Genomic DNA, 115,343 nt, shown 5'->3' on the forward strand with positions numbered 1-115,343 from the left:
ACATGTTCAGACGAAGGCCGCTTCCGTGTACGGCAGTTACCGAACCGGGTGATCAAGTTCGACGCACCATTCGACGTCGGACGTTAAAGATCAAGTTAGGCAAGAGGTCAGGGGCCGTTGTGCTGCAAACTGCCCGCTCGCTACCGCTGTTCCCAGTGACTCCCCGCCCGATCGGGCACGGATGGGGCACGGACACCTTCTGCTCCGTAGCTCAGCTGTTCTCACGGTCCATGAAGCTCGGTCTCCCAAGACTCAAACGGCGGTTCGACCTGATAGTCGGGATCGCAGTAGGAGCGGACCCACTGCGCGGCGCGGTACTGGGCATCCCCATCGTTCGCCGAACGCCGTGTCCGCTCCTGGGTACGCCGCACGCAGCGCCAGGCGGTAGTAGTCCTGGGCTCGCTGCTGGTGCCCGGAGTCCCACGCCATGGTGGCTGCCATAGGGCTGACGAACTCAGCGGCGGGCATCCGTCCTCTCGTGGGCGGCAGTCGCCGGGGAAACCTCATGTGTCACATCGGCATCGAGTAGCGGCGTTTCGGCCAGTGATCGCCGGGTCAGAGCCGGGAAATCACGGTGACCGGCACGTTCGACCCCTTGGGATTCCACGCCTCTGCTTCGTCCGGAATCGAGCGCGTTCGATTCGGCCGCAGCTTCGTTGTGCCTGTCATCGCCGGACCACCCAGGTCCGGCGCCGACCATCCTGGAGGGATGCGTGACAGTCATTGACACCTCGGCCGGAGATTCCCAGACGCCGCCTCCTCCACCGCCGGCGACCATCAACTACGAGGGGAAGTACGGGAAAAATCCGCTGGAAGAGGCGAGTTTCGCGAAGATGTGCGCGCGGCTGCCCTCCGTGCTTAGGCACACCGCGCGCATGGCCTGGGCCGTGGACCGCAAGGCCGTCGTCCTCCTGCTCGCATGCCAGGTCCTAACCGGGGCCGCGGCCGCTGTGATCCTCGCGTTCACCGCGAAGGCCATGACACCCCTCGTCGGCAGCGGTCCGGTGTCCGAACGTCTGCACACGGCCCTGCCCGCTCTCCTGGTCGTCACCGCAGCAGCCGCAGTTGGCCGGATCAGCAGTGCTCTGGCCTCCTACGCCGACGGCCGGATCACCCCCCGCCTGACAACCGAAGCAGACACCGCCCTCGTGGCCGCAGTCTGCCGTGTCGAAGCCTCCGCCTACGGCGAAGAGGGCTTCACAGACCGCCAAGAAGCAGCCGAAATCGGCGTCCTGCGCACGACGATGATGGTCCAAGACGCCCAGCGCTTCATGGCCGCTCTCGTCCGCATGATCGCCGCAGGCGGCGTCATCACTGCCCTCCACTGGCTGATGCTCCCGCTGTTGCTGCTGGCCGTTCTGCCGGCCGGAGTGGGCTCGGTCCTCTCCGCCCGCGTCGACTACCAGACCCACTACGCCAACGTCGGCGACCGGAATGTTCGCGGCATGATGCGTTGGTGGGCCACATACAGCCGCTTCGCCGACGAGGTCCGCGCCAACGGGATGACCGGCTACCTCGTCTACTGGTACCGCGCCCTGTCCGAACGCATCGACCAGCGCACCCTCACCGCCGCCCCTCGCATGCTCCGCATCGTCCTGTCGACTTCCGCCCTCGGCGGCCTGTTCCTCCTCGCCACCTGGGCCACCCTCGCCTGGCTCGCCACCACCGGCCGCGTCGACCTCGCCGTTGCCGCGACCGCCGTCGTCGCCGTCCAGACCGCGCTGGCCGCACTTTCCCAGTTCGTCATCCACGGCGCCGCGCTGTTCCACACCTCGCTCTACCTCGCTGACATGCGTTCCTTCCTCGACCTGGCCGCCGAACTCGCCCCGAAACGTGGCGAGCTGGCCATCCCTGAGCAGATCGAGGAGATCCGCCTCGACGAGGCCGTGTACCAGTACCCGGGCAAGGACACCCCGGCACTGAACCGGGTCTCCCTCACCCTGCGCCGCGGCGAGATCCTTGCGATCGTGGGCGAGAACGGGTCAGGCAAGTCCACGCTCACCAAGATCATCACTGGCATTCTGCTGCCCGCCAAGGGCAGCGTGTCGTGGGACGGCGTCGACCTTGCCCATGCGAACCCCAACTCGGTGTGGTCGCGCACCGCCTTGGTTCCCCAGACGTTCGCCACGTGGCCATTGCGGGCGCGCGAGAACATCACCCTGGGACAGCCCCGCACTTTCGACGACGGGCCCGTGTGGGCGGCCGTCGATGCCGTCGGCATGCGCGAGGCCATCGAGGAGCTGCCCAAACAGCTCGATACCCTCCTGGCCCGCGAACTCTTCGGCGGCGCCGAGCTCTCAGGCGGCCAGTGGCAGCGCCTGGCCTGCGCCCGCGCGCTCTACCGCCGCACTCCCCTGCTGATCTTGGATGAACCAACCTCACAGATGGACCCGAGGGGCGAGCACCAGATCTTCCTGGAGGTGAAGCGCATCGCCGCGCAGCGCATGACGATCGTCGTCACGCACCAGCTTGAAAACACCAAGATCGCGGACCGGATCATCGTCATGCAGAAGGGCCGCATCATCGAGCAAGGCCGGTACGAGGAACTGGCATACGGCGGCGGGCTGTTCGCCGAACTCCTTGCCCTGGCCAAAGACCGCTGAGGAAACTTGGTTCGTGGCGCGTGGAGATCGCGGCCCGCTATGAGGCGACCGTCCTCGTCGCGGCCGTCAACGAGTGGCTGCAATGGGCGCGCCCTCGACACCGTGGCACCCGGGATCGTACTGGCCTCCGCGCGATCCCGGTCTCTCCCGCGGCTCGACAACCTGCCTACGCTCGGACCGATTCGGTCTCCAGTGATCCACCCCGGCACAGTGAGGACGCGTCGATGCCCTTGATGGACTTGGCATACACCACGATCGGCGGTGTCATAGGCGCAGCGTTGACCACCTACCTGTCCAGGAACCAGGAGCGTCGGCAACTGCGCGCGACGGTCATGCAAGAACTCCACCGGGTCGGAGCGGTGCGTGACGGGATGTGTGACATCGTGCCGAGCCGGGGGCGCCCGGCCTCGTACGTCGTCGGGAACCAGCTACTCGCCACGGAGCGTTTCCATCTCACAGCGGTTCTGGACGACGGTAATGATGCCGAGAGGGCCCTCCGGGAAGCGCTGTCGGTTCTTGTGGTGGCCTCCCTCTCGGCCGGTGTACCTCGGAGAGTCCTGGACTTCGCAGGAGGGGGCGAGGAGCGCCGCCTGCAATGCGAAGTCATCCGGCTGATCGATCTCCGTCTAGGCGGCGTCCTGGGCGAGTCTCTCGAAGAGCTCATGACGCGATGTGAGGGCTACCGGCAGGCAACCGCCCAACTCCTCCTCCGAGCACTGTGGCATCCATGGCAGAGCCGGTGGCGGATGCATGCGCACATCCGCACGCTGCGTCGGGAAGTCGCTGCGCTCCACCGTATGCAGGAGACGGCCATGTCCATCCTGGCTCAACCGGAGAACACCGACGCCCTCGTCGAGCGGCTCGCCTCCCATCCGGATCGGGACACCAACCGAATCGGCAATACAGCAGGGCCTGCGGCATAGAGAAGTTCACGAGACAACGATCAGAACCACTCCACAACGCTGCTCCAGCCACTTTCGCAACAGACCCTGGTCGGGTTTCGCTGCAGCTCACCAAGATTGCGCTTCTCCCTGGGCCGTCCCAAGTCCCGCGGCCCATGGCGCTCGGTCACCGGCCGATTCCGATCAAGGCGTTGTCCTGCTCGTCCCACTGGTCGACGATCTGCATGTAGCTGTCCAGCACCTTCGATCCGTTCGCATGGCCGGTCACTGCAGCGATGGCCTTGCGGTCCTTGCCCTTGCGGCGGGCCTCCGTGGCGAACCCTGACCGCACCGAATGCCCGGTGAACATCTCCTCAACGCCGGCCCGGAGCCCAGCCGCGGTGATGATGTCGTCGTCGCGGATGTTCCGCAGACGCAGCCCGGCCAACTCGGCGCGGCGCGCGGCGATGGCGAAGCCGAGCAGCGGCATGGCGCGGTCGCGCAGGCCGAAAATGTCGGTGTCGCACTTGGAGACGATCAGGCGCAGGGTGTCCAGCCGCATGGCGGGCGCCTTGCCACGGCCCCGGGCTGGCTCCTCCGCCTCCTCTGCCTTCTTGCGGTAGTCCTTCAGTAACTCGCGGGCGGCCTTGGTGGCTTCAGGGTCGATGACGACGCCGTGGTGCTGCCGCAGGGTAACCGTCACGCCGGCGAGCTTGCGGTCGATGGTGGCGTACGCACGCTTCTCCCGGTTCCACAGGTAGTCCACGAACGCCCGGAGAGTTCCGCGGGTGGCGGCGGTAGGCGGGATCTGTGCGGGCGGGCACGGGCGCTGGCCGGCAGGAACCGGCCCCCAGGCAGGCGCTCCGCCCTCCGCCCCAGTTTGGCATAGGTGGGCTTGCCCGCCTCGGCTCGCACCGCCCGCAGCCACTAGGCGATCCTCGACGGTCCGCACCTGATCCGCCATCACGCATTCCCTCTCGCGACCCCTGATCCGGCGTCAGCTTATAGGCGCAGGTCCGAAGCCTTTCGGGCTTCTTCGGAGCTTTCCGCGCCCCATGCCCGACGCCCTCGTCACCGCTTGTGTGGAGGCATCCCAACCACAGCTCGGCCCTCAAAGCGCCCTGCTTCGCCGTGCCCAAGAGGACGCCATGGCCACCCCGCTTCGCACCGGGTGGATCTTCGAGGTCTCCCGCCGCCGACATCGTCGAGATCATCGCTGCCTGGGACAACCTCAGCGGCAGGCTCCGCAACCCGCATGGTGTGTCACTTACCTGATGCGGCGCACCGGCCTGCGCCGTCACCTCCTGGAAGACCGCGCCAGGTCCGTCACGCGTGCGCTCATCCCCACACCCGCCATCTCACGCGACAGGACCTCGACTGGGCTCTGGCCACCGTCTACGGCGAACGGACACGTAGCGCTCTGTGATGCTCGGGGCTGTGGTCGCGTCGCCCCGGCGTGAGGACCAATGGACCAGCGGATAGCGGTGCTTCGGTTTGAAGGTTTTCGAGGGGTAGCTCAGGTGACCCACCGCAAAGCATCGACACGCACCAACACGTCGTCCCGCCCCGCCTCCGCCCGGGTGGCTCGCCTCGCTCCGCACCACCGTGGGAGGGCTGCCCATCCCCAGGTGGGGACGAGGACGCGCCGCAGGCGGCAGGCACCGAAGCTGGCACATCGACCGTTCCAGTTGTTGCCTGTGTCCGCCCTTTCCGGCGAACGCTTCAGGGTCCCGTGCCGACGACAGACCGGGCCTAGGGCGGTCCCGCCCACCGAGGGTGCGCTGGTGAGCGGGACCGCGAGCCCGGACCGGAGTCCCTCCCGATCAGGCCGGTGGGGTGAACAGCACGCCCGGCAGCACCGCATGGCGCGCGTCCCGCAAGGCAGCCCTGAACACCGAGGCCAGGAAGGCGGTCTGCGTGGGGTGGAGCCTCTCCTGTGCCCTCTCCTTGGTTACCGGGGGCACCAGGGCACGGCGGATGCGGGACAGTTCCGTGAGGATTCCCGCCGGCTCCAGCAGCGGGTCGAGCTGGACCCGTTCCCCCACCGAGAGGAGGAGTCCCCGTGCGACCAGCTCCAGTTCGGGATCCTGTTCCACCGCGGCCCGGTACAGGCGGGCACGGCCGAAGGCCACCAGACGCTCCAGATCGGACGGTTCCATCAGAGCCGTGACACTCGGGAGCCTGCCCCAGATGCCGTCGGTGCCCCGCCCGCCGCCCAGCCAGGGTCCCAGCATGGGATCGACGTGGACGGCTCGCAGGGCCCGTTCCCCGATGTTGTACGCCAGATCGACGGCGAACTTGGCCTCGTCCGGGTCGGTGGTGCCCTTCGCCGCGGTTAGCAATGTTGCCCCGACCAGCGGCAGGAGGTCCACCTCCTTCTCCTCCCAGTGCTCATTCATGCAGACGTCGGTCCAGTTGTAGAGCGCGTCGACCGCGTCGCCCGACAGGTCTCCGGTGCCGCCGGCGACGAGGTGGTCCCACGCCGCCCTCACCACTCGCTGGTTGGCGGACATCTCTCCGCCGTCGTCGTCGATCACCGCGTTCGGGTCGATGCACAGCGTCCGGTAACGGTCGAAGCGAGAGGCCTGAGTGCTCGCCGACATGATGACACTGGGCAGATCGGGCACGGTTCCGCGCTGGTTCCGCGGGACGGTGCGCACCTGCATCGAACCGTCCTCGGAGTGGTCGGTCAGCGCCTCCACCTCGCCGACGAGCCGCTCGTTCTCCCAGTGCTTCGACGACTTGCTGACGAAGGACACGACGAGGTCGTTGCTCTCCAACCTGGCTAGGTACTCGTACCGGCCGTGGGGTGCCTTCCGTAGCTCTCCGCCGAGCACGACGAGGCGGACCGGCTGGCCGATCCTCAGGTGCCGGAAGTGGCTGAGCGCCGACGCCGAGGACGTGCACGAAACGTGCCCGCCGGGACGGACCTGGGCCCATACCGGCCGCTGCGGCAGAACCAGGGTCTCGTGCAACTGCGTGCCCGTAAGTTCCGCCCAGGCCGCGTGCGCCGCTGGCAGCCAGCGCAGCGCCCCCGACTCCTTCTCCTGGCACAGCACTCCTGCCGGATTCGCGTCGCCGCCGCGCCCGTGGACCACTGCGAGCGGCAGGACCAGCCGCTCGGCTTCCTGCCGGACGCGCAGTCCGCTCGTCGGCGCCCCGCCGGGTGTGCGGTGCAGCCACACCGTCCGGCCGCCGGCGCCGGGCCGCTCCGGGTCCGTCAGCGTCGCGGCCACCGTATCGGCGGCCTCGGCGGGCAGGCCGGGCACCAGCTGGTCGGGGTGGACGGCGAGCAGAGCACCGCCGCTGCGCAGGACGAGCTGGCCGTCCGCCAGCCGTCCCGCGGCCCGCGCCGGTACCTGCCACAGCGCCTCGGGGCTGGAAGGCAGCCGCGGCTGGGCCGAACGGGACACCCTGAGGGTGCCGTCGGCCCCGACCTCCTCGACGGTCACGGGGAGCGCCCTGTCGACCATGGCCAGCAGGGCGGAGGCCCGTTCCGGTTCCGCCGCGAGCTCGCGGCGGAACCAGGCGTCGCCCGCCCATCCGTCGTCGGCGAGGGCGACGGGCGATCCGGAGAATCCGTGCACGAAGAGGACGCCGTCCGTGTCGCACCCCAGCAGCACGGCGTCCCCGAGCTCGGGGACACCGGACCAGGTGGCAAGGCGGTTGTCCACAGTGAGACGCACCGTGCTGCCCTCGGCGTAGCGCGTCGCCGCCTCGCGGGTGACCGGGTAGTGCAACTCCCGGCCGCCTCCGCCCAGGTGCAGCGCGCCGGACTCCGGATCCGACCTGAGCACCGTCAGCACCGCTGGTACGTCGCCGAGGGAGCCGCGCAGTCCCGGTCGCCAGTCGTGCAGGACGACACAGGCGGGCTCTGTCAGGCCCCGCTCGTGGGCGGTGACCTTCACCATGTCACCGGGCCGGAAGAGATCCCAGCACAGCCCCTCCAGGGACTCGAGGACGCCGCTCTGCAGCGTGTGCGTCAGGCCGCCCGGTACCTCGGTCAATCGGCCAGGCGACAACTCCAGCCACAGTCCGTCGACCTCGCCCGTCCGCTCGGAGTGCCGCACCGGGCCGGCAACGGGATACCAGTGCGCGTCATCGGCCGTGCCCGGTTGGCCGGACACGTCGTCGGTGACGGACCGGCGGTCGGTGAGGTGACCGGCAGGGAAGCCGAAGCGGCGGCCCTGCCCGAGCGGATAACGCAGGGTGGGGCCGTCGGCGGAGATCACCGGCGCCGCGCTGCCCAGGCGGTCCAGTTCCTCGCGGACCACCGATTCGGGGGACCCGTCAGGCCAGTGCCCGGTACGGCGGTCGTGCGGCACGTCACGGGCTGAGGCGTGGCGTTCGGCGATCCACCGCGTGCCGCGGTCAGCGAAGGAGATCTGCGCTGGGTCGATCGGCATCGTCGGCCGTTCCCCTTCCTGCTCGCCCGGGACCAACGGGGTCAGGCGCGCCTCCAGCGTGCCGGGATCGACCGAGAGCCAGGCCACCGAGCTCTCTCCGGGTTCCGGGGCCTCGAGGACGAAGCCCTGCGGTTGTCTACGCAGCCGCCCGATCTTCGGATGCGGGTGCCGCATCACCCGGCCGATATGAGCGAGCGCGGCGTCGTCGGGTCCGGCCGAGCTGGCGAAGAGTTCCGCGTTGGGCAGTCCGGAAACGATGAACAGTGGCTGGTTCATGTGGTGGGCGTCCGGCCGCTGTCCGCTCAGCAGGGGGTTCTTGGGGAACACCACGGCCTCACGACCGTCGACGCCATAGGCGGAGTCGCTGGGCAGTGCCACGCGGAGCCGGAAACGGTCGTCCTCGGTCCGGGTGACACGAACCACGGTGCCCTGTTCCACGTCGTCCCACTCGGCGATGTCCGCCGGACTCAGGGCGACATGGACGCCCGCCCGCAGCTCCAGCCGGAGATCCGGCTCGTGTTGCGTGACCGTGGCGAAGCACGAAGGGTTGCGCGCTGTGAGCTGACTGAGCAGCGCCTTGGCGTGCCGGGCCGGCGACTTGGTCACCCGGCCTTCGAAGTTGCGGTCGTGCTGACGCCAGCGACGCAGCTCGACCAGGTAGGGCGTGTGCCTGAGAGCGTCCTGGCCGCCTTCGTCGAAGATGCGGCGCAGCAGGTCCTCCCGGTGGGCGAAGGTGCGGCGGGTGACCCGGGCGATGAGCCATTCCGGCTTGTCCACCGGGCCGAGTTCCAGCGTCAGGTCGAGAGTGACGTCGTTGCGGTGCCGTTGGATCCGCTCGGCCCACATGAAGACGTGCTGTCCCGGACGGACGGCGTCCGGGGCCTTCGGATCGATCACCGGCCGGACATAGCGGAACGCGACTTCCCGGCCGTTGCTGCGGTCCCAGCGGTCCGTGTCCAGCCTTCCGAGCACCCGGACGACATCGGGGCCCGAGGGGTAGTGACGCAGTACGGCCGCGGCGCTCTGGCGGGCCAGCCGGAGCCGGGGCGTGCACACTTCCTCCGGGCTTTCACCCGCGCGCTCGTCGGCGTTGATCGTCCGGCTCAGGGACTCGACGCCGATGATGTGCGCCTCATCGGACGTCCGGTCGAGGCGCACGGTCAGCCGGGAGACGATGCCTAGGCCGGCGTCCCGGCGCAGACCGCGCTCGACGGACCAGCGGATCGCGTGCCCATGGAGGTGCAGCCAGAACCGGTCCTGGGCCTTGCCGTCGTCGCCTCGCCGGTCCTTCAGAGTGATGGTGATCCGGGTGATCTCGTCACCGTGGAAGAGCGGCAGTTCCCGGGCGCCCCGCAGCGGACGGTCGTCCAGCTTCACGTCGTTCACGTGGACCCGGAGGGTACGCCCGTAACCCCACTCGAAGAGGAGCCATTCCGGCTGGGGACGCCCTCCCCGCGGCCGCCCCTGCTGTTCCGGGCCCACGAAGTACAGGGACGTCTCCGTCTCCCGGCCTTCCACGATGTTCTGGACTTCCATGAAGGTACTCAGCCTCAGGGGCGGGACCCGGCGGAACGAGGCCGTGTAGGGAACGCTGCCCTCGGCCGGCGCGGGGACCGGCCGCACCAAGACACGAGCGTGCTTCCGGGAGTACGACGCCCCCTCGATGTGGGGCCGCTCGTCCGGCTCGAGGGGCACCGGCGGCAGGCTGACGCGGCGCCTTCCCCCGTCGACCGGGACCGGGAGAAGCACGGCTTCCCCTTCGCCTAGCTCGGCGTTCCAGCCGGCCGGCTTGAGTACCACCGGCCATGCCTTGTCGTGGTCGCCGTCCGTCTCCGCGGTGCGCGCCTCGGTGAGGGTGAAGAACCGTCGCACGTCGTACAACCCCGTGCCCTTCACTGGCTGGAGCTGCAGGTTGACGGAATCGACCTGCCACGCCTGGTCGGTGTCGTAGGCCCGGTCGGTGACGCCCCAGACCGAACGGTCGCGGCCCAACGACACCTGAGCGCGGTGACGGGCGACGGGGTCCTGGGCATGATGCCCCGCGTACTCGCTCCGGTCGAGGAAGGAGACGACCAAGGACACCGGGGCGGCCTCGAGGTCGTCCTGGCCTCGTTTGAGTGCCGGGGAAACCTGGGCAAGCACTCCGGGTTTGGCGTGCACCTGCCCGAGCGCGCGTTGCTCCCCGGACGCCCCGGGAGAGTTTCCCAGGTAGGTGTAGTTGCGCTCCGGGTTCCGGGTGAGTTGCCACAGACAACGGGCGAAGACACGGCGGCGGCGAACGGTGAAAACCCAGTCCCGACCCGAGCGGAACGCCACGACCTGGTCGCCGCTGTTGCGTCCGGGCTCGGTGAAGGCGTCCCACGGGATGTGGACGTCGAGGACGTGGTCGCCCACCTCCAGCCACACCTGCGGCGACTGGCCCGAGTGGGGCGCGGGGGCCGACAGCAGCACACCGGAGAGGCGATCCTCGCGGGCGAGCAGCGCGCCGACTTCGGCGGCCGTCCGGTCCGGCACCTGGGCGAGCAGGTCGTCGGAGCGGACCGGCTGCCGCACGTCACGCGGGCCGGCGGCCTGGGGGTGGCGGTTCGCCCAGGTGACCCTGGTGACGACCGCGTCCCGGCCCCGGACCGCGCGCCGCCAGTCGTCCGTCTCCTTGGCGGGCCGCAACATCACGGACTCCGCCTCGACGGAGACCAGCACGTTCCCGTCGAGAGTCCAGGCGTTGTACGAGCCGTTGCGCGGCGGCGCCTTGACACCGGCACGCAGCCGGACGACGTCACCGTTCTTCAGGTTGTGCAGTAAGCGGAACGCCTCGAGTGTCGCCTGCTGACCGCTGAGATGCGGATTGTCCAGCGCCTTGACGCGCCCCGTACGCAGTCCGCGTTCGTCCCAGCCGGTCACCGCCTGCTCGACGGAGTCCGTCAGATGGGACGGCATGTCGTCCACGACGACGTCGGGGAAACCGGGGATGTCGTGCTCCACGCGCCATCCCCCGTCCTTCCTGAACACCTGAGCGGTGTCCGAGAGACACAGGTCGCGCCACTGCAGGTTCCGGGTGTCGAGGCCGCCCACCGCGGTCTCGAAGCACTCGGTCACCGGCACGTCGGCCGGTGGCTCGGTGATGAGGGCCAGGCGGGGCAGACGGTCGTCCTCGGCCTCGACGACCGCCACCCAGCAGCGCAATCCGACGGCGTCCTGCGCCTCGGCGATCTCGTCGTGCAACCGGCTCGCGGACTCCGGTTCCCAGCACTGGTCCGGAAGGAGGTACGTGTGCCCCGGTCGCAGACAGAACCGCCAGGCGCCGGGTTCCGAATCGGTCTGCTCCATCAGGGTCAGGACCGCCACCTTGCCGCGTCCATAAGGCAGTTCGGCGGCGAGGAACTCGGTGAAGCCACGGTCGACGGGGTGCCAGCCGTGCTCCTCGTACCGTGCCACGGTCTCGACGACCAGATCGGCTTCCCCGTCAGTGGCGGCAAACCCCCTGGTGAGGTCCGGGTCCCACTCGGAGAGCGGTCCGAAGTCCTCCTCGGTCGCGCGAGGGGCGTCCGCGAGGACCACGCCGGCCATTGCCTTCCCAGGGCGCACCGTGACCCGCACCCGTCGTACGTCACCCACCCGGTGCGTCACCGGAAGCTTCTCGGGCACTCCCTTGATCTCGATGCCGAGGTACCGGTCAGGGTCCCGTTCGGGACCCAGCTGGAACCGGACGGGGTCGCCGACCTCGGCTTTTTCATAGGGAAAGGCCTCCAGCGGCTGCCCGAGACCGCAGTTGACCAGCAGCCGCTCATCGTCCCCGGTCCGCCCGCACACCACTCCGATCAGACTCGGGAACCGGCCTCCGCGTGCCATCTTGAGGACTTCGTCACGCTGGTCCGGCTCCCGGTACAGGTCGAAGGTGTCCGGCTGGTCCACTTCGACCGGCATGTGGTGGAACACCGCCTCGTCCCTGCTCTGGTAGGAGAGCTGGGCCACCACCGTGCGGGGGTCCGGAAGCCTCCCCTTGCGTCCGGATCCGGCCAGGTGTCGCGCGGCTGTGCCGAGCGGTACCGTCTGCGAGCGAAGGACCGAGGTGAGGACCGACTTCTCCCAGGACTTCTCGATGAACTCGCGGTTGCGCCGGCTCTCCGGGGACGCGTCCCGCGTCAGCGTCCTGACCAGCCAGTCGAGCTGACGCCCGAGCGACTGCTCCGTCTCCCTGTACATGGCCCGCTCCCACACGTCCAGGGAGGCGCGGTCCGCTCCGGCCTCGGCCAGCCGGCCGTCGTAGGACAGACTGAGCAGGCGGGTCCGCACGGTAGTGGCGACATGGGTCGATAACCACGACCCGACCAGCCGGCTGAACAGCAGTCGCTGGTCGGTGGGCGTGCGCAGACCGAACTCCGTGAAGACGTCCACTAGTTTGCCCAGTACCCGGGTCTCGTGCTCGTTATCGTCCCGGATCACGTCGAAGATCTGCAGCATGTACCAGCGGGTCAGCCGCGCGAGGTCCTTGGGCGCGCGGACCCGGTCCATCCGGCCCACCCAGGCCTCGACGAGATCACCCAGCGCCTCGTCCGGCCCACTGTCACGAGGCTTAGACAACGCCTGCAGCAGCCGGACCGACGCCCCCGCCAGTGCCACGGCCGCGCCGTTGATCCGGGCCCTGGCGATCCAGGCGTCGAAGGCTGCGAAATCCTGAGGGGTCTCCAGGTCGCTCGGGGCCGTGAGCAGAACTTCCTGGAAGGTCTGCGGCCTGCGGCCCATGTCTCGGTTCTCCGCCAGGCGGTCACCGGTCACGTCCCGGCGAAGGAGCAACCGCAGAAGCAGCAGCGCGTTCCCCACGTTGTAGCGGTGGCCCCAGGGATGGAGCCGGCGCGCGGCCTGGCTGAGCAGACGCTCGACAATCGGGGGTTCGCCGTCGAACCAGCGGCTCTGCGGGGTGCGGTCCAGCGGTCCGCTGGCACCCGAAAGCGCCTCCAGCACCGCCCGCACCAGCACGTTCAGGGCTCCTCCGTCCTGGTGGAGCAACTGGGCCTGACGGTAGAAGCGCTGGGTGGGGTCCTTCAGTGCCTCGGGGTCCGCACCGGCGACGGCACGATGAGCGAACACCGCGGGATGCAGTTCCGGGTACACCCCACGCAGGGCGTACATGCCCGTCCGGTAAGCGGAGAAGGCAAGTGGTACCAACGCGGGCGGGACAGGAGAGTCCTTGTGCTGCTCGTCGCCATGGGCGACCTCCCGCATGTGCGTCCCGAGCCTTCCCTCGGTGAGGACCTCGGTACCATGCATCACGAGGTCGGCGAAGAAACGGACGTCCTCACCGCCGTGCCGCATCAGCCTGACCGCCGTCCGCAGGGACGACAACAGCCGCAGGAGCACGACCCGGTCGTGCACCGCGGGGAAGCGTTCGCCTCCGCGCGCGGCGTACCTGCCGGTCCGCGCCCGGTCCACCCAGGGCGAGAAGGCCCAGGCGGACACGCCCGGGAGCTTGGGAGCGGCGAAGTGGCCGGTCCTGATCATCTGCGGAACGGCGGCGCCGTCCTGCTGCGCTGACGCCGCCGGACCGGTCCGGAGCTGCCAGAGGTCCGTGAGCTGACGCGCCCATGCGTCGCGCTCCTTGTCCTCGACGGGACCGCTGAACCAGACGGGATAGCGGGGCTGACCACCGGGCGCGCCCCACCGGTTCGCCAGGACTCTCGCAGCCGATACGGGATGTAGACGGGCCGCCAGGTCCCAGAGGGCCTGCTGCCACAGGACCACGGACAGGGCGAGGGGCGCCGGCTTGTCGCCGGGCAGTCCGAGACGGTCGAGGACACGCTCCGCCGGCGTCCTGGGCCGTACGTCGCCGCGCAGTTTCCTCAGGCGGCGCAGTCCGTTGAAGGTGACGGCGTCGGTGTCCAGAGCGGCCACGGTCTCTTCCGCGTCCCGGTCCGTGCCGAGGTGCAGCAGACGTGCTGCGGCAGCCATCAGGTCCGGCTCCAGGTCGACCCAGCCGACGGCGGGTCTGCACAGCGCCTTCAGCAGCCGATTCCGCTCGGCCCGGCTGGAGGCGACGTCACCGAGGGCCTGCAGAGCGAGCAGGAACGGCAACCGTCCGTACTCATGGTGAAGAGCCCGGCGAGTCAGCTCCTCCAACCAGGAACCATCGCTACGCAGATCGGAGTTGATGCCCTCGGCCGCCTCGGGGTGCTCGGCCAGGTGCGCGGTCGCGGCCAGCAGGAGGATTTCCTGCGGATAGTGGGTGAGCTCGCGGAACGGCTCCTCGGTGGTCCTGGGAGTGGCGTTCCGGCCCCACGCCTCCACGGCGTGGCGCAACCGCACGGTCGCACGAGACGGGCTTTCCTCCGCACAGGCCCGGAACACGGACGCGAGGGCGTCAGCGACCTGGCCGCCGCCCCCGGTGTCGGCCACCGTCTTGAGCAGGTGCTCCATGCAGAGCTCCGCGGTCTCACCCCTGCCGGTGGCCAGCCTCAGCAGCCGAGGAACGACGTGCAGAGCGGTCCAGGGCTCGCAGCCCTCCAGGGAATCCAGGGCGCCCGGAACCATCTCGCCCAGTTCGACGGGCGCGTCCAGCACGTCCAGCACGGCCAGGTAGGTGTGGGCGGCGTGCGGAGTGTCGCGCATCGCGGCGCAGAAGTACCAGTCCTCGATCATCCTGTTGCCTTGTCATTCGCGGAGGAGTGTTGAACGGTGGTCGGCGCGCGACCCACCGCCTTCCGGATGTGTTCGGCCCGCTGGGCCGCGTCAAAGCCCGCCGGCAGCGGCTCCAGCCGGACCAGCCCGAGGGCGTGGCGTTCCAGTTGCGGCAGTTGGAGCAGCTGGTGCAGGGCCCAGGCCTCGACGCCGAAGGCGCAAAGGAGTGGCCATGGGGCCGTGGTGGGCGGCAGTCGGGAAAGGACTGCTCCGATCCGCACCGAAGACCCCGCTCGGGCCACGGCCGGGGCACTGTCCGGGTGGGCGGACAGCCAGTCCGCCAGGCTGTCCTCGTCGGGCGGCTCGGCCCAAGCGGTGCGGTACTGGCGCACCAGGCGGCGGACGGGAGGGGACAGGAGCGGGTCGTCCCAGGCGAGCAGATCGGCGTCGGAGACCTTCGAACGCTGCCCGAGAAGGGCCAGGGCGATCGCGTCGGCCCTTTCCGAATCGACGCCGAGAGGCAGGTCGCTGGGACGGGGCACCTGCTGGTCCGCCCTGAGCGCCCCGATCCAGGCGCGGATGTCGTCGTCGTAGTCGGCGGCGACCGTCAGGGAGGCGGGACGACCGGGCAGCCGGTCGTCGGCCGCCAGGCGCTCCAGCTCGTGTGCGTACCGCAGCGGGTCCTGTCGGCGGAGTGCGAGCAACGCCTGCTCGGTGGCGGGGTGGTCACTGTCGTGCGCGACGGCCTCGGGGTTCCGGTCCTGGTACCGCTGGCCGGGACGGTGGCGGCTCAGTGCGGTGACCGGCGTCCCTAAGCGGCGCTCCAGATCCTCCCGAACCTGGGCCAGGACGGAGAGCCCGTTGTCCTCGAGGACGGAAACCGGTCCCTGGAGGACCACGATGAACGGCCGGGCAAGGCGTCCGGTCCGGTCCCGGAGGCGCGTGATCCAAGGACCGATCCTGTCCCGCCACCAGTCGGGCGACCACGCGGGCAGGTGCGTGCGCAGGACCCAGCCGTCGTCGGCCTTGTCCTTGGGCTCACCCCCCATCCCGGCCTCGAGGCCGGGATGGGGGGTGAACTTGTCGAACTTGTCACGGAAGTCGTTCCACTCGCCCCGGGTGGGTGCCGCGTCCTGCTCCCAGGAGGCCACCTGCGCCGGCGGCCGTTCCACGTCGGTGGTGAACCAGCGGCGGGCGGGCAGTCCGGCCAGCTTCAGCGGTTCGTCCCACATCTTCTCCGAGCCGTTCAACTTCTGCGCGAGATCGTGGCCGGGAACATCGAGCAGGACACCGGCGAACGGTCGCCGCTCCAGGCCCCAGACGACGTCCAGGCGCACTCTGCGGCTGTCGGTTCCCACGGTGCCCTCGGCGCCGCTTCGTTCATCCCGGCTCGCGGTGGTCCTGCGGCTCGCGACGATCGGATAGGCATGCGTCGGACCGGACACCGGTGCCGATGGGGCATCGCGCAGACGCAGTCCGTTGCGGGCGGTGTAGAGGGCGGGGACACCTAGATGTCCGACGATGTCGGACATCCGGGTGATCGCGCGCAGCCCTTCGGACATCGCGGAGTGGATCTCGCCGTGTCGCGTCAGTCCGGTGACCAGGCCGACCAGGAACTCCTGCCCGATCCCCTGCTCGACCGGCGCCTGCATGGCGACGACCGCGGGGATTCCCGAGGCCACGATGTGGTCCGCGGTGCTGCCCCAGCCCTGGAAGCCGTCGCCGAGCCCAGCAGTGTCGCAGGACACCAGGACGACGAGCTGGGTACCCGACTGCTTGAGGAGCGCGGCCAGTTCAGCGGCCGGGACGTAGTCCGGCTCGCCGGATCCTTGCAGGACGATGCCGCACTCGCGATCCCGGGCCGGGGCCCGGGCGGTCCACCCATGAGCGATGACGCACACGACGTGAGCGGTGGTCTCCAACTGCTTGGTGAGTTGGTCGCGGGTGGCTGCACTCAGCAGACTGGTCCGGCCGACTCTTTCCAGCAGCACCCTGGCCAACTCGGCCGCCTCCAGGGCCCGGTCGACGTCGTCGTCCGGGAGGGTGTCGGCCGGTTCCTCGGGCTCCGGCCGATCGGCGTCGGAATCCACCAGGGCGTTCGCCGCCGTGGCCACCAGCGATCGCAGTGCTTCCCTCTCTCCGGAGCCGACGACGTGCTCCGACACCCGGGAGACGACGCACTGTTTCGGGTTGCTGACCAGCTGGGCCTGTCTGCCGGATCCCACTGAATCCAACGTCGACTCGGGCAACCACGTTCGGGTCAGTTCCCAGGGCAAACCGGCGAACCTCGGGTTGGTGCAGTGAATCCTCACCTGTAACAGGGCATCGGCTCGCAGCGCCTCGAGGAAGGCCTCTTGGAGTGCCGTCTCGACGCCCCGTGGCAACAGCAGGGTGCGCAGGGCGCGGCCAATCCTCTGGCTGCCGACGTCCTCCCTGAAGTCGGCGGTCAGCTTGCCGAGGTTCTTACCGATGCCGTTCCCCGAGACCGTGCCACATCGGCCGCTCAACGTGACCGACGCCGTCCAGATCTCCGTACTGCCCGGGCCGTCCTCGACCCTGGCGTCGGTGAGCGTCAGATCGACGACGTGCGCTTCGCCCACTTTGTGATACCCCCGTGTTCTTTCTTCAGCCTGCGAGGAGCAACACCACTGACTCAACGGCTAGTAGGGCGGCGGCGAGCTGCCACTGGAATCTGCGCAGCCGGTCACTCAAGGAGACCGACGGGCGCGGTGCGGGGGCGCTGCCCGTGGATGCCGCGCCGGACCGCTGGACGGCATGCGACACGGCTATCCACGCGATCTCGCGTGCGGGGATCGCAAGCCGTACATAGGTGGCGGGCCAGGTGGCGTCCCCCGACGTCTGTTCCTCGCGAAACAGCTCGACACCCTGGAGGACCAGTTCCCGCCGGTCCACCTCGGGATGGGTGTTCATGGTGTGAAAGAACCCCGACACACGGTATCCACCACTCTTCAGCGCGACCACCAGTTTGGGGCGTCTACCGGCCGGCACTTCGTTGTACAGCAGTTCGTACCAGACGTCGTCGAAGCCCTGAATGCCGCCACTCGTCGGAGGACGGATCAGCCCGACGGCGAAAAGCGCCAGTGCTGTGGCGGCGAAGAGTTCCGCCGCGAGCCCGATCGCGGTGAGTTCCGGATGTGCCGTGACGTAGTGGGCCGAGTCGGCCATCAGTCCGGTGGGGCTCGGCAGACTTCCCGGCCGCAGTTCACGTATGGCGATCAGGAGCGTGGCCGCGGCGGCCGTGGACAGAGCACCCACCAGCACCACCCGGGCGGTCTCCACGAACGGGCTCTCCACACGGGCAGGGGCGCGTCGACGAAGGCTCAGCTCGAAGGCGAGTCCCGGCACCACGAAGACCAAGAAGATCAGGACCGCCGTGAAGGACGTGGGCAAATCCGACGTCACCCCGTGGAGTCGCCGGACTGCTGCGTCGGCTGGGGCGGCGGCGTCGTCGAGGCGGAGGGCGCTCCGATCTCGAAGCGCGGCGACGTCTCGTTGTGCTGCAAGTCGTCAGTGGAAGTTTCCGCACGTACAACGCCGTAGTGGTCATGGGACCGGTCGTCGGACAGCCGGGCCGGCCGCGGAGGCTGAGGCGGCAGTTCGTCGTCCTCGTATGCCTCGTGGAAGGGGTCTACGTCGGGCATGCTTCCTCAATGCGTCGGGAAGATCTTATGGCCAAATCGCTCACGTGCCAGGCCTGTTGAGACAACAACATACCCCTCACCACCGGGCGGTGTCCGCTGTGCGGATCGACGTGGTGGGTGTTCACGGCGCGGAAGTCGACGCGGCCGGACGGCTGGCAGGCGTCAAACGGGTCCCAGCAGTGCCGAATTTGGCGGAGTTACTCGGGAAGAACCGATGACCGCGCTCAGAAGCAGGTCGGTGCCGCTTTCCGTTGGCTCCAGAAATGAAGGTTGTCAGGGCGCTGAGCCGCCACTGTTGAGTGACGCTGAAGATGTGCACCAAGGCGACATGCTGATTGTCCATGGGACGAGGTGAAACGACCCCGTCGGCCGTCAGGCCACCGGAGTCGTCGTGAACGTGATGCCGCTTTCGTCGTACTCCCCTTGGTCAGGAGTCGTTGTCAGTGGGGGCGTATAGCGTGCGCCGACCAACTGGTACGACGGGATGGGGAATGTACGGATGAAGTTCCGGATCGAGAGAAGCGCATTCACAGAGGCAGTTGCGTGGGCTGCCCGTTCGTTACCCGCACGTTCGCCTGTGCCTGTACTGGGCGGCCTCCTCCTGAACGCCGAAGAGGGGCGGCTTCGTATCTCGGGCTTCGACTACGAACTGTCGGCGGACATCGAGGTGGAAGCAGAGACGGCGGAAGCGGGTCAGGTACTCGTACTCGGGCGCAGGCTGCTCGATATCTGCCGGGTGCTGCCCGATGCGATGGTGGCGTGCGCGTTGGAAGGCACTCGTTTCACGATCGAGGGCGGCGGTACGCGCTTTGGGCTGTCGACGCTGCCCAAGGAGGAGTATCCGAAGCTGCCCGAGTTCCCGGCCCTTCGCGGAATGGTGGATTCGGCAGAGTTCGCGGCGGCGGTTGCTCAGGTGGTGATCGCTGCGGGCCGTGACGACTCCTTTCCGGTGCTCACGGGTATCGGGGTCCGGCTGGACGGCCAGTCGCTGACGCTGGCCGCATCGGACCGCTACCGGTATGCCGTGCGTACGGTGCCGTGGAAGCCGGAGGGAGCGGATTCCGAAGTCGTGGAGGTGGTAGTTCCGGGTCGCAGGCTTACCGAGATATCTCGCTCGCTGGCGAAGTCTGGATTGATCCGCATTGGGCTGAACGGCTCAGGCGGCTCGGGTGGTGGCCTGATCGCCTTCGCGGGAGCCGGGATGCGCACGACGCTGCGGTTGATGGAAGGACGACTGCCTCGTTACGACAAGCTGTTCACGCTGGAGAGCCCAGCAGTCGCGGTCGTGCAGCGGGAGGCCCTTGCCGACGCGGTCCGCCGTGTCGCGGTCGTCGCGGAGCCGAACAGCCCGATCCGGCTCGACTTCTCCGCCCAGGGGACGGTCCTCCTTCAGGCAGGGTACGAAGACGACATCGCGTCGCAGGAGGTCACAGCCACCTTGGCCGGTGCCGACGACATGACGGTCGCCTTCAATCCGGCGTACCTGCTGGAAGCCCTCAACTCCTTCAGTGCCTCTCAGGTGCGCTTGGAACTGTTGGGCCCTGGCCAGCGGGCGCTGCTCAGCAGCGCGCCGGGTGCGGATGACGTCACGCACGAAGATCATCAGCATCTGCTGATGTCAGTGCGACAGCTGAGCTGACGGGACCGGATGGGTTTAGATAGCCGTGTCCGTGACCTCGCCGGAGCGGGGCCTTTCGCCGCCAGTCAGCAGCCTTCTGAGCTGCTGGCCAGCGGGTCAGAAGCCGGGTCACTGCCGGGCTCTGGGTCGTGCACGGAGCGTCCGAATCCGGTCGGTGCCAGATCCGGACGCTCCGGTGTTGATGGCGGCGAACTCGCGAGCTAAAGATCAACTCCGGCCGACGTATCCTGCGCCGACTCCTGGGCCTACGGTAGTTCGCGTCCAGCTCTTGCCCGAGTTGCACGAGCGCGGTGATCCTCCGTCCCAAGCCGCGGTACGTCGGGGACGCCGCTGTGTCCGCGGGCGACTGCTGCCAGGACACCTGCACGGCCTCGGCTTGGTCGACGAAGCACTACCACCAGCCGCCGGCGTCGGCGTCGGGTGCGGGGACGACGACGGAGGCCTCGAGGCGGTGGTGATGCACGTAAGCCTCTCATCTCCCAACTCTCCTCGCTGAAGCGCCCGTTGCAGCGTGGGTCTCGCATCACGCCGTAGCTGCCACAACGGGGCGGTAGCCGGGCCCGTCAGACGGGGTGGCTGGCTGTCGAGCACCACTGCACGGCGTCCAGTGTGAACCACAGCGGCACGGACCCCGGTGCGGGACCCGTGCCGCTGCACGGTGAGGGGCGGTGGCCCGAGGCGCGTCAGACGACGGGCTCGGCACCCTCCGTCTGCGCGTTCTCCGCCCGGCGCGGCAGGGTCAGCACGGCCAGGAAGCCGAAGACCGCGACCGCGGCGAAGAAGTAGAAGCCCCACGGGTGGCCGATTCCGGCGGTGACCAGGGCGCCGGTGATCGTCGGGCCGACGATCGAGCCGATCCGTCCTATGCCCGAGGCCGAGCCGAGGGCGGTGCCGCGGACGGAGGCCGGGTAGAAGTTCGTCACGTAGGCGTAGACGAGCACCTGGGCCGAGAAGACGAACACGCCGGTGAGGAAGATGACGACGTTGAGCAGGATGTCGCTCTCCACCTTGATGCTCAGGCACGCCAGCATGACCACGGAGACCCCGAACCAGCCGAGCGCGGTGCCCTTGATGCCCCGGCGGTCGGCGACGAAGCCGGCGAGGACCAGGCCGACGACGCCGCCGACGTTGAGCACGAGGAGCTGGGTGACGGCCGTGGGGACGGGGTAGCCGGCCTCGTTCATGAGCTTCGGCAGCCAGGTGTTGAGGCCGTAGACCAGCAGCAGCCCCATGAAGGAGGCGGCCCAGATCCCAAGGCCCGCGCGGAGGTAGGCCGGCTTGAGCAGCTCGGTGAACGGAACGCGCTGGGACCCGGTGGTCTGCTTGGCGCGGACGAATGCCTCCGACTCCGGCAGGCGGAACCACTGGATGCCGGCGACGACGAGGCCGGCGACGCCGCCGACGTAGAAGAGCACTTTCCAGTTGTCGGTCACCTGCAGCGCCAGGAGCGAGGTGATCACGGCACCGGTGTGGTATCCGGTCATCGTCAGAGTGCTGGCCCGCGCTCGCAGGCTGGCCGGCATGTGCTCGGACATCATCGTGAGCGACACCGGCATGCACGCGCCGAGGCCCAGGCCGGCGATGAGGCGGAGCACGGCGAACATCGTGACGGAGTCGGCGAACGGCACCAGGAACGTGAAGACCGAGAACAGCAACACCGACCAGATGAGCAGGCGGCGCCGCCCCAGCCAGTCGGCCATCGGGCCGACGCAGACCGCGCCGATGGCGACGCCGACGAGCGAGAGCGTCGCGATGGTGGTCGCGTCACCCGCGGTCATGCCGAGGTGATGGGTTTTGAGCAGTGTCGGGATGATGGCGCCGAGGACCACGAGGTCGTAGCCCTCGAGCATGACAGTGATCCAGCACAGGATCACTGTCCAGGCGTCGCGTCTGGCGGTGCCGGCCTGCACTGGCGCGGCGGACGAGGTGACGGATGGCATGGTGGGATTCCCCCCTGGGGCGGCTGCGGGAGATGGGGTGGTTACGGGAGACGGGGCGGCTACGGGAGACCGGGTCAGAACGGGTAGTCGGCGATGTCCGGGCGGACCGTGACCCACTGGGTCTCGGTGAAGGCCTCGATGTTGGCCGCGGCGCCGCCGAAGCGGGACCCGGTGCCGGAGGCCTTGACCCCGCCGAAGGGCGCGTTGGGCTCGTCGCTGACGGTCTGCTCGTTGATGTGGACCTTGCCGGAGTCGATCCGGTCGGCGAGCTTCATCGCCGTCCCGACGTCCCCGAGGATGCCGACGGACAGCCCGTACTCGCAGTCGTTGACGATCCGCGCGGCTTCCTCGAGCGTCGAGAAGCCGATGACGGGTGCGACGGGGCCGAAGATCTCCTCGCGCCAGGCCGGCATGTCGGTCGTCAGGTCGGTGAGCACGGTGGCGCGGTAGCCGGCGCCGACGATCTCGCCGCCCGCGGCGACGGTCGCGCCCGCCGCGATGCTCTCGGTGACGATGCCGTGGACTCGCTCCAGCTGGCGGCGGTCGATGATCGGGCCGAGCGCCACGTCCTCGCGTGCGGGGTCACCGACCGGGAGCGCTTCGGCCTTCGCGGCGAGGGCTGCGGTGTACTCCTGAAGCAGCGACTCGTGGACGATGTGGCGGCCGGTCGTCATGCAGATCTGGCCCTGGTGCAGGTAGGAGCCGAACGCGCCGGCGGAGGCCGCCTTCTGGACGTCGGCACCGGGCAGCACGACCAGGGCGTTGTTCCCGCCCAGCTCGAGGTGGGCCCTCTTGAGGAGGCGGCCGGCCTGCTCGCCGATCGCCCGCCCGACCGGCGTGGAGCCGGTGAAGGAGACGACGCGGACCTCGTCGGCCTCGACGACCGCCTGGCCGACCGAGCCGTCGCCCGGCAGCAGGTGCAGTACGCCTGCGGGCAGCCCGGCCTCCTCGAAGACGCGCGCGATGACGACGCCACCGCTCACCGCGGTGCGCGGGTCCGGCTTGAGCAGCACCGCGTTGCCCAGGGCGAGCGCGGGCGCCACCGAGCGCAGGCCGAGGATGAGCGGGAAGTTGAAGGGCGCGATCACGCTCACGACGCCGGCGGGGCGGCGGCGGGCGAGCGACCAGCGGGCTTCCCCGGAGGTGAGCACCTCGCCCTGCGGGTGTGTCGGCAGGGCCGCGCACTCGAAGCACTCGCCCACGGCGAGCTGCACCTCGAAGCCCGCCTTGGCCTGCACGGAACCGGCCTCACGCACCAGCCAGCCCTCGACCTCGGCGGCGTGCTCGGCGAAAAGCTCGCCCGCGCGGCGCAGGACGGCGGCCCGCTGCTGCGGGGAGGTCGCCGCCCACGCACGCTGGGCCTCCGCGGCGCGGGCGGCGGCGTGCCGTACGTCCTCGGCCGTGGCCAGGCCGACCGCGCCGAGCTGCTCCCCCGTCGCCGGCTCGACAACCGGGTGCTCGGAGGTTGAGTCCTGCCAGCCGTCGCTGAAGAACCTCTTGCCCCAGACGTCGTTGTCCAGGAGTTTCATCCGTCTCCTCTTTCTCTACGGGGCTCTACGGGGATGGTCTTTACGAGGGGGTGGTGAGCGCCGTGTCCACCTGGACGAGCCGGGGGCCGTCCGGGCGCTCGGAGAGGACGGCACGCAGCTCCTCGACACCGCTGGCGTGGTGGGAGCGGGCACCGTAGCCCTCCGCGATGCGGGTGAAGTCCAGACCTGGGATGTCCAGGCCGGGGGCGTCCGGCACGCCGAGGAGGCCGCCGAACCACCGCAGAGCCCCGTACGTCCCGTTGCGCAGCAGCACGATGGTGAGCGGGACCTGATGCTGGGCTGCCGTCCACAGGGCGGTGATTCCGTAGTTGGCCGAGCCGTCCCCGATCACGCCGACGACCGGGCGGTCGGGCTGCGCCATGGCGACCCCGACCGCGCCCGGCAGCCCGAAGCCGAGCCCGCCTGCCGCCGGGAAGTAGTAGGAGCCGGGTCGGCGCAGATCCATCTGGCGCCACCACGAGGAGTTCGTCGAGGTCGACTCGACCACGTACGCGGTGTCCTCGGGCAGCTCGTCGCGCAGCGCGGCGAAGACCTCATCGGGGTGCAGGCGCGGCCCGTCGGCGGTGAGCGGCTCGGGCGCGGGCCGGTACGCGCCCGCGGGTGTGGCGGGGGCGTCCAGCGCCTTCACCAGCAGGTCGATGACCGCTCCGGGATCGGCGACCAGCGCCTCGCCCATCGGCGCCCGCGCGGCAGCGGAGGCATCGTCGGTCACCTGGACCAGCCGGGTGCCCTCCGGCAAGTACCGGCCGGGGAGGTACTCGTGGTAGCGGAACACCGGCGCTCCGAGCACGAGCACGAGGTCGTGGCCCTCGAACGCCTCGGAGATGGGCGCGATCCCGGCGGGCAGCACGCCGCGGAACAGCGGGTGGCGGTTGGGGAAGGGCAGCCGGAAGAGCGACGGGGCCGCCCACACCGGACCGCCCAGTTGCTCGGCCAGCCGGACGGCGTCGTCGAAGAGCCCGGCCGAGTCGATGTCGCCGCCCAGCACGAGCGCGGGCCGCCGGGCGGAAGTGACCTGCTCGACGAGTCGGCGGGCCTGTTCCTGGTCGGGCGACGAGGCCCGCTGGACCTGTCGGTCGAGCACCGGAAGGCAGGTGTCGTCGGCGTCGGCCGCCCAGTCGTCGTACGGGACGGAGAGGTACGTCGGCCGTCGCTGCAGCTGCGCCTCGAAGACGGCCTGGGCGAGCGCGCGCGGTACGTCCTGGGCGCACGCCGGCTCCGCGGCCCAGCCGACGAGGGGCTTCATCAGCGTCGGGGCGTCGACGTTGGCCAGGTTGGCCTCCGGGCCGATGGCGGACCGCACCTGCTGGCCGGCCACGACGACGAGCGGGGTCCGGGAGTTCACGGCGTTCGTCAGCGCGCCCATCGCGTTCCCGGAGCCGGAGGCGGCGTGCAGGTTGACCAGGACGGGCCTGCCGGTCGCCTGGGCGTAGCCGTCGGCCATGCCGACGACGGCGCCCTCGTGGAGGCCGAGGACATAACGGAAGCTGTCGGGCAGGTCGGCGAGGAAGGGCAGCTCGTTGGAGCCGGGGTTCCCGAAGACGGTGGTGAGGCCCTGGCGCTCCAGGAGCTCGTGGGAGACACGACGCACGGATGGCACAGACGTTCCTTTCGGATGAGCGCTCGACACGCTAGGCAACGCTGTGACATGGACACCAATAGATGTTGCGTCGCTCCGATATAGACTTCTTCGATATGGGGAGCTTCGACCTCAACCTGACCCGCGTCTTCGTGCTGCTCTACGAGACCGGCAGCGTCACGGCCACCGCCGAGACCCTCCACGTCACCCAGCCCACCGTCAGCTACAGCCTGGGGAAGCTCCGCCGGCACTTCGACGACGAGCTGTTCCGGCGTACCGGGCGCGGGCTGACGCCGACGGCCGGCGCCCGCCGGCTGTACGAGCCGCTGCAGCGCGCACTGGCAGAGATCGACGGGGCAGCGACCCGCCAGACCGACGACTTCGACCCCCGGACCATGTCGGGCCGCTTCACGCTCGCCCTCTCCGACCTCGGCGAGGTGACCCTCCTGCCTCGCCTCCTGGCGGCGGCCCGCGAGCGCGCGCCGCAGGTGTCGTTCACCATCCGTCCGCTCGACGTGGACCACGCCGAGGGCCAGCTGCGCCGCGGCGAACTCGACGCGTTCGTGGCCACCCCGGTGCTGACCTCCCACCGGACCGTGCGGATCCCGCTCTTCCGCGAGCGCTACGTCGGCATGGTCGCCGCCGACCACCCCCGCGTCCGGGGCGACTCGGTCACCCTGACGGACCTCACGGCCGAGCACCACGTGACGGTCTCCGGCCCGAGCGGGCACGTCGCGCCGCGGGCCCTGCTGGCCGCGCACGGGCTCCTGGACCGCGTGGCCGTGGACGCCACTCGGTTCTCGATGCTTCCCTACCTGATGGAGCAGACCGACCTGATCGCTATAGTCCCCGAGTACGTCGGGGAGGTCTTCACCGCGTCCCAGCGCGTGCGCCTGGTGCGCCTGCCGTTCGAGACCGAGCCGATCGAGGTGGCCCTCTACGCACGGCACGAGTCCTCACGCAGCCCCTCGCAGCGGTGGCTGGTCACGTTCATGGCCGAGGTGCTGGGCGAGCAGGTGAGCCCGGCCCAGCTGCCGCCGTACGGCACCGCGTAGCCGCTCAGATCGTCGCCGGGCCGCAGCCGGGCGAGCGCGCGGATCAGCGTGGCCGGCCAGGCGACGCCGAACCCGTCCGGTGGCGGCGAGCTTCAGGTTCTCCAGCACGGTGAGCCGGGCGTACTCACATCCCTTCTAGCTTCTGATCGCTTCACCGAACCGCGTTCGAAATACCAGTCAATGATGGATGTCGCTCACCAGCGATCAGGGTCCGTCCCCCTTGTCTGATGGGCTGTTCCACCGGCTCCACACCCCCCACTTGGAGACGAGATGAACGCAAGACCCCACCCCGGCTCACAGCCGTCCCGCCGGCTGTTCCTCGGTATGGCCGCGGCCGTACCGCTGGCCGCGACCGCGAACCTGACCCTCGGGGCAGGGCCCGCCCTCTCCGCGGACTCGGCCTACGTCATGGGCTACTTCACCGAGTCACCGAACGGTGTAGGCACCGACTACGGTCTGCACCTGGCCGTCAGCACCGACGGCCGCCACTGGAGGCCGCTGAACCAGAACAACCCCGTCGTCACACCCACCGAGGGCGTCGGAGGCCTGCGCGACCCAGTGGAAGATCGTGCCGGGTCTCGCCGACAGCTCAGGGGTGTCCTTCCAGTCGGTCAACTACCCGACTCGCTATCTGCGCCACTACAGCTACCAGCTACGGCTGGACGTCAACGACGGCACCACGTCGTTCGCCCAGGACGCCACGTTCCATCCCACCGCGGGCCTCGCGGACTCCTCCTGGACGTCATACCAGTCGCACAACTTCCCTGACCGCTACATCAGGCACTCCGACTACGTCCTGCGCATCGACCCGATCTCCACCGCCACCGAGCGCGCGGACGCCACGTTCTTCGTCGGTTACTGAGAGGCCGATCGCTCCTGCCGGTCACGGCCCGGCCCCGGCCCTCGCGCGCACAAGGGTCGGGGCTCGGCCGCAGTGACTGGCTTCCACGAGAGCGCCGAGCGGCGGGGACGTGCGCTACATCCGGTTCAGGGCCTCGGGCCGGCGGCGCCCGCCAGCCGGTGCAGGATCCCGACGACCAGGGCCGTCTGGTGAGACACCGTGTCGGGGTAGATGAACTCGTGCCTCGCGTGGGCTCCGCCGCCGACCGCTCCCAGGCCGCAGAGCACGGGAAGGCCCAGACCGGCGACGAAGTTGGCATCGCTGGCGCCACCGACGGTGACATCGGCGAGGTTCCGGCCGAGTTCCTCCGACACCGCTCGCGCGGTCTTCAGCAGTGGCTCCGATACCGCGTTGAGCGTCATCGGCGGCCGGTTCCAGCCGTGCTGGACGTCGATGCGGATGCGCTGGTCACTCACCTCGATCCCGTCGAAGGCCGCGTCCACCCGGTCCTGCTCCTCCTGGGTGAGAACACGGATGTCGATGCTCGCGGTCGCCTGTCCGGCCACCACGTTCGTTCCGGTCCCGCCACTGATCCGCCCCACGTTGACGGTGGTTCCCTCGGTGGGTGCGGCGACGGCTGCGGCAGCCGTGACGAACTCGGCGAGCGCGTGGATCGCGCTCGCCCCGGCCTCGGGGTTCAGCCCCGCGTGTGCTTCCACGCCGGTGGCCGTCACGGTGAAGATGCCCCCGCCCTTGCGGCCGGACTTCACCGCACCGTCCACACTCGCCTCGAGCACCAGCGTGGCGTCCACGGACGCTGCGACGCGCTCGATCACCGGTCGCGAGGAAAGGGAACCGATCTCCTCGTCGCCGTTGATGACGAAGGTGACCGTGGGTACGGCCGCACCGCTCTCACGGAGCAGTTTCAGTGCCCAGATGCCCTGGGCGAGACCGGTCTTCATGTCGAAGATGCCCGGCCCGGACAGACGCTGCCTGCCGTGCTCGTCGCGCTGGGAGGCGACCGGCCAGTCGGCGAGTGTGCCCCGCGGCCACACGGTGTCGTAGTGACCGACGACGGCGACATGCCCCGGCCCGGTCCCCTCATAGGTGACGACGGTGGTGTCGCCCCGCTCGCCGCCCGGGTACCGTTCCGCTCGGGTTGGGGCGCCGAGCCGGCGGGCGAGCAGGTCGTTCACCAGCGCCAGGCCTTCCGCGAGGCCGGGAAGATCGTAGCTGTGGGTCTCGCAGGCGACGAGGTCGGCGATGTCCGCCAGTACATCCGCGGTGGCGGCGTCCGCGCGGCGTGCGAGTTCGGAGATCATGGTGCAATCGCTCCGTTGAAGTTCGGGAGGTTCAGATTTCTCAGGCGCCGGGGCCGAAGGGGACGCCGAGCAGATACCAGGCCAGCACGAAGACGACCCACACGACCCAGACGACCGCCGCCAGGGGGATGGTGAAGGAGGCCAGCGTGCCGATCCCCGCCGACTTGCGGTAGCGCTGGATGAAGCCGAGCGCCATCGCGAAGTACGGGCTCATCGGGGTGACGCAGTTGCTGACGGAGTCGGCCACCCGGTACACGGCCTGGGTGACCTCAGGCCTGATGCCGATGAGCATGAGCATCGGGATGAACACTGGTGCGGCAAGGGCCCACAGTGCGGATCCGCTGGTGATGGCCAGGTTCATGAAGGTGACCAGGACGATGATGCCCAGCAGGACCACCCCGCCGTGCACGCCCAGGTTCTGCAGCACCTCCGCACCCTTGATGGCGAGTACCTCGCCGATGTGGCTCCACTTGAAGTAGGCGAGGAACTGGGAGATGGCGAAGAACAGCACCAGGATCGGCGCCATGGACCGGACGCCCTCGGTCATGGCCACGACCACGTCCCGGGCCCCCGCAATGCTGCCGGTCATCCGGCCGTACACGGTGCCCAGGACCGCGAAGAAGGCACCCAGGAGGAGGGCCATGCCCGAGAACATCGGGGACTGGACCACACTGCCGCCTTCACCGCGCAGAGGCGACGCCGAAGGCAGCATGACGAGGACCAGGGCCGCCACGAAGGCGAGCGCGACCAGCCCGGTGACCCGCAGGGCCCGGCGCTCGGCGGCGGAGACCTCGACCTCGGTCAGCTCCGCGGCATCCAGTTCGGAGGACGGTTCGTCCGTCTCCAGGTCGGGCCGGCGTGCCAGAACCTTCTCGGTGACGATCGTGATGACGAGCGCAACGAGCACCGAGGACGCGAGGCTGAAATAGTAGTTCGCCACCGGAGTGACGACGAAGTCCGGGTCGATGGTCTGCGCCGCCGCAGTGGAGATCGACGACAGCAGCACGTCGGTGGTGGTCAGTGAGGGCGAGGCGTCGTAGCCCGCCGAGATGGAGACGAAAGCGACGATGCAGCCGAGCACGGGGCTGCGGCCGGCGGCCCGGAAGACCAGCGCGCCCAGCGGGATCAGCGTCACGTAGGCGGCGTCGCCGGCCACATGGCCGACCATCGCGGTCATCGACAGGGCGAAGGTCAGGTACTTGGCGGGCACCCGTGCGACCAGCTGACGCATCAGGGTGCCGATCAGCCCGCTGCGCTCGGCCACCGCTATGCCGAGCATCACGGTGATGATCGTGGCGAGCGGGGGGAAGCTCGCGAAGTTGTCCACCGCCCCCTCGACCATCATCGCGATTCCGTCCCGGCTGAGCAGGCTGGTCACGGTGACGGTCTCGTCGGTGCCCGGCTGGACGGCGCTGACGTCCGCCGCGGCAAGGACTGCGCTGAGCCCGGTGACCAGCAGCGCCAGCAGCCAGAACAACCAGAAGGGATGGGGCAGCCTGTTGCCAACCCGTTCGATCAGGGCGAAGCCGCGGAAGGCTCTCCGCAGTACCGCCGACTGCGGAGTCACCTCTCTGGTGGTCAGCTCAGAGGCCATGGCAAAAGCGAACCTTTCGGCAAAAAAGTCGATGGTGGGCGACGTATGTCGAGTCCAGCCGGTTCCTGGACCGCCGATTTCGGACTTGACCCGCCGTGCTGGATCATGGTGTGCATCGACCGTGGACACGCCCGAGATTCGTCGGAAATCGCCGATAGGAAGCTTTGCATGCACGATTTCGCCGCCTCCCTCCGGGACGGCCGTCTGGAAGAGACCGATCTCGCGCTCGCCAACTGCCTCCAGATAGCGCCACGAGCCCCCTGGGCCACACTCGGCGACGTCCTGGGCCTCAGTGCGGCCACGGTGGCCCGGCGCTGGCGGCGACTGGCCGCCACCGGGCAGGCATGGGTCACCGCGACCGGCAGCCCCAGCCTGTGGCGATCGCTGTGCAACGCCTTCCTCGACATCCAGTGCCATCCCGCACAGCGCGGCCGGGTGGCACTTGCCCTGGCACGTGACCCCAGAACCAAGTCGGTCATGGAGGTCGCCAGCGGCCGGGATCTGCACGTGAACGTCATGACAGCCGATCTGCCCGCACTGTCGCGCTTCGTCCTGGACCAGGTCAGCCGTCTCCCCGGAGTGGTGAAGGTCGATGTGCAGATCGCCACGCGCATCTACATGTCCGGAAGCGCGTGGCGGCTGGACGCGCTCTCCCGCTCCCAGCGCGAGCGACTGCAGCCCGCAACGCCGACGACCACGGAGGTGCGGACCGGACTGCTGTCACCCACCGACCACGCGCTCCTGCTCGCACTGGCTCCGGACGGCAGGCTGCCGGTCACGGATCTCGCCGAACGCACCGGCGCCAGCCACACGGCGACCCGCCGCCGACTGTCCCGGCTGGAGCACTCGGGCACGATCTCCTTCCGCTGCGAGATCTCCCAGCAGCTGACGGGCTGGCCGGTGACCACGCTGCTGTGGGGCCGGGTGCCGCCCGGCGACCGGAAGCGCGTCAGCGATCGGCTGTCCCGCATGCCCGAGGTCCGCCTGCTGGTCGCCACCAGCGGAGGCACCAATTTCCGGGTGTCCACCTGGCTGCGCTCCACCGACAGCGCCCACGAGCTGGAGGAACGGATCAACGCCGCGCTGCCCGAGTTCGAGATAGTCGAGCACGCCGTCGTACTGCGCACGGTCAAACGGCTGGGCTGGATTCTGGACGGCCTCGGACGACGCAGGGAGTGCGCGCCGATCGACCCGTGGTGCGGGGAGGACACCCGCATCCCGCAGGCGGACCCGGACGAGTACGAGGAGTGAGAGAGGGGGCGCAGGCAGGAGGAGACGCCGCCCCGTCCAGACGGGAACCAGACGGGAACGGAATGCGGCTGCTTCGCCCCGGGGCACATCATCTGCGCCGCCCAGCGCGGTTCGTACTCGGTGCGAAGGGCGTTCAAGGCAGCCGCCTGGCGTAATCGGCGCGTATCAGTGCAGTTCATCCCGTATGCGAGCCAGTCGCGTACCAGTACAGCAGGCTGCCTGATCGCGGCCAGGAGAAGGACCGGATCAGCGACCTCGACCGAGGTCTTCACGCGGCACAGGCTGCCTCCCGCGCCGAGGGGATGCCGTCGGTGCAGGACGACTCACAGCGCCGCATGCGCGGCCATGACGTGCTTCACCCGCGTGTAGTCGTCGAGCCCATACCGGCTCAGGTCACGCCCGATACCCGACTGCTTGTAACCACCGTGGGGCATTTCGGCGAGGATCACCTGGTGGCAGTTGAGCCAGACGCAGCCGAAGTCGAGTTCGGCGCTGAGTCGCATGGCGCGGCCCAGGTCGGCGGTCCAGACGCTGGAGGCCAGGCCGAAGTCGACGCCGTTGGCGAGTGCCAGGGCCTCTTCCTCGGTGTCGAAGGGCTGGATGGTGATGACCGGGCCGAAGATCTCCTGCTGGACCACCGCATCGTCCTGCCGGACGCCGGAGACGACCGTCGGCGGGAAGAAGTAGCCGGGGCGCTCCAGGCGTATGCCGCCGGTCTCCACCACGGCGTGCGCAGGCAGCGTCTCGATCATGGCCGCCACGCGTTCGGCGTGGGCGGCGCTGTTGAGCGGCCCGTAGTAGGCGTCCTCATCGGGCGCGCCGGTGCGGGTGTCCTTGGCCGCCTCGACGAGGGCCGCCAATAGGGCTTCGTACGCGCTGCGTTGTACGAGGACGCGGGTGACGGCCGTACAGTCCTGGCCCCCGTTGAAGAACGCGGCGTCCGCCAGCGCCCTCGCCGTACGGGCGGGGTCGACGTCGGCGAAGACGATCGCCGGGGCCTTGCCCCCGAGTTCGAGGTGGACGTTCTTCACTTCGCGGGAGGCCCCGGCCATGACTTCCGAACCGGCGCGGGTGCTGCCGGTGATGGCCACCATGTCGACGTCCGGGTGCGCCACCAGGGCACGTCCTGTGTCCCGGTCTCCGCACACGATGTTGACGACGCCCGGCGGGAAGACCTGCGCGGCAAGTTCGCCGAGCAGCACGGTCGACCAGGGGGTGGTGTCGGACGGTTTGAGCACGACGGTGTTGCCCGCGGCGAGCGCCGGGCCGAGCTTCCACACGGCCATCATCAGCGGGTAGTTCCAGGGGGTGACCTGGGCGACCACACCGACCGACTCGCGCCGGATGTAGGAGGTGTGGCCTTCGGCGTACTCACCCGCGGCCACCCCCTCCAGGACGCGTGCCGCGCCGGCGAAGAAGCGCAGTTGGTCCACGCAGCGGTCGATTTCGACGGTGCGGGTGGCGGCCGGGGGCTTGCCGGTGGCCCGGACCTCGGCGTCCAGCAGTTGGTCGGCGTGCTCGGCGACGAGGTCGGCCAGCTGGAGCAGGGCCTCCTGGCGCCGGCCGGGGGTGGAGCGACGCCAGGACGCAAAGGCGCGGCGGGCCGCGGCGACGGCGGTGTCGACGTCGGCCGCGGTGGAGCGCGGGGCGGTGCCGTAGACCTCGCCACTGGCAGGGTCGACGAGTTCCATACGGCCCTCGATCGCGACCGGGCGGCCGTCGACGATGTTGTGGAGGTTCACATCAGCCATGCGGATGCTCCTTGCGCAGTCCGTCGACGGTGACGCCGGGGGCGAGGCGGCCGTCGGTGACCTTGAGGTGGATGAGGGCGGCGGTGCCGCTGGCCAGGGCGCGGTCCAGGGCGGGAGCGAACGCGTCGGTTGTCTCGACGGTTTCGCCGTGCGCCCCGAAGGCGCGGGCCAGGGCCGCGAAGTCCGGGTTGGCGAGGGCGGTGCCGCTGACCCGGCCCGGGTAGTGCTGCTCCTGATGCTGGCGGATGGTGCCGTACTGGCTGTTGTCCAGGACCAGGATCAGCGGGGTGACGCCCTCGGCGACCGCGGTGGCGAGTTCCTGGCCGTTCATCAGGAAGCAGCCGTCGCCGGCCACGGAGACGACGTGGCGGTCCGGGTTGTCCAGGGCCGCGGCGACGGCGGCCGGGATGCCGTAGCCCATGGAGCCGTTGCGCGGGGCCAGTTGGCGGGAGCCGGAGGTCAGGGTGAGGTGGCGCTGGGCCCAGATGGCGTGGTTTCCCGCGCCGAAGGTGACCACGCGGTCGGCGGGCAGCCGGGCGTCCAGGGTGGCGAAGACGGCTCCGAGGTCCAGCGGGTCGCCGTCGTGCAGCGGGGCCCGGAACGCCAGGTGCGCGGCCCGGTCCTCCTTGGTCAGCGTGGCCCAGACCGGCTCGCACTCGGGGCGCAGGGTGCGCAGGGCGCGGCCGACGGCGGCGGGTGCGGCGAGCAGCGCCAGGTCGGGGGTGTAGAACTGCCCTGGCGGCAGTGGCGCGGGCAGCGCGGTGACGAGCCGGGGGCCCGAGCCGTCGTACGGCAGCAGGGTGAAGCCGTCGGTGGGCACGTCTCCGGGGGCGGTGCCGAGTGAGACCAGCAGATCGGCGGTGCGCAGCCGTTCGGCGAGGTGGTCGGCGCGGCCGTAGCCGAGATGGCCGGTGTAGGAGGCGGAGTCGTGGTCGATGAGGTCCTGGCAGCGGAAGTCGGTGGCGACCGGCAGCTGCCATGCCTCGGCCCAGGTGCGGATGTCGGCACGGGCCTCGGGTGTCCAGCGGCTGCCGCCGAGCAGCACCAGCGGGCGCTCGGCGGCGGTCAGCAGCTCCGCGAGCCGGTCGAGTTCGGCCTGGCTGACGGCGCCTTCGGCGGGAGGGACGGGCCGCGTGTCGGCGACCTCGACCACGTCGGTGAGCATGTCCTCGGGCACGCCGAGGACGACCGGGCCGGGCCGCCCGGCCTCCGCGGTGGCGAAGGCACGGGCGACGTACTCGGGGATGCGGGCCGCGTCGTCGATGGTCTCGACGAGCTTGGCGCTGGCCCCGAAGGTGGCGCGCAGGTCCAGCTCCTGGAAGGAGTGGCGGTCGGTGTGGCCGCGCGGCACCAGGCCGATGAACAGGACGAGCGGGGTGGCGTCCTGGCTGGCGGTGTGCAGGGCGACGAGCGCGTTGGTGGCGCCGGGCCCCCGGGTGGTGAAGCACACTCCGGGGCGCCCGGTGAGCTTGCCGTGCGCCTCCGCCATGTAGGCGGCGCCGCCCTCGTGCCGGCAGACGACCAGTCTGAGCGGGGCGTCGTGCAGGGCGTCCAGCGCGGCGAGGTAGCTCTCGCCGGGTACGCCGTAGGCGGTGGTGACGCCGTGGGCGAGGAGCTGGTCGATCAGGACCTGCCCGCCGGTGCGGACAGGGTGAGACGGTGTCATGCGGAGACCTCTGCGTGGTCGGCGGGGGCGGTGCGTGTGGTGAGGGCGGAGCCGCGGCGCTTGTACAGCAGGCCCGCGGACCAGGAGCCCGCCACCGTGCAGGCGGCGATGATCACGAGCAGCAGGGCCGCGCCCCAGGACGCGCCGTCGGCGGCGCTGGTGAGCGACGTGGCGAGCAGGGGCACGAAGCCGGACAGGACGCCCGCGAGGTTGTACGACATGGCCACCGCGCTGTAGCGGAACTCCTCCGGGAACATGGTCGAGACGACCGCGCCGATCGGGGCGTAAGGGATGGACAGCGCGCCGATGCCGAGCGCGACACCGAGGTAGATCAGGCCGGTCTGCTTGGTGTCCACCAGCCAGAAGGCCGGGAAGGCGATCAGCATGGTGATCACGCCGCCGAGCGCGCAGACGGTCCAGGCGCCGATCCGGTCGGCGAGCCGGCCGGCCACGATCAGTACGAGGATCTCGACGACCGCGCCGATGACAGTGGCGTTCAGCATGACCTGCTTGTCGACGCCGAGTTCGTCGGTGCCGTAGGAAATGATGAACGTGCTCATCAGGAAGAAGCCGCCGACGCCGAGGAACGCGGCGCCGATTCCGATGATCATGCGGCCCCACGTGCGGCGGAACGCCTCGATGAGCGGTGCGGGCTTGGGGCCGTTCTTCTCGGCGTCCTCCAGCATGGCGCGGAAGACCGGGGACTCCTCGATGTGGATGCGCAGGTACAGCGCGACGAGCAGGAGCGGGAAGGCGAGGAGGAACGGGATGCGCCAGCCCCACGAGTAGAACGCGTCGTCCGGGAGCAGCCCGACCAGCGCGAAGACACCGCTGGAGAGCAGGGTGCCGACCGGGGAGCCGAGCTGCGGGATCGAGGAGTAGCTGCCGTGCTTCTCCTTCGGGGTGTGCTCCAGGGTGAGCAGCATCGCGCCGCTCCACTCACCCCCGACCGAGATGCCCTGCAGGAAGCGGAGCAGCGACAGCAGCGCGGGGGCCCAGATGCCGATGGTGGCGTAGCTGGGCAGCAGGCCGATGAGGCCCGTGGTGATGCCCATCATCACCACGGTGATGATCAGCGAGACCTTGCGGCCGTAGCGGTCGCCGACGTGACCGAAGACCGCGGCGCCGATCGGGCGCGCGACGAAGCCGACCGCGAACGTGAGGAAGGACGCGATGGTGCCCACGGTCGGGTCGAGCTCGGGGAAGAAGAGCTTGTTGAAGACCAGGGCGGAGGCGGTGCCGTAGAGGAAGTAGTCGTACCACTCCAGGGCGGTGCCGCTGAACGCTGCGGTCAGCAGTCTGCGGATGTCCTTGATGTCGGGCGAACTCACGACGCGTTCTCCTGGGGACGGACGGCCTCGGGGGCCGCGGGGGACGGGGGAACGGGAGTGCGGGTGAGGCCGTGCGGGTCATAGGCGGGTTCGCCGCCGACCAGCGTGGCCAGGACCGGGATCGCACCGATGAGATCCGGATCGGATCGGACGGGATCGCCGTCCAGCACGGTGAGGTCGGCGAGTTGTCCGGGGACGAGACGTCCCTTACGGCCGCCGAAGCCCGTGGCCTGGGCCGAGCCGTCGGTCCAGGCACGGAGCGCGGCCAGAAGCGGAACACTCTCGTCCGGACCATACGGGACGCCGGTTTCGGTCAGTCGCGTGACCATCGACTGGATGGCGGGCAGCGGTGCGCCCGGTGCGACGGGCCGGTCGGAGCTGCCGGGGACCGGCAGTCCGAGGTCAAGGAAGGAGCGCAGCCGGTAGGACCAGGCGGTGCGTTCGGGACCCAGGGCGGCGGCCATGGCGTCGCCGAAGGTGTGCAGGAAGTTGTGCTGCGGCACCGGTACGACGCCGGCCTCGGCGAACCGCGCCAGCTGGTCGGGACGGACCACTCCGGCGTGTTCGATGCGGTGCAGTACCCCGGCCCGGGGCTTGACGCGCTGGGCGCGGGTGAAGGCGTCGAGCGCGAGATCGACCGCCCGGTCGCCGATGGCGTGGGCGGCGACGGTCCAGCCGGCCCGGTGTGCGTCGACGACCAGGTCGGTCATGGAGGCGGGGTCGTTCTGGAAGTAGCCGGTGGGGTTGGCTGCTTCAGCCTCGTCGTGCGGGCAGCCGCAGAAGGGCTCGGTGACCGCGGCGGTGCGGCCGAGCAGCGAACCGTCCAGGAAGATCTTGACCGGGCCCAGCGAGAGCCTGTCGTCGCCGAAGCCGGTGCGTATCCCCAGGTCCAGCCCGAGGGCGATGTCGTCGTCGGCGTGCGCGGTCAGCGGGTGCAGCACGTCGGACGCGGCCATCAGTTGGGCCCGGGTGTGCAGCCGTCCGGTGTCGCGGGCCCGCTGGTAGGCGGCGAGCTCGACCGGCGAGTGGCCGATCCAGCCGCCGCCGATGCCGGCCTCGGTGAAGCTGGTGATGCCCTCGGAGAGGTAGTGGCGGGTGGCCGCGTTCACCGCGTCCGCGATGGTCTCGACCGGGTAGGGCAGCACCTGCCGCTGCACCAGCGATTGGGCGGTCTCTTCCAAGAGGCCGTCGGGGAGGCCGTGTTCGTCGCGGGAGACGACGCCGCCCTTGGGGTCGGTGAAGCCGGGTGCCAGGGCTCCGGCCGCGTCCAGGACCGGGGTGTTGACCACGCAGGCGTGCCCGGAGGTGTGCTTCAGCCAGACCGGGCGGCCGCCCGCCGCCCGGTCCAGGTGGGCCCGGTGCGGGTAGTTCCCGCCCATCTTGTTGTGGTCGAGTCCGGCGCCGATGACCCAGGCGTCGGGCGCGAGGTTCTCGGCGTAGGCGGCGACCGCTGCGTACACCTCGTCGGTGGTACGGCACCCGGAGACATCGAGCTGGCTGAGGGTGAGGCCGAACCAGGCGGTGTGGCAGTGGGCGTCGTTGAAGCCGGGCAGCACGGTGGCGCCGCCGGCGTCGAGGACCCGGCGGGCGGGCAGGTGGTCGACGTCGTCGTCGAGGCCGACGATCCGGCCGTGCAGCACGCCCAGCGAGCGGGCGGTGGGGCGGGACTCGTCGAGGGTACGGATGTTCGCGTTGCGGACCAGCAGGTCGAGGCGCATCGGTCGGGTCCCTCCTCTCAGGCAAGGTGGTGGAGCTGGGCGAGCGGCAGCTCGGTGGCGGGCGCGGTGCCGGTGGGCACGCCGTCGACCAGGACGGGCGCGGCCTCCCGGGGCACCTCGACCCGCGGGGTGGCTGTGTTGTGCAGCATGTCGGCGCGGGTCAGGCCGCGGCTGCCGCGGATCGGCGCGTACGACAGGCCCTGCGGCAGCGCGGCGCGCGCGGCCCGGTCCGCAAGGGCCGCCTCGGCGACGAAGACCTTGGACAGGCGGGCAGGGGCGGCGCCGAGCGCTCCGTAGTACGGGCGGTAGACGCGCGGCTGTGTCAGCCGGGTCGAGCCGGAACCGGAACCGGTGTTGCCCCAGGCCACGAACCCGGCCTTGAGGACCAGTTCGGGCTTGGTGCCGAACCACCTGGGATCCCACAGCACCAGGTCGGCCATCCGGCCGGGCTGGATCGTGCCGACCTCGTGGGCCAGGCCGTGCGCGACCGCCGGGTTGAGGGTGATCTTGGCGAGGTAGCGCAGCGCGCGGGCGTTGGCGGGCTTCTCCACTCCCCCGTCGCCTGCGGCCAGCGCCTGGACGTGGGCCAGCTGCCAGGTCCGGCGCACGGTCTCGGCGATCCGGCCCATGCCCATCGAGTCGGAGTTGACGATGGAGATGGCGCCCAGGTCGTGCAGGGCGTTCTCGGCGGCGATGGCGTGCTCGCGGATGCGGCCCTTGGAGATGGCCACATCGCTCTCGGAGTGGTGGTTCTGCCGGTGCACGGTCATCGTCATCGGGAACAACTCACCGACTGTGTGCGGGGTGTACGGCACGGTGGGCGTGGTCGACGAGGGCAGGATGTTCGGCTCGGAGAGGATCTCCAGGAGGTCGGGGTGCCCGCCGCCGCCCTCCACGTGGTACGCGTGGACGGTGCGGCCGCGGGTGGCGCCGATGGTGTCGCGCAGATAGCCGGACTCGTTCATCGAGTCCGTGTGCAGAGCGACCGGCAGGTCCGCCTGCTCGGCGGTGGCCAGGCAGGTGTCGATGATGCGCGGCGTTGCGCCGAAGTCCTCGTGGATCTTGAAGCCGCCCGCTCCGGCGAGCGTGATCTCGTCCAGCAGGGCGCGCGAGCTGGACGAACCACGGGCCAGAAAGGCGATGTTGAGCGGAGTGCCCTGCCAGGCGCTCATCAGGGTGTGCAGATTGTGCGCCGGGTTGCAGCCGATCTCCCAGACGCCGCCGAGACCCATCCCGACCAGGGTGGTGACACCGGCGGACAACGCGGCGGGGGCGACCTCGGGCGAGGAGAGGTGGACGTGGCTGTCCACGATGCCGGGGGTGGCGATCAACCCCTCGCCGGGGACGACGGAGGTGTGCGAGTCGATGGCGTACTCGACGTCCATCACGTCCGGGTTGCCTACGCCGCCGACCGAGACGATCCGACCGTCCTTGATGCCGATGTCGGTCTTGCGGACGCCGAGCACCGGGTCCATCAGGACGACGCCGGCGACGACCATGTCCAGCGCGGAGTCGCGGTCCGAACGCGGCGAGGCCAGCAGCCCGTCACGGACCGTCTTGCCGCAGCCGCCGAGGAGTTCGTCGCCCGGCGTGCCGTCGTCGGTCTCGACCTCGACCCACAGGCAGGTGTCGCCGAGCCGGATACGGTCGCCGGTGGTGGGGCCGTAGAGGGAGTGATACGTACGGCGGTCAATGGTGGTCATGCGCGCTCCTCCTGGTGCTGCGGGGCCGGGGTGCGCCGGACCGGGATCACGGTCACCTCGCGGGTCTCGCCCGGCGCGAAGGCCAGGGCGGTGCCGGCCGCGACGTCCAGGCGCAGCCCGGCAGCGGCCGAACGGTCCAGCGCCAGCGCCGCATTGACCTCGTGCAGCGGGTAGTGCGAGGAGACGTAGACGACGCGGTCGCCGGTGTTGGTGACGGTGAGGGTGGAGCGGGGGCGGCCGGCGTTGATCTCGACCGGCGTGTCCGCAGTGCGCACCGCGCCCGGGGGGTCGGCGTCCGGTGAACTGCCAGCCCCGGGGCCGATCGGCCGGTCGACGGCGACCAGCGAGGTGCCGCTTGGGAAGAGCGCCTCGACCTGGACGGTGGTGACGATGCCGGCGACCCCGTCCATCACGTCGTCCTCGGTCAGCACCGACCGGCCGGTCTCGATCACCTCGTCCAGGGACCGTCCGTCCCAGGCGGCCTCCAGCACCTCGTCGCAGATCAGGGCGATGGCCTCCGGGGCGTTGAGCCGTCGTCCACGGGCCCGTCGGCGACGGGCGAGTTCGGCGACGGTGAACAGCTGGAGACGCTCCTGCTCGCGAGGTGTCAGATGCACTGCCTAGACCTCCTGGGGACGACCGTCCCGTCAGGCTGGTCCGGGACTGACCCAGCATCCGGGGCAGCAGGCACAGATCCAACGTTGAAATATCGCCCGTACGACCAGCAGGATTGGTCACATGCACAATTTCGCTGCCACTAGCGCTGCCACTGGCGCTGCCGCCGGGCCCTCGCCCTCACGCCGCATCGCCGAGCTCGCCGGGCAGTGCCTGGACAACATCGACGGTCTTCTCGGCGTCTGGCTGGAAGACGTCCGCACCGTCCGCACCTCCTACGCGGACCGGGTCCCGGACGCCGACTTCCACGACTCGGCATGGCAGGCGTTCGAGCTGCTGCTGCGGACCGTGGCCCGGCTGCCGGTGCCCGCCCATATAGCGGGTGTCTCGGAGCGGGTGGGCGAGACCCGGGCCCGCCAAGGTGTCCCGCTGGACGCCCTGTTGGACGCGGCCCGGCTGGACTTCCGGGTGGTGTGGGCGGCACTGGTGCAGCGCGCCGAGGAGTCCGACATGGCCGAACTGGTTGGATCTGCGTACCTCGTGTGGGAGGCGGTGGAAAGCCATGTCACCGGGATCATGAAGGCGTACCAGCGCACGGTCCTCGAGATGGGGCGGCGCGAGGCGGACGAACGCCGGATGTGGTTCGCCCGGCTCCTGGAGAGCGAAGGGCGCAACCCGACCGTGGTCCAGGACGCCGCGCTCGCCCTCGGATTCAGTACTACGGGCCGCTTTTTGTGCGCGGCGGCGCCCACGGCGTCGGGCGCCGGACTGCACCGGGCGGCGGTGGCCCTGCGTCGGGCGGACGCGCCAGTGCAGCAGCAGTTGGTCGGCGGGGACGAAGTGCTGGTGGTGGAGCTGGGCCCACGCACCACCCGGCAGTCAGTGCTGACTCTGCTGGACGACACCCCATGTGGGGTCGCGCCGGAGGCGGCAGGGCTGGCGGCGGTACCCCGGGCGGCCGTCCTGGCGATCTCCACCGCGCAGGTGCTGCCCGCGGACGCGCAGGCGCCGCGGCTGCTGGAGGACAGCTGGCTGGACGTCCTGGTGCACAGGGCTGACGAGTTCGGCCAGGACCTCGCCGCGGACGTACTCGGCGGCCTCGACGCCCCAGGGGTCTCTCGTGCGGAGGCGGCGCGGCTGCTCGAGACGGTCTGCGCCCACCTCAGCGGCAGCGGCTCCATCGCCGACACCGCGTCCGCCTTGTACTGCCACCGCAACACGGTTCAGCATCGCTTCGGCCGCTTCGCGGAACTCACCGGGCGCGATCCGCGGCGGCCCGAGGACGCGGCCTTGGTGAGCTTGGCTCTGCGGGCGCGGGGACTGCACTCGACGACCGTTTCCGTAAGTCCCGTGCCTGGCGATTCGTCCTCCGCGCCGTCCCGTGCCACACGGGATACACCTGGCCTGTGACAGCTGTCGCTCGGCGGTCTCGACGCACGGTGACAGTTCCCCGGCGGGCCATGGGCATGCGGTGGCCTCTGCGATCCCGAGACTCCGACTGACCGGTGATAGCGTTATCCGGAATTTACGGAGACCCGATGGAACGACGCCAGCTGGAATATTTCATCGCCGTGGTCGAGCACGGCGGATTCACGGCTGCGGCCACTGCCCTCCATGTTGCACAGCCCTCGCTGTCCCATGCGATCCGGGCCCTGGAGCGTGAATTCGGCGGAAGCCTGTTTCACCGCCTCCCGCACGGCGTCGCACTCACCGCGGCGGGTGAGGCGCTGGTTCGACCGGCGCAGCAGGTCCTGCGGGACCTGTCCACGGCCAGTTCCCTGGTCCGTGAAGTCCTCGGGCTCAGCGGTGGCCGACTCGACATCGTTTCGCAGACGACCCTTTCGGTCGATCCGCTCGCCGGCATGCTGGGCCGCTTCCATCGCGTGCATCCGAAGGTGTCCGTGCGCGTGGTCGACCCGGAGCGGGGATCTGACGTGGCGCACATGGTCGCGGCCGGCCAGTGCGAGCTCGGTCTTGTGGACGCCTCGGTGACCACGGCGGACCTCCGCGGGATCGACCTGCCGGAGCAGGAGATGCACGTCGTGCTGCCCCCGGACCACCCGCATCCGGCAGGCGGCACGATCACCTCGCGTGAACTGGCCGCGCTGGACCTGATCGTCACACCGCCGGGCACCGAAACCCGGGCAGCGCTGGACGACGTGTGCACCGCGCTCGGCGTCGCACCGCGGATCGTGGTGGAGACCGCGCACCGCGCGATGATCGTGCCGCTGGTCCTCTCCGGCGTCGGCGCCTCACTGCTGCCCACCTCCATGGCCCAGGACGCCGCGCTCCGCGGGGCTCGGATGCTGTCCAACCGTCCGCGGCTGCTGCGCCATGGCCGGCTGGTCTGGCGGTCGGGCCCGCTGTCGCCTGCTGCCCAGGCGTTCGTGGACCTGGCTGCTTCTCCTGCCCAGGAATGACGCCCGAGCCGACGCCCGGCGTTGACGCCCGGCACTGAGCCCGAGCACGTCAACCCCTCTACCCCTGCCGGTATAGAAGTTTTCTATTGCCGTCATTCAAAACCGGTTCAGGGGGATTCAAGATGCCTTATTGACCGGTGTCGGTGGCGAATGACACTTTTACTGAACCGCAGGCAGGATCGTACGGCAAAGCCTCCTCCAAAGCCGTGGAAGCCCAGCTTTATTACGCCAGCAATTCGGCCAGGAGAAGAGCATGTGACCTTTTCACAATGCCGTCGATGTGCGCTGTCGACTCTTCACCGGGTTTCGATTCAACCGTTCGCCGGGGACCACAACGGAGAAATGCATGACTGAGTTCGACGCCGGACGGCACATACTCCCACGGCCGGACACGCGCCGGCCCCTGACGACCGCGATGGACGTCCACGAGCAGGAGACCGCCTTCACTCCCATCGGTCCGGTCCCTCCGCCGGAGGGCGCGCCGAACGTGGTGATCGTGCTCGTCGACGACCTCGGGTTCGGCACCTCCAGCGCATTCGGCGGGCCGTGCGAGATGCCGGCCGCGGAACGACTCGCCGAAAACGGGCTGCGCTACACCCGCTTTCACGTGACGGCCCTGTGCTCGCCGACCCGGCAGGCCCTGCTGACCGGACGCAACCACCACTCGGTCGGCATGGGCGGCACCACCGAAATGACCACCGCGGCCCCCGGATACAACGGATTCCGGCCGCGCAGCGCGGCGACCATGGCCCAGATCCTGCAGGGCAACGGCTACAGCACGGCGGCCTTCGGTAAATGGCACCAGACCCCGCCGCGGGAGATCAGCGCGGTCGGGCCGTTCGACCGTTGGCCGACCGGGGAGGGGTTCGACACCTTCTACGGGTTCATGGGTGCCGAGATGAACCACTGGTATCCGTTGCTGTACCAGGGCACCACCCCGGTCGAGCCGGATCGCCGACCCGAGGACGGCTACCACCTTTCCGAGGACCTCGTCGACCACGCCATCGATTGGGTACGCACACAGCGCACTCTGACCCCGGACCGGCCGTTCTTCACCTACCTCGCGCTCGGCGCCGCACACGCTCCTCTGCACGTCGGCCGGGAATGGCAGGCGAAGTACCGCGGACGCTTCGACCACGGCTGGGACCACCAGCGCGAACTGACCCTGCGGCGGCAGAAGGAACTCGGAGTCGTGCCCCCGGACGCCGAGCTCGCGAACTGGGCGGAGGGTGTTCCGCACTGGGACGAACTCACCGACAACCAGCGCCGGCTGGCGGCCAGGTTCATGGAGACGTTCGCCGGGTTCACCGAACATGCCGACGTACAGGTCGGCAGATTCATCGACGCGCTGGAGGAACTCGGCGAGCTGCACAACACACTCATCCTCTACATCCTCGGTGACAACGGCGCTTCAGGCGAAGGTGGCATCGAGGGGACGATCGTCGAGCACCGGCTCGGGCACGGCGTGGTGGACGATCCGGACGAGATGATCGACCACCTCGACGAGATCGGCGGCCCGCACAGCTACCCGATCGCCCCGGCAGGATGGGCGCTGGCGCTGAACACCCCCTATCAGTGGACCAAGCAGGTGGCCTCACACTTCGGCGGCACCCGGGACGGCATGGTCCTGCACTGGCCCCGGGGGGTCCCCGAGCGCGGCGGCCTGCGTCACCAGTTCTCGCATGTGATCGATGTGCTGCCGACGATCCTGGACTGTGCGGGAATCCCGGCGCCGTTCAGCGTCGACGGGGTGACGCAGCAGCCCATCGAGGGGACGACCATGTGGCGGACGCTCGCCGATCCCCACGCGCCCGAGCATCGCCGTACGCAGTACTTCGAGATGTGCGGCAACCGGGGCATCTACCACGAGGGCTGGATGGCGGTGACCCGGCACGGCATCCCGTGGGAGATGGTTCCGGACAAGGGCCGGAGGTTCGCCGACGACGTCTGGGAACTCTACGACCTGAACCACGACTGGAGTCAGGCGCACGACCTCGCCGCCGAGCATCCCGAGAAGTTGCGCCGGCTGCAGGACCTGTTCCTGATCGAAGCGGCGAAGTACCAGGTCTTCCCTCTGGACGACCGGGTCACCGAGCGGGAGAACCCCGCCATGGCCGGGCGCATCGATCTGCTCGGTGACCGGACATCCGTGACCTACCGCGGGCGAATGCGGCGGTTCACCGAGGAGACCACACCCAACATCAAGAACCGCTCGCACAGCATCACCGCGGACGTCGACGTGCCGGAGACAGCGGCCGAGGGCGTGCTCATCGCGCAGGGTGGCCGATTCGGCGGCTGGTCCCTGTACTTCACCGGTGGAAAACCGGCCTACGCGTACAACTACTTCGGGATGAGCCTGTACACCGTGCGCGGCGGCGAGCCCCTGGAGCCGGGACGGCACGAGGTCCGGCTCGAGTTCGACTACGACGGCGGAGGACTCGGCAAGGGCGGGACCGCCGTGCTCATGGTGGACGGTGAAAAGCAGGCGACCGGACGGGTCGAGCGGACCATCCCGTACTACTTCTCCTTCGACGAGACGCTCGATGTCGGAGTGGACCTGAGTACGCCGGTGACCGACGACTATCCCGTCCTCGACAACGAGTTCACCGGGACCATTCATTCGGTCCGCATCGACTTGGACGTCCAGACCTCTGAATCCTCCGAGTTCGACGGTGGACTGCATCGGCGTGTCATGGGGGCCCAGTGAACTGCTGTGCGCCGTCCGGCGGCCGGGCGGCGGACCGGCCGCCGTCTCAACAGGCCGCAGTCCGCCGGGTGACGACTGAGGGCATGGTGGCTGTTCCCGCCGGCGAATTCCTCATGGGCAGTGAGGATGCGCTCTCCTACGCTGCCGACGGCGAAGGGCCGGTGCGGACGGTATACGTCGACGCTTTCTGGATGGACGCCTGCACGGTGTCGAACGCGCAGTTCGCGCGCTTCGCCGCCGAAACCGGGTACCGCTCCCCCGTCGAGCGGATCGGCTGGTCGTTCGTCTTCGCCGGTCTGCTCCCGGACGACTTCCCGCCGACCCGGGGAGTGGTGGGCGCACCCTGGTGGCGCCAGGTCGAGGGCGCCGATTGGCGCCATCCCGACGGACCGCATTCCACATGGGAGGGCCGGGCGGATCATCCGGTCGTCCATGTCGACTGGCACGACGCTCGCGCCTACTGCTCCTGGGCCGGTAAGCGCCTGCCCACCGAGGCGGAATGGGAACGCGCCGCCCGAGGGGGCCTGCAGGGGAAGGTGTTCCCCTGGGGCGACGAGCTCGAACCGGGCGGCCGCCCCCGGATGAACGTGTGGCATGGCGACTTCCCGAACCGGCACACGACAGCCGACGGCTGGTACGGCACCTGTCCGGTCAACGCCTACGAGCCCAACAGCTTCGGCCTGTACAACACCACCGGCAACATCTGGGAATGGTGCGAGGACCCGTTCTCCCCCTCGCGCGACGGACAGCAGCGCGTCGCCAAAGGCGGCTCCTACCTGTGCCACGCGTCCTACTGCCGCCGCTACAGGGTCGCCGCGAGACAGGGCCTGCCGCCCGACTCGGCAACCGGCAACGTGGGGTTCCGGTGCGCGCTGGACACGACTTGATCCCTATATGGCCTGGTCCCTGGGGCCACCGGCACATCGCCGCCAGTCCGGGGGCGGGACTCTTCATCGTACGGCCCGGAGTCATGTTCGACTCGATCACTCAGGCACTCGATCACTCAGGCAACGGCGCGACGCGCCGGCGCATAAGGAGCAGGACCATGGCAAAGCAAGCAAGACAGTGGCGCGTCGGCTCGGCGGGCGTAGCGGTCCTCGGCCTCGCCCTCACCGCCTGCGGCGGCGCGAAGGTCGGTGACAGCTCCGCCGGGGCCAACAGCAGCTCGGGCAAGTGCGGCACGTTCAACATAGCGGTCAACCCCTGGGTGGGTTATGAGGCGGATGCGGCGGTCGTCGGCTATGTCGCGGAACACGAACTCGGCTGCAAGGTCACCAAGAAGGACCTGAAAGCGGAAATCGGCTGGCAGGGATTCGAGACAGGCGAGGTCGACGCCATCTTGGAGAACTGGGGACACGAGGATCTCAAGAAGAAATACATCACTCAGCAGAAGACCGCCGTCGACCTCGGCCAGACCGGCAACAAGGGCATCATCGGCTGGTACATCCCACCGTGGATCGCGAAGAAGTACCCCGACATCACCAGCTGGAAGAACCTCAACAAGTACGCATCCCGGTTCAAGACCTCCGAGTCGGGCGCCAAGGGCCAGCTGCTGGACGGCGACCCGTCGTACCAGACCAACGACGAGGCGCTGGTGAAGAACCTGAAGCTGAACTTCAAGGTGGTGTACGCGGGCAGCGAGACCGCCCTCATCCAGGCCTTCCGAGACGCCGAGCAGAACAAGAAATGGGTGATCGGCTACTTCTACGAGCCGCAGTGGTTCCTCTCGGAGGTACCGCTGGTCAAAGTCGAACTGCCCAAGCACACGGCGGGCTGTGACGCCGATCCGGCGAAGGTCGCCTGCGATTACCCCGTGTTCGACCTCGACAAGATCGTCAGCACCAGGTTCGCGAAGTCGGGCAGCCCGGCCTATGACCTGGTGAAGAACTTCAAGTGGACCAATGACGACCAGAACACCGTGGCGAAGTACATCGCTTTGGACAAGATGACGCCGGAGGCGGCGGCGAAGAAGTGGGTCGAAGCGAACCCCGACAAGGTCCAGGCCTGGCTCGGGTAGGACAGGTCGAGTGACCGGGCGGCCGGCCGTCCTCCTGCGGCCTACTGGCCGACCCGGCCGTCCTCCGCTCGCGCGGGAAGTCCTCGTGGCCGTTGTGCCGCGCGTACTCCTCGATCATGCGCACCAACACCTCGCCCAGAGGGCTTCCGGAGGAACTAACCCCAATTCCCGTGGTCCTATATCAACGCGCATGGCAGTAAGTGGATTCAACAGGCCTTCTGCCCGCAGCGCGCTGCTCGACCATTGCTGCATCCAGGCCGATGGGTCGAACCTCCCGGAGGAAGCTCCAAGTTGTCCCACACCAACACCAGTGGGCGGCCGAGCTGTTGGTGAGCCACAACGAGCAGGTCGCGGTAGTCCGTCCAGCCAGCGGTGGCGGCGGGCCTGGCGGGGCGGCACCGACGGGCTGCGGTCGACCCTGTCGAGGATCAAGACGCTGATCGGGCGCCGGTTCCACGGGACGTGCACCGCGACGCTCGCATGCGCGCCTTCATCGACGCTCACGACTGGATCACCGCCCACTACCTGCCGTCTTACGCGCCGCAGCTCAACCCGGTCGAAGGCATCTGGTCCCTGCTCGGCCGCCGCAGCGACCTCATTGACGGATGTCTGGCCGCCACTGGGCTCACCCTGACGGGCACCACGCCCACAAGCTCAGTAGATGGCCGGACGGCGCTAGTCCAGGGTCTTCAACTGTTGGCGGTTTTACTGCGTTTTCCTGCATGAATCGGGCGTAGTCGCTGGGAGTGCGTGTCTTTGTGCGGTGGTCGGTCGTTAGGTCGATCGGATAGGGGAGTGTGCCCGGTTCGGGGCCATGGAGGGGGTGGTGGGTGTGGGCCGGTTGGTGGCGACGGCGACGTGCTCTGCCTTTCGTGGTGTGGTCGAGGGCAGTGGTGAACGGGTCGGTAAGCGGCTGCTGCTGGAGCGGGTGTCCTTCCTGGCGTCCCTGTGTCAGGACCTCACCCGGCGTCTGGTGGCTTCCCGGTGGGACGAGGACTCGCTGGATGCGCTGGCCGCCGGAGTCGACGGGCAGGGTGAGAAGCTGCCATCCAAGGGATGGATGGCCATACGCCGCCTGGGCTGGCAGCACGCCGCGGTCGCCGAGGGCGTGTATGTCTCGGATCGGGTGCGCCGGGGTGCCGAGGAGTACGCGGCGCGTACCCTGCGCCTGGCTGTGCACCGGCGCACCCTGGTGGCGGCGGTCCTGGCCACCTGGCCCGCCGATCCCCGTCGGCGCACCGAAGCGGAGTGGGCCGCGCTGCGGGCCGTCCTGCCCGCCGGGGTGAGTGGTGCGGAAATCCGCAACCGGACCCGGCAGGTGCGCGCGTATCTGGCCGAGAACGGGCGCCTTCCGGCGGGACTGTGCGAGCTGGAGGACCCGCCCCAGGTCGCGGCGCAGGTACTGCTTGCCGCGATGGACCGCCAGCAGGTCACCCTTGACCGGGTGGATGAGACCACAGCCCGGCTGCGGGTGAAACTCCCGCTGTGCGCGGCCCCGGCCTCGGGACGGGAGTGGGCCTGGCATGTGCTCGACCTCCGGCTGCCGGGCACCGTCGAGCCGGACGCGGTCCTGCACACCCCGACCCTGCGCCCCACCCCCGGTGGCCGGATCGCGGTGGACCTGCCGCACTCGACGCCGGTGGCCGCCACCCAGGCCACCGGGCACCGGGTGGCGGTGGGCTTCGACTGGGGGGTCAACACCCTGCTCACCGGCACGGTCGGCCGCCTGACCGGACGGGCCGGAACGGCGCGGGTGGTCACCGACGGCCGCCCCCTGATCTTCGACGCCACCACGATCAGTGCGAAACTGCACCGGCTGCGCACCCACCGCGAACACCTCGCGGCCAAACGCGACCACTACCAGGCGCTGGCGGACGGGCTCGGTGCCCCGCACCTGGCCTGGGCTGAACTCCTGGACAAAGCCGCGGTGCTGCAGACCGAGCACGAGCGGGTGTGCGCCCGTATCCGCCGCCTGAACCAGGCGCTGGCCTGGGCGGCGGCCCGCTGGGCCGTCGACCAGAGTGCCGCGCTCGGCGCCACCGTGATCTACCTCGAAGACCTCGCCACCCTCGAGGCCCGCGGCAGACGCCGGGGCAATGCGCGGCTGTCCGGGCAGGTCCGCGGCACCGTGGCCGAGGCGATCCGGCACCTGGCCGCGAAGGCGGGCATCGCGGTGGTCACCGTCCCGGCCCGGGGCACCTCCGCCGGGTGCCCCGGCTGCCTCGGTCCGCTCACCCACCACCCCGCCCCCGACCGGCTGGGCGAACGCGGCTGGACATGGGCCCACTGCACCCGCTGCCATCTGTCGATGGACCGGGACCACGCCGCCGCCCGCCGGATCGTCTCGCGCGGCCTGCTCGCCCAGGCCCACACCGCGACCGAACGCGCCACCGGCACCCACACCATCCGCACCACCGTCGAGGGCACCGTCCACAGTGTGCGCCGCCCCAAACGAACCACCCGCCGCCTGCGACGCCGCGCCCGCCGCCAGACAGCTGCACCACCCCGGCCGCCCGGGCCGAAGACCACCCCCGGCAAGGCCCGCCCCACCCCCAACAGACCGGTCGACACCTCCCGGCGGCACACCCCACACGCCACCGGACAACCCACCCCAGCCCCAGCCGGGGCTGTGAAGACTTCCCGCCGTATGCCCGAAGTGCGTACGGTCCCCGCCACCACCCCCACCGGGGTGGTCCAGCGTCCGGCGGGGCATGACACCCAGGCACCCATCCCTCACGGGCCGATGCCAGGTCATGGAGTAACCGCCCCTGGTAACCGGCCGGAAGAATACCTTCCTACCAGTTACCGGGCGCGGCTCTCACGCGGAACCTGTCGACGACGCACCCGCGCCGCCGAGCGGACCGGCTTCCACCACGCGCACGCCACCGAAGTCCACCCCCTCACCCCGAGGTTCGGACCCCACCACGGCAACCGCACACGGCCACGCCGCGCCCGAAAAGCCTGAAACCCTCAGGCACACACAGAGTTCCAGAGACGCTACTTCGAGGCTGGCCCGTGCATTCGGCCGAGGCACGGGCGGGCTCACGCGGGGACGCGCATGTCGCCCGTGTATCGCACGTCCCTGAGCGGAATGCCGTCATACTCCTCGAACCGCTCTGGCCCGTCGGGCGAGAAGCCCGCGCGAGCGTAGAACCTCTGTGCGCGGACGTTGTCCGCGAGGACCCACAGCTCCAGGCGCCGGAATCCAAGCTCAGCGGCCCGCTGACGCACCACCCCCATCAGTCTTCGTCCCGTGCCGGTCCCGATGCGGTCCGGCCGTACGTAGAGGGCGTAGAGCTCGCTTGCCGCGTCCCCGCCGGGCTCGCCGGCGCGGGGCCCTATCGCTGCCCACCCGGTCACCGTGCCGTCCTCGGTGGCGACGAAGTTTTCCACCCGGTTCCCGGCCGCCATGAACCACTGCCGGCGCTGGGCCGCGTCCTCCTCGACACTCATGGCGTCGAGGAAGCTCTGCGGCACGATCCCGGCGTACGCCGCCCGCCAGCTGCTCACACGAACCGCCGACACGGCGTCTATGTCGTCCAGATCCATCGCCCGTACCTCGATCACGGTCGTAGGGTAATCGCGCTTGCAGGGCCGACCGTTGGAATTTCGGGGTGCCGATCAGGACCATCGCGCACCCGACCATGACGACACCACGTATTCAACGTCAGTAGAGACGTTGAGGGCAGCACCGGCCGCCCTCAGGCCCCCGCCAGCAAGGCCGGAGCCACGGACAACTGCTGGGCCGCCGCCAGAACGGCGGGACAGCGGACTCCGCCATGTCCTGGCGGTAGGTCAAGACGTCACACCGAAACTGACAGAAAGAACCGGCTGTACCGGGAGCTCGGTCTGCGCATGACGTACCAGCCCCGGCAACACAAAGTGCTGGTCGGGATCACTCCCGACCAGCACTCCGTTGGATAACCCGTTGTGTCCGAGTGGGGACTTGAACCATTCACCAACTGACTGTGGGCGACCGGCGTAGTCGGGCTCTCGTAGTCGATTCATGGCAGCAGCCGGGGACGCCCACGCGCCCCCGATCCGGCGTGGTACATCCGCCGCGGCGTAACCCGAACCTACGTGCCGAATCCCGAGCCCTGGCTGCCGGGTGGACATGACGGCGGCCGCCGACCGGCAGCTGACTGCGGACTTCGCCCGGTGGCGTCCCTCGGGCCTGAAGTCACTGGAGCTTCAGTGCCTGCAGGTAGCTTGCGACCTCCACCGTGACCGCGTCCCGGGCGGGGCCCAGGTAGCGGCGGGGATCGACGGTCCGTGGGTCGGTGGACAGCCGGTCCCGGACAGCACGGGTGAAGGCGGCGTTCAGGTGCGACGAGATGTTGATCTTCGTCATTCCGGAATGGACGGCCGTGGCGAGATCCCGTCCGGCGACGCCCGACGAACCGTGCAACACCAGAGGAACCGCCACGGCTTCACGGATGCCCGCGATGAGCGCGAAGTCCAGGGTCGCGGTCTTGTCGGTCATGGCGTGCGACGTGCCGACCGCGACGGCCAGCGCATCGACCCCGGTCGCAGCCGTGTACGCGGCCGCCTCGGCCGGGTCGGTGCGCACCCCGGGGGCATGCACCCCGTCCTTGCCGCCCACCTCGCCGAGCTCCGCCTCGACCCACACGCCGTCGTCATGACAGCGGGCGGTGATCTCGGCAGTGGCACGCAGGTTCTCCTCGTACGGGAGCGCCGAGGCGTCATACATCACCGAGCCGAAGCCCAGCCCGCAGGCCTCAGCGACCATGCGTGGGTCCGTCGCGTGGTCCAGGTGGACGGCGACCGGGACGGCGGCCCGGCGGGCAGTGGCGAGCGCCGCGAGGCCTACGGGTTCCAGGCCGCCGTGGTAGCGGGCGGTGTTCTCGCTGATCTGCAGGACGACGGGGGTACGGGCCTTCTCGGCACCAGCGACGATCGCGGTGGCGTGTTCGAGTTGGACGACGTTGAAGGCGCCCAGGCCGCGACCGGCGGCGCAGGCCTCGGCGACCAGTTCGCCGGTGGGCACGAGCGTCATGCGAAGGCTCCGGGGAGGATCACCGAGCGGGAGAGATGGCGCGGCCGGTCGGGGTCGAGGCCGCGTCGGCAAGCGACTTCGACAGCCAGTTTCTGGGCCCGTACCAGCGAGGCGACCGGATCGACGGCATCGGCGGTGAACCAGGCTCCGGTGGCGGCGACTTCGTCCTCCAGACCTCCAGGTGCCTCGCCGAAGCACCACACCAGGCTCGACTCGTCGCTGATGCTGATCGGGCCGTGCCGGTACTCCATGGCCGCGTACGACTCGGTCCAGGCACGGGCGGCCTCGCGGAGCTTGAGCGCCGCCTCGTCGGCGAGGCCGACGGTCCAACCGCGGCCGAGGAAGGTGAACTGGCTCCGACCGGACCATCCGTGCGGCAACGGTTCGGTGACCGCCAGCTCGCCGTCCACGATCGAGTCCGTCAGGTCGATGCCGAGGCCGGCGCGCAGCAGCTGCAGTGCGGTGGTGGCGAACCGGGTCTGCACGACGGACTTCTCGTCGGCGAAGCCCAGGTCGAGGAGTGTTCCGGCGTGCCGTGAGACGGGGCTGTCGGTGACCCCGGTGAGCGCCACGGTGGGGACGCGCCCGGACACGGCGGCGAGCAGGGACAGCACCTCGGTCGTCGTGCCGGAGCGGGTGATGGCCACGATCCGGTCGTAGGGACGGGTCAGGACGGCCTCCGAGGCGGGAAAGGCATCGGTCTCGCCCAGTCCCTCGGACTCGCGCAAGGAAGCGTAGGCGCGTGCCATGTAGTACGAGGTGCCGCAGCCGACCACGGCGATCCGCTCGCCCGGATGCGGCAGCGCCGAGGTCGATGACGCCGCCAACTCGGCTGCTCGGGACCAGCATTGAGGCTGACTTGCTATCTCTGCCGTGACATGTGCGGGGGCGATCATCGCCTTCCCTCCAACATTCGATGGGCTGTGGACGTGATGTGTAGACGCATCCGGGCGGCACCACAATGAGCAAAAGAGGAGCAATAAAGAACGAGTTCGATATCACTTCGCGGATTGCACATTGATTGCGTATCTCGAGGCTCTGTACACCTGCCGCTCAACAGGCAACGACGGCGTGGAGGAGCAGGGCGATGAACAGACGGTGGACCCGCCGGACGGTGGTCACGGCCGCGGTCGGCGCACTGGCGCTAGGGATGTCCGGCTGCGGCGGGACGGACGGCAGCTCCGTGAACAGCGGCGCTGACAAGGAGCTGACGTACTGGTCGATGTGGAAGGAGGGCGAACCCAACCAGAAGGCCCTGGCCGCCCTTCTCAAGGAGTTCACGGCTGAGACGGGCATCAAGGTCACGGTGCAGTGGCAGGGCCGTGACGTGCTGAAGAAGCTTCAGCCGACCCTGAACACCGCCCCGGCGGCCGATCTGATCGACCGCAATCTCCCCGAGGTCAAGTCGCTGATGGTCTCCACGCAGACGGCAAGCGACCTCAGCGGGGTGCTGGACACGAAGATCCCGGGCGAGGAGGACAAGACCGTCGGCGATGTCGTTCCAGACACGTACCTGCAACTGGGCCAGGCCGACGGCAAGCAGGTCGTGATGCCGTACAGCATCGTCACCAACGGCCTCTGGTTCGACGGGAGTGCGCAGCCCGAGGTCGTCTCGGACGTCCCGAAGACCTGGGACGACTTCCAGCAGCTCCTCGACGAGCGGAAGAAAGCCGGCACGAAGCCGCTGGCCCTGGACGCCGACATCCCGGACTACGCGGGCTACTGGTACACCAACTTCGTCGTCAGCCGCCTCGGCGCCGGCGCCTTCCACCAGGCCGCGGGCGACAAGAGCGGCAAGCTCTGGAAGGAGGACGGCTACGTCAAGGCGGCCGAGCGCGTGAACCACCTCGCCAAGGGCGGGTACTTCGCCGACGGCTACGACGCCAGCAAGTTCCCGGCGATCCAGCAGAAGTGGGCGGCCGGCAAGGCCGACTTCATCCTCATGGGCTCCTGGATCGCGGGCGAGACCAAGACGTACGCCAAGCAGGGCTTCACCTACCGCTCGCTGCCCTTCCCCTCCGACGGTGCGTCCGCGTCCCCGGTCGAGGCCAGCACGTACGGCTGGGTCGTCCCGTCCAAGGCCCGGCACAGCGAGGCCGCGCAGAAGCTCATCGCCTTCCTGTACGGCAAACAGCGGATGCAGGCGTACGCCGACGCGACACAGGGCATCGTCGCCCGCGAGGACGTGAAGGTCGCCGACGCGATGGCCGACGCCGCCGCGGCGATGAAGGACAACGGCACGTACCAGACGTTCGACGGTGCCAACCAGGACTACGCGGAGTGGTGGACCAAGGTCTTCCAGCCGCTCAACACCAAGCTGGTCACCGGCAAGCTCTCCGCCACCGCGTTCACCGATCAGCTCGCCTCCCAGAGCGCCGACTTCTGGAAGCGGGCGGGCTGATGACGACCGCCGTCAGTGACGGTGCCCGACGGGTGAGGGCCGGCCGCGCCACCGCGGCCGGCCGGGCGGCCCCGGCCGGCGCCTTCGCCCGCTACCGCAAGCGCCTGTACGTCCCCTTCGTCGCCCCGGCGTTGCTGCTCTACACGGCGTTCCTGCTGGCCCCCGTCGCAGCGACCGTCTGGATCAGTCTCCACACGTGGGCGGGCGCCGGGCCCATGGAGTGGGCGGGAGTGAGCAACTACGAGCGGATGTTCCAGGACCCGGTCTTCCGCCAGTCCTTCTCCAACACGCTGCTGCTGCTTCTGGGCGGCGGCGCCGTCACCTTCGCGCTCAGCTTCGGGCTCACCATGCTGCTGCGCGACATGAAGGGACGCTCCGCCGCCCGCTCGGTGATCTTCTTCCCCAATATCGTTCCGCCCCTGGTGGTCTCGATCCTGTGGGGCTTCCTCTTCCAGGCCGACGGCCTGGTCAACGCGGCGCTCCGGGCCATCGGCATCGCGCACCCGCCGGCCTGGCTGGCCGAGGAGAACCAGTTCAAGGTCATCCTGCTCGGCATCGTCTGGATGAGCACCGGTTACTACACCACGATCATCATGGCCGCGGTGGACCGTATCCCGCCCTATCTGTACGAGGACTGCGCCCTGGCCGGGGCGAACGCATGGCAGCGCTTCCGCCACGTCACGCTCCCGCTGTCCTGGGACGTCATCGGCATCTGCGCGGTCCTGTGGACCATCAACGCGATGAAGACCTTCGAGTTCATCATCGCGATGGCCGGCTCCTCCAGCGCCCTGCCGGCCACCAGCACATGGACGGCCTCCCTCTACGCATACGCCTCCGCCTTCATGCCGTCGGGAGTGCCGCAGTACGGCATCGCCTCGGCCTCCGCGGTCGTCACGCTCGTCATGGTCGCCGTCCTGGTGGTACTGATCCGCCGGGTGATGCGCCGCGACGCGCTCGAGTTCTGAAGGGTCCGGTACCACGATGGCATCTTCCATCCCCTCGACGATGCGCGCGGGGCGGGCCCAGCGGCTGCTCGGCTCCCCTCCCGTGTGGCTCTTCGTCGCCTTCAACGTCCTTGTCCTGCTGTGGATCCTGGCCTCCGCCGTCAAGCCGACCCGGGAGATCATCGCCTCGCCCTGGTCGCTCCCGGACTCGCTGCAGTGGGGGAATTTCGCGCGCGCCTGGGACGCTGGGAACTTCGGCACCTCCACCCTCAACTCCCTCGTCCTGGTGGGGGCCACGGCCCTGGCGACCGTGCTGGTCGCGGCCCCGGCCGCGTACGCGCTCAGCCGGCTCGGCGCGCGTTCCGCAGGCGCCGGCACCTCGCTCTTCGCGATCGGCCTCGGCATCCCCTCACACGCAGTCTTCCTGCCGCTGTACCAGGCGATGGCTCCGCTCGGGCTGGTCAACAGCCTGTGGGGCCTGTGGCTGCTCTACACCGCCACGTCGATGCCGTTCGCGGTCTTCTTCCTGACCGGGTTCTTCCGCTCACTGCCCGCCGAACTGGAGGAGGCGGCCGCTCTGGACGGGGCGACGCCCTTCTACACGTACTGGCGCATCATGCTGCCCCTCGCCCGTTCCGGACTGATCACCCTTCTGCTGCTCAATGTCATCCAGCACTGGGGCGAGACCTTCTTCGCGCTCGTCTTCATCCAGGACCAGAAGCTCCAGACGCTGCCCCTCGCACTGCTCGGCTTCCTGCAGCAGATGCAGTACAGCGGCGCCGACTGGGGCGGGATGTTCGCCGGAATCGCGATCGTCGTGCTGCCGCTGGTGGCTCTCTACGTCTGGCTGGGCCGACGCATCATCGAAGGCATGACGCTGGGATCCGGAAAGTGACGTCGGGACCGAGAGTGATGCTCGGCCCGGACACGTGCCGATCGGCCAGGGGACAGGCGCCGATCGGACCGGACAAGTGCCGCTCGAATCCGGCACGCAGCCACCGCAAGAACGTGAAAGGAAACACTCCCTGTGTCACCTCGCCCGAGGGCCCTCATCGCCATGCCTCCGGCCGTGGCCGCGCTGGCCCTGCCGGACGACCTGCGAGCGAGACTGCGCATGGTCTGTGATGTGCCCGATCTGGTGGCCGACGACTTCACCCGCCCCGAGGTGCGCGAGGCCCTGGAACACACCGAGGTCCTGATCTCCGGCTGGGGCTGTCCAGCCGTCGACGCGGGCCTGCTCGCCGATGCCCCGCGGCTGTCAGCGGTTCTGCATGCGGCAGGATCGGTCAAGCCCGTACTGGCCCCCGCGGTGTGGGAGCGAGGCATCACCGTCTCCTCGGCGGCACTCGCCAACGCCGGGCCGGTGGCCGACTACACCGTCGCAGCGATCTGCCTCGCCGCCAAGCGGGCCTTCCGCGTGGCGGCCGACTACCGCGGAGGGCACCACCAGGACCTGACGCTCAGCCCTCGCACCGGGATGCTGGACCGCACGGTCGGCATCGTCGGCGCCTCGAAGATCGGGCGGCTGGTGCTGGAACGGCTCGCGGGTACGGGCGTACGGCTCCTGGTGCACGACCCGTATCTGGGCCTGGACGAGGCCACGGAACTCGGGGCGCAACCGGTGTCCCTGGACCGGCTGCTGACCGGTTCGGACATCGTCTCGCTGCACGCCCCGCTGCTTCCGGAGACCCGCCATCTGCTGGACGCACGGGCGCTCGGTCTGCTGCGGGACGGCGCGGTCCTCGTCAACACGGCACGCGGCGGGCTGGTCGACACCGACGCACTGCTGGCCCACTGCGAGGACGGCCGCATCGATGCCGTACTCGATGTGACGGACCCAGAACCGCTGCCGCCCGGACACCCCCTGCTCGCGCTGCCCAATGTGCTGGTCACGCCGCACATCGCCGGCGCGATGGGGTCGGAGGTGCGGCTGCTCGGCGAGTTCGCGGTCGACGAGGCGGAACGCTTCGCCGCCGGAAAGCCGCTGCTGGGCGAGGTCCGGGCTGAGGACCTGCCCCGGATCGCCTGATCCACGCCTCCACCTGGCCCACACGCCCAACGGCGACGCCGCGCCCTCGTCTCCACGAAGGCGCGGCGTCCAGCTGTCCGCGGCGGCTCAGTGGCGGCGGCCGCCGCAGGAGGCACGCACCACCAGGTTCGGCCGCAACTGCACCTGATGCAGCGGTGAGGCTTCGCCCTCCTTGAGCCGTCGCAGCACGACCTGCGCGGCCAGTCGGCCCACCTGGAACTTGGGCGGGGACACGGCGGTCAGCGGGATCTCCGCTACATCCGCGAACTCGTTGTCGTAGCTGACCATGGCGAGATCCTGCGGGACCCGCAACCCGGCCCGCCGCGCAGCGGACTGCACCAGCGCGGCCTCGCGGTCACCGAAGCACAGCACACCCGTGGCGCCCCCGGACATCAGCCGCGCGACGGTGTCGTCGGCCCGCTCGGGCCCCCAGTCGTCCATCAGCGCACCGTCGTACACGGCCTCGGGAAGCCCGAAGTCGGTGACCGCGCGGGCGAATCCGTTCCTGATCGGGTCGGCCGTCGGGCCGTCCCAGCGCAGCACCAGTGCCAGCCGCTCATGGCCCAGGGAGTGCAGGTGCCGTACCGCGTCGTACGCACCGCCCTCGTGATCGGTGCGCACATGCTCGGTCGGGTCGCCGGGGCCCGCTGCCGTCAGCCGCCGCTCGACGAGCACCGCGGGCACCGGCAGGGCCAGCAGCTCCTGCGCGCGCCGGCCGGGATCGCCCTCCGCGTGCAGGCCCGGTACGAGCAGCAGGCCGTGCACCCCGGCCGCCAGCAGCTCGGCGATCGCCGTGTCCTCGGCCTGCGGGTCATAGTGCGAGCAGGCGAGCACCAGTCGGGCGCCGGCCTCGGCCAGGACCTCTTCGATGCCCTGGAGGACACGCGGGTAGTACAGCGTGGTGTCGGGGACGAGAACACCAACGATCCAGCGATGGTTCGGCGCCCGGGGAGTCCTGCCCTGCGCGAAGGTGCCCGCGCCCTGACGGCGCTCGACCAGGCCCTGGACGACCAGTTCCTCGTACGCCCGGCGGACCGTTGTCACGGACAGGCCGGACTCGGCGGCGAGCGCCCGCTCGGTGGGCAGCTTGCTCCCCGGCGGCCAGGTGCCGTCCTGGATGCCGCGGCGCAGATCGGCGGTGAGCTTGCGGAATTTCAGTTCCCGGGCCGGCACGGTCCCCCCTCGATGTCGCGTCGCCATCATTCCGAGTCGACACAGACGCATTGAACAAGCAATACGCAGTCGATGGCGTATTGCTCATTGAATCCTCTCTTCGGAACTCCCTAGCGTCCGTGCGCAATTCCGCCGCACTCCTCCCAGGCCATCGAGGACCGCCATGGACGCACGCCCTGCCTCGCCCCTGTCCCGCCGCAGACTTCTCGCATACGGCGCCGCCGCCACCGGAGCCGTGTCACTCCCCTTTCTCCCGGCCGTCACCCCGGTTGCCGAGGCCGCCGAGTCACCCGTTCTCACGGAGCTGGAAGAGCGTGCGCTCGCCCTCCAGCCGCCCGCGTTCCTGCTGGAGTCCGCCGTCCCGCCCCAGATCACCTCCGATGCGGGTGGTTCGCTCTCCATCAGCGACGCCCACTCCGTCTGCGGACAGCACGCGATGCGGTGGGATCACGGAGCGGGCTCCGTGATCACCATCGCCTCGGATCTGGCCTGGGCCCCCGACCCGTACGATCCGAAGCCGCTCGCCGACCAGGCCTGGCAGGGCACGGTCGACACGTTCTCGGTGTGGATCCACAACGAGACCGCCGTGGACGACGTCGTGCGCTTCGAGTTCGGGCGCGGCGCGCGCACCGACTGCTGGTTCGAGTTCCGGCTGGACTTCACGGGCTGGCGCACCGCCTGGGTGCGGTACGCGTACGACATGCACGGCCGCCCGCGGGCGGGCATGGACACCGTCCGCATCATCGCCCCGCGCCGCCCCGGCACGCTCTGGATCGACCAGCTGCTGCTCAATGTCGCGCTGCGCCCGGACGCCCCGACCCGCGACGCGCAAGTCCCCGAGGTCTGCATCGAGGGAGACGACTGGGACCAGTCGCACTGGCAGGCGCTCTACCTCTTCGACCGCGTCCTCACCCGTACGCAGGTCGAGACGCCAGAACCGTCCAAGGCCGAACTCGACGCGCTCCAGGGCCTGGTGACGCGCTACCACGACGACTACCTCGCTGCCGCGCCGAAGGTCGACGACGCGTACGTCACCTCCCTGACCGGCCAGGCCGACACGCTGCTCACCGGCCGCCCCGTCTTCTCGTACCAGTCCCAGATCTATCCCCCCGAGATCGGCACCGACCTCAAGACCTTCGTCAATGCCGCCACCCTGCGTGCCGTCACCGACCTGATGCAGAAGGTCGCCCAGGCGTACGACGTGGCGAGTGCGGCCCACCGGCCGGCGCTCGGCGCGCTCTATGTCCGGTTCGTTCGGCGGCTGCGCGAGCAGGGCTGGACGTACGGCAGCTGCCAGGGCACCATCCATCATCTCGGGTACGACATCCGCGGCTACTACGACTCCGTGTTCCTGATGCGGGACGTACTGCGCGAGGCCGGGCTCCTCGAGGCGGTGCGCGCTGATCTGACCTGGCTCACCGGCTTCGGCCGGATCTTCCGCGGCTTCGACCACCGCAACGCCCACGGCTCGACTGCGGACATCCTCAACACCACGGTCCGCGGCAAGCTCGCCGTCGCCCTTCTCCAGGACGGCGAGGCACGGCAGATCGCGTATCTGAAGGCGTTGCGCGACTGGCTGAGCGCCTACCTGCTGCCCACCGACGGCATCCAGGACGGCTTGAAGACCGACGGCACCACCTTCCACCACGTCGGTTTCTTCCCCGACTACGCGCGTGACGGCTTCACCGGACTCGCGCCCGTCGTCTACGTGATGAGCGGCGGGCTCTTCCGCATCTCCCCCGAGGCCCACGAGACCCTCAAGCGGGCCGTGCTCACCCTGCGCGTCGTGGCCAACACCACCCAGTGGCCGATCGCGATCAGCGGCCGCAACCCGGCCGGCACCACGGGCCTGACCATCACGCCCTTCCAGTGGCTGGCCATCGCCGGTACGCCCGACGGCAGCCAGGACCTCGACCCCGAACTCGGCGCGGCCTTCCTGCGCCTGCTGCCCGCCGTGCCCACGACCGCCCAGAAGAAGATCGCGGCACGGCTCGCGGCCGCCGGCATCACCGCGGAGAGCGCCCCGTCCGGGGCCTGGGCGTACAACTACGCGGCTCTCGCGGTGCAGCGGCGCGACGACTGGCAGGTCACCGTCCGCGGCCATAACCGCTATCTGTGGTCCACCGAGATCTACGACGGCTCCAACTGGTACGGCCGCTACAACACCTACGGCCAGATCCAGGTGCTGCACCGCGGCGCCCCCGTCACCAATCTCGACAGCGGCTACAGCCACGACGGCTACGACTGGAACCGCCGCCCCGGGACCACCACCCTCCACAAGCCGTGGACCGAGCTGAAGGCCGACCTCACCGGCACCATCGAGGAGATGCTGCTGACCGAGGAGGCGTTCGCAGGGGCGCACACCATCGACGACCGCAACGGCATGTTCGCGATGCGGCTGCGCGAACACCCCAAGTACGACGGCACGCACCGGGCCCGCAAGTCCGTCTTCCTCTTCGAGGGGCGCCTCGTCGCCCTCGGCACCGGCATCTCCAACTCCGACACGGTCAACGAGACCGAGACGACCCTCTTCCAGGCCCGTCTGGCCACCACCTCCGCACCCGTCTGGGACGGCTCCCCCGGCCCGGTCACCGCCTTCCCCTACGAGAACAGGAGCTCCCGGAGCGACGCCTGCTGGCTCCTCGACGGCACGGGCCTGGGCTACTACGTCCCCGCCGGCCAGGAGCTCGCGGTGCGCCGCAGCACCCAGGTCTCCCGCCACCACGGCACCGATGCCGAGACCCGCGGCGACTTCGCGACCGCCTGGCTGTACCACGGCACCGCCCCGCGCGACGCCTCGTACGAGTACGCGCTGCTCGTCGGCGCCACCCCCGAGACGATGACAGCGTTCACCGCGGACATGGCCGACCCCGACCGGGCCCCGTACCGGGTGCTGCGTGCCGACGACACCGCGCACATCGTCACCGACCGCGCCACCGGCATCACCGGCTACGCGGTCTTCGAGGAGACCCGTTCGTTGTCCGGCGGTGTCGTACGGGCCGTGGACACCCCAGTACTGCTCCTGGCCCGGGCCGACGGCGACGCCCTGGTGCTGTCGGTCTGCGACCCGGACCTGCGGCTGTACGAGGGCAGGGATGAGGCCCAGTACGAGAAGGGCGAATACACCGGTCACTGGAGCCCGTACTCCCGCCCCTGGCTCACCAGCCCGAGCACCCCGCACACGGTGCGGGTCACGCTGGAGGGCCGCTGGCGCGCGCAGCCCGGCGCACCCTGCACGACCCGCGCCGATGGCGACCGCACCGTCGTCGGCTTCCGCACGGTGGACGGCCGCCCCGTCCAGGCCCGTCTGACAAGGGAGTCATAATGCAGAGGATCCACCGCGCCTTGTTCGCCGCCTCGTTGACGGCATCGCTACTCACCGGCGCCGCGCACGCTTCGGCCGATTCGTCTCTGGTGGACTCGGCGACCCCGACGGGCGTCCAGCCCACGGCGGGACCCGACGGCACCCTCGTGTTCAGCGACGAGTTCACCGGCACGGCCCTGAACACGGCGAAATGGAACGTCCGTGACCAGGAACGGACGGAGTCGGACCGCACGGACGGCATTCGCTGGTGGTACAAGCCCGCCAACGTGCGCGTCATCGCGGACAACGGCGGCAACCTCGCCATCGACCTCAAGCAGCTCGGCACCGCCCAGTACTCCGGTGGCCGCGTCGACACGGACGGCATCTTCGACTACACCCACGGCACGATAGAGGTCCGTCTCCACGTTCCGCCCACCGAGGGCCATCTGGGCGCGGTCTGGCTGCAGACCCACTCCTGGGGGAGCGTCCTCGGCAGTGCGGAGGACGGCGCGGAGATCGACCTGATCGAGAGCGCGTACAAGTCCGACAAGTACGCCGCCACCATCCACTATGACGGCTACGGCGCCGACCACCAGCAGTCGGCCCAGGTCGTCGCGGCCCCGTCCCTGCACACAACGCACTACCACACAGTCGGCCTCAACTGGACAGCCACACAGATGGAGTTCACCTACGACGGCACGGTCGTACGCACCGTCACCGACCCGAAACTGATCAGCCAGGTGAAGGAGTACCCGATCCTCTCCCACGAAGTCCTGGACTGGGCGGAGGGTGATGTCACCACCGCACCCCTCGACTACAACTCCACGATGTACGTCGACTACGTGCGGGTCTGGCAGTAGGGGCAGTGAGCGGCTCGAGCCCCAGCGCGGTCGCGACGAGCTCAAAGCCGCTTGACGAGACAGAGCAGCCTCGGGGCGGGGCGGGTCGGCCCTACAACACCCGGAAAACCGGTTGTTCACGGGCGGCCTCGCGCCAGTGGCGTGAGAACAGTAGAGCGACTAACGGTGATCAAGGGGTTCCGGATGGTCGAACTCAAGGACGTCCTGGACCTGGTCAAGAGGTACGAGGCCAAGCAGGTCACCCTGAACATCGAAACGAAGGTCGAGGCGGGCGCGCCGGAACAGACGGCGCCGCGTCAGCTGTTCGTCCGCCGGGTGTACGAGGAGATCCACACCTCGGGCATCGAAGACCAGGTCGCCATCCAGTCCTTCGACTGGGGCGCACTGAAGGCCATGCACGAACTCGCTCCCAGGTGGCCGCTGGTGGCACTCACCAACTACGACTTCCTCCAGGTCGGCAAGCCCGGCGCCTCACCATGGCTCGGTGGGATCGACGCCGACGACTACGACGGCGACTTCGTGAAGGCGGCCGCCACCATCCCCGGCGTCAAGGCCCTCTCCCCCAACTACGGCTTCCCGCAAAGCGGCAAGATCGGTGACCCGGGCTTCCGCTTCTACCCCGACCAGGCGATGATCTCCGAGGCGCACGCCCGGGGGTTGAGAGTCATCCCGTGGACCTGCGACGACCCGGCCACGGTGGAGGCTCTGATGGACATGGGCATCGACGGCATCATCACCAACTACCCCAACCGTGTCCGGCAGATCATGGCCGACCGCGGTATGCGCCTGCCCAAGGCCTACCAGCCGCGCTGACTTTTCCCCAGGCGCCAGGCACGGTTGCCCGGGTAGGGACTGGATGCGGCCTGGCAGCGGATGTCGCCGCTGCCAGGCCGGATGGCGAGTGGGCAGGGATGACGGGGGCGGGATCACCGACCGGCGATCGACGGATTGCTGCGGCGGCTGCGGACCGGTGCGCCCCCGCGGCACCTGCCGGAACGTTCCGCGGGACCCGGCTGGATCCACGACGCCGCGGTATCCCGTACCGCCATCCCCGAGCGGGCCGACCAGATCGCCGACAGGTAGCGCATCCCTCACCGGCCGACGCCAGGGAGCACCTCGGACCGAGGCCATCTCGCTGAACTTCGCCCGTGCGGCCAGGCAAGGGAGGGCTCGTATGCTCTCGCTGTCACACCGGCAGGGGGATGCGGGCGCAGAACCAGTACAGGCTGACGGCCACGACAGGAGCCGTCATCGCGGGCAGGGCCCAGCGGTGCGCGGGGCTCCGGCGGAGCAGGACCAGCGGCGGGAACAGCAGGGCGATGAGGCCCAGTTGCACCGCCTCGATGCCGGCGTTGAAGCTCAGGAGCGACAGCAGCAGCTCCCAGGACCAGCTCTCGTCGATGCCCAGCGCGCCGGCGAAGCCCAGGCCGTGGATGAGACCGAACACGAAGACGACCGGCAGCCGCCACCGGGCGGTCCGCTCGCGGTCGCGGTACCGGAGGTTGGCGAGGGCCACGACGACGATCGACGCCGCGATGACCGGCTCGACGATCTCTCCCGGTACGTCCACGACCCCCATGGCCGCCAGCAGGAACGTGACGCTGTGGGCGGCGGTGAAGGCGGTCGCCGTAAGGACGACGTCGCGCAGGCCCCGGGCCCCCATGAGCAGGGACAGCAGGAAGAGGATGTGGTCCAAGCCGAACAGCAGGTGCTCGGCACCGAGCAGGAAGAACTCCCCGACTTGGCGGGACTCCTGGTGTTCGGCGGTCTTCAGCGTCGGTGCTGCGGTGGTCAGGACCGCGGAGCCCCTCTGCCCGTCGAGGTCGTAGTCGACGATCGTCTCCGTGCTGTGGACGAAGGTCTCGGCGTCGGGGAACAGCGCGCTGGAGATCTCATGGGTGTCCCCGGCGCCGCCGGGGCACGCGTAGGTGAGCTTCAGCACCGCGAAGGACCGCTCGCCGCGGGTGTGTACGTCCGCGTCGCCCGCCATGGATGGCGTGCACGGCTTGTCGTCGTAGGCGATGGCGAGGCGCTCGGTGACGTACTCGGTCACGGCGTCGGCGTTGATCCGCAGCTGGCGAATCTGCTCGGACCGGCCCTTCGCGTCGTACGCCTCCGCGTAGAGCCAGGCCGACTTCATGAGCAGGTCGTACTCGAGGTCGAGCACGACCTCGGCGTCGGTGCCGGTGCCGGTGTCGGTGTCGGTGACCTCGGCGTAGGCGGTGGTGTTCGCATCGTGCGCGGCGGCAGGGGCGGGATGGACGAGGCCGGCTGTGAGCAGGCCACAGAGAATCGCCGCGGCCGCGAGAACGGCGGCGGGCAGACGTCGGCTCGGCAGACGCCGGGACAGCAGCGGGACAGAACGCATGGGAAGGTCTCGGGATTCCGAATCGGGGAGTGGAGGACGGCGGCCGCCGCCCCGGGCCTGCTCGGTCCGGGGCGGCGGCGATCGGGGCTATCGCGTCATCCGGTCACTGCCGGTTCGACGGCGCGAACCACCGGTACTCCTCGGAGTCCGGTCCCCAGGTGCCGGGACGGCCGTCGGCGTCCTTCGTGACGAAGACGCTCGGCTCGGATGCGGTCACGCCGCCGCCGGTGGAGCGCGCCGTGACGAGCCACGCGTACGCCGTGCCGGGCTTGAGGTCCTTCCAGGTCGCCGAGGCGACCTCACCGGAGTCGACCTGGCTCGTCCCGATGACGCTTACGGGGTTGTAGAGCGCCAGCGAGTCGGTCTTGAAGGTCGTCGTACGGGTGCTGAGGTCGACCGGCAGGACCATGTTGTCCTCGAGTCCGTTGTAGCGGTGGTTGGTGTCGTACTCGGTGGCGCCGAACTCGTCGAGCAGCGGGGAGTAGGTGTCCACGATCAGCTCGGAGCGGTCGACGTCGAACTGGAGCATCCGGAAGAAGCTCGCGCCGAACTGCAGCTGATCGGTGGGCTGGTACCCGCCGATCTCGGTGAGCCCGAGCCGGTCGGCCGACACCGTGTAGAACTGGTAGTCCGCCAGCAGCTCGACGACGTCGTGGCCGACCTGGCCCACCTTGGTCTTCACGTTGGTGCCCACGCCGTGCTCGTGGCCGGCGAGGATGAGGAAGACGTTCGGGTTGTTCTCGACCACCTTCTTGTAGAGCATCGAGCCGTCGGGCGCGGCGAACTTGGCGCCGCGCCCGTCAGGGTTGCTGCTCGGCGCGAGGTAGTCGTGCGAGAGCAGGATGCCGTTGCGGTCGGGGTACCGCTTGAAGATCGAGTCGGCCCACTCGGCCTCCTCGCGCGTCACCCCGTACGACAGACCGACCACGACGAAGTCGAGCCCGCCCGCGGAGAACAGGTCGTAGTGGTTCTGGTTGTCGCCCTCGCGCCACGGGCCGCCGTACTCGGCGTGCTCCCAGCCCTTGGACAGCGCCGCGTAGCGGTCGGGTCCGTAGTACTGGTTGTAGAGCGCGCCCGGACCGTTCTCGGTGCCCGACTGGTTGTCGTGGTTGCCCGCGATGACACCGTTCGGGACGCCGGCGTCGTCCAGGACGCCCTGCTGCCTCGAGGACACCTCGAACTCGCCGACGACCTGCTGCCGGGCGGCCTCGTCGGCGGGCTTGCGGATGTTGTTCTCGATGATGTCGCCGGTGTGGGCGACATACGCGATCTTGCGGTCGTTCCTGTTCTTCTTGATCCAGTCGACGATGCCGCCGTAGGCGGACTCCCAGACCGCGCGCTCCTCGGCAGTCTCCTGCTCCACCGCACCCTCGGAGAGGTACTGCGTGTCGGTGAAATGGACGAGCGAGAAGTCGTACGAGCCGGGGTCTGCGAAGCCGTTGGGGTCGCCGGGGTCGATATCGTCGGCGAACGGGTCCTCACCCGTCACCATGACGTGGACCTGCTGGTGGTCGATGTACGTCCGGTCGACCACGGCGGTCAGGACGGTGTCGCCCTCGGCGGCGCCGCGGGCGCTCGTCAGGACGTCCCACGCCTCGGTCCGTGTGTTCCACACCCGCAGCGCCGCCAGCCGCTCGGGGTCGATGACGCCCTCCCAGCGCAGCACCGGGGAGTCCACGTGCCCCTCGACCATCACGTCGAACCGCTGGTACGTCACGTCCTGGCCGGCCGGGGCGTCGAGCGTCTTGCCATCGGCGGGCTCGAGTCCCTTGGCCGACACGCTCTTCTCGCCCTTGACCCGCAGGGTGGTCGGGACGGACGCGGCCGTGCCCTCGTACACCTGGTTCGGGGTGAGGATCTCGGCCTGGGAGAACGTCGTGTCCACCGTGCCGCCGTCGGGCTCGGCCACCTTCGCCGAGAGCGTCACATCGCCGTCCGCGTCGGTCGTGCCCGAAGCCGGGGCGAGGTCCGCGGGGACGTCCGGGATGCCCGCGGAGGAGAAGACGAGCTCGCGGGTCCCGTTGTTGCCGAGGCCGTCGGTGGCGGTCACGGACAGGGTGTGCTCACCCGCCGACAGGCCGGGGCCCACCGCGGAGCCCAGGTCGATCGGCTTGCCGTCGAGCTTGACGTCCGGTCCGGTCACGACGCCGGAGGCGTCCTCCACCCGGACGTCGAGGACGACCGACGCGGTGATCTTCTGACCGGCGGCCGGGGTGCTCTGGGCGACCTTCGGCGCCGAGTTGTCGCTGACCAGGACGCGGGTCGCGGTCTCGCCCGTGTCGGAGGTCGCGGCGAAGGTGTGCTTGCCGTCCTCGATCTTGGTAGTGTCGAGGTCGGCGCGCAGACCACGGGCCGGACCGTCCACCAGGAACTCGAGGTCGATCTCGGTCAGCGGGTTCACGTTGTCGCCGCAGTTGCCGTCGCCCATGCTGTACGAGCTCTTCAGCATCTGGCCGGTGGCCGTGCCCTTCGCCGGGGTGACCGTGAGGGCCGAGATCGCGAAGTCGTCGCGGTTGTCGCCGCACGATGTCGGGGAGGTTCCGGTCACGAAGTCGACCGTGTTCCAGCCGGGGACGAGCCACTCGTTCGGGAACGTCAGCTCCACGTGCCGACTCACGAAGTCCCTCTCGAGCACCAGCTTCTGGCCGTTGACGAGCACGTAGTTGCCGTAGCGCGCCTCGATCGAGTTGCTGCCCACGGTGAAGCCGAGGGTCGCGTCACCCGAACCGAGCGTCTCGGAGACGTGCACCGCCGGGGCGTCGATCGTGTAGTGCAGCGTGGCCTCGCGCAGGGCGTCGCCGCTGCTGCCGCAGGCGCCGTCGCCCATGGTGTACGACGCCTCGATGTCCTGCCCCGTCACGGTGGCGCCGTCGAGGGCCAGCGCGAGGTCGGCGATCGCGAAGTCGTCGCGGTTGTTCCCGCAGGACTCCTTGTAGTCGCCGGTGACGACCTTGATCGTGTTGTCGCCGGGCACCAGGAACCGGGCCGGGATCGCGATGTCCACCCGCTGGCTCACCCAACTGCCGCCCAGGTCGACGCGCTTGCCGTTGACCAGCAGGTAGTTGTCGAACTTGTCGTCGATCGAGTTCGCGCCGACGTCGAAGGAGAACGTCGCCACGCCGTTGCCGAGCGTGGCCTTGGTGGGAGGCTCGGTGCCGTCGACGGTCAGGGACTTGACGCCGCCATCACCGCCCGCCGGGGTCGTTGCGAAGACCGGCTGGGTGCCCCTCGCGAGCGTGCCGTCCTTGGGCAGCAGGCGCGGTGCTCCCGCCGGGGCGTTGTTCACGGTCACGGTGTGCTTGACGGTTGCGCCCGAGGCGGTCGTGGCCGTGATGCTGTGCTCACCGTTGGCCAGCTTCGCCGTGTCCACGTCCGCCGTGAGGCCCGTAGTGCCCTGCGGGTCGCCCAGGACGAAGAAGCTGAGCGCCGCGTTCTTGAGCAGCGAGGTGTTCGAGCCGCAGCTGCCGTCGCCGAAGGAGTACGTGTACTCGTTCTCCTCGCCGTCCGCGATCTCGCCGAGCAGTTCGAGGCCCACGTCCGACAGGACGAAGTCGTCGTAGTTGATGCCGCACGCGCTGTCGACCGTGCCCGCGAAGATCTCGACCTTGTTCTCGCCCTTCACGAGGTGCTCGTTCGGGATCTCGATCGTCGCCCGCTCGTTGACGAGGTCGCCGATCTCCACCCGGTACGCGCCGTTGACCAGCACGGAGTTGTGGTATCGCGCCTCCGTCGAGTTCGACCCGACGTCGAAGCTCAGCCGGGACACCCCCACCGTCTGCTCGGCGTCGAGCTCGTCCCCGTCGATCGCCAGGCTGTTCACGTCGTCGTCGGCCGCGGTCGGAGTGGCCGCGAACTTCGCCGTGCCCTCCAGGTACGCACCGTCGTCCGGAGTGAGCGTCGGCAGGCTCGTGGTGTCGCCCGGCTCGCTCTGACCCGGCTGCTTCGCCGGGTCGGGGTCGGCGGGTGCCGCCGCAGCGTTCCCGCTCATGAGCAGCACCGCGGCCATGGCCGCGGCGGCGAGGGGATACCCGCCCCGTATGCCACCGATCCGTCTTCGTCGCGCTGTCGGTTGCATCAGCCGCAGTCCTTCCTGTCGCCCAAAGATGAAGGGCACACCACGGCGGTCCGTTGCATGCCCATGGCAACTAGCCTGGGCGGCACAGATGAACAGGACGGGATCGGGCGTCGAAGGCAAAGGAAACAACACCAAAGCGTCGTCAAGAAGTGACGCGGCGACAGTTGCGGCTGAGCCGCTGCACATCGGCCGCGCGGAGGCAACCGAAGGGGCTGTCCATTGCGTCCACCCGCCGCTCATCGACATCGCGGACTTCCGGCGCGCCCAGGAACTGATCGCGGCGCGCGGCATCGCCGGGGCTCAAGAAACACCGAGCCCGCCGCCACACCCAGCAACTCCAGGGCGTTGTCATCTGCGGCCTGAGCGACGCCAGATGGGCACTCACTGGCTCCACGAGACGGCCTACTACGGATGCAGCTTCCCCGACCAGCACACCGATGCCCCCGCCGTCATCCGGGACTGCGACCAGAAGATCACCTGGTACCGGACTCTGATCGGGTACGGAGCCGCCGCGCCCGAAGCCATCGCCCAGTGGATCGCCCGGAGACCGAAGCCTGCCGAGCTACCGCCGCGGTCCGGCTCCGTGCCCGCAGGCGTTCATCGACGAGTTCACGCCCGGCTGTTAGGGGCAGCGTCATGCGTGGTCACACCGCTTCCCGGTTCCCCGGCCCGAAGCCTGGCCCGCCGGGACGAGCCGGTGTTCACGGGCGTAGCCCGCCAGCAGCGCGCGCAACTGGCGACGCCCCCGATGCAGTCGGGACAGCACCGTGCCGACGGGGGTCTGCATGATGTCTGCGATCTCCCGGACGGTGAAGCCCTCGACGTAGGCGAGGTAGACGGCGATCTGAAAGTCCTGGGGAATGGTGTGCAGGGCCGCTTTGACGTCTGCGTCGGGCAGGTGGTCGAGCGCCTCGGTCTCGGCGGAGCGCAGGCCGGTCGACGTGTGCGACTCGGCGCGGGCCAGTTGCCAGTCCTCGATCTCCGCCGTGCCGTCCTGCTGCGGCCGGCTGCTTTGTGTGCGGCGGGAGTTGAGGAAGGTGGTGGTGAGGATGCGGTAGAGCCATGCCCTGAGATTGGTGCCGTCGCGGAACTGATGGAACGAGGCGTAGGCCTTGGCGTACGTGTCCTGGACCAGGTCCTCGGCGTCGGCGGGACGGCCGGTCATGCGCAGGGCGGCCCAGTAGAGGCGGTCGAGGAATGCCAGGGCCGGTTCGAAACGAGCCTGGAGAGCAGCCTCGGACTCCCTCCCGTCCTGCCGCCCGCCGTCGGCAGCGTCCGTGTCACTGCTGCGCGTGTACCGCGGGGCGCTGCCGGGGCCGTCGTAGTCCTCGGGTGGCAGCGCGAGGTCCGTTTGGGGGGTGCGTGGGTGGGCGCGGGGCCTGACGATTCCGTCGCCGGCGGGCAGCGGGCCATCGCCACCGAGGCGTGCTCGCGTCGTGCCGCTCGGCGCAGGCGCGAGCAGCGAGTCCGGGGCGGCCCCGGCGCTGGTTTCGGTAGTGGTCATGATGCCTCCTTCAGGGTGCGGCGACAGCCGGCCCTCAGCTTTCGATGTCAGATGCGTCGGCGGCAGTTCGGCTCCGTGGCTTCGCGGTCGGACGTCAACGCCGAGGGATTCACAGTTCCCCCTGGTCAAGCGACAGTTCGGACCCGTGTCCTAGTAGCGCGAGACATGCCGGTACCTCGTGCAGCGCGAGGACGACGGTGGTGTCGGGCAAGTCCGCGAGGATGCGGAGTACGTGTCGGGCGGTTCGGTCGTCCAAGCCGGTGGTGGGCTCGTCGACGATCAATACATGAGGCCGGGTGGCATGACGGCGGCGGCACGGTGCGGGTGGCGCCCATGCAGGTCATGGGCGAGGGGTGGATGGCCCAGTTCACCGACCAGCAGGGAGCCCGGTTCGCGGTGTTGCAGCCAGGCACAGCGCAGAGCGGGCTGGAGAAGACATCCGAGGACAACACCCTGGTGTGGGTGGAACTCCACGTACCCGACCCGGTGGCCGGGATCGGCTTCTACCGCACCCTCTTCGGCTGGCGCTCGCAGGAGATGCAGGCCCCCGGAATGACGTACCGGGTGCTCAGCCTCGAGCACGGCGACCAGCAGGACACATCCTTCGGCGGGGTGGCCGCGCTCCAGGAGGGCGGCCACGGGGCGAGCTGGGTGCCGTACTTCGCGGTCGCGGACGCCGACGAGACCGTCAGGAAGACGGAGGACAACGGCGGCTCGGTCCTGATGCCGGCGGCGGACGTACCTGACGTCGGCAAGATCGCGTGGCTGGCGGACACCGCCGGTGCGGTCTTCGCAGTACTCAAGCCCAACCCGCGGCAGGCGTAAGCGGGAAGACACTGCCGGCCCGGTCCACCGACACTCGGAACCTTCGCCTCTGCCTAGGCTCTCCCCACGCCTTGAGCGCCAGAGCCCGCACGTTGCCGATCCCGCACAGGAACGTCAGCCCACCACGGCCGCCGTGATCACGGTCACCACTCGTAGCGTGATCTCCCGCTCGAAGCTCACGCCGACGACCTTCGGCCCCTGGTGCTTGTCAGGCCATGACTCGGAAGCTGTGGGCGCGCCTGGGTCCGGAGCCCTGACGGTCGGCATCGGTGCTCCGCGGAGCCCCGGCTAAGGTGACGTCCGCTCTTCAAGAACCCTGCACTCGGGAGACCTTCCCCATGTCTTCATCCGCCCCGTACAACTCTGCTGCGCGCCCTGGGGCCTCCCCGTCTGATGCAGAGGCCGTCTGGGCGGTGATCACCGGCATGTACGAGGCGTACGCTGCCGGGGACCGCGTGGCGATCGACGCGCGGCTCGATCCTGAGGCGACGATCTGGGATTCGGCGGCCGATGGGCTGCTGCTCGGCAAGGGGGACCTGGACCGCCTGCGCGACGCGCGGCCGGCGGCCGGGGGTGGTCCGGTGGAGACCGGCCTCGACGCCTACGAACCGGTGGTCGACGTCTTCGGCGACATGGCGTTGCTGCGTTACTGGCTGCGCGTCGACTTCGCGGCCGCGCCGGATGGCGGTGTGCTCCGGCCCGAGCTGGTGCGCAACAGCGTGGTGCTTCGCAGGGGCGCCGACGGTGACTGGCGCATCGTGCACCTCCACGAGGACGTACGGCAGCCGGGCGGGGTTCCGGAGCCCGGAGCCTGAGCCTGAGTGTGCGAAGTGCACGAGTGGCCTATCCCGCCCGTGCGCAGCGCACACCGGCTGCCCGGGCGTGCCTGGTTAACGTCCGTCCGTTCCCCGAGACAGCTGGGAGGCGGTATGACGTACAGGGTGGCCATGGATATCGGTGGCACGTTCACCGATGTCGTCGCGTATGACGAAGTGCGCGGCACCTACTTGGCGGCGAAGGCGCCGACGACTCCGGGCGATCTGGCTGAGGGTGTGTTCGCCGCACTGGGGCGGGCCGTGGACGATCCGGCGGCGATCTCGTTCTTCGTGCACGGCACGACCCAGGGCCTGAACGCCCTGCTGGAACGCAAGGGTGCCCGCGTCCTGCTCCTCATGTCCGAGGGCATGCGCGACGTCTACCACATCGCGCGCGGCAACCGTGACCGCATGTTCGACCTGCACTACCGCAAGCCGGTGCCCCTGGTGGAGCGGCAGGCCACGGCCGAAGCGGGCGGCCGGCTCGACTGGCGCGGCGACGAGCTCCGGCCACTGGATGAGGATGCCGTGCGCGCGGCGGCCCGGCGCGTGCGCGAGGAGGGGTACACCGCGGTCGCCGTCTCCTTCCTCTTCAGTTACGTCAACCCCGCACACGAACTGCGGGCCGGCGAGATCCTCGCGCAGGAACTCGCGGACGACGACGTCATGATCGTTCTCTCGCACCAGGTGGCCGGTGAATGGCGCGAGTACGAGCGCACCTCGTCCGCCGTCCTGGACGCGTACACGGGGCCGGTCGTACGGCGTTATCTCGGTCAGATCGAGGAGCGGTTCGCCGGTCGAGGGCTCGGCGTGCCCGTGCAGGTCATGCAGTCGTCAGGAGGGGTGGTCAACGCCGACTTCGCACGCCGCAATCCGTTGCAGACCCTGCTGTCGGGGCCGGTCGGCGGCACCATGGGCGGGGTCGCCGCAGCCGCGCTCCTCGGCCGCCCGAACGCGATCTGCATCGACATGGGCGGTACGTCGTTCGACGTGTCGCTGGTGCTCGACGGACGGCCGGACATCTCCAACGAGGGTTCCGCGGACGGCTTTCCGGTGCTGATGCCCCTGGTCAACCTGCACACCATCGGCGCCGGTGGTGGATCGATCGCCTACGCCGAAGCGGGCGGCCTGCGCGTCGGCCCCGAATCGGCCGGCGCCGTTCCAGGCCCCGCCTGCTACGGGCGCGGCGGCACCCGCCCCACAGTCACGGACGCCAACGCCGTCCTGGGCCGGGTGGACCCGGAGTGGTTCGCGGGCGGGCACATGACGCTCGACATCGCGGCCGCCCGCCGTGCGGTCGGAGAACTGGCCGGACAACTCGAACTCGATGCCCTGGAGTTGGCCAACGGTATCTGCGACGTCGCCAACGCCAAGATGGCCCAGGCCATTCGCACCTTGACCGTCGAACACGGTCTGGAGCCAAGGGAGTTCACGCTTCTTGCGTTCGGCGGAGCCGGGCCCATGCACGCCGTGGAGATCGCCCGCGAACTGGGCCTCGAGGAGGTGGTGGTCCCGCGTTTCCCGGGCGCGTTCTCGGCCTGGGGGATGCTCGGCACCGAGGTGCGCCGCGACCTCACTCGCCAGTTCTTCACTCCGGGCGAGGCCCTGGACGGGGCCGCGATGGCCGAGGCTCTGGGCGAGCTGGAGGCGCAGGCCTTGGCCGCTCTCGGCGAGCAGGGCGTGCCCGTCGACCGGCGCCGGGTCGAGCACGCCGTCGACATGCGCTACGAAGGGCAGGACTACACCCTGACTGTGCCGTTGGACGCCGCCGACGAGCCGCTCGGTGAAGGTTTCCTCACACGCGCCGCCGCCCGGTTCGCCGCGCTGCACGAGCGCCGCTACGGACACGCGACGCCCGGAGCGCCGGTCGAGTTCGTGACGCTGCGCACGACCGGGCTCGGCGCCCTCCCGGAGGCGGACTCAGTCCCGTACGCACCGCAAACCGGTCCGGATCCATGGGCCGGGCGCACCAAGTCCGTGGTGTTCGGCGGTACTTCATACGAAACGCCGGTGCTGCGCCGAGAACACCTCGCGGCGGGCGACCAGTTCACCGGTCCCGCAATCATCGTCGAGGCCACGTCCACCACCGTCGTACCGCCGGACGCGACCGCCGCCGTCGACGCGCTCGGCGCTCTCGTCATCAAGCTCGGAGGCACCGCGTGAACGCCCAGCCGCCCGCGATCGACCCGATCACCACCGAGATCATCCGGTGCGCCCTGCTCCAGGCCGCCGAAGACATGAACACCGCCCTGATCAGGTCGGCGTACACCCCCACCATCTATGAGGCCAAGGACTGCGCGGTCGCCGTCCTCGATCGCGATCACAACGTTCTGGGCCAGTCATCGGGGCTGCCGATCTTCCTCGGCAATCTGGAGGAGTGCACGCGGGCGACGGAGCGCATGTACGGCCGGGAGGTGTGGTGTGAGGGCGATGTCTGGGTCCTCAACGACTCCTACGTCGGCGGCACCCACCTCAACGACGTCACGGTCTACGCGCCCATCCACATCGGCGGTGAACTGGCCGGGTTCGCGGCCTCCCGGGCTCACTGGCTCGACATGGGGTCGAAGGACCCCGGCGGGTCCATGGACTCCACGACGATCTACCAGGAGGGCCTGCGCATGGGCCCGTTGAAGATCTACGAGGGTGGCGAGCCGTGTGTGCTGACGCAGGACCTGATCGCACGGCAGGTGCGCTTCCCGCAGCCGACGCTCGGTGACATGCGTGCCCAGGTCGCCTGCGCGCTGACCGGCGCCCGGCGTCTCCGGGAGATCGTCGAGCGGTGGGGCATGGACACGCTCCTTGCCGCCCGCGATGCGATCTTCGAGCAGACCGAACGCCTGGAGCGCGAGCAGGTCGCCGCTATCCCGGACGGGGTGTACGAGGCCACGGGCCGTCTCGACAACGACGGTATCGATCTCGGTACGCCTCTGCACGTCACCGTCCGCGTCACAGTCGACGGCGACCGCGTCACCATGGACGTCACCGACTGCGCCGACCAGGCCACCGGACCGGTCAACTGCGGTGCCGCGCAGACCGTGTCCGCCTGTCGGGTCGGGTACAAGCTCCTCGTGAGCGGCGAAGTGCCCCTGAACGGGGGCTCCTTCAAGCCGCTGGAGGTAGTGACCCGGCCGGGCTCGATGCTCGCCGCCATCGAGCCGGCCGCCTGCCAGTACTACTACTCACACCTAGGCCTCGTCATCGACCTGGTGGTCAAGGCCCTGGCCCCGGCCATGCCCGAGAAGGCGGCGGCGGCCTCGTACGGAGACTCGATGATCGTGCAGTTCACGGGCATCGACCCGCGCAATGACAAGTTGTTCGTCTCCCAGGAGGCGACGGTCGGCGGCTGGGGCGCCTGGGCGACCGGCGACGGCGAGTCCTGCCTGATCAACAACGTCAACGGCGCGCTGCGCGACATGCCGGTGGAGGTCCTGGAGACCCTCTTCCCCGTACGGGTGGAGGAGTACGCGGTCCGCCCGGACTCGGCCGGAGCCGGTCGCACCCGAGGCGGCAACGGCGTCGTGCGCCAGTACCGGTTCACCGCCGACCAGAACCTGTCGATGTGGTGGGAGCGGTCGGTGACCCCGGCGTGGGGCCTGTTCGGGGGCACGGCGGGCGCGCCGCCCCGGGCGACGCTCAACCCCGGACGGGATGACGAGCGTTCGGTGCTGAAGGTAAACGCCCTGCCGGTGCGTGCGGGTGATGTGCTGCGCTGCGAGAGCGGCGGGGGCGGCGGGTTCGGGCCGGCCGCCGAGCGTACGGCTGAGGCGGTCGCGGAGGACGTCCGGGAGGGACTGCTCAGTGCGGAGCGGGCACGGGTGGACTACCCGGCGCAGTCAGTCGTTTGACGTACCGTCATGTTCGGTCCGCGGCTCGTCGAGCAGCATGCGGCAGGCAAGGTGAAGGGCGAGACGCAGGTCCGGGTCGTCGGGGTCGCAGCCGAGGGCCCGGATGCGCTCCAGGCGAGCGGTGACCGTGTTGCGGTGCACGGCGAGCCTGGCCGCGGTGGCGGACGGGGTGCCGACGTCCAGGAGCGTTGCGAGGGTCCGCAGCAGGGAGCCGTCCCGGTCGGCGTCCAGCAGCGGCGCGAGCAGCATCTCGGCGGGGCCGCGCAGCGCCTCACGGGGCAGGGCGGCCAGGAGCTGGGCCGGTCCCATCCGGTCTGCCCGTACGACACTGCCGGGCTGCGCGACGCGCACGGCGGCCGTCGCGTCGGTGAACGCCCGGCCCAGCTCGGCGAGACCGGCTACCGGTCCGGCGACAGCCCCGGCGGCGGGCAACAGCAGAGCGGGCTCGGCGAGTACCGTCCGCAGCCTCTTCTCCACGCGAGCCGTCGGGTCCGGCGTGTCGTCCACGCTCTCCCACGCCACCCAGCAGCCGTCGTACGGCACGAGCGGCCCGCCCGGGCCGCTACGCGCCCACCAGGCGGTCAGAAGGGCACCCTGGTCGTGAGCGGGCAGATCCTCCGCGACGGACCGTACGGCGTACACCATGAAGGGGCCGCGCACGGGCCAGCCCAGGGCGACGGCCTCCGCATGCAGGCGGTCGTACACCTCGGACGGGTCTGGCGTGGCGGCCTCGTACGTGGCCTGCCCTCGTGCGACCAGTTCCGCAAGCAGCCCCGAGGCGCGGCGGTCGGTGCGTTCCGCGGCCAGGCGTTCCCGCGCGGCCCATGCCGTCAGAGGGGCGACACAAAGCCCCAGAACCTCCCGCAGTGTCGCATCCCAACCCACCGCGCGGGACCGGGCACGCGCCACGAGCACGGCCAGCCGACCGCCGTCGGGGTCGGGCACCTCCACACGCACGCACACGGACCCTGAGCGCTCGTCGAGCGCCGTGGCACGGCCCGCGAGCACCTCGCCGGAAGTGGCGGTGAGCGCCACGGACGTCGACGGCAGCACGGCGTGCAGCGCCGCGACGACACGGACCGGATGCGGTCCCGCCGCGGCGATGTGCCGAGCGGCGGTGGCGAGCAGCGCGGTGCGACCCGCCTCGGGCTGTGCGACGGCTGAAGCGATGCGCACGGCGGCGTCGAGGGCACTGCCCGCGACCAGAAGCAGCGGGACACCCAGTCGCTCGGCCAGCACGGCGACGGAATCGGGATGCCCGGCCTCCCTCGCGACGACCACACACGCCGCCGCGTGCTCCCAGGCCTTCCGCACGGCCATCTCCATGGTCCAAGCAGCCGCCGCCGCGCCGGCCGTGAGGACGACGGCGGTGTGCGGCTGCAGCCGGTCCAGGGTGTCGAGCCGGTCGACGATGCGCACAGCCCTGACTTCGGCCGTGCCGTCGGCCGGTCCGTACACGGTGACACCGGCGAGCTGCCCCTGCTGGAGGAGCTCCGCGAGCGTCAGGGGGCGGGCTGCGCCGGTGGGGGGTTCGTTCACCGTGCCTCACCTGGTGACCGCCCCGGATCGAAAGACGCCAGTCCCCCGACCTGTGCGAGGCCGCGGCCCTCGGGGGTGTGCCAGGCCGGCGCCGCCTCGATGACGACCACCTCGACTTCCGTGCCGGGCAGGGCTCGCTCGACGTCCACTACGCGCCGGTCGGCGGCGGACAGGATGAGGATCTGGTCCGGCGCTGCGGCCGCGACGGCACCGTCCGCGAGTGCGAGCAGCACTTCGTTGTGCGCTTCGAGACGGAACCGGCGGCGTAGGCCGTCGGCCTCGTCGATCAGCACACTGGTGGGCCCGGAGGGCAGTGCGACGGCATCCGCCCACGGGTGCGCGTGTCCGAAGCTCTCGTCGTACGCGGCTGTGGACTGCTCCACGGCGGCGATACGGCCCCGGCAAAGCCTCCGAATCGGCCAGGAGGCGAATCGCTCGCGTTCCGGCACCGTGCCGGCGGCAAGGGCACGGCTGACGGTGGAGCGCACCAGGCAGTTGGCCAGCTCGGCGCCGTCCATGGGATAGGCCGCGGCGACCGCCCAGCCACCGGCGGCCAGGACCAGGGGACGTACCAGGTCCTCGACGTGGCTGCCCGCCGACTCGACGGTGATCACGTCTCCGCTGGGGGTGCCGAGCGCGAGCGGGGCGGGGGGTACTCCGGCCAACGTGAAGACGGTCTGTTCCAGGAGCGGCAGCACGCGTCCGCAGCCGTCCCCGTCGATCAGGGGAAGGCCGCACCGGGCGGCGGTGGCGAGAGCCACCAGCGCGTTCTCGGCGGCGGTGTTGATGGCGACGACAGCTTCCGCGGGGCGGCCTACGACCCGCTCCACGGCACGTACGGCCTTCAAGGCTTCGCCCCCGGTGGGCAGTTGCTCGGCGAGGGCGGCCGAGGCGCCCGCCAGGGTGACGGTGACGCACAGGCCGACACCGTCGAGCCGGTCGGGCGGCAGCAAGGGCACTGGACCGTGCGCGGCGAGTTCGGCGCCCGCCCAGTCGAGGGCGACACGGTACGCGGACTCCTCGGTGCCGGCCGCGAGCACCCGCGCACCGACCGCCAGGTGCTCCAATTCCACGGCGGTCAGCAGCTGCGGGACGGCGCTCATGCGCGTGCCCCTGTCAGCGGCTCCCCCGTCGCGCGTACCGTCACGCGGTGGACGCCGGCGGGCAGATACGCGACCGGCGCGTGGGCCATGCTTTCGATCCGGACCGTGGCGGGGGCCGAGCCCGCTGCCACGGCGCGCGAGAGCGCGTGGTCCCGAGCCGCGGCGAGCAGTTGCTCGAGCTCGGAGCGTCCGGCCGCGGCCACGAGCTGCTCGAACTCGATGCTGCAATCGGCGGTGGCCGCGAACCGAGCGGCGTCGGTCAACCGCGCGGCGCGCAGGACGGGGTCGGCGGGCGCGCCGATGCTCTCCGCGTCACCGCCGGTGTACACCAGCTCGGCGTCGGGAACACGATCGAGCTCCTGGGTGATGAGCCGGGCCACGTCCGCGGGCGCCGCTGATGGCCCACCATGGGGTCCCGACCGCACTTCGCGGATCTCCGGCGAGCCGAGTTGCACCCGTACACCGAGGGGACCGCATCGTGGCCGCGGCGAGCGTTCGGGTTCGCCGCGGTCGACGGCGAGGCAGCGTACGGACTGGGCGCCCGCGTCGACCACGACGGCCCTGTCGGCGCCGGAGCGGGCGGCTGCGCCGCGGGCGGCGCAGGCCGTGGAGGGCGCGGTGGCGATCACCGGGTGGCGGCGGAAGTACTCGGCGGAGACGAGGCCGCCGTCGTCGCGGGCGAAGAACACGGGCGCGGCCGACCCGGCCGCCCGCAAGGCATGAGCGGCCTCGGCGGCAAGGTCCGCGGCCCAGCCGCCCAGGGCGGCGTTGAGGACGGTGGCGTTCTCTCGTTCGCGCAGCCCGGCGGAGCCGATCTCGTGGGAGAGGCTGATGGCCGCGCCGGGCACGGTCTCCGCGATGACTGTGGCAGCGTCCAGTTCGGGCCCGGGACGAGCGGGCGCGCCGGCCGCGCACACGGCGAAGGCAGAGACGCCCGCCGAGCGGGCCCGGTCCGCGAAGTCCGCGACGGCGGCCCGGTCCAGGGATGCCAGCGGCCGTCCGGTCACCGAACTGGCGCCGCGGACCACGGCGCTGAGTGTGCCGACGGCGGCCCGGGCTCGATCGGGCCAGTCGGCGAGCGGAGAGAGCGCCGGATGACTCGCGGGCGCGATGCGCAGGACGCCCACCCGACGCGGCCGGTGGGGCCGTCGGGCGAGGTCGGTGACGACAGCGGCCAGGCCGACCGGTGCGGGAAAGGGACCCAGCTCGGCAAGGACGCGGCGCAACGACTCGGCAGTCCCCGGAGCGCTGTCGACGACGGCGTCCGCCACCACGCGCCCGCTTCCGTCGACGAGCACCGCCACGCAGGTGGCACGCCCCAGGTCGATACCGAGTCTCACGCGCACATCCTTCCACTGCAGTCCGCCGAGCCGTGCGGCAGGCCCCGGCGACCTGCGGTTACTCGAGATCCTTGCCCTCGGTCTCCGGCAGCGGCAGCGCGCACAGCAGGGCCACCGCGAGGAACGCCATGATGAACAGGATCGTCGACGAATAGCCGGTGGCCCGGGCCAGGAGGTAGCCGACGACGGACGGGGCGAGCGCAGTCGCACCCAGCTGCGCAGCTGTGGCCCACGCATACCCGGTGGCCCGCAGCGAGGTCGGGTAGAACTCGCCGTTCCAGGTGTTCCACACACCCCACGCCCCGAGGAAGAAGAAGGACAGGGCGAAGTTGGCGGCATACATCTCGGTCAGGCTGTCCGCGTAGGCGAAGGCCACGCCGGACACAGCGGCCAGGGCGACGTACGGCAGGAACACCTTCCTCCGCCCGAAGCGGCCCGTGAGGTAGGACGCCGAGACATAGCCCGGAATCATGCACACCGCGCTCAGCGCGACGAAGCCGAGGCTGGCGGACATGCTCAGCCCCTTGTCCTGGAGCAGGGTGGGCAGCCAGGTCTGCAGACCCCAGTAACCCCAGTTGAAGGTGAAGTTCACGACGAGCATCAGGACCGTCAGGCGGAGCAGGCGGCCGCGGAAGAGATCGATCGTCTGTCCCTGCCGTTCCCGCACCGCCTCACGGGCGCTGTCGGCAGTGGCGAAGACCGTCCCCTCGGGCACGTCCGCGCCGAGCCGGCGCAGTACCGCCGCGGCCTCCTCGTGACGCCCGCGTTCGGCCAGCCAGTACGGCGATTCGGGCACCCAGGCGCGGATCGCGAAGACCCAGATTCCGGCGAGGGCGCTGGTGATGGCGACCACATGCCAGCCGAGCCCGCCGACGAGCTGGGTCACACCGACGGCGAGCAGCACGCCGATCGGCCAGCCGATGGACAGGAAGACGGCGGCCTGGCCCCGAAGGCGGGAGGGAAGCAGTTCCAGAAAGTAGGGGAATGTCACAGTGTAGATGCCGGCGAGGGCCAGGCCCGAGAGGAATCGCGTCACCATCAGCACGGTGAAGTTCGGCGAGGCGACACTGGCCAATGCGATGACCCCGTACACGCCCAGGGACCACAGGCACACGTTACGGCGGCCGATCCGGTCCGAGACCGGTCCCCATACGAGACTGCCCGGGATCATGCCCAGCGCCACGGCGGACAGCACCCACCCGATGCGTCCTTCGTCGATGCCGAACTCCGTGCCGAGGTCTCCCGAGACGTAGATCAGGGCCAGTTGCTCCCACGACTCGATGACGAACGCCATGAAGAGGGCGATCGCTGCGAGCAGGTGGGCCCGCCGGAAGGGCATCTCCTCGAACCAGTGCCCGACCGGACGCGGCAGCGCCGCTTCTCTCACAGGGCCTTCTTCGGCACCTGGCACCGCTCCTCGTATAGCGCTCATTGACTGTCCTCCAGGGCCTCGCCACGGCTACGCGCACCCCTCGCATCGAGGGTGGCGGCACCTTAGACAACTTCCGGGGTGCAGCCATGTGCACCGCGCACAGGTCGAGGCCCACTGACTGTGCCGGACGCCTGGCTCGTTCCAGCAGCAGAACAAGTGGGGGATGGGTGTCGTCGGCTGAGCAAGCCTGGCACCTCGCCCGGCCCGCTGGTACGCCCAAAGCGGGCGCGGATCCGCGCCGCCGCCCTCCACCAAACGATCTGTACGGGTGGTTCTGTCACGCGGGCAGGATGGCGATCGTGCACAGCCTCTTGGTAGCCCGGGTGAGGCTGCCGAACCAGCCTGGCTATCTCCAAGGACCGAGCGCGCCTCTCCCCTCGCCTCCACTTCATCGGTGCCAGCCCTACTGCCGGGAGTCGAATGTGACGGAGGACACAGAGGGAGCCCGAGAAACCCGCGTAATGACTCGGTCCCTGCCGCCTCTCTCCAGTGACACGCGCCGCCGAAACCCACGGGCGGCGGAAAGCACTGCTCGGGAGGGCTCCTGCTCATGGACGGTCAGATGAATCAGCGGACGTTGCTGTTGCTGCTTGTGGGCGGCGGCACGGTGTACATCGCGTTCGAGCATCCCTCGTTCGGCACCGCCCTGTTGGTCGGCGTCGGAGTGGTGACGCTGCTGCATCTTCTGCTGAAGGACCGCTGACGATGATCGCTGTCGAGTAGGCCTCTGGCTCGCCCCGGACTAATCGCGCGCCAGCGATTGCCGCCACAGCAAGTGCTGCATCTGCCGTCGAGGAATTCTATGTTCGATTCGCGTTCTCGCGACTGAGCGTCGTGTCAGGTCTTCGAGGGCGGACCGGTCACGGGCCATCGCACGCTCCGGGCCATTCGACCGCGCATGGCCCGGCACTGGCGTGCGGACGGGCCGTTGGTGGCACGGCAGCCTGGGATTGGTGGCGGCGGAAGTTGCCCGCACCATTCTCGGGAGATGCGCCATGCAACCACCGTCAGCCAGCCCACCGCACCGCTACCCGCCGACACAGCGCCCTTTGTTCCCCGCTCGGGGAGCCCGAGCAGGCGTTCCTCGCTTTCGCCCAGGGTGCTCAGCCGCTGACGCTGCCCGCGCACCTGATCTGCGAAGCCGCGGACGGCGACGTGTGGCCGGTCGATCAGATCCGTACGTGCCTCGCCCACGCCTCCACCCGCCCCGAACTGCGCGAGCAAACCTGGCGTGAGGCGGTCCGACGCGCCCCACGCGTTGGGCGAGCCGTGGGATGTGGTGGCAGCGGCAATGACGATTCGCACGCGCTGGTCTCCGCATTCGGCCTGAACGCGGACCGCAACTGGCTTGCCCGCACCCGCCTTCCGCACCCCGAACGCCACCTGGATCCCGGGCGCTTCCCGGCCGGCGGCCGCGCTGTTGTCGGTGCCGGAACTCGCTGCCCTCGCTCACCTGCCCGTCGACGCGGACGCCCCGGGCATCCAGCGGGCCGGAGCGCGCCCCGTGCTGCCCCCGCCCGCCGTCCCTGAGCCGGCCCCGGTACGTGCGTCAAGCCGCTGGGCAGCTCCGACACGACCGGGCAGTCATCGACCCCGGAGCCGCCGCGCCCGAAACCGTCGCCCAGTGGATCGCGGAGACCGACGCTCGCCGTGCCACCGCCGTTGCCCGACTAAACACCACCCGCCGACCCGCCCCGCCGTCCCGCGACCAGATCGCCGAGCTGGTCAACGCCGCTGGAAACCTCGCAGCCGCTCTACGGCACGCCAAAACCGACAGAAAGAGCCTTCCGTGCTCGCGTTCGTCGTCCGCGCCGCGCCAGTTTTCCCCGCCCGGTTCGGCTGGATGCGTCCTTCGCCGAAGCGGCGCCCATTGCTAGCGTCGAGGCGAACCAGGAGATGGGGGCAGGCGATGGCGGCAGCCGAGGTGATCGATCTGGTGGCGATGGGCGAGGACTTCGTCCGCGACCCGTATCCGGTCTACGCGGCGCTGCGCGAGCGCGGACCCGTGCACAAGGTGCGGATTCCGGAGGGTGCGGAGGCCTGGCTCGTCGTCGGGTACGAGGCCGGCCGGGCCGCGCTCGTAGATCCGCGGTTGTCCAAGCAGTGGACGAACGCATCGCCCTCCTTTCCGATCCCCAGTCCATCTGCGGGGCCGCACATGCTCAACTCCGACCCGCCGGACCATGAGCGGCTGCGCAAGCTGGTCGTCCGCGAGTTCACTCCACGCCGGATCGAGCAGCTCGCGCCGCGCGTGCAGCAGATCACCGACGAGTTGCTCGACACGATGGTGGCGCTTCCGGAAGGGCGGGCCGAACTGGTCGAGGCCCTCTCGTTCCCGCTGCCAATCTCCGTGCTTTGCGAGCTGCTCGGCGTGCCCATGTTGGACCGGGCCGCGTTCCGCTCCTGGACCGGCACGATCCTCACCGACCCCGACCCGGAGGCGCGGCTGGCGGCGACGGGTGAGATGGCCACGTATCTCACCGAGTTACTGGAGCGCAAGCGCCTGGCCCCGGGCCAGGACCTGATGAGCGCCCTGATCCGCACCACCGACCAGGACGGCGACCGGCTGTCTGCGGACGAACTGCGCGGTACCGCCTGGCTGCTGCTGGTCGCTGGGCATGAGACCACAGTCAATCTCATCTCCAACGGCGTGTTGGCCCTGCTGACCCATCCCGACCAAATCGCCGTACTGCGCGAGGACATGACGCTCATGGACAACGCGGTAGAGGAGATGCTGCGCTACGACGGGCCGGTGGAGACGCCGACGTTCAGGTTCACCACCGAGCCGGTCGAGATCGGCACAACGGTCATCCCCGGCGGTGGTGAGCTGGTCCTCGTGGCCCTGGCGGACGCAAACCACGACCCGGCACGCTTCCCCGACCCCGGCCGCTTCGACGTCCGGCGGCCCGCCAACGGTCATGTCGCCTTCGGCCACGGCATCCACTACTGCCTCGGCGCGCCGCTCGCCCGCGTGGAGGCTCGGATCGCAATCCGTGCCCTGCTGGAGCGCTGCCCCGACCTCGCCCTCGACGCCCACCCGGCCGCCCTGACCTGGCGCCACGGCATGCTCATCCGCGGCCCGCATCAGCTGCCGGTCCGGTGGAAGTCCTGACCTTACGCTTGCCGAATACCTCATCCGTGCTGGTCAGGGCGCATGCGTTCACTCGTGGAGGATGCCGCCGCATCGCGTGCGTCCACGTACGTTGAGGTGCGCAATCGTGCCCGGATCTTCGATCGGAGCCGGTAGCGGATGGAGAGGGCGGGCGTTCGCGATGCTGCGCCTGCCGAGAATGTCATCCGTGCAGGCCAGGGCGCTTGTGTGACGGTTGCGGCAGTTTGATCGCTCATGTTGCTTCGTCTCGCGGACTTGGCTGTCACCAACGCTTTCGCTGCCGTGCGGCTGCTGCCGATGAGCGACCGAGACAAGGATGCGGAGATTCTCGTTCTGCGCCACCAGGTCATGGTCGTCGAGCGGCAGCTCGGTGCGGACAGGGTGGAGTTCGGCCCGGAGGACCGCGCTTTCCTTGCCGCTCTGCTGGCGCCGCTGCCTCGGGAGTTCTTGCGTCTGTCCGACCCGACTCCCGTCCTCCCGCTGCCGGACGGGATGGTCCCCATCCCGCGGTTCCGGCTGGAGCAACTCGCCCACTACGACATGCCGAACGAGATCTCCCTGTAGAACGGCATCCACACCGGCGAGCACGTCGGCACCCACGTCGACGCACCGCTGCACTGGGAGTCCGATATGAAGACGTGGACGCCGACAGGCGTGAGCGCCCTCCCATTCCCGTCGGCGGCCGGTATACGTATTGCCAGTTGAGGCCAACCGGACCCGGGTGCAGTCAGCGTGAGTGCGCAGCAAAATCAGGGCTTCGTCAGTTGGCGGGCGATGACGCGCAGGGCAAGAACCTCGTCGGCGCCTTCGAAGATGGACAGCACCCGGGCATCGACGAATAGCCGCGAGATGCTGTACTCCTCCGCGTACCCGTAGCCGCCGTGCAACTGCTGCGCTTCCCGGGTGACCCATTCGGCTGCTCGGCAGGCAAGCTGCTTCACCTGCGCAGCCTCGAGTTGACCGCCGTTGGCCGTCACCGCCCGTGCCGCCGCGAAGGCGAAGGTCCGACACGCAGCAATCAGCGCGGCCATCCTGGCGATCTTGGCACGGGTCAGCTGGCAGTGCGCAAGCGATCGGCCGAAGACCGACCGCTGCTGCGCGTAGTCCACGGCGAGTTCGAGCGCTGACTGCATGACTCCGACGGCACGGGCAGCGGTCTGCAGCCGAGCGTTGGCGAATGCCTGCATCTGCAGGTAGAAGCCGCGGCCGAGGCCGCTGTCCATCCCGATCAGGTCGTCGGCCGGGACGCGCCAGCGGTCGAAGCGGACCTCGAAGGAGTGCATGCCCCGGTAGCCGAGGGTACGGATCGCCCGCCCCTCCATCGATCCGCCTCCCTCCTGGGTGACGCTCCATTCATGGCCGGAGAAGGACGGCTTCTCGACGACGAATAGCGATACTCCCCGGTGTCCTGCAGTGCGGTCGGGGTCCGTGCGGGCGAGCACCAGGAGGTAGTTCGCACGGCCGGCGAAGGTGCACCAGGTCTTGACGCCGTTCAGGACCCAGTCGTCGCCGTCCCGGACCGCAGTGGTGGAGATCCCGGCCACGTCCGACCCGTGATCCGGCTCGGTCACCGCGACACCGCACAGCTTCTCCCCCGCGGCGATGGTCGGCAGCCAGCGGGCCTTCTGCTCCTCGGTGCCGCCTCGGGCGATCGCGGTGCCGATGATCTCGGGACGCGTGATGAGCGAGCCTGCGGCGCCAAGGGAGGCCCGGGAGAGTTCCTCGGTCACCACCACCATGCTCAGCAGCTCATCGACTCCGCCCTCCGCGAAGCCGCCGTACTCGGCGGGGATCGACAGCCCGAAGCACCCCATGTCCGCGAGCCCGTCGATGATGTCCGCGGGGATGTCCTCGTCATCACGGTGGATCCGGTCCGCCACCGGGACGACCCGGTCCTCGGCGAATCCTCGGAACGTGGAGCGCACCAACTGCAGCTCCTCGGAGAGGTGCCGTGGTCCTGCCTCCCGGGTGGCCAGCACCCGGGAGGCCACGCGATCCAGGAACGCCGGGTCGCGTCCCGCGGCGACATGGGCGGCGATGCCGTCCAGTGCTGACCTGTTCACGCCCCACAGGGATTCCCGGCCGGCCATGCGGCCGGCCAGGTCCGCGGCGACGTCGGCGGCGTAGAGCAGCGCCAGATCCGCTTCGGCTTGGCCCTCAGTGCCGTAGTCGAGGAGTTCCGCGGCTGCTGCGACCGCCGACGACATCGACGCCAGGTCGTAGGCCACGGTCTGGTCCTCGTCCGTCGCCCACGACGCGAGGTGCGCGGCCGCCTTGTCGACGACGGCCTGCAACACCTCGACCACGACGCGCGCGGGGACGAGATTCGACGGGTTGTGCTCCATCTCGGAATCCTCAGGCTTGTTCGAGAACGAGAGTGACGGTTTCGGCGACGCAGGCGGGTTTGTCCTGCCCATCGATCTCGATGGCGTATCGCGTCGTGAGAGCGGCTCCCGCCGCGTTGTGGCGCAGGTCGACGAAGTCGGCCTGCGCCCGCAGGCGCGACCCCACGGGCACGGGCGTGGGGAAGCGCACCTTGTTGACTCCGTAGTTGATCCGCGCCTGGCCCAGATCGAGGTGGAAGAGCTGCTGGCCGAAGTGGGGTATCAGCGACAAGGTCAGGTATCCGTGCGCGATGGTGCGGCCGAACGGTCCGGTCGCGGACCGTTCGGCGTCGACATGGATCCACTGGTGGTCCCCGGTGGCATCGGCGAACGCATCGATGCGCCCCTGGTCGACGGTCAGCCAGGCACTGGGCCCGAGCGGCTGGTTGAGGGCGTTCTTCACGTCCTCCAGGGATCCGAAGACTCGAACGGTCATGCCGTCACCCGCTCGAAGACCGCGGCCAGCCCCTGGCCTCCGCCGATGCACATGGTCTCCAGGCCGTACCGGGCGTCCCGGCGGTGCAGCTCGCGGGAGAGCGTCGCGAGCATGCGTACGCCGGTCGCTCCGACCGGGTGCCCGAGAGAGATGCCGGAGCCGTGGACGTTCGTGCGCTCCAGGTCCTCGTCACCGAACTTCCACTCCCGCATGACCGCCAGGGCCTGGGCCGCGAACGCCTCGTTCAGCTCGATGAGGTCGATGTCGTTCAGGGACAGGCCGGCGCGGTGCAGGGCGGCCTCGGTGGCGGGGACCGGGCCGATCCCCATGGTCTTGGGAGCGACTCCCGCGGCGCCCCACGAGACGAGACGGACCAGGGGGCGCAGCCCGAGCTGCTCGGCGCGCTCGTGCGTGGTGACGATGCACATGGCCGCTGCGTCGTTCTGGCCGCTGGCGTTGCCCGCCGTGACGGTCGCGTCCGGGTCGGAGCCGCGCAGGATCGGCTTGAGCCGGCTCAGCGACTCCAGGGAGGTGTCGGCTCGCGGATGCTCGTCGGTGTCGATCACGACGTCGCCGCCGCGGGTCTTCACCGTGGTCGGGATGATCTCTTCGGCCAGGATCCCGTCGGCCTGTGCCCTGACGGCCCGCTGGTGGGACGCGAGAGCCAGTTCGTCCTGCTCCTGGCGTGGGATCGCGTACTCGCGGCGGAGGTTCTCGGCCGTCTCGAGCATGCCGCCGAGGACGGGGTGGTTCCTTCCGCCGGCCGTCTCCCGGGCGCGCGCCAGGCCGTCGTGCATCGCGATGCCGTTCTTCGCGCCCCACCGCATGTCGACCGAGTAGAACGCGGCGTTGCTCATGCTCTCGGTTCCGCCTGCGATGACGACCTCGTTGACACCGGTCTGCACTTGCATGGCCGCGTAGATGACGGCTTGCAGGCCGGAGCCGCACCGGCGGTCGACGTGCAGGCCGGGGACGGTGATGGGAAGGCCGGCGTCGAGCGCGACGACCCGGCCGATCGCGGGCGCCTCACTGTTCCCGTTGCAGTGGCCGAGGATGACGTCCTCGATCGCCTCGGGCGCGATGCCGGTGCGGTCGATCAGTCCCTTGAGGGCGGTCACCCCGAGGTCGACTGCCGTCAGGCTCTTGAACATCCCGCCGTAGCGGCCGATCGGGGTACGGACGGGCTCGCAGATGACCGCTTCACGCATGGCGGGTGCCTTCCTGGCGGGGATCGAACTCGATCGTCAACGTGGTGTGGGGTGTGGGGTCGGCCGCGCCGGAATCCGGGCCGAACAGGCCCAGGGTGAGCGCCTCTGGTGCGGCGTCCTCCGTCCGTCGGAGCTGAGCGGGTTGGCCGCAGAACAGTGGTTTCCGGTTCCTGTGCCGCATGCGCGAAACCCGGGACCCGTGCCCCTCGAGACGGAGCACCTCCGCGAGGGCGAGCGTCATCAACGGCCCGTGCACCACCAGGCCGGGATAGCCCTCGATCCGGGTGGCGTACGGCCAGTCGTAGTGGATCCGGTGGGGATTCGACGTCGCCGCGCTGAACCGCATCAACAGAGTCGGGTCCGTGGCGAGATTCCATGCCCAGTCGCCGGCCGGGGTGAAGGGGGCACTGGCGGGTTCCAGGTCGGCCGCGGGCTTGGCCGGGCTGTCGGAGGACGAGACGGCACCGGAGTCCCGGTAGATGATGTCCTGCCGCTCTTCGATCGCGAGCCGGTCCTTCTCGTCGTACAGCCTGGTCTCGACGACCACGACGACCAACCGGCCCGAGCGCCCAGACTTCTCGGTAACCGACGCGACCGACGCCTCCCGGCGGACCGTGCTCCCCACGGTGAGCGGGGCGTGGAAGACGACGTCGCCGCCTGCGAACATCCGCCGCGGCAGCTCCACCGGAGGCAGGAACGAGCCGCGTGCCGGGTGGCCGTCCACGCCGAGCGCCGACGAGGCCGGCCACCGGGACAGGGCGAGCCAGTGCCACAGCGGCGGCAGCGCGTCTGCGGGACCGATCGCGGGCGTGCCGTCGTCGAACAGGCCGGACAGCGCTGCCACGGGGTGCGGGTCGACCGTCTCGGTGGTGGTGACGGTGTGCGGTTGCCAACTCATCGCCGCTACATGAACCTTCCGCCGGTCACTTCCAGCACCGTGCCGGTCATGTACGAGGACAGGTCGGAGGCCAGGAACAGCGCGACGGAAGCGACCTCGTGAACCTTGCCGGCGCGCTGCATCGGGATCTCGGCCATCTTCTGGTCCCATGCCTTCTGCGGCATCGCCTCGGTCATCGCGCTGCGGATCAGGCCCGGCTGGATCGCGTTCACGCGCACGCCGTGGTGTGCCAGCTCCTTGGCGGCGGCCTTCGACAGCCCCGCGATGCCGGCCTTGGCAGCGGAGTAGTTGGTCTGGCCGACCATGCCGACCTTGCCCGACAGCGAGGAGATGTTCACGATCGCGCCGCACTTCTGCTCGCGCATGACCGCGGCCGCCTTGCGCGTACCGTTCCAGGTTCCCTTGAGGTGGACGTCGATGACCTGGTCGAACTGCTCCTCGGTCATCGTCCGCATCGTTGCATCACAGGTGATCCCGGCGTTGTTGACCATGATGTCCAGCGCGCCGAAGGCGTCCAGCGCCGTCTGGATCAGTGAGTCCACGTCGGAGGATTTCGTGATGTCGCACCGCACCGCCCGCGCCACCGCGGGACCGCCGAGTTCCTTGACGGCCACCTCGGCGGCATCCAGGTTGAGGTCACCGAGGACAACCCTGGCGCCCTCCTTGACGAACAGCTCGGCGATGGCGAGTCCGATGCCCTGTGCGCCGCCGGTGATGATCGCGGTCTTGTCAGCAAGTAGCGCCATGGGTGATCAACTTCCCTCGTTCGTCCGGTTGTTCTTGTTTCGCGCGATCAACTGCGCTGCGATCACGTTGCGTTGGATTTCGTTGCGCTCATGCCCTTGTGCGCAGGGCTCGCGTTCCGGTCGGTCACACACAGCAGACCGATCAGGCCTGAGTGCCGGGCGTTGGAGATCCAGGTCTTCGACCCGGTGATCACCAGGTCATCGCCATCGGCGACGGCGTGCGTGCGCATCGCCTGCAGGTCGCTTCCGCCGCCCGGCTCGGTGAGCGCCATCGTCGCCCGGATCGTGCCGTCCGCCATCAATGGCAGGTAGCTGTCCTTCTGTTCAGGGGTGCCGAAGGTCTTGATCAGGTACGTGATCACCGAGTGACCGCCGATCGCGCCGGCGAGGCTCATCCAGCCGCGGGCCAGCTCCTCGGTCACCCGGGCGAAACACGTCGTGCTCACGTCCACGCCGCCGTACTGCGCGGGTGCCAGCAGGCCGAAGAACCCCAGCTTCTTCATCTCGTCGATGAATTCGGCGGGGTACTGGTCCACCGACTCGTAGTCCCGCACCCGCGGTCGCACCCGCTCGTCGACGAATTCGCGGACCAGCGAGACGATGTCGCGCTCTTCCTCGGTCAGTGCAGTCATCGTTGTCCTCCGTTACGCGCTGTTCGCAGGATGCGATGCGCCCGGTCCACCACGGGCTTGTCCACCATCTGTCCCTCGTGGATGGCGACGCCGTCGGTTGCCGCGACCTCGACCACCGACCGCGCCCACCGCACCTCGTCCTCGGTGGGGCGCAGCGCTTTCTCGGCCGTCGGGATCTGCTGGGGGTGGATGCAGAGCTTTCCGGAGTAGCCGAGCCGGCGGGCGTACCGGACGTCGCTGCGCACAACCTCGGTGTCGTGTACGTCGCCGGTCACGCCGTCCACCGGTGGGGCGAGGTCCGCGGCGGCGGAGGCGAGCACGAGAGCGCTGCGGGAGAAGGCCAGGGCGAGGTGGTCGTCGGGGTCGACACCGAGTTGTGCGGCCAGGTCGAAGCTGCCGAAGGCCAGCCGCTCCACACCGGGCACCGCCGCGATGGTCCGTGCGTCGAGCACCCCGCGCGCGGTCTCGATCAAGGCGATCAGGCAGGACGAGGAGGTGAGCCGACCGGCGAGATCCCGCAGTGCTGCGACGTCCTCGGCCTTCGGCACCATCACCGCACAGTCGTGCGCGGCGATCGCCCGCACGTCCTCCTCGTACCACGGGGTCCCCGGGGCGTTGATCCGCACCGCGCATGTATGGCCCTCGGTCAGCCAGTCGGCGACCTGCTTACGGGCATCGGCTTTCTGCTCGGCGGGCACCGCGTCCTCGAGGTCGAGGACGACGAGGCCGGGCGCCGACTCGTGGGCCTTGGCGAATCGCTCCGGGCGGTTCGCCGGGACGAACAGCAGTGTCCGTGCGTCCCGGACCCGCTCGGTGACGGGAGTCATGCCGCCTCCCGCTCCTCGTCGTGCGTCCGGATGACGCCGGTCTCGCTCAACTTCGCGAGGTCGGTCGAGGACAGTCCGAGTCCGGCTTGCAGCACCTCGTCGGTGTGCTGGCCCACCAGCGGCGACACCGCGGGCGGCGACTGCTCCCCGTCCATCACCACGGGCGATCCGGGCGCCCAGTGCCTGCCGACTCCGGGCTGCCGGACCTCCGCCATCAGCGGGTTCTCACGCAGGAGGCGCGCGTCGTCGGCAGCGAGATCGGTGAAGCTCCGGTACCTCGACCACAGCACGCGAGTCGCACGCAGAGCCGTCTCCGCCTCGGCGAAGGGATGGCTCTCGAACCAGCCCGCGAGCAGCTCGCCGAGCAGCTTGCGGTGTCGATAGCGTTCCGACTCGTCGGCGAAGTCGACGCCGAGCGTGGAAGCCAACGCGGCCACCACGTCGGTGAGACCGGTCGCGCCGAGGAGGTCCCGCCAGTGCCGGTCGGTGAGCGCCACGATCATGATCCGCTCGCCGTCGGCGGTGGTGAAGTCACGGCCGAAGCTGCCGTAGACGTGGTTGCCGCTGCGTTCACGCGGTGTGCTGCTCTGTTGCGCCTCGGCGAGGTAGCCGAGGTTTCCGGCGGTCGCGAGGGCAACGTCCTCGAGCGCGACCCGAACCTGCTGCCCCTCGCCTGTCAGCAGGCGGTGCCGTTCCGCGGCCAGCAGTCCGACCGCCAGGTAGAGCCCGGCGGCGACGTCCCACGCGGGCATCAGGTGGTTCACCGGCTGTGCCGAATTCTCCGGGCCGGTCAGCAGGGGGAACCCTGTCGCCGCCTGGACGGTGTAATCCACCGCGGTTCCGCCGTCCCTGCGGCCGGTGAGCAGGACGTGGATCAGATCGGGGCGACGCTCACGCAGTGTCTCGAAGGTCAGGTCCGGATAGCGCTCGGAGTTGCTGATCACAATCCCGCCGCGGCGTCCTCCGCTGACGATGAGATCACCGACGAGTCGGCGTCCCCCTTCGGAGGACAGGTCCACCTCGAGGGCGCGCTTGCCCTTGTTGAGCCCCGACCAGTACAGGCTTGTCCCGCTTTCCGCCAGCGGCCAGCGGGTGCGGTCGGCGGCGCCGCCGAGCGGCTCGATGCGGATCACGTCGGCGCCAAGCTGGGCCAGGGTCATCCCGCTGAGCGGGGTCGCCACATAACTCGAGATCTCGATGATCCGCGTCCCCCGCAGGGGCTGGGAGCGTTGTGCGTCCGTGTCACGAGGACTGTGCATGGAGCGTCACAGCCTTCCGAGCGAGCGGCCGCCGTCGAGCACGAGCTCGGCCCCCGTCATGTAGCTCGCGTAGTCGCTCAGCAGGAAGCTCGCCACCTCGGCGATCTCCTCGCGGCTGGCGAGCCGCCCCAGGGGCACGGTCCCGACCGCCTGGTCGAAGGCCTCCCGCGTCGTGTGGAGCACCTCGACGCCGGCGGTCCCCTCGGTCATCCCGGGAATGAGGACGTTGACCCTGATGCCGTACGGGCCCCAGGCCGCGCCAAGGGACTTGGTCATCGCGCGGACGCCCGCCTTGGCGCTCGCGGAGTGGACCGTGTCGGGGCCGCCCTGGATGGACATGGTCGATCCGATGTTGAGGACCGAGCCGCCGCCCCCGCGCTCGATCATGTGCTGTCCGACGGTCTGGGTACAGTGCCATGTGCCGTCGAGGACGATGTCGACGACCGCGTTCCAGGCGTTCGACGACATCTTCTCGGGCGCCACCCGGAAGTTTCCCGCGGCGTTGTTGACGAGGTGGTCGATGCGGCCGAAGTCGGCGATCACCGAGCCGATGACCTCCTCGACACGGGGCCGGTCGCGGATGTCCACCTGGTACGCCTTGGCCGTGCCGCCCGCGGCGTTGACGTCCGAACAGACGGAGTCCAACTTGTCGCGGGTGCGGCCCAGCACGGCGATGTTCGCGCCGAGGCGGGCGAGTTCCCTGGCGATCGCCTCCCCGATGCCCGATCCGCCACCCGTCACGACGGCGACCCGGCCGTCGAATGTTCCTTGCTGCAACATGAATTCTCCGTAAGTTGTCAGGCGGCCCGGGAGGCCCCATTCGGTGCGTGCAGGACGACTCAGCCGGTGAAGACCGGCGTCCGCCGCTCGAAGAACGCGGCACGTCCCTCGGCGAAGTCGGCACCGGTGAGCAGCTCGGCCTGTAGGTCGACCTCGGCGGCGAGGACGGATTCGAGGTCCTGTCGTTCCTGGGCGAAGATCCGCTTGGTGCCGGCCACCATCGCCGGTGACGCCGCGGCGAGCCGACCGGCCCGCCGCACGGCCCGGTCCATGACCTCCGTGGGCGGCACGACCTCGCTGACGAGTCCCATCCGGTGGGCCTGGTCGGCGGTGAAGTCGTCGGCGAACAGGATGAGTTCCTTGGCCCGGCCCGGTCCGACCCGCTGGGCCAGGCTCCAGGACAGGCCGCCGTCCGCGGTCAGTCCGATCTTGGCGAAGGACGCGGCGAACCGGGCGTCCTCGGCTGCCACCACGTAGTCGCTCGCGGCGACCAGCGACAGTCCGAGCCCGAACGCCCCGCCTTCGACGGCGGCGACCACCGGCTTGGTCGAGTGGACCAGGGCGCGCGCGATGTCGCCGATCACCGCCAGCCGGGTCCGCGCCAGCTCGGGGTCCTGCGACATCGACCGGATGTCGCCGCCCGCGCAGAACACGCCCTGGGCTCCGGTCAGTACGACCGCCCGGCAGTCGCGGTCGTGCTCCGCGTCGGCCAGCGCGGCGAGCAGCGCCCGCCGGTCGTCGAGGTCGAGGGCATTGCGTCGGGCGGGCCGGTTGAGCGTGAGCGTACGGACGGGGCCGTTCTGGGCAACGAGCACGGTGGGGTCCGTCATCGGGCCGCCCCCTTGAGCATCTGCTTGGCGATGATGACCTTCTGCACCTCGCTGGTGCCCTCGTACACCCGGAACAGGCGGGCGTCGCGGTAGAAACGCTCGACAGGGACCGACCGCATGTATCCCAGTCCGCCGTGGATCTGTACGGCGCGGTCGGCCACCCGGTCGACCATCTCGGAGCAGAAGAGCTTCGCACTGGACGGCGCCAGGCGGCGGTCACTGCCGTCGTCGTACGCCTTGGCCGCTTCAAGCACCATCGCCCGGCCGGCGAGGAGTTCGGTCCCCGAGTCCGCGAGCATCGCCTGCACCTGCTGGAACTCCGCGATGAGGCGACCGCCTTGGCGGCTGGTCGCGGCGTGGTTGACGCTCTCCTCCACCAGCCGCTGGGCGAGGCCGACGCAGATCGCCGCGATGTGCAGACGGCCGCGGGCCAGCGAGCGCATGGCGGCGGAGAAGCCATCACCTTCGACGCCGCCGATCAGCGCGGATGCGGGTACGAAGACGTCGTCGAGGAAGACCTCGGCCGTGTGCGCACCGCGCTGGCCCATCTTCTCGTCCTTGGGGCCGACAGTGAGTCCCTTGGTACCGGACTCGACCGCGAACACGGATATGCCCTGGGTGCCCTCGGTGTCGGTGTTGGTGCGGGCGAAGACCATGAACAGGTCGGCGCGGGTCGCGTTGGTGATGAACCGCTTCTGACCGGTGAGCCGGTAGCCGCCGTCGACAGGCACCGCCCGGGTGCGCAGCCCGCTGGGGTCGGAGCCGGCCTCGGGCTCGGTCAGCGCGAAGGAGGCGATCTTGGTGCCGGAGGCGAGCTCCGGCAGGTATCGCTGCTTCTGCTCCGCGGTGCCGAAGTTGACCAGGACCTGACCGGCGATGCCGTTGTTGGTGCCGAACATCGAGCGGAAGGCCGGCGCGGTGTAGCCGACTTCCATCGCGAGTCGGACGTCCTCGGCCATCGTGAAGCCGAGCCCGCCGTACTCCTCAGGCAGGGCGTAGCCGAACAGCCCCATCTCGGCGGCCTTCGCGCGGATGGTCTCGGGAATCGCGTCGGTCTGCTCGATGACGTCTTCGGCCGGCACGACCTCCTTGCGGACGAAGGTCCTGATCGCGCCGAGTACGGCTTCGAAATCTGCGGCTTCCATGGTTGTCTCCGTTCTCACGTTCATTCGGTCTCGGTCGGCCCGGTCAGCACCGCGAGGGCGTCGACGGCAACGGCACCTTGGCCTTGCGCACCGAGCAGCAGGGGGTTCACATCGAGTTCGGCGATGTCCTCGGACAGATCGGCGGCCAGCCAGGACAGGCGCGCGATGACCTCCGCCGCAGCGTCGACGTCGCGCGGCGTATTGCCGCGCACCGCCCCGAACAACCGGCTGCCGCGCAGCGACAGGAGCAGTCGTCGGGCAGTGTCGGTGTCGACGGGGGCGACGGCGACCTGGCTGTCGGAGAGGGCCTCGACGAGCACCCCGCCCAGGCCGACCACGACGACCGGCCCGAACACGGGGTCGTGCTTGATCCCGACGATCAGCTCGATGCCTGCGGAGGCCATGCGTTGGACCAGCAGCCGGGCGTCCTCCACACCCGCGCCACGGGCGATGCGGAACAGGTCGTCGGCGGCTTCCCGGACGGAGTCGGCGTCGTCGAGCCCGAGTCGCACGCCGCCGATGTCGCTCTTGTGGCCGATCCGGTCGGAGAGCAGCTTGACCGCGACCGGTCCGCCGAGCTCCACGGCAGCGGCCACCGCCTCCTCGGCGGAGCCGACGGGCCGGGCGGCGGCGCACGGCACCCCGTAGGCGGCGATCAGCTGCGTCGACTCGTGCTCGTCGAGCTGCACCCGCCCTGCGGCCCGTGCGCCGGCCAGCAGCGCCCGCGCCGCGTCGGTGTCGACGTCGGCGGGCCGCTGGGGCGCGGGCAGGGCGGGCCGCAGGCTGAAGTCGGCGAGCAAGCCGAGCGCGGCGGCGGCCTGTGCGGGGTCGGTGTAGCAGGGGATGCCGAGGTCGCGCAGGCGCTTACGTGGCCGTCCGCTTCCGCCGGTCCACACCACGACCAGCGGGCGGTCCGTGGACCGGTAGGCATCGGCGACGGCGTCGATGAGCTGCTCGGCGCAGTTGTCCGCGCAGCCGAGCAGCACGGCGATCATGTCGGTGCCGGGGTGCTCGACGGCCACCCGCAGCGCTCGCCGCAGGATGTCCGGTTCGGCGACGAGGGTGCCGGTGAGGTCGACGGGGTTGCGCGGCGATCCGTAGGCCGGGATGGCGGCGGCCATCGTCCGCTGCCAGTCCTCGTCCCAGGCGCGGACCTCGATGCCGTGCGCGGCGGCGCCGTCGGCCATCAGGGCGCCGGCCCCGCCGGACACCGACAGGGAGGTCAGCCGGCGGCCGCGGACCCGGCGACCGGTGGCGAAGACCTGCGCGGCGTCCAGCATGGACTCGGGGCCGTCGACGCGGAGGATGCCGTACTGCCGGACCGCGCCATCGAAGACCGCGTCCTCCCCGGCGAGGGAGGCCGTGTGGGACTGCGCCGCGCGGGCGCCCGCCGCCGACCGGCCGACCTTCACGGCGATGATCGGCTTGTCCCGCTCATGGGCCTGCCGGGCAGCCTCCAGGAGCCTGCGGCCGCCGGTGACGCCTTCGAGGTAGGCGAGTACCACCTGGGTCTGGTCGGTGCGCACCAGGCCGTCGAGGAGTTCGGCCACCGACAGGTCCACCTCGTTGCCGGTGTTGAGGTAATGGGATATCCCGATGCCCAGGTTCTGCGCGGCGTTGAACACGAATCCGCCGAACGCCCCGCTCTGGCTGAGGAAGGCCACCGGCCCCTCGAGCAGCGGCGCGTCTTCGTCGAGCGCCGAACTGAACGTGGGCACGGCCCGGTCCCGCGAGGCGATCATGCCGAGGCAGTTCGGGCCGAGGACTCGTACCCCGCTCTCGTCGATGGCCGCCTTCAGGTCGCGTTGGAGCGCCGCTCCCGCGCCGCCCACCTCGGCGAACCCGGAGGCGCCCACGATCGCGGCGGGGATGCCGCGCTTGCCGCAGGCCCGCACGGCGTCGGCCGTCTGCTCGGCGGACAGCATGATCATCGCCAGGTCGATGTCGCCGTCGACCTCGTCGAGGCCGCGGTAGGCGGGCAGGCCCTGGACGTGGCTGCGGGTGGCGTTGACCGGCAGGATCCGTCCGGTGAACCCGAACCGCTTCAGGTAATCCACCGGGCGGCCGGACAACTTGGTCGGGTTGTCGGACGCGCCGAGGATCGCGATGGAGCGCGGGTGGAGGAGTTTCTGCAGGGCTTCGCCGGTGGAGTGCGGGTGCGGTGCGCTCTCGGGCACGGAGTGGCTCCTTGTATGCGGGACAGGGAAGTTCGTGGCAACGGGGGTCAGTTGGCGGTGGCGCCGCGTACCGCGGGCGATGCCTCGGCAACCGTCGCCGGATCCGCCGGCTCCTGCGTGGCAAGTCGCGCCGACAACGTGAGGAACGCGCGGGCGGCGAGCAGCGAGACGGCGCCCAGGACGACGACGAACCCGATCGGCATCACGATCGACCCCGAGGCGGCGAGCAGGGACTGCAGGATCACCGGCGCCATGCCGCCGAGGACTCCGGCCAGCCCGTAGGTCGTCGCGATGCCGGTGTAGCGCACCTTGGCGGGGAATGCCTGGGCGAACATTCCCGCGATGATCGCGTAGTACATGACGTCCGGGATGGTGGCGACGATCGCGCCGATCAGGGCGAGCACCCAGTTCCCGGTGCCTATCAGCCCGAACATGACGGGAATCGTGGGGAGTTGGCACGCCAAGATGAGCGTGACGGCCTTGCGGACGCCCCAGCGAGTGGCCACCAAAGCCCCGAGTGGCTGCACGAAGAACTGCACCACGCTGGCGATCAGAATGATCGTCAGGAAGCCCTGCCGGTCCATGCCCACCTCCGAGGTGGCCCAGGACAGTGCGAAGGTGTCCCGTGCGTACACCACGGCGAACACGGTGAAGCCGGCCGCCACACCGAGCAGCACCAGCTTGGTGTGCTCCCGGAACAGGCTGACCACCGGCACCTTCGCAGTCTGCTGCGAGGCCCGCAGCGCGACGACGGCCGGGGACTCCTGAAGACTCAGCCGGATCACCAGGCCGATCACCACCAGGACCGCGGACGCCACGAACGGGATCCGCCACGCCCAACCGAGCAGCGCCTCGTCGGAGAGCCGGCCCACCGCGAGGAAAGACAGCGTCGCCAGGATGCGACCGGTCGGCGAGCCCTGCTGGGCGAAGGCCCCGAACAGGAACCCCCGCTCCTTCTTGGCGTGTTCGGTGGCGATGAGCACGGCCCCGCCCCATTCCCCGCCCAGTGCCACGCCCTGTATGGCGCGCAGCAGCGTCAGGAGGAGCGGAGCGGCAAGCCCGACCTGCTCGTAGGTCGGCAGCAGACCGATGCCGACCGTGCTGACGCCCATCAGCAGCAAGGTCGCCACGAGCGCCTTCTTGCGGCCGAGCCGGTCGCCGAGGTGACCGAAGACGATGCCGCCGAGCGGGCGCGCCAGGAAGCCGATCCAGAAGGTGGCGAAGGACAGCAGGACGCCGACCGAGTCCGGGACCTGGGAGAAGAACAACGGCCCGAATACCAGCGCCGAGGCGGTGCCGTAAACGTAGAAGTCGTACCACTCGATCGTGGAGCCCATGAAGGAGGCCCATCCCGCCTTGCGGGCCATCTTCTCCTCGGCGGGCAACCGTTGGGTTCGCATGTCATCCATTCCTTCGGGTCAGCTGCGGACGTCGTCGGCTCGCAGCACAGCCGTCCAGGCCACGGCGTGGCCTGGACGCACGTGAGGAATTGCGGTCGTTCGTGGCGGCTCAGGGGCCGTGTCCACGGCGTGATGTTGCTCTCTTGGAAGCTAGGGTGACGAACATGTTTCGTCTAACACCAAAACTGCGGACCGTTGATTCGCCTGTGCGACACAATCGACTCTGACCTGCACAAACGTGGAAGTTGCGGCCAGGATCAGCGCCTGAGGCACCGGTCCGGGGCCGCCGGATCGAAGGTGGTACTCATGGAGCTGAGGCATCTGCAGGCGTTTGTCACCGTCGCGGAGGACCTCAACTTCCGCCGTGCGGCCGAGCGGCTGCAGATGTCCCAGCCCCCGTTGTCGCAGCAGATCAAGCGGCTGGAACGGGAGGTGGGAGTTCCCCTGCTGCGCCGCACGACCCGGCAGGTCGCACTCACCACCGCCGGCGAGGCCTTCCTGGCAGAGGCCCGACGTGCCCTGAGAGCGGCTCAGGCCGCGCCACAAGCGGCCCGCCAGGCAGCCGCCGGACAGATCGGCGTGGTCCGCCTCGGATTCAGCGGGCCCACCTCCCACGAGGTGCTGGTCCTCATGACCAGGAAGTTCCGCGAACGTCGGCCGCATGTACGGTTGGAGATCCACGGGCCGGTCTTCGGTGGCGAGCTCGTCGAGCGACTCAACCGGGACGAGATAGACGCCGGTCTCATCCGGCTCCCGGTTGCGGGCTCGGGCATACAGGTACGGGAGCTCACCCGGCATCCCATCACCGTGGCGCTGCCCGCCGCGCATCCTTTGGCGACTCGCAGGGAAGTCTGTCTGCTCGACCTTCGTGACGAGCCTGTCGTCAGTCACCCCACCAACAGGGGCGCCGGAATCGTTTCGCTGATCCACAGCGCGTTCCTGAGGCACGGCTCCACTCCGAACATCGTCCAGGAAGCACCGGACACCCACACCATCCTGTCGCTGGTCGGCGCCGAGGTGGGTATCGGCTTCGTACCTGCCTCCGCCGGACACCTGAAGGTGCCAGGCGTCGTGCTGCTGCCGGTGTCCGACATTCCGCCGCTGCCGTTGGCGCTCGCCTGGCGCAAAGAGGACGCCAACCCGGCACTGCATGCGTTGATCGACCTGCTCGACGAGATCTCCGCCGACTGCCGAGCGCAAGCTGATGGTTCTCCCTAGCATCGGCGTACGTCACTGCGCAGAGGACGTCGCCGACCGGTCGTCCTGCTCGGCACGCGCACGTAGTTCGGCCTTGAGGATCTTTCCGGCGGCGGTGGTGGGCAGCGCGTCGACGATGTGGACAGCGCGGATCTTCTTGTACGGAAGGACCCGCTCGGCGACGTACGCCATGACCTCGTCCGGGTCGACAGCCGCTTCCGGCCGCGGCACGACGAAGGCGATCGGCTCCTGCCCGACGCGCGGGTCGCACCGGCCGACGACCGCAGCCGCCCCCACGTGCGGGTGACCGTGCAGGATGTCCTCGAGTTCGCGCGGGTAGACGTTGTAGCCCTTGTAGATCAGCATCTCCTTGGCGCGGCCGGAGATGAAGACGAAGCCGTCCTCGTCGACGTAACCGAGGTCTCCCGTGCGCAGCCAGCCGTCGACGAACTGCTCGGCGGTGGCTTCCGATTGGTTCAGGTAGCCGCCGGTGACCTGCGGGCCGCGCACCCAGAGCTCACCGACCTCGTTCGGACCGAGGGCGGCCGCGCTGCCGATCACAGGGCGGACTTCCACCGTGGTGTCGATAATCGGTAGGCCGACGCTGCCGAGTTTGCGTCGGCGGCTGCGCAGGAGCGGCCCGGCCGTCACCAGGCATGTGGCCTCGGTGAGTCCGTAGCCCTCGCTGATCACCGCCGTGGGGAAGAGGCTTTCGAGGGCTTGGAGGGTGACCCGGTCGATCGGGGCCGCCCCTGAGGAGATCACTCGGACCGAGGACAGGTCCCGATCGCCGGCCTCCGGGCTGCTCAACAGCCCGTGCCACATGGTCGGGCTGCCGGTGATGTACGTGGCGCGGTGCCGCTCGATCGCCTTGAGCAGGCCTTCGGGAGTAAAGCGCCCGGTCAGCACGATGGTGGTGCCGCACAGCAGCAGGAAGTTCATGTTGATGAGTGCGTGGGCGTGGAACAGGGGCGACACGAACACCGAGACGGAGTCGCCCGGCGTCACTCCCGCGTCGTCCAGGCCGGGGATCGGGCGAAGCCGATGGCCACCGTCCTCGGTGGTGTCGACCTGGTGGGCGGCGCGCCAGGCCGTCATCTGGGTGACGTTCGCGACGATGTTGCGGTGCAGGACGCGGACACCCTTCGAGATGCCGGTGGTGCCGCCCGTGTAGGCGATGTGGGCCACGTCGTCCGCGGTCGCGGCAGCCTTCTCGACAACAGTGGCTCGGCGCGCGACGAAGTCCGCGAGGGCCACCGCACCATCGTCGACCACACGACCCTCTGCGCAGGGCACGCAGGCGCTCGGCGGAACGACCACGACCGTGCGCAGGGCGGACCCCGTACCGGCCTCGCGCAGCGTGCCGACGTGGGAGGGGTGGCTGACGGCGAGAACCGCACCGGTGTCGATCAGTTGCGTACGCAGGCCCGGCGCAGGCTGCAGCGGATTGGCGAGTGACACCGCGGCTCCGGCAAGCAGCGCACCGTAGTAACTGACCGGGAACCACAGGCTGTTGGACAGGTGCAGCAGGATGACATCACCGTCGCGGACACCGGCGTCGCGAGCGCCTAGAGCGAACGCACAAGCCTGCGCGTGCAGTTGGGCGAAGGTGAGTTGTTCCTCTCCGTCGACGAAGGCGGTGCGGTCGCCGTACAGCTTCGCCGCTGTCGTGATCAGCTCTCCCACGGTCAGCTCGGGGTAGTCGATCGACGTCGGCATGCCCTCTGGCCAGTACGTGTTCACTGCACGGCCCCTTCCGTCAACAGACGTTCGATGTCCTCGGAGCTGTGTCCGAGCTCGGACAAGATGGCGCGGGTGTCCTGGCCCGGGAGCGGCGCGGGTGCCGGTCGCCCGCACGGGGTATCGGCGAACCGTGGTGCGGGGGCCGGGTGGACCGTGCCGTCGGAGTCGGTGAAGAAGCTCTCCCGGTCGGCGTTGTGCGCGTGCGAAACGACTTCGTCCATGGTCAGGACCGGCGTGACGCAAGCGTCGGTGCCGGCGAAGCGCTCGACCCACTCGTCGCGCGAAGCCTCCTTGAACGCCTGTGTGAAGGTCTCCCGCATCGCTGGCCAGGTACGGGGGTCCCGTTGCGCGGCGAGGTCCACGACGGGAGCGACTCCGAGAACGTCCACCAGGTTGGCGAAGAAGCCGCTCTCGATGGCGCCCACGGCCACGTGCCGTCCGTCGCCGCACTCGTAGGTGTCGTAGAAGGGGGCACCGCCGTCGAGCAGGTTCTGGCCGCGGCCGACGCTCCACGCCCCCTGGGCGTGCAGGCCGTAGACCATCGACATCAGCAGTCCCGACCCCTCGACCATGGCCGCGTCCACGACCTGGCCGCGCCCGGACGTTCGGGCGCTCAGGACCGCGGCCACCACGCCGAGGGCGAGGACCATGCCGCCGCCCCCGAAGTCGCCGACCAGGTTGAGCGGCGGTGCGGGCGGCTGACCGGGGCGGCCGATCGCCCCGAGCGCGCCGGACAGGGAGATGTAGTTGATGTCGTGTCCGGCCGCCGTCGCCAGCGGCCCGTCCTGGCCGAAGCCGGTCATCCGGCCGAAGACCAGCCGCGGATTGCGCTCGGCGAGGAGCGCGGGATCGAAGCCAAGGCGCTCGGCCACGCCCGGTCTGAAGCCCTCGAGGACCACGTCCGCCTCGTCGATCAGAGTGCGGACGACCGCGGCGCCGCGAGGATCCTTCAGGTCGGCGACCAGTGAGCGGCGCCCGCGGTCGAGGACCGGGTTCGGAGGCTTGGCTCGATCGGCCGGGCGGTGCACCCGGATCACGTCCGCCCCGAGATCGGCCAGCACCATGGCGGCGAACGGCACGGGGCCGATGCCGCCGAGTTCGATGACCTTGATCCCGATCAGGGGGCCAGCCGGTGCTGTGTCGCGGCTCATCGGCCCTGCCAGTTCGGCCGGCGCTTCTCGGCGAAGGCGCGGGCGCCTTCCATCGCGTCCTCGGAGGCGAAGACGGGGTCGATGATCTGGCGCTGGCGGCTGAACCTCTCGCTCTCCGGCCACTGTTCGTGTTCCTTGATCACCCGCTTGGTGGCGAGGGTGGCGAGCGGGCCGTTCGCGGCGATCTGCGCGGCGAGGGCGAGCGCCGCCTCGAGGGCGTCGCCTTCCTCGGTGAGCCGGTTGACCAGGCCCACCGCATAGGCGCGTTCAGCTGTGATCATGTCACCGGTCAGGGCGAGTTCCATCGCGATCTGCGCGGGAACGCGATGCGGCAGGCGCAGCAGCCCGCCCGCCGCGGCGACCAGGCCCCGCTTGACCTCCGGGATGCCGAACCTGGCCGTGCGTGCCGCGACGACGAGATCGCAGGCGAGGACCATCTCGCAGCCGCCGGCCAGGGCATAGCCCTCGACCGCGGCGATCAGCGGCTTCCTCGGGGGCGCCTCGGTCAGACCCGCGAATCCCCTGCCTGCCACGTTGGGCCGCTCGCCGCGCAGGAACCCCTTCAGGTCCATTCCCGCGCAGAAGCTGCCGCCGGCCCCGGTGAGAATGCCGACCGAGAGGTCGTCGCGACCGTCGAGTTCGTCGAGCGACGCGGCAATGCCCTCGGCCACCGCTCGGGTGACGGCATTCCTCGCGTGAGGTCGGTTGATGGTGATGACCGCGATCCCCGCATCGTGGCGCACCAGCACCTCGTCGACGGCGGCGGCTCCGTGGATTTCCGTAGTCATGTCCCAGCTCCTGAGCGGACCGTGCGGTAGAGGGGCCGCATCACACCCGCTGGCGTTCACGTCCCGTAGCACCGACTGCACCACTCCTGCGCTGGGGCGCACAAAGACCAGAGCTCGTATGGATCTATCACTGAAACCTATGGGCGCAGGTCAGAGCCCATCTGGCAGAGCAGCAGACTCTGGGAGATGGCATATGGTTCGGCCATGGACCTGCGGCTCGTGTCGTACTTCGTAGCAACCATCGACCACGGCAGCGTCACGGCGGCCGCGAAGGCGCTCTACATCGCGCAGCCCTCGCTGTCCCAGGCGATCCGCAGTCTGGAGCGCCAACTCGGCGTCCAGCTCTTCGATCGGTCCGGCCGTCGGCTGACTTTGACGGCCGACGGGCGGTTGTTCGCCGGTCCTGCCCGGCAGATCCTGGCCGACGTCGAGCGCGCGAAGGACAAGGTGCGTGCGGTGCGGGAACTGGCCGCCGGGCGCCTGGAGATCGCAGTTCTGTCGACGCTGTCCGCCGATCCGCTGCCGGAGTTGACCAGCAGGCTGCACCGGCAGCACCCGGACATCCTGGTCACCGCCCTGGACCCGGGCAGCTCATCGGGCGTCGTCAGTCAAGTCCGCCAGGGGCGGGCTGAATTGGGCCTGACGGAGTTCCCGGTGAAGAGCGACACCCTGCGCACCCGTGAACTCTGGGACCAGGAGCTCGCCCTCGTCCTGCCGCCCGAACTGGCGGCAGGTCTGCCCGACCCGGTGCCCCTGGCGGCGGTCGCCGAGATTCCCTTGGTGCTTGAGACCTCGGGTTCGGGAAGCCGCGCCGCCATCGACGAGTCAGTGGACTGGTCCATCGACTATGTAGCTGTCGAATGCGCGCACCGGCAGGCGATCTGGGAACTCGTCATGCACGGAGCAGGCGCTACTTTCCTTCCCCGGCACATCGCGGAGACCGAGCTCCGCGATGTGGTGGTGCGCTCGACGGTGCCTCAGATCCGGCAGACGGTGGGCTTTGTGTTCCGGCCAGGACCGCTCTCTCCCGCCGCGACGGCGTTTCTGGACATCGCCGAGGTCATGCGCCAGGAGCGCTCGCTTTAGAGTGCCCGACAGTAGGCAGCGCGGGTGAAGGAGCGGGGCTGGGGTGCGTGCATCGCAAGGCGGAGGATTGAGCCAACGCGGAGCGTTGGTGATTGACGACAACGCCGCGAGGTGCGTGCCCCAGCCCCGCGACGCCGCGAAGCCTACTGCCGGGCACTCTTAGCCAGATCGACGAATGCGCGACCTGCCGGGGACAGCCCAGCGGGATCGTAGACCAGTCCGTACGCCCGACTGATCCTCGGCTCAACGGACCGCACCACGGCCCCTCGGGCCCGGGCGGCCTCGGCGGTGGGCCGCTCGAAGAACGTGGCGCCCACGCCTGCGAGGACGAAGGGCAACCGCGCCTCACGGTGTTCCACCACGACGGACGGGGCGATGGTGCGTCCCGCCGCCGCTAGCGCCTGTTCGATCTCGCTGACCGCTTGGGAGCTGCCGCGCGGCACAACCACGTGGCGGATGTCGGGCACCGCGGACAGCGGCAGCGGATCCGCCTCAGGAACCGGCGTATCGGGCGGGAAGACCAGCCAGTACTCCTGTACCCCGAGCTCGCAGACCGCCAGGTCGCCGGCGTCCGCCATCGGCAGCTGGCAGACGACGATCTCGCAGTGCCCCTCCTTCAGTAGCGTTGCCGCCGATGACTCGTCGCGGAGGTCTCCGATCCGGACGGAGACATTGGGGAATTCCTTGCGCAACGCACCGACCAGGCGCGCCACCGGGTCGGCCGACAGTGCGGGCATGGCGTAGATGTCCAGGCGCCCCCGCGTGCGTCCAGCGGCGTCGACGAGTGCGCTTTCCGCGGAGACGACATCGCGCAGGATGCGGCGCGCGGGTCCCACCAGGCTGTGACCGGCGGAGGTGAGGACCATGCCGCGGCCGATGCGATGGAACAGCGGGACGCCCAGCTCGCGTTCGAGGCCCTGGACGGCTTGCGAGACCGTGGGTTGAGCGAGATCGAGGGCCCTCGCCGCCGCGTTGATGCCGTTGTGGTCGACGACCGCGAGAAAGTACTCCATCTGGTGCAGGTCCACGGGCGGACTGTATCCCGTGTTCCCCGGCGGCCCGCCACGCGGGAGGGGCCGGCGATGTGCGGGGTCTGGCGCATCGCCAGCCCGCGTGGAGGTGGCCATGCCCTACCTGGCGGTGCTCAGCGATCGCGCACGGTCCCGGAGCTCGTCCTTCCGTACCTTCCCGCTCGCGTTGCGCGGCAAGGTCTCCGCAATCGACACCTGGCGCGGACATTTGTACGAGGCGAGCCGTTCCCGGCACCATCGCGTGATGTCCTCACCGGCGGGCGGCTCGGCGGGGTCGGCTGGTACCACGACCGCCAGCACCGTCTCACCCCATTTCTCGTCCGGCACACCCACGACGGCGACTTCGGCCACCTGGGGATGGGCCGCGAGAACGTCCTCCACCTCGACGCAGTAGATGTTCTCGCCGCCGGAGATGATCATGTCCTTGAGCCGGTCGACGACGTAGAGATAGCCGTCCTCGTCCTGCCGGACGAGGTCGCCGGAGTGGAACCAGCCGCCCTCGAACGCCGCCGCGGTCTCGGCGGGCTTGTTCCAGTACTCCGTCATCACCGAGGGGCCGCGGTAGACGATCTCTCCCACCTCGCCCGGCAGGACGTCGACACCCTTCTGGTCGACGACGCGGACCTCTGTGTTGAGCAGCGGAGTTCCCACCGATCCGATCTTGCGGAGTGCGTCCTCGCTCTGCAGGATTGTCGTCGGCCCACAGGTTTCGGTCTGCCCGAACGTCGTGGTGATGTCGGCGTGACCGAACAGCTCCACCATCCTTCGGAGCAAGGTCGTGGACGCGGGCGATGCGCCCCAGGAGACCAGCCGAAGTGCCGACAGGTCCCGCTCGCCGATGTCCGGCAGGTCGCATATCGCCTGCCACTGGGCCGGGACGAAGAAGCAGCAGTTGACTTGCTCCCGTTCGAGCAGCTCCACCGTCAGCGCCGCGTCGAAGGCGACGGACCGGCCGAGCACCACGCGCCCTCCGACGAAAAGGCTGGTGGCCATGGAAGCCAGACCCGCGATGTGGAACATCGGGGTGGGGATCAGCCAGGTTCGGCAATCCGTGCGCAGTCCGACGTGGAGGGCCTTGCTGACTGTCTGGATCAGCACGTTGTAGTGCGTGAGCACCGTGCCCTTGGGCCTGCCCGTGGTCCCAGAGGTGTACATGATGAACACAGGCGCGTACAGATCCACCGCCGACGGGACATGGTCCGGCGACGCCGCGCGCAACGCTTCCTCGTAGGACTCGGTGTCCCCGTAGGGCTCGTCTGTTCGGCCGACGACGAGACAGGCGGTCGGTGATCCCGCCCGCGTCCGGGCGTCGGCGAAGGTGCGTACCAGCGGGGCGTCCACGATCGCGAGCACCGCGCCGCTGTCGGCGAGCTGGTAGGCGATCTCGTCGGCGACCAGCCGGAAGTTCAGCGGCACGCAGATGGCGCCTGCCCTGGCGCACGCCAGGTACGTCTCCACGATCTCCAGGCCGTTGTAGGCCAGCACCGCGACCCGGTCACCCGTTCTGACGCCACGCTCGGCCATCGCGTTCGCGAGCCTGCTGACGCGGTCGTCGAGCTGCCCGTACGAGCGATGGGTCCCGGCGAACGTGAAAGCCGTCGCATCCGGAGTCATACGCGCGTGCCGAGCCAGCTGATCGCTGATCGTCATTCCCGTGAAAGTCTGAGGAAACACCGTCATCACTGTCCCTTCCGGACCGGCGCCCGCTTGTCCGCGAAGGCTCGGGCTCCTTCTTCTTCTGTCCCGTCCATGACCGCGACGCCCTTGGCGCGTTCGGTCAGAGCTGTGCTCACCTGAGGAACTCCTTGACTGTCGGCTGCTGAACCGGAAGGGGGCCGTCGGCCATCGGGTCGGGGTACCACTGGCCCACCGGATGGCCGGTCTCCCGCAGGCGCCCCTGCTCGGCGAGGACGACCAGATGGGCAAGGATCTCGCGCAGCGCCAGCCGCTTCGACGCATCCGGCATCTGCTCCAAGGGCCGGGACCAGGTGAGCCGCTCGGTCGCCTGCCAAGCAGTGATCCCGGGGGCCGCCCGGACCTCGTGCTCGATCTCCGCCAGCCGGTCGTCGTGATGCCGCAGCATCGTGTGCACCCGGTCGCGTAGTCCGGTGAACCGCCACTCGTGGGCGGGCAGGACCTCTTCGATGTCGAGAGCGGCGATCTTGCGCAAAGACGCGGTGTAGCTGCCCAGCGGATCCGGCTCGTGACCGGGCGAGAGCAGGATGGTCGGGGTGATGCGAGGCAGCACATGGTCGCCGCTGAGCAGCAGCCCCAGATCCCGCTCCACAAAGCACAGATGACCGGGGGTATGTCCCGGTGTCCACACCGCGTGCAGGTTCCACCCCTGCAGGTCGACGCGGTCGCCGTCGTGCACCGCGTCGTCGGCTCCATCGCATTCGTCGAAGCGGGCCAACGGAAGGGCGTGCTGTTGGGTGTAGAGGTCCCGAGGGCAGCCGGCCCGGCGCAACTGGTCGCGGGAGAGAAGCGCGTACTCCTCCTCATCGAGGCGATTGCGGTGCCGCAGCAGGCGGGCGTCGGCGGGGTGCATGGCGATGCGCGCGCCGGAACGGGCCCGGATCCTGCCGACGAGGCCGAAGTGGTCCGGGTGCAGATGAGTGACCAGCACCGTCCGTATGTCGGAGATCTGGTAGCCGGCCGTCGCGAGCCCGGACACCAGGCCCTCCCACGCCTCGTCGCAGTCCCATCCCGTGTCGACGATCGCGACCCCGTCATCGAGCGCGAACGCGTACACCAGCACGTACCGCATCGGGTTGCGCGGAAAGGGCACCGGGATCGACCACAGGCCGGGCCTCACCTCCTCGACGGGCGGCAGAACACCCTGCTGCCAAGCCCGCCGCTGCCGGACTCCAGTTATCTCCACCAGTACTTCCCTCCTCATCGAACGCCTTGATCAGGTCCACCATCGCGCTGTGGACGAGTACCAAGACCGGGATCCACAAAGAGAGATAGGGCAAACCTATATGTGCTGGTCAGGGAGCGAAATGGAAGATGCGGCGAGCCGTCCGCGCCATAGCGCCCCCAGGGCAACCCCGCCTGATCGCGCCCTACTTCACGCCACGGTTCGGGCAGATCCTGGGGTACGGAGACCGCGCGCGGGCCAGGGTACGCGCGGTGCGTGACCGGGCCTCAGGGGATGAGACCCGACGCTCCCGCGGGTTATCGCGGCGCCATACGGATGGCTCCGTCCAAGCGGATCGTCTCCCCGTTGAGGTAGGGGTTCTCCAGGATCTGGCAGGCCAGTAGCCCGAACTCGTCCGGGTGGCCGAGGCGGGGCGGGTTCGGCACCGATGCCGCCAGCGACGTGCGGACGTCCTCGCGCAGCCGGCCGAGCAGCGGGGTGTCCATGATCCCGGGCGCGATCGTGCAGACGCGGATCGCACGGCTCGCCAGGTCGCGGGCTGCCGTCAGGGTCATCCCGACGATGCCGGCCTTGGCCGCGGTGTAGTTGATCTGGCCGATCTGGCCTTCGTACGCGGCGACCGAGGCGGTCAGCACGATCGCACCGCGCTCCCCGTCGATCTCGTCGCGCCGGGCCATCCTGGCGGCGCCGAGGCTCAGTGCGTTGAACGAGCCGATGAGGTTGAGCCGGATGACGAACTCGAAGTCCTCCAGCGATCCCGGATTCCCCTCCTTGTCGAGCAGCCGCATCCTGCGTCCCGCGCCCGCGCAGTGCACGAGCGCGCGGAGCCCGCCTCGTTCGTCGGCGGCGTCCAGCGCCGCGCCGAACTGCTCGGGGTCGGTGACATCGGCCGGGACGAACAGCGCCGCCTCACCGAGTTCGCGGGCCGCCTGTTCACCCGCGGAACCGGGCAGGTCGATCAGCGTGACCAGCCCGCCGGCCTTGACCAGGCGCCGCGCGGTGGCCAGGCCCAGCCCGGAGCCGCCGCCGGTGATCGCGGTCGAGAGTCCTTCCAGATGCATTCCGCTACCTTTCCCGCCTGCTCACAGGCCGAGAGACTTGGCGATGATGGTCTTGAGCACCTCGGTGGTGCCGCCGTAGATCCGGGTGACGCGGGCATCCGCGTACAACCGCGCGATGGGGTACTCGCGCATATAGCCGTAGCCGCCGAAGAGTTGCAGACAGCGGTCGACCACTCGCCCCTGCAGCTCGGTGCAGAAGATCTTGAGCTTGGCCGCGTCGACACCGGTCAGTTCCCCGGCGTCGTGGGCGAGCAGGGCGCGATCCAGCATCGCCCGGCCCGCCTCGGTCTCCGCCGCGCAGGCGGCGAGTTCGAACTTGGTGTTCTGGAAGGCCGCCACCGGCTTGCCGAACACCTGCCGCTCCTTGACGTAGTCCACGGTGGTCGCGATGGCCGCCTCGGCGGCGGCGACGGCCGTGACCGCGATATGCAACCGCTCCTGCGGCAGGTTCCCGGTCAGGTAGCGGAACGCCTCGCCTTCCTCACCGAGCAGATTCGCCACCGGCACCTTGACCTCGTCGAAGGACAGCTCCGCGGTGTCCTGGACCTTCAGACCGATCTTGTCCAGCGCCCGGCCGCGCGTGAACCCCGGCATATCGCGTTCGACGACCAGGAGCGACAGCCCGCCCCTGCGGTCATCGGTGTGCGAGGTGCGGGCGACCACGACCACCAGGTCGGCGTTGACACCACCGGTGATGAAGGTCTTGGCGCCGCTGAGAAGGTAGTGGTCACCGTGGCGCCGCGCGGTGGTGGCCATCCCGGCCAGGTCGGATCCGGTGCCCGGCTCGGTCATGGCGATGGCGCTCATCAGCGCTCCGCCGGCCATGCCCGGCAGCCAGCGCCGCTTCTGCTCGGTGTTCGCATAGGACATGAAATAGGGCAGCACCACATTGGTGTGCACACTCAGCCCGCCGAAGTGCACATGGGCGCGGGCGGTCTCCTCGAGCCAGATCGCGTTGAAAAGGAAGCTCTTCGCGCCTCCCCCGCCGTACTCTTCCGGTATCTGCAGTCCGGGCACGCCCAACTCGCCCAATTCCAGGAAGAATTCACGGGGGACAAGGCCCGCCTCTTCCCATTCCGGGAAGCGCGGAACGACTTCCTTGGCCAGGAACTCGCGAGCCACTTCCCGGAAGTTCTCGTGTTCCTCGGTATAGCTGGTGCCGTGCACCTTGTACCTCGTTTTCGTCTCGCGCAATCAGAGCAGTTCGAGAATGGTGGCGTTCGCCATCCCGCCCGCCTCGCACATCGTCTGGAGCCCATAGCGGATTTTGTTGTCCCGCATGTGATGCACGAGGCGCGTCATAAGGACCGCCCCCGAGCCCCCCAGCGGATGCCCGACGGCAATCGCGCCCCCTAGCGGGTTGAGCCTCTCCGGCCTCGCGCCCGTCTCGGCGAGCCAGGCCAGCGGAACCGGTGCGAACGCCTCGTTCACCTCGAACGCACCGATGTCGTCGATGCCGAGGCCGGACTTGCGCAATGCCTTGGCGGTGGCCTCGATCGGCGCGGTGAGCATCATGACGGGGTCCTCGCCCGCGAGCACCGCGGTGTGCACCCGCGCGATGGGGACAAGTCCGCGGTTCTTCGCGTGCTCGCTCGTGGTGATCAGCAGCGCGCCGGCGCCGTCGGAGATCTGGGAGGAGTTGCCCGCGTGGATGACACCATCCTCCCGGAACACCGTCTTGAGCGCGGCCAAGGTCTCGAGGGACCCGCCGCGCCGCACCCCCTCGTCGGCACGCAGACCGCCGACCGGCGCAAGCTGGGCATCCAGAACACCTGCGTCGATGGCGGCGGCCGCAAGCTCGTGCGAACGCAAGGAGAACTCGTCGAGCTGGGTGCGGGAGAGGTGCCACTTCTCGGCGATCATCTCGGCGCCTGCGCCCTGGCTGAACCCCTCCACACCGTAACGCTCAAGCACCGAGGACGGGTTGGGCCGGCCACCCTGTCCCGCGCTGCCCATGGGCACCCTGCTCATGGACTCCACGCCGCCCGCGACCGCGAAGTCGTAGTGTCCCGCGATCACGCCCGCGGCGGCGAAGTGGACCGACTGCTGGCTGGATCCGCACGCACGGTTCACCGTGGTCGCGGGCACGCTCTCCGGCCAGCCTGCCGCCAGTACGGCCATCCGCCCCACGTTGAGCGCCTGGTCCCCGACCTGGCTCACACAGCCCCACACCACGTCGTCGACCTCGTCCGGCCGGATCCCGGTGCGTTCCGCAAGCGACGTCAGGACGTGCGCCGACAGGTCGGCGGGGTGAATGCCGGCGAGTGCACCGTTGCGCTTGCCCAGCGGCGTCCGCACCGCGTCGACGATGACGGCATCGTTCATAGTTGGTCTCCTGACTCACGAAATGCGGCCGCCCCGAATGAATCACGGCCTGGCGCGGTCGGACAAAGATCGGGTCGTTGTCGGACTGTTCGGTGTTCCCTATGCCTTGACCACCGCGGGACCGAGCAGTCGGCGCGCGTCGCGTTCGGGATTCACCGTGATCAGCGCGATCACCGCCGCGACGGCCGCGATCATGCCGAACACCTGGAATGACGTGGCGTAGCCCTCGGCGGGCGAACTCGACGCATCCACGATCACCCCAGTCAGGTACGGCGCCACCAGTCCCCCCAGCGACATCAGCGCGAGGAACACGCCGAGCGCGCCCGCCAGTTGCGCGGGCGGGCAGATCTCCGAGATGGCCGCGTTCAGGAGGGGGAAGATCATGGAACCGATCCCGTAGCCCAGGGACACCACCACGACCACGAGCACCGGGGCGCCGATCACCGGCAGCATCACCAGGGCAAGTCCACAGAACAGCAGGCCGGCACCGGGCAGTACACCCCGCGCCGCCCGGGAACTGGAGCCACGCGCGAGCAGCTTGTCGCTGATGTATGACGACACCATCAACGAGACCAGCGAGACGATGCTGGGCAGCGCGAACATGGTGCCCGCCTGCACCCTGCTGTAGCCGAGCCCGACCTCGAAATAGGACGGCAGCCATGTGAGGACGACGGTCACCAGTGCGTACATGGCGAACATCGCCGCCGCGCCACCCAGGAACGTGGGCGTCCTGAAGATCTTGCCCCAGGGCACCTTCGGCTGCTCCGCGTCCGTGACCGCAGCGCTCGACTGCGGGCCGTTCGCGTACGGGCCTTCCTTCCACATCGCCAGCCACAGTCCGCACCAGGCCACGCCGATCACGGCCAGGATGACGAAGGCGTATCGCCAGCCCCAGGTGGCTATGACGAGCGCGAGAACCGGTGCGACAGCGATCTTGGCGATGGACGAACCGGCGGTGATCCAGGCACCGGGAAGGCCGCGCTTCTCCGGCGGGTGCCACGAGTAGACGGCGGTGTAAGCCAACGCCGACGTCGGCCCTTCGGCGAGGCCCAGCACGAGCCTGCTCACCAGCAGGACCGCGAAGCTCGCTACCGCGACGATCGGCAACATGGTCGCCGCCCACACCAGGCACAGCAGGACCAGGGCCCAACGCATGGTCATCAACTTGCTGAGCGGGCCCGCGAAGAAGCCGCCGATGGTGAACGTCAGGAAGAAACCACTGCCCACCAACCCGATTTGCGAAGCCGACAGACCGAACTCCTTGGCAAGTGGCTGGGCCACCAACCCGAGGATCGCCTTGTCACTCCAGTTGACAATGTACATGACGATCACAATGCCGGTCAGGCTCCATGCCTGCACCCGCGACTCTTTTCGTCCGCCCACTTCAGGTCTACGGGAGGCTTTCAGGTTTGTCGAAGTCACTTCATTGTCCTTTCGACTTGTCTACCTGATTGGACGAGACGCAGATCACACTGTCAAAGACAGATCGCTGAACACGGGGATAGGCAGCTCCTATGAGGGCAACTCGGCCGCCGCCAGAGGGTCATGGTTCAGCCGAAGCCGACAAGGCTCCCGCAGACGCCTCGGGACGGGACGACCGGCTATGCCTCCAGCGATCCACGTCGGTGCCCCGGGAGCAGCGGCCTGTACGCCGGCGCTGAACGGTCTCTTGTGGGTTGCGTCCTGAGAAGTGGTGCACGGGTCCCATCTGATCCGGGGGTTAGCTCCGGCTTCGGGGTGACGCCCGCATAGAAAAACGGCCACCGGCTGATCTTTCGAAATGTCGAAGTCACGAAGGAGATCAGCACGATGACCGCACCTGACAATGCGCCCCTGCACGCCCTCGCCGAAGACAATCTCGCCGCGGCGAGTCCCGACCTGCTGCGCGCGATGGTCAAAACGTTCGCCGACGCACTGATGTCCGCGGAGGCCGACGCCCTGTGCAGCGCCGGATACGGGCAGGTCAGCGACGAGCGGGTCAACCACCACAACGGCTACCGCCCGCGCGAGTGGGACACCCGGGCCGGGACATCGAGCTGGCCATCCCCAAGCCGCGACAGGGCAGTTACTCCCCGCACTGGCTCCTGGAGCGTCGCCGCCGAGCCACACGCACTCGTGGTTGACGGACAGCACCTCCGTGCCGTCGCTAATGCCGAGGGTCCTACGGAGCGCGGCGAGGACTGCGCCGGCCGGGCCGCAGCGGGTGCGGCCGTGGGGGCGATCGGCATCGTGAGCCAGCAGGAGGGGATCTCTCCCCGCAGAGGCTTTCGCTCCTGTTGCCGGCTTCTCGTCCGTCGGCACCGGCCGGGCAGTGGCCGGCCCGTGCTCCGCGCTGGCGACACCTGGTGAGTCGGACACCGTCCGCGAACTGACCCCGGAGGGTCTGGCCACCAGCGATCCCGACAACGGACCGGCCTGGCGGTACCACCAAGTACCGTTGCTTTGTTAGCTGTTGGGAGGTACAGATACGGTTGTGACTCCGGATGTGAACCTTGGGGGACGCGTGTGCGGTCGGTCCGGGCTCGTTCGCGTCGCAGTCGCGGCGACAGGTCTCGGTGGCATCGCCGCGTTGCTGTTGTTCATGCCCGACCAGGCCCTCGCCTGGGCCGGGGCGGTCGTGATGGCTGCGGCAGTCGGGCTCGGGGAGCGGTCCTGGGACTCCATGAAGGAAGCGGTCAGGAGCCGCCGTGAAGCACGTGAACTGGAGACCGGGGAACCGTTCACCACGGACGTGAAGCTCAAGAACCTTGACTACATCATGTTCACCGAAGGCGACCGGAGCGAAGATGTTCCGGCCAGCGGTCACACA

General features: G+C 69.7%; 80 protein-coding genes and 7 pseudogenes (1 of these 87 running past the window's edge). 33 read left to right on the plus strand and 54 right to left on the minus strand.

Going from position 1 to position 115,343, the window contains the following annotated elements; all coding sequences use genetic code 11:
- Positions 1–221 precede the first annotated feature (221 nt).
- The gene (locus ABT009_RS47430; RefSeq protein WP_502989856.1) at positions 222–371 is read right to left on the minus strand and encodes a DUF7677 family protein; all 150 of its coding nucleotides are present in this window, start codon (positions 369–371) and stop codon (positions 222–224) included.
- A gap of 342 nt (positions 372–713) precedes the next feature.
- Between ABT009_RS47430 and ABT009_RS11740 the strand changes: the two genes are divergently transcribed.
- Together ABT009_RS11740 and ABT009_RS11745 are read left to right on the plus strand one after the other, a co-directional pair.
- The gene (locus ABT009_RS11740) at positions 714–2,603 is read left to right on the plus strand and encodes an ATP-binding cassette domain-containing protein (RefSeq protein ID WP_351292222.1); all 1,890 of its coding nucleotides are present in this window, start codon (positions 714–716) and stop codon (positions 2,601–2,603) included.
- Between the two features lie 20 nt (positions 2,604–2,623).
- The gene (locus ABT009_RS11745) at positions 2,624–3,526 is read left to right on the plus strand and encodes a hypothetical protein (protein ID WP_351292224.1); all 903 of its coding nucleotides are present in this window, start codon (positions 2,624–2,626) and stop codon (positions 3,524–3,526) included.
- Positions 3,527–3,671: 145 nt separating this feature from the next.
- Here the strand turns inward: ABT009_RS11745 and ABT009_RS11750 are convergent, their stop codons facing one another.
- From ABT009_RS11750 to ABT009_RS11770, 5 genes are all read right to left on the minus strand, one after another.
- Positions 3,672–4,250, minus strand: a complete 579-nt coding sequence (locus tag ABT009_RS11750; RefSeq protein WP_351292226.1) for a tyrosine-type recombinase/integrase — start codon at positions 4,248–4,250, stop codon at positions 3,672–3,674.
- Between the two features lie 1,057 nt (positions 4,251–5,307).
- Positions 5,308–14,523, minus strand: a complete 9,216-nt coding sequence (locus ABT009_RS11755) for a hypothetical protein (protein WP_351292228.1) — start codon at positions 14,521–14,523, stop codon at positions 5,308–5,310.
- On the minus strand, positions 14,520–17,102 hold the full coding sequence (locus tag ABT009_RS11760) for a CHAT domain-containing protein (RefSeq protein WP_351292230.1): 2,583 nt from the start codon (positions 17,100–17,102) through the stop codon (positions 14,520–14,522). Before ABT009_RS11760 ends, ABT009_RS11755 begins: the two co-directional genes overlap by 4 nt.
- A 25-nt stretch (positions 17,103–17,127) precedes the next feature.
- Positions 17,128–17,925, minus strand: coding sequence for a DUF6338 family protein (locus ABT009_RS11765; RefSeq protein WP_351292232.1), 798 nt, complete (start codon positions 17,923–17,925; stop codon positions 17,128–17,130).
- Positions 17,922–18,164, minus strand: coding sequence for a hypothetical protein (locus ABT009_RS11770; RefSeq protein ID WP_351292234.1), 243 nt, complete (start codon positions 18,162–18,164; stop codon positions 17,922–17,924). Before ABT009_RS11770 ends, ABT009_RS11765 begins: the two co-directional genes overlap by 4 nt.
- Positions 18,165–18,663: 499 nt before the next feature.
- On the opposite strand from ABT009_RS11770, the gene dnaN reads away from it, so the two are divergent.
- Positions 18,664–19,803 (plus strand): DNA polymerase III subunit beta, encoded by a 1,140-nt coding sequence (dnaN, locus tag ABT009_RS11775; RefSeq protein ID WP_351292236.1) that lies wholly within the window; start codon positions 18,664–18,666, stop codon positions 19,801–19,803.
- Positions 19,804–20,486: 683 nt separating this feature from the next.
- Here dnaN and ABT009_RS11780 read toward each other — a convergent pair.
- The 3 genes from ABT009_RS11780 to mdlC form a co-directional block, all read right to left on the minus strand.
- The gene (locus ABT009_RS11780) at positions 20,487–21,743 is read right to left on the minus strand and encodes an MFS transporter (protein ID WP_351292238.1); all 1,257 of its coding nucleotides are present in this window, start codon (positions 21,741–21,743) and stop codon (positions 20,487–20,489) included.
- Positions 21,744–21,817: 74 nt separating this feature from the next.
- Positions 21,818–23,272, minus strand: coding sequence for a benzaldehyde dehydrogenase (locus tag ABT009_RS11785; RefSeq protein WP_351292240.1), 1,455 nt, complete (start codon positions 23,270–23,272; stop codon positions 21,818–21,820).
- 40 nt (positions 23,273–23,312) lie between these two features.
- Complete coding sequence (gene mdlC / locus ABT009_RS11790; RefSeq protein ID WP_351292242.1) at positions 23,313–24,893, minus strand: benzoylformate decarboxylase; 1,581 nt, start codon at positions 24,891–24,893, stop codon at positions 23,313–23,315.
- A gap of 95 nt (positions 24,894–24,988) precedes the next feature.
- Here mdlC and ABT009_RS11795 point away from each other — a divergent pair, with 95 nt between their 5' ends.
- The 3 genes and pseudogenes from ABT009_RS11795 to ABT009_RS47440 form a co-directional block, all read left to right on the plus strand.
- Positions 24,989–25,927 (plus strand): LysR family transcriptional regulator, encoded by a 939-nt coding sequence (locus tag ABT009_RS11795; protein WP_351292244.1) that lies wholly within the window; start codon positions 24,989–24,991, stop codon positions 25,925–25,927.
- 408 nt (positions 25,928–26,335) lie between these two features.
- Positions 26,336–26,425 (plus strand): annotated as a pseudogene (locus tag ABT009_RS47435) (hypothetical protein); the annotation flags it as partial.
- A 55-nt stretch (positions 26,426–26,480) separates the two neighbouring features.
- A pseudogene (locus ABT009_RS47440) lies at positions 26,481–26,789 on the plus strand (AbfB domain-containing protein); the annotation flags it as partial.
- Positions 26,790–26,914: 125 nt separating this feature from the next.
- On the opposite strand, the gene ABT009_RS11805 reads toward ABT009_RS47440, so the two are convergent.
- Positions 26,915–28,090 carry a M20 family metallopeptidase gene (locus ABT009_RS11805; protein WP_351292246.1) on the minus strand — a complete coding sequence of 392 codons (1,176 nt, stop codon included), beginning with the start codon at positions 28,088–28,090 and terminating at the stop codon, positions 26,915–26,917.
- A gap of 40 nt (positions 28,091–28,130) precedes the next feature.
- On the minus strand, positions 28,131–29,684 hold the full coding sequence (locus ABT009_RS11810) for an AbgT family transporter (RefSeq protein ID WP_351292248.1): 1,554 nt from the start codon (positions 29,682–29,684) through the stop codon (positions 28,131–28,133).
- 168 nt (positions 29,685–29,852) lie between these two features.
- On the opposite strand from ABT009_RS11810, the gene ABT009_RS11815 reads away from it, so the two are divergent.
- A complete protein-coding gene (locus tag ABT009_RS11815) occupies positions 29,853–30,935 on the plus strand; it encodes an Lrp/AsnC family transcriptional regulator (protein WP_351292250.1) in 1,083 nt (360 codons plus the stop codon).
- Positions 30,936–31,258: 323 nt separating this feature from the next.
- Here ABT009_RS11815 and ABT009_RS11820 read toward each other — a convergent pair whose 3' ends face one another.
- The 6 genes from ABT009_RS11820 to ABT009_RS11845 are packed head-to-tail and all read right to left on the minus strand — an operon-like array spanning position 31,259 to position 39,721.
- Positions 31,259–32,686: an aminobutyraldehyde dehydrogenase gene (locus ABT009_RS11820; RefSeq protein ID WP_351292251.1), complete on the minus strand. Its 1,428-nt coding sequence runs from the start codon at positions 32,684–32,686 to the stop codon at positions 31,259–31,261.
- The gene (locus ABT009_RS11825) at positions 32,679–34,352 is read right to left on the minus strand and encodes a thiamine pyrophosphate-dependent enzyme (RefSeq protein WP_351292253.1); all 1,674 of its coding nucleotides are present in this window, start codon (positions 34,350–34,352) and stop codon (positions 32,679–32,681) included. Before ABT009_RS11825 ends, ABT009_RS11820 begins: the two co-directional genes overlap by 8 nt.
- The gene (locus ABT009_RS11830) at positions 34,349–35,683 is read right to left on the minus strand and encodes an MFS transporter (protein ID WP_351292255.1); all 1,335 of its coding nucleotides are present in this window, start codon (positions 35,681–35,683) and stop codon (positions 34,349–34,351) included. The genes ABT009_RS11825 and ABT009_RS11830 overlap by 4 nt, the downstream gene beginning before the upstream one ends.
- Complete coding sequence (locus tag ABT009_RS11835) at positions 35,680–37,401, minus strand: amidohydrolase (RefSeq protein ID WP_351292257.1); 1,722 nt, start codon at positions 37,399–37,401, stop codon at positions 35,680–35,682. Before ABT009_RS11835 ends, ABT009_RS11830 begins: the two co-directional genes overlap by 4 nt.
- Before the next feature lie 17 nt (positions 37,402–37,418).
- A complete protein-coding gene (locus ABT009_RS11840; protein WP_351292259.1) occupies positions 37,419–39,104 on the minus strand; it encodes an urease subunit alpha in 1,686 nt (561 codons plus the stop codon).
- Positions 39,101–39,721 (minus strand): urease subunit gamma, encoded by a 621-nt coding sequence (locus ABT009_RS11845; protein WP_351292261.1) that lies wholly within the window; start codon positions 39,719–39,721, stop codon positions 39,101–39,103. The genes ABT009_RS11840 and ABT009_RS11845 overlap by 4 nt, the downstream gene beginning before the upstream one ends.
- A gap of 121 nt (positions 39,722–39,842) precedes the next feature.
- On the opposite strand from ABT009_RS11845, the gene ABT009_RS11850 reads away from it, so the two are divergent.
- From ABT009_RS11850 to ABT009_RS11870, 5 genes are all read left to right on the plus strand, one after another.
- On the plus strand, positions 39,843–41,129 hold the full coding sequence (locus ABT009_RS11850) for a PucR family transcriptional regulator (RefSeq protein ID WP_351292263.1): 1,287 nt from the start codon (positions 39,843–39,845) through the stop codon (positions 41,127–41,129).
- A gap of 128 nt (positions 41,130–41,257) precedes the next feature.
- Positions 41,258–42,139: a LysR family transcriptional regulator gene (locus ABT009_RS11855; RefSeq protein ID WP_351292265.1), complete on the plus strand. Its 882-nt coding sequence runs from the start codon at positions 41,258–41,260 to the stop codon at positions 42,137–42,139.
- Positions 42,140–42,485: 346 nt separating this feature from the next.
- The gene (locus ABT009_RS11860) at positions 42,486–44,846 is read left to right on the plus strand and encodes an arylsulfatase (protein ID WP_351292267.1); all 2,361 of its coding nucleotides are present in this window, start codon (positions 42,486–42,488) and stop codon (positions 44,844–44,846) included.
- On the plus strand, positions 44,843–45,733 hold the full coding sequence (locus ABT009_RS11865; RefSeq protein ID WP_502989857.1) for a formylglycine-generating enzyme family protein: 891 nt from the start codon (positions 44,843–44,845) through the stop codon (positions 45,731–45,733). The genes ABT009_RS11860 and ABT009_RS11865 overlap by 4 nt, the downstream gene beginning before the upstream one ends.
- Positions 45,734–45,891: 158 nt before the next feature.
- The gene (locus ABT009_RS11870; RefSeq protein ID WP_351292271.1) at positions 45,892–46,863 is read left to right on the plus strand and encodes an ABC transporter substrate-binding protein; all 972 of its coding nucleotides are present in this window, start codon (positions 45,892–45,894) and stop codon (positions 46,861–46,863) included.
- 41 nt (positions 46,864–46,904) lie between these two features.
- Here the strand turns inward: ABT009_RS11870 and ABT009_RS11875 are convergent.
- Positions 46,905–47,002: pseudogene (locus tag ABT009_RS11875) on the minus strand (mycothiol transferase); the annotation flags it as partial.
- 142 nt (positions 47,003–47,144) lie between these two features.
- Positions 47,145–47,228, minus strand: a pseudogene (locus tag ABT009_RS11880) (transposase); the annotation flags it as partial.
- A gap of 94 nt (positions 47,229–47,322) precedes the next feature.
- Between ABT009_RS11880 and ABT009_RS11885 the strand changes: the two are divergent.
- Together ABT009_RS11885 and ABT009_RS11890 are read left to right on the plus strand one after the other, a co-directional pair.
- A pseudogene (locus ABT009_RS11885) lies at positions 47,323–47,499 on the plus strand (transposase); the annotation flags it as partial.
- A gap of 241 nt (positions 47,500–47,740) precedes the next feature.
- The gene (locus tag ABT009_RS11890) at positions 47,741–49,828 is read left to right on the plus strand and encodes a zinc ribbon domain-containing protein (protein ID WP_351292273.1); all 2,088 of its coding nucleotides are present in this window, start codon (positions 47,741–47,743) and stop codon (positions 49,826–49,828) included.
- 77 nt (positions 49,829–49,905) lie between these two features.
- On the opposite strand, the gene ABT009_RS11895 is transcribed toward ABT009_RS11890, so the two are convergent.
- The 3 genes from ABT009_RS11895 to ABT009_RS11905 form a co-directional block, all read right to left on the minus strand.
- Complete coding sequence (locus tag ABT009_RS11895; RefSeq protein ID WP_351292275.1) at positions 49,906–50,430, minus strand: GNAT family N-acetyltransferase; 525 nt, start codon at positions 50,428–50,430, stop codon at positions 49,906–49,908.
- A 613-nt stretch (positions 50,431–51,043) separates the two neighbouring features.
- The gene (locus ABT009_RS11900) at positions 51,044–51,880 is read right to left on the minus strand and encodes a class II fructose-bisphosphate aldolase (RefSeq protein WP_351292277.1); all 837 of its coding nucleotides are present in this window, start codon (positions 51,878–51,880) and stop codon (positions 51,044–51,046) included.
- A complete protein-coding gene (locus ABT009_RS11905; protein WP_351292279.1) occupies positions 51,877–52,776 on the minus strand; it encodes an SIS domain-containing protein in 900 nt (299 codons plus the stop codon). The genes ABT009_RS11900 and ABT009_RS11905 overlap by 4 nt, the downstream gene beginning before the upstream one ends.
- Positions 52,777–52,967: 191 nt before the next feature.
- On the opposite strand from ABT009_RS11905, the gene ABT009_RS11910 reads away from it, so the two are divergent.
- The 4 genes from ABT009_RS11910 (at position 52,968) to ABT009_RS11925 (ending at position 57,254) form a co-directional block, all read left to right on the plus strand.
- Positions 52,968–54,281, plus strand: coding sequence for an ABC transporter substrate-binding protein (locus ABT009_RS11910; RefSeq protein WP_351292281.1), 1,314 nt, complete (start codon positions 52,968–52,970; stop codon positions 54,279–54,281).
- The gene (locus ABT009_RS11915) at positions 54,281–55,246 is read left to right on the plus strand and encodes a carbohydrate ABC transporter permease (protein WP_351292283.1); all 966 of its coding nucleotides are present in this window, start codon (positions 54,281–54,283) and stop codon (positions 55,244–55,246) included. Before ABT009_RS11910 ends, ABT009_RS11915 begins: the two co-directional genes overlap by 1 nt.
- A gap of 16 nt (positions 55,247–55,262) precedes the next feature.
- Positions 55,263–56,120, plus strand: coding sequence for a carbohydrate ABC transporter permease (locus ABT009_RS11920; protein WP_351292285.1), 858 nt, complete (start codon positions 55,263–55,265; stop codon positions 56,118–56,120).
- A gap of 132 nt (positions 56,121–56,252) precedes the next feature.
- Positions 56,253–57,254, plus strand: a complete 1,002-nt coding sequence (locus tag ABT009_RS11925; RefSeq protein WP_351292288.1) for a hydroxyacid dehydrogenase — start codon at positions 56,253–56,255, stop codon at positions 57,252–57,254.
- 87 nt (positions 57,255–57,341) lie between these two features.
- On the opposite strand, the gene ABT009_RS11930 is transcribed toward ABT009_RS11925, so the two are convergent.
- Complete coding sequence (locus tag ABT009_RS11930; RefSeq protein WP_351292290.1) at positions 57,342–58,427, minus strand: substrate-binding domain-containing protein; 1,086 nt, start codon at positions 58,425–58,427, stop codon at positions 57,342–57,344.
- Positions 58,428–58,590: 163 nt separating this feature from the next.
- Between ABT009_RS11930 and ABT009_RS11935 the strand changes: the two genes are divergently transcribed.
- The 3 genes and pseudogenes from ABT009_RS11935 to ABT009_RS11945 form a co-directional block, all read left to right on the plus strand.
- The gene (locus tag ABT009_RS11935; RefSeq protein ID WP_351292291.1) at positions 58,591–61,752 is read left to right on the plus strand and encodes a chondroitinase family polysaccharide lyase; all 3,162 of its coding nucleotides are present in this window, start codon (positions 58,591–58,593) and stop codon (positions 61,750–61,752) included.
- The gene (locus ABT009_RS11940; protein ID WP_351292293.1) at positions 61,752–62,591 is read left to right on the plus strand and encodes a glycoside hydrolase family 16 protein; all 840 of its coding nucleotides are present in this window, start codon (positions 61,752–61,754) and stop codon (positions 62,589–62,591) included. Before ABT009_RS11935 ends, ABT009_RS11940 begins: the two co-directional genes overlap by 1 nt.
- Positions 62,592–62,759: 168 nt before the next feature.
- Positions 62,760–63,404 (plus strand): annotated as a pseudogene (locus ABT009_RS11945) (glycerophosphodiester phosphodiesterase family protein); the annotation flags it as partial.
- A gap of 373 nt (positions 63,405–63,777) precedes the next feature.
- Here the strand turns inward: ABT009_RS11945 and ABT009_RS11950 are convergent.
- The 3 genes from ABT009_RS11950 to ABT009_RS11960 all read right to left on the minus strand — a co-directional run bounded on the left by ABT009_RS11950 (position 63,778) and on the right by ABT009_RS11960 (position 70,373).
- On the minus strand, positions 63,778–64,959 hold the full coding sequence (locus ABT009_RS11950) for a HupE/UreJ family protein (RefSeq protein ID WP_351292295.1): 1,182 nt from the start codon (positions 64,957–64,959) through the stop codon (positions 63,778–63,780).
- Positions 64,960–65,062: 103 nt separating this feature from the next.
- Positions 65,063–68,947 (minus strand): metallophosphoesterase, encoded by a 3,885-nt coding sequence (locus tag ABT009_RS11955; RefSeq protein WP_351292297.1) that lies wholly within the window; start codon positions 68,945–68,947, stop codon positions 65,063–65,065.
- A 721-nt stretch (positions 68,948–69,668) separates the two neighbouring features.
- Complete coding sequence (locus tag ABT009_RS11960) at positions 69,669–70,373, minus strand: sigma-70 family RNA polymerase sigma factor (RefSeq protein ID WP_351292954.1); 705 nt, start codon at positions 70,371–70,373, stop codon at positions 69,669–69,671.
- Between the two features lie 498 nt (positions 70,374–70,871).
- Here ABT009_RS11960 and ABT009_RS11965 point away from each other — a divergent pair, with 498 nt between their 5' ends.
- Complete coding sequence (locus ABT009_RS11965) at positions 70,872–71,363, plus strand: VOC family protein (protein ID WP_351292299.1); 492 nt, start codon at positions 70,872–70,874, stop codon at positions 71,361–71,363.
- 114 nt (positions 71,364–71,477) lie between these two features.
- Here the strand turns inward: ABT009_RS11965 and ABT009_RS11970 are convergent, their stop codons facing one another.
- The gene (locus ABT009_RS11970) at positions 71,478–71,630 is read right to left on the minus strand and encodes a hypothetical protein (protein ID WP_351292301.1); all 153 of its coding nucleotides are present in this window, start codon (positions 71,628–71,630) and stop codon (positions 71,478–71,480) included.
- Between the two features lie 71 nt (positions 71,631–71,701).
- On the opposite strand from ABT009_RS11970, the gene ABT009_RS11975 reads away from it, so the two are divergent.
- The 3 genes from ABT009_RS11975 (at position 71,702) to ABT009_RS11985 (ending at position 76,023) form a co-directional block, all read left to right on the plus strand.
- Positions 71,702–72,178, plus strand: coding sequence for a DUF4440 domain-containing protein (locus ABT009_RS11975; protein WP_351292303.1), 477 nt, complete (start codon positions 71,702–71,704; stop codon positions 72,176–72,178).
- Between the two features lie 114 nt (positions 72,179–72,292).
- A complete protein-coding gene (locus ABT009_RS11980) occupies positions 72,293–74,341 on the plus strand; it encodes a hydantoinase/oxoprolinase family protein (protein ID WP_351292305.1) in 2,049 nt (682 codons plus the stop codon).
- Positions 74,338–76,023, plus strand: coding sequence for a hydantoinase B/oxoprolinase family protein (locus ABT009_RS11985; protein ID WP_351292307.1), 1,686 nt, complete (start codon positions 74,338–74,340; stop codon positions 76,021–76,023). The genes ABT009_RS11980 and ABT009_RS11985 overlap by 4 nt, the downstream gene beginning before the upstream one ends.
- On the opposite strand, the gene ABT009_RS11990 is transcribed toward ABT009_RS11985, so the two are convergent.
- From ABT009_RS11990 to ABT009_RS12005, 4 genes are read right to left on the minus strand one after another with little or no spacing between them, the layout of a single operon-like run.
- The gene (locus ABT009_RS11990; protein ID WP_351292309.1) at positions 76,012–77,562 is read right to left on the minus strand and encodes a PucR family transcriptional regulator; all 1,551 of its coding nucleotides are present in this window, start codon (positions 77,560–77,562) and stop codon (positions 76,012–76,014) included. The two genes, ABT009_RS11985 and ABT009_RS11990, sit on opposite strands and share 12 nt — an antisense overlap.
- Positions 77,559–78,665: a DUF917 domain-containing protein gene (locus ABT009_RS11995; RefSeq protein ID WP_351292311.1), complete on the minus strand. Its 1,107-nt coding sequence runs from the start codon at positions 78,663–78,665 to the stop codon at positions 77,559–77,561. Before ABT009_RS11995 ends, ABT009_RS11990 begins: the two co-directional genes overlap by 4 nt.
- A complete protein-coding gene (locus tag ABT009_RS12000; protein WP_351292313.1) occupies positions 78,662–80,005 on the minus strand; it encodes a hydantoinase/oxoprolinase family protein in 1,344 nt (447 codons plus the stop codon). Before ABT009_RS12000 ends, ABT009_RS11995 begins: the two co-directional genes overlap by 4 nt.
- Positions 80,006–80,063: 58 nt before the next feature.
- Positions 80,064–81,392, minus strand: a complete 1,329-nt coding sequence (locus tag ABT009_RS12005) for an MFS transporter (protein ID WP_351292315.1) — start codon at positions 81,390–81,392, stop codon at positions 80,064–80,066.
- Positions 81,393–81,987: 595 nt separating this feature from the next.
- Here ABT009_RS12005 and ABT009_RS12010 point away from each other — a divergent pair.
- From ABT009_RS12010 to ABT009_RS12025, 4 genes are all read left to right on the plus strand, one after another.
- Positions 81,988–82,140, plus strand: a complete 153-nt coding sequence (locus ABT009_RS12010; protein WP_351292317.1) for a hypothetical protein — start codon at positions 81,988–81,990, stop codon at positions 82,138–82,140.
- A 1,206-nt stretch (positions 82,141–83,346) separates the two neighbouring features.
- The gene (locus ABT009_RS12015; RefSeq protein ID WP_351292319.1) at positions 83,347–84,549 is read left to right on the plus strand and encodes a cytochrome P450 family protein; all 1,203 of its coding nucleotides are present in this window, start codon (positions 83,347–83,349) and stop codon (positions 84,547–84,549) included.
- Between the two features lie 255 nt (positions 84,550–84,804).
- Complete coding sequence (locus tag ABT009_RS12020) at positions 84,805–85,113, plus strand: hypothetical protein (protein ID WP_351292321.1); 309 nt, start codon at positions 84,805–84,807, stop codon at positions 85,111–85,113.
- Between the two features lie 6 nt (positions 85,114–85,119).
- Positions 85,120–85,254: a cyclase family protein gene (locus tag ABT009_RS12025; protein ID WP_351292956.1), complete on the plus strand. Its 135-nt coding sequence runs from the start codon at positions 85,120–85,122 to the stop codon at positions 85,252–85,254.
- A 44-nt stretch (positions 85,255–85,298) separates the two neighbouring features.
- Here ABT009_RS12025 and ABT009_RS12030 read toward each other — a convergent pair whose 3' ends face one another.
- The 13 genes from ABT009_RS12030 to ABT009_RS12090 form a co-directional block, all read right to left on the minus strand.
- A complete protein-coding gene (locus tag ABT009_RS12030; RefSeq protein ID WP_351292323.1) occupies positions 85,299–86,894 on the minus strand; it encodes an acyl-CoA dehydrogenase family protein in 1,596 nt (531 codons plus the stop codon).
- Between the two features lie 10 nt (positions 86,895–86,904).
- Entirely contained in the window at positions 86,905–87,369 is a 465-nt protein-coding gene (locus ABT009_RS12035) for a MaoC family dehydratase (RefSeq protein WP_351292325.1), read from the minus strand.
- Positions 87,366–88,577: an acetyl-CoA C-acetyltransferase gene (locus tag ABT009_RS12040; protein WP_351292327.1), complete on the minus strand. Its 1,212-nt coding sequence runs from the start codon at positions 88,575–88,577 to the stop codon at positions 87,366–87,368. Before ABT009_RS12040 ends, ABT009_RS12035 begins: the two co-directional genes overlap by 4 nt.
- Positions 88,570–89,475: an HTD2 family dehydratase gene (locus tag ABT009_RS12045; RefSeq protein WP_351292329.1), complete on the minus strand. Its 906-nt coding sequence runs from the start codon at positions 89,473–89,475 to the stop codon at positions 88,570–88,572. The genes ABT009_RS12040 and ABT009_RS12045 overlap by 8 nt, the downstream gene beginning before the upstream one ends.
- A 5-nt stretch (positions 89,476–89,480) precedes the next feature.
- Positions 89,481–90,221: a 3-oxoacyl-ACP reductase FabG gene (fabG, locus tag ABT009_RS12050; RefSeq protein ID WP_351292331.1), complete on the minus strand. Its 741-nt coding sequence runs from the start codon at positions 90,219–90,221 to the stop codon at positions 89,481–89,483.
- A gap of 62 nt (positions 90,222–90,283) precedes the next feature.
- A complete protein-coding gene (locus tag ABT009_RS12055; RefSeq protein WP_351292333.1) occupies positions 90,284–90,853 on the minus strand; it encodes an acyl-CoA dehydrogenase family protein in 570 nt (189 codons plus the stop codon).
- A complete protein-coding gene (locus ABT009_RS12060) occupies positions 90,850–91,680 on the minus strand; it encodes an HpcH/HpaI aldolase/citrate lyase family protein (protein WP_351292335.1) in 831 nt (276 codons plus the stop codon). The genes ABT009_RS12055 and ABT009_RS12060 overlap by 4 nt, the downstream gene beginning before the upstream one ends.
- Positions 91,677–92,939, minus strand: coding sequence for a CoA transferase (locus ABT009_RS12065; protein ID WP_351292337.1), 1,263 nt, complete (start codon positions 92,937–92,939; stop codon positions 91,677–91,679). The genes ABT009_RS12060 and ABT009_RS12065 overlap by 4 nt, the downstream gene beginning before the upstream one ends.
- Positions 92,940–92,945: 6 nt before the next feature.
- Positions 92,946–93,719: an SDR family oxidoreductase gene (locus tag ABT009_RS12070; protein ID WP_351292339.1), complete on the minus strand. Its 774-nt coding sequence runs from the start codon at positions 93,717–93,719 to the stop codon at positions 92,946–92,948.
- A gap of 59 nt (positions 93,720–93,778) precedes the next feature.
- Positions 93,779–94,549, minus strand: coding sequence for an enoyl-CoA hydratase/isomerase family protein (locus ABT009_RS12075; RefSeq protein ID WP_351292341.1), 771 nt, complete (start codon positions 94,547–94,549; stop codon positions 93,779–93,781).
- Positions 94,546–95,694, minus strand: a complete 1,149-nt coding sequence (locus ABT009_RS12080; RefSeq protein WP_351292343.1) for an acyl-CoA dehydrogenase family protein — start codon at positions 95,692–95,694, stop codon at positions 94,546–94,548. Before ABT009_RS12080 ends, ABT009_RS12075 begins: the two co-directional genes overlap by 4 nt.
- A gap of 20 nt (positions 95,695–95,714) precedes the next feature.
- Positions 95,715–97,871, minus strand: a complete 2,157-nt coding sequence (locus ABT009_RS12085; protein ID WP_351292345.1) for an acetate--CoA ligase family protein — start codon at positions 97,869–97,871, stop codon at positions 95,715–95,717.
- Positions 97,872–97,918: 47 nt separating this feature from the next.
- Positions 97,919–99,271: an MFS transporter gene (locus ABT009_RS12090; protein ID WP_351292347.1), complete on the minus strand. Its 1,353-nt coding sequence runs from the start codon at positions 99,269–99,271 to the stop codon at positions 97,919–97,921.
- Positions 99,272–99,577: 306 nt separating this feature from the next.
- On the opposite strand from ABT009_RS12090, the gene ABT009_RS12095 reads away from it, so the two are divergent.
- The gene (locus ABT009_RS12095; protein ID WP_351292349.1) at positions 99,578–100,489 is read left to right on the plus strand and encodes a LysR family transcriptional regulator; all 912 of its coding nucleotides are present in this window, start codon (positions 99,578–99,580) and stop codon (positions 100,487–100,489) included.
- A gap of 12 nt (positions 100,490–100,501) precedes the next feature.
- Here ABT009_RS12095 and ABT009_RS12100 read toward each other — a convergent pair whose 3' ends face one another.
- From ABT009_RS12100 to ABT009_RS12110, 3 genes are read right to left on the minus strand one after another with little or no spacing between them, the layout of a single operon-like run.
- Positions 100,502–102,211 (minus strand): class I adenylate-forming enzyme family protein, encoded by a 1,710-nt coding sequence (locus ABT009_RS12100; protein ID WP_351292351.1) that lies wholly within the window; start codon positions 102,209–102,211, stop codon positions 100,502–100,504.
- Entirely contained in the window at positions 102,208–103,362 is a 1,155-nt protein-coding gene (locus tag ABT009_RS12105) for a CaiB/BaiF CoA transferase family protein (protein WP_351292353.1), read from the minus strand. Before ABT009_RS12105 ends, ABT009_RS12100 begins: the two co-directional genes overlap by 4 nt.
- Entirely contained in the window at positions 103,359–104,150 is a 792-nt protein-coding gene (locus ABT009_RS12110; RefSeq protein ID WP_351292355.1) for a crotonase/enoyl-CoA hydratase family protein, read from the minus strand. Before ABT009_RS12110 ends, ABT009_RS12105 begins: the two co-directional genes overlap by 4 nt.
- Before the next feature lie 204 nt (positions 104,151–104,354).
- On the opposite strand from ABT009_RS12110, the gene ABT009_RS12115 reads away from it, so the two are divergent.
- Positions 104,355–105,236, plus strand: coding sequence for a LysR family transcriptional regulator (locus ABT009_RS12115; RefSeq protein ID WP_351292357.1), 882 nt, complete (start codon positions 104,355–104,357; stop codon positions 105,234–105,236).
- 143 nt (positions 105,237–105,379) lie between these two features.
- On the opposite strand, the gene ABT009_RS12120 is transcribed toward ABT009_RS12115, so the two are convergent.
- The 7 genes from ABT009_RS12120 to ABT009_RS12150 form a co-directional block, all read right to left on the minus strand.
- Positions 105,380–106,264, minus strand: a complete 885-nt coding sequence (locus ABT009_RS12120; protein WP_351292359.1) for a LysR family transcriptional regulator — start codon at positions 106,262–106,264, stop codon at positions 105,380–105,382.
- A 102-nt stretch (positions 106,265–106,366) separates the two neighbouring features.
- The gene (locus tag ABT009_RS12125) at positions 106,367–107,917 is read right to left on the minus strand and encodes a long-chain-fatty-acid--CoA ligase (RefSeq protein ID WP_351292361.1); all 1,551 of its coding nucleotides are present in this window, start codon (positions 107,915–107,917) and stop codon (positions 106,367–106,369) included.
- Between the two features lie 139 nt (positions 107,918–108,056).
- The gene (locus ABT009_RS12130; RefSeq protein ID WP_351292363.1) at positions 108,057–109,148 is read right to left on the minus strand and encodes an MBL fold metallo-hydrolase; all 1,092 of its coding nucleotides are present in this window, start codon (positions 109,146–109,148) and stop codon (positions 108,057–108,059) included.
- Between the two features lie 296 nt (positions 109,149–109,444).
- Entirely contained in the window at positions 109,445–110,209 is a 765-nt protein-coding gene (locus ABT009_RS12135; RefSeq protein WP_351292365.1) for an SDR family NAD(P)-dependent oxidoreductase, read from the minus strand.
- A 21-nt stretch (positions 110,210–110,230) separates the two neighbouring features.
- Positions 110,231–111,376, minus strand: coding sequence for an acyl-CoA dehydrogenase family protein (locus tag ABT009_RS12140; RefSeq protein WP_351292367.1), 1,146 nt, complete (start codon positions 111,374–111,376; stop codon positions 110,231–110,233).
- A 27-nt stretch (positions 111,377–111,403) separates the two neighbouring features.
- Positions 111,404–112,534 carry an acetyl-CoA C-acyltransferase gene (locus ABT009_RS12145; protein WP_351292369.1) on the minus strand — a complete coding sequence of 377 codons (1,131 nt, stop codon included), beginning with the start codon at positions 112,532–112,534 and terminating at the stop codon, positions 111,404–111,406.
- A 99-nt stretch (positions 112,535–112,633) separates the two neighbouring features.
- A complete protein-coding gene (locus ABT009_RS12150) occupies positions 112,634–113,956 on the minus strand; it encodes an MFS transporter (RefSeq protein ID WP_351292371.1) in 1,323 nt (440 codons plus the stop codon).
- Positions 113,957–114,343: 387 nt separating this feature from the next.
- Between ABT009_RS12150 and ABT009_RS12155 the strand changes: the two are divergent.
- Together ABT009_RS12155 and ABT009_RS12160 are read left to right on the plus strand one after the other, a co-directional pair.
- A pseudogene (locus ABT009_RS12155) lies at positions 114,344–114,645 on the plus strand (transposase); the annotation flags it as partial.
- A gap of 470 nt (positions 114,646–115,115) precedes the next feature.
- Positions 115,116–115,343, plus strand: partial view of a hypothetical protein gene (locus ABT009_RS12160; protein WP_351292373.1) — the 5' portion only. Its footprint extends 264 nt past the window's final position; only the first 228 of its 492 coding nucleotides appear in the window; it begins with the start codon at positions 115,116–115,118; its stop codon lies off the right edge, out of view.

This window comes from Streptomyces sp. NPDC002896, from assembly GCF_040295225.1.
Classification (GTDB): domain Bacteria; phylum Actinomycetota; class Actinomycetes; order Streptomycetales; family Streptomycetaceae; genus Streptomyces.

Excerpts from the sequence above, each read along its gene's own strand:
- ABT009_RS11755 (WP_351292228.1), bottom strand. The coding sequence starts at position 14,523 with ATGATCGAGGACTGGTACTTCTGCGCCGCGATGCGCGACACTCCGCAC.
- ABT009_RS11770 (WP_351292234.1), bottom strand. The coding sequence starts at position 18,164 with ATGCCCGACGTAGACCCCTTCCACGAGGCATACGAGGACGACGAACTG.
- dnaN (WP_351292236.1), top strand. The coding sequence starts at position 18,664 with ATGAAGTTCCGGATCGAGAGAAGCGCATTCACAGAGGCAGTTGCGTGG.
- ABT009_RS11780 (WP_351292238.1), bottom strand. The coding sequence starts at position 21,743 with ATGCCATCCGTCACCTCGTCCGCCGCGCCAGTGCAGGCCGGCACCGCC.
- ABT009_RS11785 (WP_351292240.1), bottom strand. The coding sequence starts at position 23,272 with ATGAAACTCCTGGACAACGACGTCTGGGGCAAGAGGTTCTTCAGCGAC.
- ABT009_RS11795 (WP_351292244.1), top strand. The coding sequence starts at position 24,989 with ATGGGGAGCTTCGACCTCAACCTGACCCGCGTCTTCGTGCTGCTCTAC.
- ABT009_RS11805 (WP_351292246.1), bottom strand. The coding sequence starts at position 28,090 with ATGATCTCCGAACTCGCACGCCGCGCGGACGCCGCCACCGCGGATGTA.
- ABT009_RS11810 (WP_351292248.1), bottom strand. The coding sequence starts at position 29,684 with ATGGCCTCTGAGCTGACCACCAGAGAGGTGACTCCGCAGTCGGCGGTA.
- ABT009_RS11815 (WP_351292250.1), top strand. The coding sequence starts at position 29,853 with ATGCACGATTTCGCCGCCTCCCTCCGGGACGGCCGTCTGGAAGAGACC.
- ABT009_RS11820 (WP_351292251.1), bottom strand. The coding sequence starts at position 32,686 with ATGGCTGATGTGAACCTCCACAACATCGTCGACGGCCGCCCGGTCGCG.
- ABT009_RS11825 (WP_351292253.1), bottom strand. The coding sequence starts at position 34,352 with ATGACACCGTCTCACCCTGTCCGCACCGGCGGGCAGGTCCTGATCGAC.
- ABT009_RS11835 (WP_351292257.1), bottom strand. The coding sequence starts at position 37,401 with ATGCGCCTCGACCTGCTGGTCCGCAACGCGAACATCCGTACCCTCGAC.
- ABT009_RS11840 (WP_351292259.1), bottom strand. The coding sequence starts at position 39,104 with ATGACCACCATTGACCGCCGTACGTATCACTCCCTCTACGGCCCCACC.
- ABT009_RS11850 (WP_351292263.1), top strand. The coding sequence starts at position 39,843 with ATGCACAATTTCGCTGCCACTAGCGCTGCCACTGGCGCTGCCGCCGGG.
- ABT009_RS11855 (WP_351292265.1), top strand. The coding sequence starts at position 41,258 with ATGGAACGACGCCAGCTGGAATATTTCATCGCCGTGGTCGAGCACGGC.
- ABT009_RS11860 (WP_351292267.1), top strand. The coding sequence starts at position 42,486 with ATGACTGAGTTCGACGCCGGACGGCACATACTCCCACGGCCGGACACG.
- ABT009_RS11870 (WP_351292271.1), top strand. The coding sequence starts at position 45,892 with ATGGCAAAGCAAGCAAGACAGTGGCGCGTCGGCTCGGCGGGCGTAGCG.
- ABT009_RS11900 (WP_351292277.1), bottom strand. The coding sequence starts at position 51,880 with ATGACGCTCGTGCCCACCGGCGAACTGGTCGCCGAGGCCTGCGCCGCC.
- ABT009_RS11905 (WP_351292279.1), bottom strand. The coding sequence starts at position 52,776 with ATGATCGCCCCCGCACATGTCACGGCAGAGATAGCAAGTCAGCCTCAA.
- ABT009_RS11910 (WP_351292281.1), top strand. The coding sequence starts at position 52,968 with ATGAACAGACGGTGGACCCGCCGGACGGTGGTCACGGCCGCGGTCGGC.
- ABT009_RS11915 (WP_351292283.1), top strand. The coding sequence starts at position 54,281 with ATGACGACCGCCGTCAGTGACGGTGCCCGACGGGTGAGGGCCGGCCGC.
- ABT009_RS11920 (WP_351292285.1), top strand. The coding sequence starts at position 55,263 with ATGGCATCTTCCATCCCCTCGACGATGCGCGCGGGGCGGGCCCAGCGG.
- ABT009_RS11935 (WP_351292291.1), top strand. The coding sequence starts at position 58,591 with ATGGACGCACGCCCTGCCTCGCCCCTGTCCCGCCGCAGACTTCTCGCA.
- ABT009_RS11940 (WP_351292293.1), top strand. The coding sequence starts at position 61,752 with ATGCAGAGGATCCACCGCGCCTTGTTCGCCGCCTCGTTGACGGCATCG.
- ABT009_RS11950 (WP_351292295.1), bottom strand. The coding sequence starts at position 64,959 with ATGCGTTCTGTCCCGCTGCTGTCCCGGCGTCTGCCGAGCCGACGTCTG.
- ABT009_RS11955 (WP_351292297.1), bottom strand. The coding sequence starts at position 68,947 with ATGAGCGGGAACGCTGCGGCGGCACCCGCCGACCCCGACCCGGCGAAG.
- ABT009_RS11965 (WP_351292299.1), top strand. The coding sequence starts at position 70,872 with ATGCAGGTCATGGGCGAGGGGTGGATGGCCCAGTTCACCGACCAGCAG.
- ABT009_RS11970 (WP_351292301.1), bottom strand. The coding sequence starts at position 71,630 with ATGCCGACCGTCAGGGCTCCGGACCCAGGCGCGCCCACAGCTTCCGAG.
- ABT009_RS11975 (WP_351292303.1), top strand. The coding sequence starts at position 71,702 with ATGTCTTCATCCGCCCCGTACAACTCTGCTGCGCGCCCTGGGGCCTCC.
- ABT009_RS11980 (WP_351292305.1), top strand. The coding sequence starts at position 72,293 with ATGACGTACAGGGTGGCCATGGATATCGGTGGCACGTTCACCGATGTC.
- ABT009_RS11995 (WP_351292311.1), bottom strand. The coding sequence starts at position 78,665 with ATGAGCGCCGTCCCGCAGCTGCTGACCGCCGTGGAATTGGAGCACCTG.
- ABT009_RS12010 (WP_351292317.1), top strand. The coding sequence starts at position 81,988 with ATGGACGGTCAGATGAATCAGCGGACGTTGCTGTTGCTGCTTGTGGGC.
- ABT009_RS12015 (WP_351292319.1), top strand. The coding sequence starts at position 83,347 with ATGGCGGCAGCCGAGGTGATCGATCTGGTGGCGATGGGCGAGGACTTC.
- ABT009_RS12030 (WP_351292323.1), bottom strand. The coding sequence starts at position 86,894 with ATGGAGCACAACCCGTCGAATCTCGTCCCCGCGCGCGTCGTGGTCGAG.
- ABT009_RS12035 (WP_351292325.1), bottom strand. The coding sequence starts at position 87,369 with ATGACCGTTCGAGTCTTCGGATCCCTGGAGGACGTGAAGAACGCCCTC.
- ABT009_RS12040 (WP_351292327.1), bottom strand. The coding sequence starts at position 88,577 with ATGCGTGAAGCGGTCATCTGCGAGCCCGTCCGTACCCCGATCGGCCGC.
- ABT009_RS12045 (WP_351292329.1), bottom strand. The coding sequence starts at position 89,475 with ATGAGTTGGCAACCGCACACCGTCACCACCACCGAGACGGTCGACCCG.
- fabG (WP_351292331.1), bottom strand. The coding sequence starts at position 90,221 with ATGGCGCTACTTGCTGACAAGACCGCGATCATCACCGGCGGCGCACAG.
- ABT009_RS12055 (WP_351292333.1), bottom strand. The coding sequence starts at position 90,853 with ATGACTGCACTGACCGAGGAAGAGCGCGACATCGTCTCGCTGGTCCGC.
- ABT009_RS12060 (WP_351292335.1), bottom strand. The coding sequence starts at position 91,680 with ATGACTCCCGTCACCGAGCGGGTCCGGGACGCACGGACACTGCTGTTC.
- ABT009_RS12065 (WP_351292337.1), bottom strand. The coding sequence starts at position 92,939 with ATGCACAGTCCTCGTGACACGGACGCACAACGCTCCCAGCCCCTGCGG.
- ABT009_RS12070 (WP_351292339.1), bottom strand. The coding sequence starts at position 93,719 with ATGTTGCAGCAAGGAACATTCGACGGCCGGGTCGCCGTCGTGACGGGT.
- ABT009_RS12075 (WP_351292341.1), bottom strand. The coding sequence starts at position 94,549 with ATGACGGACCCCACCGTGCTCGTTGCCCAGAACGGCCCCGTCCGTACG.
- ABT009_RS12080 (WP_351292343.1), bottom strand. The coding sequence starts at position 95,694 with ATGGAAGCCGCAGATTTCGAAGCCGTACTCGGCGCGATCAGGACCTTC.
- ABT009_RS12090 (WP_351292347.1), bottom strand. The coding sequence starts at position 99,271 with ATGCGAACCCAACGGTTGCCCGCCGAGGAGAAGATGGCCCGCAAGGCG.
- ABT009_RS12095 (WP_351292349.1), top strand. The coding sequence starts at position 99,578 with ATGGAGCTGAGGCATCTGCAGGCGTTTGTCACCGTCGCGGAGGACCTC.
- ABT009_RS12105 (WP_351292353.1), bottom strand. The coding sequence starts at position 103,362 with ATGAGCCGCGACACAGCACCGGCTGGCCCCCTGATCGGGATCAAGGTC.
- ABT009_RS12110 (WP_351292355.1), bottom strand. The coding sequence starts at position 104,150 with ATGACTACGGAAATCCACGGAGCCGCCGCCGTCGACGAGGTGCTGGTG.
- ABT009_RS12115 (WP_351292357.1), top strand. The coding sequence starts at position 104,355 with ATGGACCTGCGGCTCGTGTCGTACTTCGTAGCAACCATCGACCACGGC.
- ABT009_RS12125 (WP_351292361.1), bottom strand. The coding sequence starts at position 107,917 with ATGACGATCAGCGATCAGCTGGCTCGGCACGCGCGTATGACTCCGGAT.
- ABT009_RS12135 (WP_351292365.1), bottom strand. The coding sequence starts at position 110,209 with ATGCATCTGGAAGGACTCTCGACCGCGATCACCGGCGGCGGCTCCGGG.
- ABT009_RS12145 (WP_351292369.1), bottom strand. The coding sequence starts at position 112,534 with ATGAACGATGCCGTCATCGTCGACGCGGTGCGGACGCCGCTGGGCAAG.